The organism is Amycolatopsis sp. NPDC052450, from assembly GCF_044547565.1.
Classification (GTDB): domain Bacteria; phylum Actinomycetota; class Actinomycetes; order Mycobacteriales; family Pseudonocardiaceae; genus Amycolatopsis.
The window spans coordinates 183,126-290,316 of record NZ_JBIUAQ010000001.1 but is presented as its reverse complement, the minus strand read 5'-3'; the positions used below and the strand labels follow the sequence as shown (position 1 = coordinate 290,316).

Below are 107,191 nucleotides of genomic sequence, written 5' to 3'. Positions count from 1 at the left end.
GGGGGGGGCCCCGGGGGGGGCGCCCCCCCCGGCCCCCCCCGCGGGGGGGGTGCGGGGTTGGCCGGGTGGGTGGTGGGTGGTTTGTTTTTTTTGTCGTTAGAACGACACTTACCACTCACGACCAACCCGACCCACGCCTCACCGCCTCACTGCCTCACCGCCTCACCGCCTCACCGCCCTGGCCTAGGCGAACTTGTTCAGCGCGGCGGCGAGCTCCGTCAGCTGCGGCGTGAAGCGCTGGTACGAGAACGGTGTCTCGTTGTTCCAAGGGATCAGCTTCCCCGCCTTGACCGCGGGCAGCTGAGCCCAGGTCGGCACGCCGCCGAGCCCGTCCGGGCCGAGGGAGAGCGAACCGCCGCGGTTGTCGTACATGATCACGTCGGCGGTGTATTTGCCGATGTTCTCCCAGCTGATCTGCTGGTAGTAACCGCCCTGGCTCGCGTCCGGCGCCTCGGGGAGGACGAAGTTCATCCCCTTGTTCTGGTAGTGCCTCGACGTCGCGAACGACGGCGGGTTCGCGATGTAGACGGTGTCCTTCTGCGCGGAGATCAGGAGGACCTTCAGCCCGGACGCCTTCTTGATCGCGTCGCCCAGCGCGGCGTCGGCCTTCTCGTACTCGGCCTTCGCGGCCTGGATCGCCGGAGTGTCCGTGTCGGCCCCGAGTGCCTTCGCCAGCGCGATGAACTTCGCGATCCCCTCCGGCATCGCGAGCCCCTGCAGCCGGACGCCGACGCTCGGCGCGGCCTTGTCGATCTTCTCCGTCTGCGTGTCCGGGATGTACCACATCTGGTCCTTCAGGTACATCACGCTGACCAGCAGCTGCGGGTTCAGCGAGACGAACTTGTCGAAGTTGAACTCGTTGTAGACGTTCCCGAGCGAGGTCACCGCGTTCAGGTCGACGCCGCCCGCCTGCGGATCCGGTTTGCCGTCGGCGAATTTCGACGGGCCGAAGATCCCGGCCGATTTCACGCCGAGGTCCCACAGTGCGGCCGCGGCGGTCACCTGCGCGACGATCCGGGTGGGCCGCTCGCCTTCGAGTTTCCGGCCGCGATCGTCGGTGAACGACCAGGTCGCGCCGGCTCCCGGGGCGGGCGCCTCTTCCTGATAGCCGCAGGCGGTCAGGAGGCCGGTGGCGCCGAGCGCCGCGGTGCCGGCGAGGAAGCCGCGTCGAGAGAGGTGCATGGAGATCTTCTTTCACCGAGGGACCGAAGTTCGGCGTTAGGCTAGCCTTCCCTTATCGTGAACGCCATGGTCCAGGTCACGGAGCGCGTCAGAGCACCGAGGACCAGTGTTTCCGTGCGAACGCTGGTCCTGACGGGGTCGCTCGTAGCGCTCGCCGCGGTCGTCTTGCTGTCGATCGGCTTCGGCTCGAACCGCCTTTCCCTCGGCGAAGTGCTGCACGCGCTCTTCGCCTACGACGGCAGCTACAACGACGTCGTCGTCCGCGACGATCGCCTGCCCCGCACGGTGCTCGGCGTCCTGGTCGGGATGGCGCTCGGGCTGGCGGGCTCGCTCATGCAGGCGATCACCCGCAACCCGGTGGCGGAACCCGGTCTGCTCGGCATCAACCACGGCGCCGCCGTCGCGATCGTGCTCGGCTCGGCGGTGTTCTCGGTGACTTCGCCCGGCGAGTACGTCTGGTTCGCCTTCGCCGGAGCGCTCGCGGGAACCGCGCTGGTCTCGGTGATCGGCGGCACGCGGGGCGCCACGAGCCCGCTGCGGCTGGTGCTGGCGGGGGTCGCAGTGCAGGCGGTGTTCGTCGGGATCAACCAGGGCATGCAGATGATCAACACGCACAACCTGGAGGCGATGCGGTTCTGGCTGGTCGGCTCGCTGGTCAACCGGAACGCGGACCAGTTGTCCGTGCTGCTGCCGTTCTTCGTCGCGGGCGTGGTGATCGCGATCGTGCTGGCCCGCGCGCTGAACGCGCTGGCGCTCGGCGAGGACACCGCCCGCGGTCTCGGCGCGAATCCGGCGCTCGTGCGCGTCGCCGGGATGGTCGCCGTCGGGCTGCTGTCGGCGGCGGCGACCGCGGCCTGCGGGCCGATCGCCTTCGTCGGGTTGATGATCCCGCACGTCGTCCGGTCGCTGATCGGCCAGGACGAGCGCTGGGTGATGCTGCTTTCGGCGCTTCTCGGGCCGGTGCTGCTGCTCGGCTGCGACGTCCTCGGCCGCCTGCTCGGCGCGCCGGGTGAGATCCAGGTCGGCGTGATGACCGACGTGGTCGGCGGGATCGCGTTCGTGATCGTGGCCAGGCGGCTCAAGGCGGTGCGCCGATGACCGCCCCCGTCCGCCGTGAGTCCGGTTTGGACAGACGATCACTGGTCGTCATCGCCGCGCTGGCCTTGGTGGTCCTGGCGCTCGTCGTGCTCTCGGTCGGCACGGGCGACTACGAGATGAGCCCCGGCGAGGTGCTCGCGACCCTGGCGGGCCAAGGGACGAAGGCGCAGTACCTGGTCGTCATGGGACGGCTTCCGCGGGTGCTGGTCGCGATCCTCGTCGGCGCCGCGCTCGCGCTGGCCGGGGCGATCTTCCAGACGATCACCCGTAATCCGCTGGGCAGCCCGGACATCATCGGGTTCACCACGGGTTCCGCGACCGGCGGCATCGTGACGTTCCTGGTCTTCGGCGGCAGCCCCGCGGTCGTCTCGTTCGGCGCTCTGGCCGGCGGGTTGCTGACCGCGCTGGTCGTCATGGCGCTGTGCGCGCCGCACGGCCTGCTGAGTTCACGGCTGGTGCTGCTCGGGATCGCGGTCAGCGCGGTGCTGGTCGGCGTGAACTCGTACCTGCTGGTGAAGGCGAACCTCGAAGCCGCCGCGCAGGCCGTCGGCTGGCTGGTCGGGGACCTGTCCGGCCGTGACTGGAGCTATTTCGTGCCGCTGGCGGTCGCGATGGCGGTGTTCGCCCCGGTCGTCTTCGCGAACGGCCGCGCGCTGCGCATGCTGGAGATGGGCGACGACACCGCCACCGGCATCGGTGTCGACGTCCACCGCGTGCGGCTGACGCTGGTGCTGGTCGCCGTCGCGCTGGTCGCCGCCGCCACCGCGGCGACCGGGCCGCTCCCGTTCATCGCGCTCGCGGCGCCCCAGCTGGCGCGCCGGATGACGCGGCTGCCGGGGCCCAATCTGGTGGCGTCGGTGTTCGTCGGCGCGACGCTGGTCGTCGCGGCGGACTTCCTCGGCCAGCGCCTCTTGGCGTCTTCGCTGCTGCCCGCGGGCGTCGTCGCGGCGGCCCTCGGCGGCGCCTACCTGCTCTGGCTGCTGCTGCGGCGCAGAGCCTAGGTCAGCCGGGTCAGCTGCACCGAGACGTCCAAAGTGGACTGACCGCCACCGGTGAAGATGCCCTTGAGCGGTGGCACGTCGGCGTAGTCGCGGCCGTACGCGACCCAGACGTGGCGCGGGCCGACCGGGATCGCGTTCGTCGGGTCGTAGGCCCACCAGCCGCCGGTCCACACGTCGACCCAGGCGTGGCTCTCGCCCTCGACCGTCTCGCCGAGTTTCGCCTCCGGTTTCGTGTGCAGGTACCCGGAGACGTACCGCGCCGGGACACCGATCGCGCGCAGCATCACCAGCGTCACATGCGCGAAGTCCTGGCAAACCCCTTCGCGCGCACGCCAAGCGTCGGTCGCCGTGCTGTGCACGCCGGTCGTCCCGGGCTGGTACTTGAGCTGCTGGTTGACCCATTCGCAGACGGCGAGCACGGCTTCCGCCGGGTCGAGCCCCTTCCGCAGTTCGCGCGCGACCTTCGTCAGTTCCGGATCGCGCGGCGTGTACGGCGTCGGCGTCAGGTACTCGGTGCGGTGGTCGACCACCGTGTCACCGCGCAGGTCCTTCCACGACGCCGAGCGGATCGGCTCGCCCTCGTCGGCGGTCTCGACCACCGACGTCGCGAGCACGGTGAACTCGGTGTGCGGCGCGTGAAGGTCGAACGAGGTCACGACGGTGCCCCAGTAGTCCGTGTACCGGTAGGCGCGGGTCGCGGGCGTCGTCTCGACCCGGTTCACGACCGTGGTCTGCCGCCGATCGGACCGCGGGGTCAGCCGCGCCTCGTTGTACGACTGCGTGGCAGGCGTCGCGTACCGGTATCCCGTGCGGTGAGCCACCCGAAGCTGCCAGGTCACAGCGAAACCTCCGCACCGCTCCAGGCCACCCAAGGCGACGAATGGAAGTACTGCACCGAAACCGCGTCGCCGATGTCCTTGATCGACGTCTGGAGCGCGCCGAGCCGTTTCGGCAGGTCCTCCAGCAGATCGGACTGCCGCAGGAACTCCAGCTCACTGCGGGCGCGGCCGAGCTGCCGCAGCGCCTCGGACTTCTCGTTGGCCCGCGAGTTGACGCCGGGATCCAGCCGTTCCAGGCATTCCTCGGCCTGGCGCAGCGCGTGGAACACCGAACGCGGGAACAGCGTGTCGCGCATCAGGAACTGCACGACCCGGGCCGCGTCGAGCGCGCCGCGATAGGTCCGCAGGTAGGTGTCCTGCGCGCCTGCCGAACGGAGCACGGTGATCCAGCCGGGTGACGACGCGCTGTCCTGTACCCGCGAAAGCAGCAGCCGCACCACCATGTCCGCACGTTCGATCGAACGGCCGAGCACCATGAACAGCCAGCCGTCGTCGCGGCTCATCGTCGAATCCGCGAGCCCGGCGAACATCGCCGCGCGTTCCTCCACAAAGGACAGAAAGGCGTGCGGTCCGGCGCGACGCGCGTACCGTTGCCTGTCCGGCACCGCGTTCCAGGTCGCGTTCAGGCATTCCCACAGCTCGGTCGAGACGACCTCGCGGGCGCCGCGCGTGTTCTCGCGGGCGGAGTTGATCGAACCGACGATCGACGCCGGATTGTCCTTGGCGTAGGCGACCAGTTCGGTCAGCTTCCACACGTCGAGCGAATCCATCCCCTCCGGCGAGATGCCGAGGACGGCGAGCAGCTGGCGGCTCGCGTGGTCCGAGTCGACGCTCGCGTCTTCGAGCAGCTGGTGCACGGAGACGTTGAGGATGCGGGAGGTGTCGTCGGCGCGTTCGACGTAGCGGCCGATCCAGTACAGCGATTCCGCGTTACGGGCTAGCACGTCAACCTCCCTTAGGCCTGTTGCTGCTGTTGCTGCTGGGTCGTGGTCAGTTCGGGGCCCTGTTCGGCGACCAGTCCGTCCACTTGGGACAGTTCGCCGAGCGCCGGGCGTTCCAGCTCCCGCTCCGCCGTCGAAGACCGCGGCGCCAGCACCCAGGTGTCCTTGGAACCGCCGCCCTGCGACGAGTTGACCACCAGACTTCCCTCCGGGAGCGCGACCCTGGTCAGCCCGCCCGGCAGCACGAAGATCTCCTTGCCGTCGTTGACCGCGAACGGCCGGAGGTCGACGTGCCGCGGCGCCAGCTTTTCGTCCACTTTGGACGGTACGGTGGACAGCTGGACCACCGGCTGCGCGATCCAGCCGCGTTTGTGCGCCCGGACCTTCCGCTTCAGCGCGGCCAGCTCGGCCTGCGACGCCTCCGGGCCGAACACGATGCCGTATCCGCCGGAGCCTTCGACCGGTTTGATCACCAGCTCGTCCATATGCCGCATGACGTGGTCGAACTCCTCCGGCAGCCAGCACCGGAAGGTGTCCACGTTGGGCAGCAGCGGCTTCTCGTTGAGGTAGTACTTCACCATCTCGGGCACGTAGGTGTAGACGAGCTTGTCGTCACCGACGCCGTTGCCGACCGCGTTCGAGATCACCACGTTGCCCGCGCGCGCCGCGTTGAGGATCCCGGCGACCCCCAGCACGGAATCGGGCCGGTAGTGCACCGGGTCGAGGAACTCGTCGTCGATCCGCCGGTAGATGACGTCGACCTGCCGTTCGCCCTCGGTGGTGCGCAGGTAGACGACGTTGTCACGGCAGAACATGTCGCGGCCTTCGACCAGCTCGACCCCCATCAGCCGGGCCAGCAGCGAATGCTCGAAGTACGCGGAGTTGTGCACCCCCGGCGTGAGCACGACGACCATCGGATCGGCGACGTTCGCCGCGGCCGCCGCCCGCAGCGCGCGCAGCAGATGCGAGGCGTAGTCGCCGACCGGGCGGACCCGGTGCTGGGCGAACAGATCCGGGAACACGCGCGCCATCGTGCGGCGGTTCTCCATCACATACGAAACACCCGAGGGATTGCGGAGATTGTCCTCCAGCACCCGGAAGGTGCCCTCCTCGTCACGCACCAGGTCCACGCCGGACACGTGGATGCGGACGCCGTTGGGCGGGTTGATCCCGAACGCCTCGCGCTGGAAATGCTCACACGAGGTGATCAGCCGGCGCGGGAGCACCCCGTCGCGCAGGATCTGCCGATCGCCGTACACGTCGGCGAGGAAGGCCTCCAGCGCGCGGACCCGTTGCGCCACACCGCGTTCGAGTCTGGTCCATTCGGTCGAAGTGATCACGCGCGGCACCAGGTCGAGCGGGAACGGGCGCTCCTGGCCGGACAGCGAGAACGTGATGCCCTGATCCACCATCGCCCGGTCGATCGCCGCCGACCGCGACGAAAGATCCGCAGACGTCAGCGAGGAGATCGACTCGTACAGCGCCCGATACGGCTGGCGGACCATGCCGTCGGCGGTGAACATCTCGTCGTACGCGCCCGCGTGCGGCCGGGACGGCGAGAGATAGCCGTCGAACTGTGCCCCGGGCCTCGCCGCGCGCCGCGCCGACGTCGTCGTCCGCGGGCGGCGGCCCGCGGGTGGGAGACGCGGCGCCGGGTTGTTGTTCATGGTCGCCATACTCGCTCACCCTGCCATGTCGGCGCGATACCTCATGTAACACCCGTGACGGCCGAAACGGCGCTGTAACGTCTCGGTGCTGTGATTGCCGCCGGATGAGTGGCAATATGCGTGCTCTCGACACATGGGAACTACAAGGAGTGACGACGTGGCCCGATTGAAAGCGCTCGCCCTGATCCCGGCGCTCGCCCTAGCCGCGGGTGCGCTGACCGCGTGTGGCGAAGAAGGTGGGCAGAGCACCGCGGCCGGTGGCGTCCAGCTCGTCGCTTCCGGCAAGCTCACCACCTGCACCCACCTGCCCTACCAGCCGTTCCAGGTCAAGCAGGGCGACAAGATCGTCGGCTTCGACGTCGACCTGGTCGACCTCGTGGCGAAGAAGCTCGGCGTCGAGCAGAGCATCGTCGACATCGCCTTCGAGAACATCGAGTCCGGCGAGGCGATGAACACCGGTCAGTGCGACCTCGCCGCCGCCGGTATGACGATCAACGACAAGCGCAAGGCGAAGTTCGCCTTCTCCGACCCGTACTTCGAGGCGTCGCAGGCACTGCTGGTCAAGACCGGTTCGCCGATCAAGGACCTGAGCAACGTCGCCGGCAAGAAGATCGGCGTCCAGTCGGCCACCACCGGAGCCGACTACGCCAAGGAGAAGGCCGCCGGCGCCGAGATCGTCACCTTCGACGACCTCGCGCTGCTGGAGCAGGCGGTCAAGAGTGGCCAGATCGACGCGGGCGTCAACGACAACGGTGTGCTCTACGACTTCGTGAAGACGAACCCGGACACCACCGTCGTCACCGAGTTCAAGACCAACGAGTTCTACGGAATCGGCATGAAGACGGGCAACACCGCCCTCCTCAACCAGGTCAACGAGGTCCTCAAGGCCTCGGCCGCCGACGGCTCGTACGCGCAGATCTACCAGAAGTGGTTCGGCAAGGCGCCGACCTGGCAGCCGGGCAGCCCGGCCGCCGGTTGATAATCCGTCCTCTGTGGCCGGTGCCCAGCGCACCGGCCACAGGCTTGTCACCACCTGTTTGAGGAGAGAAATGGCTCTGAGCCGCCGCCAGCGACGATCGGCGTTCCGGTGGGCGCAGTACGGTCTGCTGCTGGTGATCGTCGTGGTGTTCGCGCTGCTGGCCGACTGGGGACGGCTGGGCAAGGCGTTCTTCGACCTCGAAGTCGCCGCGAAGCAGTTCCCGGACGTCATCACCGTCGCACTGAAGAACACCATCATCTTCACCGCGCTGGGTTTCGCGCTCGGCCTCGGCCTCGGTCTCCTGCTCGCGCTGATGAGACTGTCCTCGGTCGCCCCGTACCGCTGGTTCGCGCGCGGATACATCGAATTCTTCCGCGGCCTGCCCGCGCTGCTGATCTTCCTGGCGGTCGGTGTCGGGGTGCCGATCGCCTTCCCGAACGTGTTCCTGCCGCGGAACATCTCGATCATGCTGGCGCTGGGCATCGTGTCCTCGGCCTACATGGCGGAGACCATCCGCGCCGGTATCCAGGCGGTGCCGCGCGGACAGGTCGAGGCCGCGCGGTCACTCGGCATGTCGCCGGCGCGCACGATGATCACCGTCGTGATCCCGCAGGCGTTCCGGATCATCCTGCCGCCGCTGGCCAACGAGCTGATCATGCTGACGAAGGACTCTTCGCTGGCGTTCCTGCTCGGCACCACGCCGGCGCAGCAGGAACTCGCGCAGTTCAGCCGTCAGGCACTGCTGGAGGCCAAGGGCCTGACACCGATCGTCGTCGCCGGTCTGTGTTATCTGGTCATCACCATTCCGCTGTCGATCCTGCAGCAGCGGCTAGAGAAGAAATACGGAGCCGGAGTGCCCGGCGGAGGAACGGTATGAGCGCCCAGACGATCGTCGAGGTTTCAGGACTGCACAAGGCGTTCGGCGAACTCGAAGTGCTCAAGGGCATCGACCTGCACGTCGAGCGCGGCCAGGTCGTCTGCATCATCGGTCCGTCGGGTTCGGGCAAGTCGACGTTGCTGCGCTGCGTCAACCTCCTCGAGGAACCGCAGCAGGGCAAGATCGTGGTCAACGGCAGCGAGATCACCGACCCGGACGTCGACATCGACGGCGCCCGCACGAAGATCGGCATGGTCTTCCAGTCGTTCAACCTCTTCTCGCACCTGAGCGTGCTCGACAACCTCACCGTCGCGCAGCGCAAGGTGCTGAAGCGCGGCAAGGACGAGGCGGAGCGCGTCGCGCGGGAGAACCTCGCGAAGGTCGGGTTGGCGGAGAAGGAAACTTCGCTGCCGACACAGCTTTCCGGCGGGCAGCAGCAGCGCGTCGCGATCGCCAGGGCGCTGTCGATGGACCCCGACGTCATGCTGTTCGACGAACCGACGTCGGCGCTGGACCCCGAACTGGTCGGCGACGTCCTCGCGGTCATGCGGCAACTCGCGAAGGAAGGCATGACGATGCTCGTCGTCACGCACGAGATGCAGTTCGCCCGCGAGGTCGCCGACACCGTGCTGTTCATGGACGGCGGTGTCGTCGTCGAGCAGGGTTCGCCTGCCCAGGTGATCGGCGACCCGCAGGAGGAACGCACGAAGACGTTCCTCTCGCGGGTGTTGAACCCGAACCACCAGGGCTAACGTCCCCGGAGCTGCGACTCCAGTTGGACCACCTTGGAGACGATTTCGTGCGGCCCGGCGCCCATGAGGCTCACCCAGCCCTTGGCGTCCGGGCCGAACACGACGCGGCCCTTTTCGGTGTCCATCCAGCCCGGTGGCCTTTCGACGCGCTTCCGGTTGCCCCCGCCGTCACGGATGGCGACGTAAAGCCTGCCGAAGAAGGTGTGCGGCGACCGGATCCACTGGATGATCTTCTTGGCGTCGCGGATGCTCGGGCCGCTGCCGGTCAGCGTTTCGCCCTTCATCAGGACCTGCAGATCGGCTTCCGCGCAGTTCAACGACGGTGTGCGCGCGGCGGGAGCCTCCGGGAGCAGACCGGTGAAATCCTGCGCGAGCGTGTCCGGCCTGGTCGGCTTCAGGTACACGACCTTGTCCACCAAGACGACCGTGGCCGCTTCCCGGCCACTGCCCGCGGCGCGAACGGTCCGCTCACGCCCCTCGGACTTCACCCACGAGTAGTACTCCACCGCTGGCCGCTGCAGGAAACGCAGCGCTTCGAGGAATTCGTCGTCGATCCGGCCACGCCTGAGCAGGCCCTGTCTGTCCAATTCGGACTGTGCGGTCGCGGCGAGCTCGCGACGTTCCTCGGGCAGGTACCATTGCGCGCCACGGACGAGCGTCGGGTGGATGTCGCCCAAATTGTGTTGATCCAGCAGGGTTTCGTAAGTCTGGAGCGTCAGCTCGACGGGTTTCCGCAGCACGTTACGCGCCGATCACCGGCGGAACCGGCTTGTCCCCGTCGTAGCCGCCGAAGAGGGAGTCGCCGTCCTCTTCCTGCAGCATGATCTTGCGCTGGTGCTCCTCGTCCTCGCCGCCCTTGCCCTTGCCGGCGCCCGCACCCATGCCTCCACCGCCCATGCCCGGCGCTCCGGGACGTCCCGTGGCGGGGCCTCCTGCCGGTGCTCCGGCCGGTCCGCGCATCGCGCCTTCGCCGGGCATCCCGGCGCCGACACCACGACCGGGCCCCATGCTCCCCGGCCCGCCCGTCGACCCACCAGGCCCGAAGCCGCCACCAGGCCCGAATCCGCCGCTGAACCCACCCGACCCCGGGCCGAATCCGCTGCCGCCACCGGGTCCACCGGTGCCTGGCCCGAAGTTCGGCGGCGGGAAGTTGCCTGGACGCCCCTGGACCTTGTCGTCCGCCTTGGAGGACAAGTCGGTCCGATCGTTCGGCTGCGGCGACGGCCGCGGACCCGGCATCTGCGGCATCCTCGGCGGCTGCGGAACCTGCGGCGGCCTCGGCGCCTGATAACCCTCGGCCCCCGGAGGCGCGCTGTACGAACTCGGCCCGCCGGTGTACCCACCGGGTCCACCATGCCGCCCCGAGTCACCGGGCCCACCGCTGAACCCGCTTACCTTGGTCTGACCGGGATCGACCGGATCCGGCGTGATCGGCCCGGCCGAGACGTTCGGATCATGCGCGGCCGGATACGCCGGCGCGAGCGACTGCTGCCGAGGCTGCGTGCCCTGGTAATACGGCTCGTAAATCTCGACGTTGTGCTTGGTGTCCGCGTCGAACTTCGCCGCCGCGATCTCGTCGTCACTCGCCCCGATGGACAGAACGTCCTCCGGCCCGCTGTCCCCCGCGCGCTCCTTCTCGACCGGACGGACATTGCCGCGCGTGTAATGGAAAGAGGCATTCTGGTCGTACATCGACTGCCGGGCGCGATCCATGTTCTCGCCCGCGATCTTGGAAGTCGCGATGAGCGGAGCAAGACCCGCTACGCCGCTGTCTGCGGCTTTGCCCTTCCAGAAGGAACTCAGCGCGGTTTGGCTGTTGGTCATCGCGGTGGCCATTTCCTCATGGATCACCATGAGGCGGTGGGACGCCACCTGGGCCGCGTCGAGTCGTGTGGTCGTTTTGGGGTTGGCGTTCAGCTTGGTGAAGATCTCCCAGCCGCTGTAGGTCATTGGGCCGCCTTCAAGCGCTGGATCGCCAACTCTGCCAGCTTCACGCTGGAACCGCAGGGATCGCTGTAGCCAGGGCTGTCATCGAACAGCGCGGTGACCACGGTGTACATCATGTCGTCGCGCACGCCGACCGCCAGGTTGCAATTCCCGGCGCCTTCACCACCGTTCGCGTAAACGACGGCCGGATATCCGGCGATATCGGGCAAGGGCTTGAAGGTCGTGACGCCGTTGCCTTGTTGCTTAAGCGCGTAGAGGTGACTCAAGCCATCGGGTTGGCTGACGTTCAGGCCGCCGTTGATCGACCCGGCGAGGTCGGCGAGGACCCACGAGCAGGTCGGGCCGCCGGCGATTTGCTCCACCTTCGAGCTCTTCAGCTTTCCGGCGATGCCCTCGATTTCCGCGTCTGTGGCTGCACTGCAGGGTTCGTTTGTGAGCTTTTCCGTCTTCAACGGGGTCGCCACTTTCGGAGCCCCTGCCCGAGGGAGGGCTGTGGCATCGGGTGTGGGTGTCGAGGGCTCGGCCTTACCGCCGGTTTCCCCGTTGCAACCGGCCGCGAGTACGGTGGCCACAGCGAGAACAGAGACGAGACGAGCACGCATTCAGAGAGCCTTTCCAACAGAACGGAGAGCGTCGATCGCTGCTTGGTCTTGCTTTTCGTACGCTGTCTTGATTTCCACCAGCGTGTCAGCGTAGGCCCTGGTGAACTTACGTGCGCCGTCCAGGAAAGTTTGATAAGAGGCGCCTGATTCGTTCGCGGTCGCGACGTAGCCGTGGCTGGCGACCTCATCGCCCATCGCGTCGATCCCGGTCAGGTACGCGGCTTCCCTCATTGCGCTGCTGAAGTTGTTCTCGATGCAGTCCTCAAGGGATTTGATCACCTTGGCCATTGCTTCGGGATCGAACTCCCATCCACCGTTCGCCGACGCGGCGGCGAAGTCGGCCTTCGCCTGCCCCTTGCCCAGCTCGTCGTAGTTCGGCGGGGGCTGAGCCGCGGTGGAACCCGGGATCAGTCCCGAGCCCTGCTGCGGCGCCTGCGGTGGTGTCGTGTTCAGCTGGTTGTAGACGCCCTGAGGGCCGCGTCCCGGTCCTGTCATCGACGTGCCTCCCCGCACGGGCCGCGATGGGGCGCGACCTACCCGTAGTTTCCTACTGACTCCAACCCGTGACGATAGCAGCAGCTAAACCATTGATCAGCCACTTCGAGGAAGATCACCATCGAAAGATGGGACGGCCGGTGCCTTTTGCCTTGAAAGACGGTTTTGCCTGATCGGGCGGACCCGGCGAGGATCGCCGAAGCGGACGTGGAAGTCCTGACCCGAAACATCGGGCCGTGATAGTCCGCGACAGGTTCATGCTCTGGCCCGCGATCTTGCAGGTGCCTTGTGAGGTGGCGAGAGCGCGTTCCGCTCTGATCAGCTTGCCCTTCCAGAGGGTGCTAAGCCGCTGGCTCTTTGTCACCCATGATCTTGCCGGTCATTCCTGGATCGGTGTTGAGGAGGTTCCCAGCGCTGTAGATCATTGGACGGCTTTCAAACGGTGGATCGTGAATTCTGCGATTTTCACGCTCAAACCGCACGGGTCGCTCAGGTAGGGGCTGCCACGCCGCAGTTGCGTTAGCAGGATGTATGTCATGTCGTCGCGGAGGCCTACCGCGAGCTGGCAAGCGCCTTGACCTTCACCGCCATTCGCGTACTCCACTGCCGGGTAGCCGGCGATGTCCGGCAGTGGCTTGAACGTCGTGACGCCACTACCTTGCGCTTTCAATGCATAGAGGTGGCTGAGGCCGTCTGGCTGGCTGACGTTCAGTGCGCCACTGACGTTCCCCGCGGAACTGGCGAAGATCCAGGCGCAGCCTCGTCCACCTGCGATGTCTTCGGCCGACGCGCTCTTGAGTGCTCCTCCTACGCCTTCGACCTCTGACTTGGTAGCAGCGCCACAAGGATCCGTTGTCAAAAGGTCGGTCTTCAACGGGGTCCGCACGGCGGGGGCGCCTGCTCGCGGTAGTCCCGCAGACGGTGATGCCGGCGCCGGAGTGGGGTCTTCTGAGGTCATGTCACCGTTGCAACTCGTTGCAAGCAGCAAGGCCGTGCAGGTGATCGTCACAGCGATAACGAGCCGTCGCATTCAGAGGGCCTTCCTGCTTCGTCCGTCCGGTGCCGCGAAGGGCGCGACCTACCCGTAGTCCATCACCGACTCCGCTGAGTGACCGTAGCAGCGAACCCCAGCACCGACGCCGAATCCGGCCAAGATCACCAACGCCCGGAGAAAGACCCTGGTCCGGAACCTGCGGTGGCCGTTCTGCCGTCGTGGTTCTGTGGCAGGTTCCGGTCTACTGTCCTGGGCCACTTGCGAATCCCGTGCGTGATCGGCTTCGCTGGTGGCCGGGGAACGATGGGGAGGGAAGCGAGACGATGCCGGGTTTTCGGCGCAACAACGGGCCGCGCGATCCGGGGGAGGGTGACCAGAACGGTGACACGTCCCTGCCGCCGCTCGACCCGTTCGATCCGAACCCCGACAAGCGGTACGAGGTCCCGGCGTCCGAGCTGATGAAGCCGGGGTCGACGGGGCTGCTCCGGTGGCGTCGTCAGGCGACCAACGCGCCGATCGTGCAGGTCGAGGACGCGTACATCACCGGGACGCTCGATCTGCGCGCGGCCGACATCAAGTATCTGTTCCGGTTCGAGCGGTGCCGGTTCGAGCATCCGCCGGACGTCCGTGAGGCGCATCTGCTGGGGCTCGTGTTCCGCAAGTGCTGGCTGCCCGGGCTCAAGGCGCGCAATCTCCGTACTCGCAACGACGTCCGCCTGATCCGCAGTGTCGTGCACGTCGACGCCGAGCACGAGATCGAGGAGACCACGGTCCAGCGCGGTGACGATCGCGAGCGCGGGATGCCGAACGCGGCGGTCAACCTCACCGACGCGGTCATCGAGGGCTCGGTCGTGCTGACCCGCACGGTGATCACGCATCCGCGCGGCAAGGCGATCCAGGCCGACCGGGTCAACATCGTGGGTGCGCTGCTGGCGTATCGGCTGGTGGCCAACGGAGAAGTCCGGATCCCGGGGATGCGGGCCGGCGGTAACGTCAACTTCTCCGGCGCGACGCTGAACAACCGGGACGGCTTCGCGCTCAACGGGAACGGGATCCACATCGGCGGCAGCCTGCTGTGCGAGGTGGACAACTACGGGCCCGCCGCGCAGCGGAAACGCTTCTCCGCCAGTGGGATCATGTTCCTGCCGAGCGCCACTGTGGACAGTGACATCATTTTCCGCGAGGCCAAGCTGTCGGTGAACCAGTCCGGGCCGATCGTCGTCGACGCGTGGAAGTCGAACGATCCGTACATCGATCCGCGGCCGGCGCTGGTCGCGGATCGTTCCACGGTCAACGGAAACCTCGAGCTGAGCGACGGTATGCAGGTGACCGGGACCCTGCGGATGGTCAACGCCCGGATCGGCGGTTCGCTGCGGCTGGCGGGTGCGGAGGTCCAGGTCGTCCGCGGGCAGAGCATTCCGTACTACGACCGCGCGATCCACCTCGACGGGACCACCATCGGCGGCGACCTGGAGGCGACGAGCCTGCGCGTGCCGTCCGGGCAGTTGCGCATGGCCGACATCACCGTCGGCGGCAACGTGCTGGCGTGGAACTCGATGTTCCTGCACCCGCGCCGTGACGTCTTTTCCGCGCGGCGCGCCAAGATCGCGGGCAACTTCCAGCTCACCGACGCGACCGTCCAGGGCACCTTGCGGTTGCAGGGCGCCGAGGTGGGCGGCAGCGTGAACCTGTTCGGTACGAGCCTGACCGAGCCAGGCGCGCGCACGCGCACCAGCTATTCGCTGGACGTCCGCACCGCGCGGATCGGCCGGGATCTGATCCTCACCGAGAACAAGGAGCGTCCGTTCGTCGCGCAGGGCGGGGTCAACCTCGACGGCGCGCAGGTCGCGCGGCGCGTCGACTTCCGCGGCGCGCGGCTCGGTTCCCTTCCGCAGCACGGGATCGCGCTCGACGGCAGTGACGTTTCGGCCGACGAGTTCCTGCTCACTCCCGGCACGCCGCCGGACGGCCGGATCGTGTTGCGGCGCGCGCATTGCGGGACGCTGGGCGACAACGAGGCGTTCTGGGCGTCGGCGACGGGGATCGAGCTGGAGGATTTCCGGTACGACGCACTGCAAGAGGACATCGCGCTCGACGACGACCGGGCGATCGACCATCGGATCGTGTTGCTGCGCAAGGCGATGGACGGTTACCGCCCGGGACCGTACGACCAGCTGGCGGCGACGCTGCGCGCGTCCGGTAATGAAGAGCACGCGTCCACGGTGCTGCTGAAGAAGCAGCAGTTCCGGTACGAAGCGCTCGCGAAGGGCTTCAAGTTCTTCGGGCCCGGCGTGCATGTGTGGAGCTGGTTGCAGCGGTCGATGGTCGGTTACGGCTTCCGTCCGGTGCGCGCGCTCGGCTGGTTGCTGACGCTGCTCGTGCTGGGCAGTCTGTGGTTCGGGCTCGGCGTCGACGACTGCATCACGAATCCGAAGCTCACGGTGAGCGGGCCGCGCTGCCTGGTCAACCAGGACGACACCGGGCTGCAGTGGAATCCGGTGCTGTACACGATCGACCTTCTGGTGCCGATCGTCGACTTCGGCAACAAGTCGCGCTGGTACATGCACGGGATGGACAACTGGGTCGCGGCCGGGTTCACCGCCTCGGGCTGGGTGCTGGCGACGACGGTGGCGGCCGGGATAAGCCGCATGCTCCGCCGCGACAACTGAGGGTATTTCACATACTCTCAGTATGGAGGTATGTCATGACGGAGCCCAGCGCCACCGGCAAGATCGCGATCGCCGCCCCGCCCGAGAAGGTGTACGCCCTGGTCAGCGACCCTGGCGCGCTCGCGGGCATGGCCGAAGAGTACGAAGGGCACCGCTGGGTCGGTGCGGCGAAGGAGCCCGCCGTCGGCGCCAAGTTCCGTGGCCGCAATCGCCACGGGATCCGTCGTTGGAGCACCCTTTCGACGATCACCGACGCCGACGAGGGCAAGCGGTTCGCGTTCGAGGTGACCACCGTCGCCGGACTGCCCGTGGCGCGCTGGCAGTACGACATCGAGTCCACGGGCGACGGTTGCGTGGCCGTCGAAAGCACCTGGGACCGGCGCCCGGGCTGGCTACGCGGCCCGACGTCGCTGTTCACCGGGGTCTGGAAGCGGGACGACGCCAACCGGGCGAACATCGCCGCGACGCTGGCCCGGCTGAAGGCCGCCGCCGAGTCCGCTCACTCCACGAACCGCGACCAGAACTCGATCTGACGCGGCCCGCCCGCCGGTGGCGGGCCCAAGGGCTGGTCGCAGAAGTCGTGCCGCAGGTATCCCCGCAGGTCGTAGCCGTAATAGACGATGTCGGTCTGGTACACCGACAGCACCGGATACCCCGTGCTCCCGGCGATCCCTGGCAGGTACCGATGCCCGCAGACGGGCACGAGCTGAGGTGCGCGCGCCAGCTGCGAGCGGGCCCGCGAAAGCGCGTCGTCGAGGTCGATCGGGCGCATGCCCCAGTCCGGCAACCAGAAGCCGTTGTGTTCGACGTCGTAAAGCACCCCGTCGACCGGCCAGTCCAGGCGTTTCCGCAGCTGGTCGGGGTTGCCGCAGCGCCAGTCCGGCCAGCGGTCGCCGATCGGCACCCCGGCGGACAGGAACGTGCGGTGATCGGCGGCGAACCGGAAGCCGAAACGGGCTTCGACGTCGTCGAGCTCGGCCTCGCTCAACCCGGGACGCACGGGTTCGGCCAAGCTCGCCTGGAGGTCGTGTGCCTCCTCGATGGTGAAGGCGTGCTCAACAGTGGACATGTGTTCGAGCCTAAATTGCGTACCGCGCGGGCGCCTTCTCTTTTAACACCACTCCCTCATCACCCACATGAGGCTCCTCCCCCGGGGTGAGCTCGCCCTCTCAACGCCTGGACCTCGGAACAGAGCGGCCATCGGTGTAGTTCACTCATGTCGTGACTTCCCCACGAACGCAGTCCCGTGTGCGGGCGCCCGAGCTCGCCGGTGACGTGTGGCTCAACACCGGCGGCGAGCGGATCACGCTCGCCGGGCTGCGCGGCCGTGTCGTCCTGCTGGACTTCTGGACCAGCGGCTGCGTCAACTGCCTGCATGTGCTGGACGAGCTGCGCCCGCTGGAGGCCGAGTTCGCCGACGTCCTGGTGACCATCGGTGTGCATTCGCCGAAGTTCCTGCACGAGGGCGAGGCGGCCGCGATCGAGGCCGCCGTGCGGCGCTACGAGGTGCACCATCCGGTGCTCAACGACCCGAAGATGACCACCTGGTCGCAGTACGCGGTCAAGGCGTGGCCGACGCTGGTCGTCGTCGACCCCGAGGGTTACGTCGTCCACGTCGCCGCCGGTGAGGGGCACGCCGAGGCGTTGCGCCGGGTGATCGCCGACCTCGTCGCGACCCACGAGGCCAAGGGCACGCTGCGCCGCGGCGGCAGCCCGTACGTGCCCGCCGAGGAGCAGCGCACCGAACTGCGCTTCCCGAGCAAGGCCGTCACCACCGCCGAAGGCCGCATCCTGGTCGCCGACACCGGTAACCACTCCATCGTCGAGTTCGCGTCCGACGGCGAGACGATCATCCGCCGCTTCGGCAGCGGTGAGCGCGGCGCGCAGGACGGGCCGTTCGACCTGGCGAGTTTCACCGAGCCGGCCGGAATCACCCTGTTGCCGTACGAGGTCGCCGAGCGCGCGGGTTACCACGCCGTCGTCGCCGACACGGCCGGTCACCGGCTGCGCGGTATCGACCTGATCACCGGCGAGGTCTCCACGGTCGCCGGCACCGGCCGCCAATGGCGCGACGGTGTCGACACCGGCAAGGCGCTCGACATCGATCTCACCAGCCCTTGGGACGTCGCCTGGTGGGGTCCCGCGGGTGGCGTCGTGGTCGCCATGGCGGGCAACCACACGCTGAGCGTGTTCGAGCCGGTCTCGGGCTCCATTCGCCGCTTCGCCGGTACGACCGTCGAAGGCCTGCGTGACGGCGACGTCCACGAGGCGTTCTTCGCGCAGACGTCCGGTCTCACGCCCCACGGGCAGAAGCTGTGGCTTGCGGACGCGGAGACGTCGGCGCTGCGCTGGATCGAGCCCGAGGGTGAGACGTTCACCGTGCACACCGCGGTCGGTGTCGACCTGTTCTCCTTCGGCCACGTCGACGGCCCCGCGGACAAGGCACTCCTGCAGCATCCGCTCGGCCTCGCCGTGCTGCCCGGCGACACCATCGCGATCGCCGACACCTACAACGGCGCCGTCCGCCGCTACGACCCGCTCACCCGCCAGGTGACCACGCTCGCGTCCGGTCTCGCGGAGCCGTCCGGTCTGCTGGTGCACGACGGCGAACTGCTGGTCGTCGAGTCGGCGGGTGGCCGGATCGGGCCGGTGCCGCTCGGTGAGCAGGCCGTGGCCGGGGACGCGCACGCGGTCCGCCGTCCGCCGACCGTGCTCGCGCCGGGCCAACTGGAGTTCTCCGTCGTCTTCACCCCGCCTCCCGGCGAGAAGCTCGACGACCGCTATGGGCCCTCGACACGGCTGGAGATCAGCGCGTCGCCGCCGGAATTGCTCGCCGACGGCGCGGGCGTGGGCACGGACCTGTTCCGCAAGCTTCGCTTCGCCGAAGGAGTCACCGCGGGCGTCCTGCAGGTCGTCGCGCAGGCCGCGAGCTGTGATGACGGCGGCGAACACCCGGCCTGCCGCATCACCCGGCAGGACTGGGGCGTGCCGGTGCGGTTCGAAACCGGGGGAGAAAGCGTGCTGAGCCTGGTCATGGCGGGCGATCCGGGTAAGTAGAGTCGTACTCGTGTCAGACGGGCCGAAACTCGAGATTCAGATGCTGCAGGACAGGGTGCTCGTGAAGCTGTCCCCCGAGGACGGAGAGCGCCGGAGTTCCGGCGGGATCGTCATCCCCGCCACCGCGCAGGTCGCGCGGCGGCTCGCCTGGGGTGATGTACTGGGCGTTGGCAACAGTGTGCGCAACGTGAAGACCGGCGATCGGGTGCTGTTCAACCCGGACGACCAGCACGAGGTCGAGATCCAGGGCGAGGGGCACCTGGTGATGCGGGAGCGGGACATCCACGCCGTGGCGACCGAACGGACCGAACACGGCACGGGGTTGTACCTGTAGCTCGAGCCGCGGGAGGGGTGGTGAGGGAAGGTGCGCGATGACCACGAGGAGCCGGGCACCGATCTGTTCACCGACGACCTCCTGCCCGCCGCGGACACCGACGAAGACCTGGTCGACGAGCTCTTCGAGGGCGACAGGGTGGTCCAGCCGCCACCGACACCCGCGTCGAAGTTCCGCCGGGGCCTCGGCAAGGCCCTCATGGTCACCGGGGTCCTCATGGGCCTGTTCGTGCTCGCGTACGCGGTCGATCTCATCGTCAGCGCCGGGGACGTCCCGCGCGGCGTCACGGTCGCCGGGATCGACGTCGGCGGCCTGACGCACAAAGAGGCCGAGTCGAAGCTTCGCCGTGAGCTGGAACCGAAGCTGATCGAGCCGGTCCGCGTCCGGGCGGGAGACGTTCGCACGGTGCTGTACCCGACATCGTCCGGCCTCGGCCTGGATTGGCCGCAGACGCTGGGCCGCGCCGGTCACCAGCCGCTGAGCCCGTACACGCGGGTGATGTCGTTCTTCACCAGCCGTGAGGTCGGCGTCGTCACGTGGACCGACGCGCCGAAGCTCGAAAAGACCGTCTCGGACCTCGCCGCCGCGCAGCTGAACCGCCAGCCGATCGAAGGGAACATCACCTTCCGCCCGGTCGAGGGCACTGACGGCGGGGTCGTCCCGGCGGCGGTCGAACCGCGGGCCGGTCAGTCGCTCGCCGACGTCAAAGCGGCGGTCGCCGCGGTCATCGGCGGTTGGCTGAGCGACGGCGGCGTGGAGTTCAAGGTGAACGTCTCGCCGGTCAAGGCGACTTCGCCGGGGGTGCACGCGGCGCTCGCCAAGATCGTCGTCCCGGCGGTCGCGAAGCCGCTCGTCATCCGCGGTGAGGGCAAGGACGCGACGCTGAAACCGGACACGATCGCGGGGTCCTTCCAGTTCGCCGCGCGCGACGACGGCAACCTCGAAGTCCGCATCGATCAGGGGAAACTGCGGGCCGCGGCGCAGCCGCAGCTCAAGGAGACCGAGACCGACGGGGCGGACGCGCAGATCGTCTTCGTCGGCGACAGGCCTGCCGTCCAGCCGTCGAAGGACGCGCGGAAGGTCAACTGGGGCCTCACGTTCTCCGCGCTGACCTCGACGCTCGCCAAGAGCCAGGAAAGGGAACTGAAAGCGGTCTACGACGCCAGCAGCCCGGCCGTCAGCACCGACGCGGCGAACGTCCTCGGGATCAACGAGGTCATCGGCGAGTTCACCACGTCGGGCCTGAGCGGGCCCGCGATGACGAACGTGCAGGCGCTGGCCGCCAGGGTCTCCGGCGCCATCGTGAAGCCGAACGAGACGTTCAGCCTCGGCGCGCGATCCGGGCCGAGGACGGCGGAGGCGGGCTACGTCCCCGCCCCGGTGAACGAGGACGGCACCGGCCCGGTCGTGGTCGGCGGCGGCGTTTCGCAGCTCGCGACGACGCTCTACAACGCCGCGTACCTGGCAGGCATGGCCGACGGCGGACATCTGGAGCACGACCACTACCTCGACCGCTATCCGGTCGCGCGTGACGTGAAGGCGATCGACAGCAACGGCTCACCGGTCGAGATGCAGATCGTCAACGACGCGCCGACCGGGATCGCGATCCAGGTGCTTCCCGCCAACGGCTCGGTGACGGTGCGGATCTGGGGCACGAAACGGTTTTCGGTACAGAGCGTCGGCGGCGAACGGCACTCCTTCGTCCCGCAGCCCGTGCAGGCCGGCTCGGGTCCCGGCTGCGTGCCGGATCCCGGCGCGCCGGGTTTCAGCACCTCGGACACGCGAGTGCTAGTCGACGTCGTCACCGGCACGGAGGTCCGCCGGGAGACCCGCAACGCGACCTACTCGCCGCGCGCCACCGTCATCTGCGCTTGAGCGGTAAGGCGACGTGGCAGGGTGCGGTAGCGAAGAGGGGCCTTCACTACGCCAGTGCCGTCGCTGAAACTGGGGGCGCGAATGCGTCGCGAAAGCCACTTTCGCGACGCCTAGCGTCCCGAAAGTGGCTTTCGCGACACCGTCGATAACCGTCCGCTCATCACCGCAGCACCATGCAGCCGCGGGCTTCGAAGTCCGCGAGCCACGAAGGTTCCCGGAGTTCCTTGTTCCACCGCAGATCCAGTTTGTCCAATTTCGACAACCGACCGATCGATGACGGCAGCGAGGTGAGCTGATTCTCGCGCAGGTCCAGCTGACGCAACTCGCTCAGCTCCCCGATGGAGGGCGGCAACGCCGTCAGCCGGTTGCGCCGCAGATGCAGCTCGCGTAACGCGGACAGCGTCCCGATCGACTCCGGCAGTTCGGTCAGCCCGTTGCCGTACAAGCGAAATTCGCGCAACGAAGCCAGCCCGGAAAGGTCGTCCGGAAGGGTGGAGATGCGATTGTCCGTACACCCCAGGTATTTCAGCCGGCCGAGCGAACACAGCGCGACGGGGAATTCGGTCAGCCGGTTGTCACTCACGTAGAGGTATTCCGTCAGCCCCGAAAGCTCGCCGAGTTCGTCCGGCAGGGTCGAAAGCTCGTTGTGCCCCAGATCGAGCGTGTGCAGATTCCGCAGGGCGCCGATCGACGGCGAGATGGTCCTCAGCCGGTTGGTCGCCAGATTCAGCACGCGTAGCCCGGAAAGGGACCACAGCTCGTCGGGAACCGACGTCAGCCGGTTGTCGTAGAGATCCAGGTAGTGGAGCGAGGCCGGGAGGGGCTGTCCGCGCAGGGAGGTCAGCCCCTGGCCACTGAGTTCGAGCCGAGTGGTCACAGGGGCCGACCGTAGGCGATGGGCCAGTGGGCTCAGGTCACGGCCCGGTGCCCGCCACCGCCCTTGACCTTCGCGTAGATCGCGGCCGCGGCGATGACACCGACGACGGCCGCGCCGACCTGGAAGGCGTGCCGGATCCAGTCGATGCCCGCGGTGTCGCGGACCCCGAACACCCCGGCCAGCCAGTTGCCGATGAACGCGGCGATGATGCCGACGACGATCGTCAGCCACATCGGGATCTTCTGATCGCCGGACGCCAGCATCCGGCCGATGACACCGAGGATCAGGCCGACCACGATCGTGGTGATGATGCCCCAAAGGCCACCCAACATGGTTCCTCCTTAGCTGGATATCGATGAGCCCACGGTGACACCGATTCGGGCTCGTCGCGCCTCAAGACCCCTTACCGGGTGACACTGCGGCGTCCGTAAAGGTTCGCGGCCAGGGTGACTCCCAGACCGGCGATGACGATCTGGGTGATGAGTTCGAGCCAGTCGAAGCCCTTCGTGTCCGCGTAGCCGAGTCCACGGGCGATCGCCGTACCGATGAAGGCGGCGACGATACCGACGATGATGGTCAGCCAGATCGGGATGGACTGCTTGCCGGGTGCGAAGAACCTGCCGAGCACCCCGAGGATCAAACCGACCACGATCGCCGTGATGATGCCGGTGACTGTCATTGAGACTCCTTTGCCGAGGTCTCCGCCCGGAGGCGGACTCAGCACGGTGATGCCCGCCCGAAACCCCCTCGAAACCAGAAAGGCCCTCTCCGCGAGGGAGAGGGCCTTTCGTCACGAAACCGTTTAGAACGCGGCTTCGGAGATCTCCATGAGGCTGTTGTCCGCGGCCTCGACGATCGCGCGGCGCGCGGTCAGCTCCGGCAGCACGCTCTTCGCGAAGAACGACGCCACGGCGAGCTTGCCCTCGTAGAACGGGGTGTCCTTCGCCGACGCGCCCGCGTCGAGCTTGGTGATGGCGACCTCGGCGTGCTTGATGAGCTGCCAGCCGATGAGCAGGTCGCCGACCGACATCAGCAGGCGGACCGTGTGCTGGCCGACCTTGTTGATGTTCTGCGGGTCTTCCTGCGACGAGGTCAGGTAGCCGATCAGCGAGCCGAGCATGCCCTGGGTGTCCTCGAGCGCCTGCTTGAGCAGACCGCGCTCGTTCTTGAGCCGCCCGTTGCCGATCTCCGACTCGATGGTCTTCGTGATCTCCCCGGCGACGTAGGCCAGCGAAGCACCCTTGTCGCGGACGATCTTGCGGAAGAAGAAGTCCAGCGACTGGATGGCCGTGGTGCCTTCGTACAGCGAGTCGATCTTCGCGTCACGGATGTACTGCTCGATCGGGTAGTCCTGCAGGAAGCCGGACCCGCCGAGGGTCTGCAGCGACTGCACGAGCTGCTCGGTCGCGCGCTCGGAGCCGACCCCCTTGACGATCGGGAGCAGCAGGTCGTTGACGCCGTGCGCGACCTTCAGCGACGCCTCGTCGCCCTCGCCGGTCCACACCTGGTCCTGGAAGGTCGCCGTGTAGAGGTACACCGCGCGCAGGCCCTCGGCGTACGCCTTCTGCAGCATCAGCGAACGACGGACGTCCGGGTGGTGGGTGATCGTGACGCGCGGCGCCGCCTTGTTCAGCATGTTCGGCAGGTCGGCGCCCTGGACACGCTCCTTGGCGTACTCGAGCGCGTTGAGGTAACCGGTCGACAGCGTCGCGATGGCCTTCGTGCCGACCATCATGCGGGCGTACTCGATGACCTGGAACATCTGCGCGATGCCGTCGTGCACCTCGCCGAGCAGCCAGCCCTTGGCGGGGGTGCCGTGCTGGCCGAAGGTCAGCTCGCAGGTGGTGGAGGCCTTGATGCCCATCTTGTGCTCGACGTTGGTGACGAAGGCGCCGTTGCGCTCGCCCAGCTCACCGGTCTCGCCGTCGAAGTGGAACTTCGGCACCAGGAAGAGCGAAAGGCCCTTGGTGCCGGGCCTGGTCTCGATGCCGGGGCCCTCGGGGCGGGCCAGCACCAGGTGCATGATGTTCTCGACCATGTCGTTCTCGGCCGAGGTGATGAACCGCTTCACACCGTCGATGTGCCAGGAGCCGTCCTCCTGCTTGACGGCCTTGGCGCGACCGGCGCCGACGTCGGAACCGGCGTCGGGCTCGGTGAGCACCATCGTGGCGCCCCAGCCGCGGTCGATCATGATCTGCGCCCAGCGCTTCTGCTCGGCGGTGCCGTTCTTGTCGACGATGCCGGCGAAGTTCGGGCCCGCCATGTACATGAACAGCGGCGCGTTGGCGCCGAGGATCAGCTCGGCCGCGGCCCACTGCACGGTCGGGGGCAGGCCGAAGCCGCCCAGCTCGTTCGGCAGGCCCAGCCGCCACCATTCGCCGTCCATCAGCGCCTGGTAGCTCTTCTTGAACGACTCGGGGATCTTCACCGAGAAGGTCTTCGGGTCGTACACCGGCGGGTTGCGGTCCGCGTCGGCGTACGAATCGGCGAGGGGACCGGAAGCCAGTTTGTTCAGCTCGGTCAGCACACCGCGGGCGGTCTCCTCGTCGGACTCCGCGAGGACGCCCTTTCCGAGGCGGTCCTGCACGCCGAGTACCTCGAAGAGGTTGAACTCCAGGTCTCGGACGTTGCTCTTGTAGTGGCCCATGTCGTCACTCCAATGTGTTCGGCTCCCCGGCCGGGCACATGTTCCCTACTCGCCGGTAACATCAGGATATTACCTGTGGGTAACCGGCGGCAAGTGAATGGCCACTGTTGTGATGTGTAAATCAGCAATATGGGGGGTCTCAGCGGGTCGACGGCGCGATGGAAGTGGCCGGCGTCGCCTCGGCCGGGGTGTGGGTGTCGTCAGGGGTCGCGATCAGGATGCCGGAGCGGAACGCGATGGTCACCGCGTGCGTCCGGTCCCGGGCCGACAGTTTGCGCAGGATGCTCTTGACGTGGGTCCGCACGGTTTCCACGGACAGGAACAGGATCTTCGCGATCCCCGAGTTCTCCAGTCCCTCGGCGACCAGTTGCAGGACCTGGTACTCGCGGCGGGACAGCGGCATCAGGCCGCGCGCGGTCGCCGGCTTGGGGGCGTCACCCGGCTTGGGGAGCACGGGCTGGCGTTTCGGCCGGGCGGTCAGCGCCGCCAGCGTCGGGTCGATGTACCGGCGGTCGCTGTGCGCGCGCCGGATCGCCTCGGTCAGATGCCGTCCGTCGGTCGCGCGCGGCACGATCGCGTGCACGCCTGCCGCGATCGCCGCGGCGAGGTACTGCTGCGTACGGTTGGTGTCCCTGACCAGCGTGATGATGACCAGCGCCGGATCGCCGCCGCTGAGCAGCCTGGACAGATGGCAGTTCGGGTCGAGCGCCGAATCCAGCACGATGACGTCCGGTTTCAGCTGCTCGCACAGCTGAAGCGCGGCGTGGTGACTCGACGCGTGCCCGAGCCACTGCAATCCCGGCGTCCGGTGGACCAGCGAACTCAGTCCCTCGCAGAAGATCGGGATCGGATCGACGGCGGCCACGCCGAGGCCTCGGCCGCCTGGTGACAGGCCACCAGGCCTGCCGGCCTGCGTTCGGTTCGGCTCGATGCCTCGCATCACGGACCCCTCCGTTTTCCTGCCCGTCATCTCCGGACGAGAGGACTCGAAAGTCCATTCGGTGACCACCGCCCCCCGGCGTGGTCACCCTCGTCAACCGGTCCCCCCTGCGGGACCGGACAGAGATGACACCTCGTAACTATTACGAGTCAGTAGGTCGGTGCACGTGACGCGATATCCCCCTCATAGATGTATCGCCTCGTCGCAGCAAACTCTGCGTATCAGCTGGTCGTGGATCTCTGGCTCGAATGAGCGCGACGAGGGGACTTCTTGGCGGATTCGCTACTCAGAGTGGACTTCGGCGCGAAGACGCCCGAACTCGTCCCCGAGCGCTGCGGGCGTCCAATGCGCGTTCAGCCCGCTCGGATTGGGCAGTACCCAGACCCGGGCCCCGCCGATCTCGGCGTCCTGCGGGCCGACCTTCGCCTTCGGCAGGCCGAACGCGGCCCGGAACGCCGTGATCCCCACGACGGCCAGCCAGCGTGGCCGGTACTCGGCGACCCTCGCCGCGAGGAGCCGTCCGCCTTCGCGGAACTCGTCCGGGGTCAGCTCGTCGGCTCGCGCCGTCGTCCGCGCGACGACGTTGGTGATGCCGAGGCCGAGTTCGAGCAGCTCGTCCTGCTCGCTGGGGTCGAGCAGGCGCGGGGTGAAACCGCCGCGGTACAGCGCGGGCCAGAACCGGTTCCCCGGCCTGGCGAAATGCAGGCCGAGCGCGCCGGAGTAGAGACCGGGGTTGATCCCGCAGAACAGCACGTCCAGATCCGGCGCGATGACGTCGTCGATGGTCCTGCCGTAGGCGGCGGCCAGCTCTTCCTTGGTCGGTTTCGTCCTCACCCGGCCAGTTTCCGGCACGCTGGCGGGTATGGGCGAAGGGGCGTTCACGGCCGACGGCTGTCCGGTGGAGGTGTACCGGTTGCTGCCGCCCGGCGGCGAGCCCGGGATCGTGCACGAGGCGGTCCCGGCGGGCGCCTCGATCCTGGAGCTCGGCAGCGGCGTCGGGCGGGTCACGCACGCGCTGCTGGACCTGGGGCATCCGGTGGTCGCGGTGGACGGTTCGCCGGAGATGCTCGCCCATGTCCGCGCCGCCGCCGCCGATCGCGCGGCCCTCCTGGCCGCCGCCCGCGCGCAAGTCGCGCCCGGCGGTCGGGTGCTCGTCGAAGGGCATCCGCCGGCTGGAACTCCTGGCACTGCATGCCACGCTCGCCGAGGCCGGACTGGTCTTCGAGCGCTGGTGCACCGGCGACCGGACCTGGTTCGCGGCCGTCCCCGCGTGATCCACGACACCCACTTTCGTCGCGAGGGGTGGCCAAGTCACCACGACGTGCGTACTGTTTGTGATCTCGCACACAAGGTCGTATTCGGGGAGGCGTCTTGCAGTTCTCGCTCATCCTCGGCGTGGTCGCGTTGATCTTCGTGGTGGCGACCGTGCTGGTGATCGCGGAAGACCGGCGGGCCGCGCGGCGCGCGGCCCAGCGACGGCAGGCGAGGCTAGCGGACCTGGGCGAGGTCGACCCGCTCGCGGCGCGGAAGCTGAAGCTCGACCGTTGACGGAACGGGCTTCCGCACGAGGCTGAGCAGCAGCGCCCCGGCGATCCAGCCGAGCATCGCGCCGCCGGTGTTGTTGAGCAGGTCATCGACGTCGAAGATCCGGTACGCGTAGGGCGCGGTGCCGAAGTTCGCGGTGAGCTGCGTGACCTCGATCAGCAGCGAAGCGGCGAGACCGATCAGCGTCGTGCCGATGAGGCCGCGCTTCCAGAGCGTCCTGGCGAAGAATCCGAGTGGCACGAACAGCAGCACGTTCATGGTGGCCTGCTGGAAGGTCTGCGTGGTGAACCAGTCGGTGGCCGGCAGGCCGTGCTTGAGCAGTTCGGTGTGGATGTCGGCGATCCACTGGAACGGGTTCAGCTGCACGGTCTGGCTCAGCCGTTTCACGCCGGGGCCGGGCAGCGGCAGGAAGGTCACCGCCAGCGTCATGCAGCCGTAGAGCAGCACGGCGGCCATGGTCAGCACCGGACGAAGGCGCACCCGGCCGTGCCGCGAATGCAGGATGATCAGCTGCGGGATCAGCACCGTCGCCCAGAGCGCGAAGAAGCCGATCAAGCCGTACTGCAGGGCGGTGACCTGTGCGTTCGTCATGCCATCGACGTTATGGATCCGGCAGGCCCCGCCACTTCGGTCGAAGGGCCGCGGCAGCCGGGCCGGGATCGGCCGAGTGGCCGACCCCGATCTTGGCCGATCGGCGATATTCGTTCCGCGCTTCGCCCGCCGACATGGGAGTCTGCCCGGATGCTGCTCGTTCGACGGCTCACTCCCGCGGACCTCGACGTCTTCCGCGAAGTCCGCCTGCGTGCCTTGATGGACACCCCCGAGAACTACGGCTCGATCGCCGCGGCCGAGCGGGCGCAGTCCGACGAGGAATGGCTCGCGAAGCTGGCGGGTGACGCCTGGTTCGCCGCCTTCGACGGAGACCGTCCGGTGGGCCTCGTCGCCGGGCGGGCGCGTGACGACGGCTGGATCCTCTATTCGATGTGGGTCGCGCCCGAAACACGCGGTCGCGGGCTGGGCACGAAGCTGATGGGTGAGGTGCGGTCGGCCGCCGAGGCCGGCGGCGCGCGTGAGGTGTGGCTGCACGTCGCGGAGGACAACGACCGGGCGCGGCGGCTGTATTTGAAACTCGGGTTCATCGCGACGGGTGAACTGGAGCCGATGCCGAACGACGTCACCCGTCGGCGTGAACGCCTTTATTTACCTGTTACCGGAGGTAGCAGTAAATAGCTTAACCTCGCGGGATGGACAACGTCGTCTTCGACCGCGCGGGCAAGGGTGAGCCGCTGGTGCTGATCCACGGGGTCGGCCACCGGCGCCAAGCCTGGTCGCCCGTGCTCGGCCTGCTCACGCCGCACCGCGATGTCATCACCGTCGACCTGCCCGGCTTCGGCGAATCCGCCCCGCATTCCGGCGGGTACGGCGTCGAGGCCGCTGTCGAGATGTTCGCGAAGTTCTTCGGCGAACTCGGCCTCGGCAAACCGCACGTCGCGGGCAACTCGCTCGGCGGCCTGCTCTCGCTCGCACTCGGGGAAGCGGGTCTCGTCCGCAGCGTGACGGCGTTGTCCCCGGCAGGGCTGTGGACGCCGCGGCAGCAGCGATACGCGCTGAGCATGCTGCGCACCCACCGGCTGCTGGCCGAGCGCATCCCCGAACGCACCGCCCGGCGCCTCGCCGCGACACCGGCGGGCCGGTCGATGCTGACCGGGATGATCGTCGGCCGTCCGGACCGGCTCACCACACAGGTAGTCCTGGAGGACATCCGCGCGCTCGCCGGCTGTCCCGGCTTCCGGCCGACGCTGGAGCAGGCCCGCGGCGGCTTCCGGTTCGACGGCGTCGTCGAGGACGTCCCGGTGACCATCGCGTGGGCGGAACGCGATCGCATCCTCGCCCGTCCGAAGGCCGCCGAGCTGCGCCGCATCGCGCCGAAGGCCGAGCTGCTGGTGCTGCGCGGCTGCGGGCACGTGCCGATGAACGACGAGCCCGAGCTGGTGGCGCGGGTACTGCTGAACGGTTCACGAACCATGTGACGTTTGCTTATCGTCCGACTATTTCCTCTGGTGATCGTCAAACTCGCCAGGCAGACTCCTCCGCCGTGCGCCCGATGGGGACGTTCGGGCGCGAATCGGAGGAAGAATGAAGCTCTCTACCCGGCTGGCCGTCGTCACCGGTGCCGCGCTGACCGCGCTGGCCGCCGTCGCCACGCCCGCGTCTGCCGCGTCGGCGACCACCGACGTCCGGATCATCACGTTCAACGACCTGCACGGAAACCTCGAACCGCCGTCCGGTTCGAGCGGCAGGGTCACGCTGCCCGGCGGCGGGACGGTCAACGCGGGCGGTGCCGCCTACCTCGCGACGCACCTGAAGAAGCTCCGCGGCGAAGCACCCAACTCGGTCGTGCTCTCGGCCGGTGACAGCATCGGCGCGTCGCCGGTGATCTCGGCCCTGTTCCACGACGAGCCGACCGTCGAACTGCTGAACCAGCTCGGTGTGCGGGCCTCCGTGGTCGGCAACCACGAATTCGACGAGGGGCTCAAGGAACTCCGCCGGATGCAGCACGGCGGCTGCCACGAAACCGACGGCTGCCAGTTCCAGAAGTCCTTCAAGGGCGCGAACTTCCCCTTCCTCGGGTCCAATGTGTACTACGAGAACGGCATCCCGGCGTTGCTGCCGTTCAGCATCGAGTTCTCCGGCGGCGTCCCGATCGGCGTCATCGGCGCGACGCTGAAGGACCTGCCGCAGGTCGTCACCCCGGAAGCGATCAAGGGGCTGAAGTTCGGCGAAGAGGTCGAGGCGATCGACCGCACCGCGAAGCTGCTCGACCTCTTCGGCGTCAAGGCGCAGGTCGTGCTGCTGCACCAGGGCGACAACTCCGAGACCGCCGGTCCTGACGAATGCAAGGTCAAGCCGGGCGCGGCGACGGCGATCGCGCAGCAGGTGACGTCCAAAGTGGACGCAATCTTCACCGGGCACAGCCACCAGCAGTACAACTGCGTGCTCGCCGACCCCGCAGGCGAACCGCGTCCGGTGATCCAGGGCGCGTCGTTCGGCCGCCTGCTTTCGGTCGTCGACCTGAAGATCGACCGCCGGACCCGCGACGTCGTGCGTGGCGAGACCAAGGCGCACAACCAGATCGTCACCCGCGACGTCACGCTGGACACCGACGTCGTGAAACTGATCGACGAGGCGAAGACCAAGGCCGCGCCGATCGCGAACAAGGCCGTCGGCACCATCACCGCCGACCTGGTCGCCAAAGGCGCGGCCTCCGGTGAGTCCCCGCTGGGCGACGTCATCGCCGACGCCCAGCTCGAGGCCACACGGTCGAACGGCGCGCAGATCGCCATGACGAACCCAGGCGGCATCCGCACGGACTTCACCCACTTGTCTTCGCCCGCCGGCGAAGGCGACGGCGTCGTGACCTACGGCGAGGCGTTCGCCGTGCAGCCGTTCGCGAACATCATGCAGACGATCACGCTCACCGGGGCGGATCTGAAGAACGTGCTCGAACAGCAGTGGCAGGCCAACGGTGTCGTGCGGATCCTGCAGATCTCGAAGTCGCTGAAGTACTCGTACTCGGCGTCGGCCGCCCAGGGCGCGCGCATCTCGAACCTGACGCTCGACGGCACGCCGATCGACCCGGCGGCGTCGTACCGCGTCTCGGTGAACAACTTCCTCGCCGCCGGCGGGGACGGCTTCACCGAGTTCACGAAGGGGACCAATCTGTCGGGTGGTCCGGTGGACCTGGACGCGCTGATCGCGTACTTCGGGGCGCACCCGGGCATCGCACCGCCCGCCGCGGACCGGATCACCGTGCTGCCGTAGCTCTCGCGAGTGTCATGAAAGGGTCGTTCCTGACGGTTTTCGTCCTGAACGACCCTTTCCTGACATCTACGGGGTGGTTTTGTCAGTGACCCAGGGCACAATGGCCGCCATGACGACCTGGGAAGAAGTCGTGACACTGGCGGGCAGGCTGCCGGAGGTCGAGGTGTCCACTTCGTACCGCACGCCGTCGCTCAAGGTCGCGGGCAAGAGCTTCGCCCGCCTGCGCACCGAGGCCGAGGGCGGGCTGATGCTGCTGTGCGAGCACGCGGAGAAGGAGGCCCTGCTGGCCTCCGGCGACCCCGCGTACTTCACCACGCCGCATTACGACGGCTACGGCGCGATCCTCGTCGATCTGGAGAAGGTCGAGAAGACGCAGCTACGTGAGCTCATCGAAGAAGCCTGGCGGATGAAGGCACCCGCCAGGCTCACGAAAGGACTGAACGACTAGCGGAGTTCCCCTTCGAGCAGACTCATCAGATACTCGTCGTGCCACTGGCCGTTCTGGTCGCGGAACGACTGCCGGTGCCTGCCGTCCACCTGGAACCCGAGCTTCTTGTAGACGTGGATCGCGGCCTCGTTGTCGACCACCACCCACAGCGCGATCAGGTGCAGCCGCATCATGTCGAAGCCGTAGCGGCAGAGCGTGCGCATGGCGTCGGTGCCGTAGCCGCCGCCCCAGTGGTCCTTCTCGCCGAGATAGATGTCCAGCTCGGCGCGACCCCCTTCCGGCGTGGCGTCGCGCAGCGTGCAGGTGCCGATCAACGTGCCGACGGCGAGGCTCTCGATCGCGAATTCCACCTGGCTGTAGCTGTTGGGTTTCCGGCGGGCGAAGCGCTCACGGATCTGGGCGAGGGATTCCGCATGGTCCGCGGGCAGCCAGCGGGTGACCTCCGGGTCGTTGTGCCAGCGCCACAGCGTGTCCGCGTCTTCGGGTTCCAGCGGCCGCAAGCGGATCAGTTCACCGGTCAGCATCGTCCATCCCAAGATCGGTATCCGGACTTTCCAGACTATTGGGCGGCACCCGCGAGCAGCCACCGCTTAACGGGGACTTCCAGCAGCACCCTGGCGCCGAACGGCTCGATCTCCTCACTTGCCGCCCAGCCGTCGTACTTCGCCGCCAGCGCCGCGAGAACGTCTTCGCGGAGAGCCCCGCGATGGACGCGTGCCACACCTTCGGCGACGGCGGGAGCGTCGCCGTCTTCCAGCGCGAGGCTGACGCGCGGGTCGGTGCCGATGTTGCGTACCTTCACGTTCCGGTCACCGCTGCCGATCCAGAAGACGTCGTCGAGGTACACGAACCACACCGGCGTGACGTGCGGCGAACCGTCCGCGCGGAGCGTGCACAACCAGGCGTTGCGCTCCCGCGCGAGACGTTCGATAAGCGATTGATCACGTTTCACCTGGTCAGCTTGCCCGAAAGCTAGGGTGCCGGGCGTATGAAGGTCCACCAGTACTGCTACTTCGCCTTGAAGAGCGAAACCGTGTCCGCCGGGGAGATCACCGCGCGGCTCGGCATGGCGCCCGACGAGGTACTGGTGCTGGGTTCGCGGTCCGCCGAACACCGGTTGCCGCGGATGCACGCCTGGAAGGTGACGCATCGCGGTTCGGAACCGGTCGACGACCAGATCGAGAGCGTGATCGGCAGGCTCGCCCCGGTCCGCCCGGGGATCCGGAAACTGGTGGACGAGGGAGCGAGCGCGGTGCTGCAAGTGGTGCGCTACTTCCACCACCGCGACGGCGGCGAGGAATTCGGCTGGCACCTCTCGCCTGCCGTACTCGCGTTCCTCACCGAAGCCGCCGCCGCGCTCGACGTCGACGAGTACGACCTCAGCGAGTGACCTTCCGGCGGTCATGGTGGGATGGGGCCCCACAGCCGGACAACCCCGTTGGGAGCCCAGCATGTCGAGCGAGAACTGGCCGCTGCGTCAGGATCCCGAATCGCCGGTGATCATCTCCCGGTCGCTGGTGGACGACCCGTCGAACCTCGCCTTCGTCGTACTGGACGACGACGGCGACTGGTTCATCAGTGACGGCAACGAGTTCTCCGCGGACATGGACCTCAACCGCGACGCGTTCGGCGCGCTGCCGCTGCGGGAAGCGGTGGAGCTCATCCCCGAACTCGTCGCGCTCGCCGGCCTCCCCACCGGCATGGCCGCAGACTGGGACCAGGAACGGCGCACATGGCTGCTGAGCTCCGTCGCCGACTCGGATGACGACGAGGAAGACCTCCTGGTGCGCGCCGCCCGCCTCGCCGCGTGGACGCATCCGGGCTCGCCGCTGGAAGAAGTGCAGGTGAGCACCGAACTCGCCGAGATCTCCGCCGACCCCGCCGCCCCGGCCCGCGCCGTGCGCCAGGTCGTGCGCGAGGCCGACGGCAGCTGGCTGCTCGTCGGCTTCGCGGTGCCGGAGAACGAGGACTTCGAGGTCGAAGCCCTCGAAATGGAGCACGCCGTCACCCTGTACCCGGACGTCGCGCTGGTGCTGAGCGCCGCGCCCGGCCAGGTCTACGACCGGCCGAGCGCCGACGCCCCCTGGGAACTCGTCGAAGGCTGAGCCGTCAGCGTCAGCCTCGGCCGAAGTCGCAGTACATGACGTGCAGCCCGATGCGTCCCAGCGTCGGATGCTCGAACGCGCCCGGCACCGTGCCGACGATCTTGAACCCGAGCCGTTCGTAGACCCGGATCCCGGCGACGTTGGATTCGGCGACCGCGTTGAACTGCATGCCCGCGAAACCCTGTTCCTTGGCCCATTCCAGGACATGCGCGCACAGCGCACTGCCGATACCTTTGCCGCGCAAGTCCTTGTCCACCATGAAACTGGCCGTCGCGATATGCGACCCCGGCCCGCCGTGGTTCGGGCCGGTCTTGGCCGTGCCGAGCACGCGGCCGTCCTCGACCGCCACCACCGTCCGGCCCGGCGGCGTCTGCACCCAGGACCCGCGAGCGGCTTCTTCGGTGAGGTTCGGGTCGTAGGTGTACGTGTCCGCCGCCCGCACGACTTCGCGCACGATCGGCCAGATCTGTCCCCAGTCGTCTTCGGTGAACTCCCGGATCTCCATGTCCGGCACCGTAGTCAAAAACCGGCCCGGCGGTTCTGGTGCCATCGCCACGCGAAGCCGGAACCCAAGAGCAGCCCGGCCCCGGTCAAGGCCGCGCCGATCCAGACCTCCGTCGAGCGGGATTCCCGCTCGACTCGCGTTCCCGGTGGCAATCCGGCCGCGATCCCGTCGATCTTGGCCTGAACCGACCGGTGGTCGAAGACGCTCAGATCGCCGTCCTCCGCCAACGTGGTCAGCCAACGGCGAACCTCGTCGTTCTGCTCAGCGGAGAAACCGGGAAACTCGACCGCGGACGTCCGGAGCAACCCAGGACCCATACACCTCAACGGCTCGCCGGTGGACGCGTCGAGATACTGCCCGGTCGCCCCGCATTCCTCTCCCGCCTTGGCGAAAACGACGGTGTACGGCCCCGGCCTGCTGCCCGCGTTCAAGCCGATGAGGAGGAAGACCACGCCGACCAGCACCAGCGGGAAGATCAGCGACCCAGCCAGAACGGTCAACACGACGGCCGCCGTACTGTCGTGCGCTTTTCTCCCCACGCGCGAGAAGGTAACAGCGGGGTTGGGGGAGGAGTCCCGAACCGATCGGCTCATGCCCTGACTGAGGCAGGATGACGGTATGACGACTGGCGAAAGGCCGGAACCGGTTTCGCCTCGCGAGCAGGCGCGCCGCCTTCTCGACGCGGTGCCCGATGAGCGGTTATCCGTTGCGCTGGCAGCGCTCAGGCGGCTGGCTGCCGGGGAACCGCGTCGCCGTTTTCGCACCGTCGGCGTGTTCGACGGTGAACCCGATCTCGGCCGGTCTTGCAAGCAATCGGTCCGTATGGCCCGTTAATGGCACGCGAGGGCCGATGACCGGACAAAGCGAAAGCCCCAGGTCCACAGTGGACATCCACTGACCTGGGGCTTTCGCAGGAGAGCGGATGACGGGAATCGAACCCGCGTATTCAGCTTGGGAAGCTGATGTTCTACCATTGAACTACATCCGCAGTGCTCGGCCAGCATACATGGTCCGGATCTCCCCTTGCCAAGCCCTACCCCTCCTTGACGTCGCCCTCGAATGTGACAACACTTGTTGTCTACGTCGGAGGTGAGCCGGATGGACGAGAGGCTGCCCGACCCCGAGCTGTTCCGCCAAGGCGGGTTCCGGGTCGCGTCGAGGTTGTTCATCGAGGGTGACATCAGGGGTGACGAGCGCCAGGTGGCCCGGTTGCGGGGGTTCGCGCAGCGGGAGGATCCGGCGGCCGACGTGCTGGTGCCGTTGCTGCGAAAAGGTGCCCAAGGACAGTTCGAATTGGCGCTGCGGCAAGGCATCGAGAGTGTCGAGAGTCCGCCGGAGGAGCTCGAAGCTTTCTTTTGTGACGTCGAGGCGACGCCGTACTGGGTCGATCAGGACCGGTTGGAGCGTGGAGCGCGGGCGATCACGCGTGCCGGGTTGCTCGGGCTCTTTCCGCTCGGTGACGTTTCGTTGATGGGCGGCTATCTCGCGTCGCGTGCCACGAAGTCGCTCGTCGGTACGGGTGAGATCGAGTACAAGGCGGCGCAGCGCCTCGTCGAGACGGCGACTTGGTGGATCCACGTGACGACGCCGGGTGCGCTGGTGCCCGGCGGGCGTGGGTACGAGGCCGCGTTGCGGGTGCGGATCGTGCACGCACATGTTCGAGCCGCGATGAATCGCCGCAAGGATTGGGATTACGCCGCTTGGGACCGGCCGGTCAACCAGGTCCAGACCGCAGGCACGCTTCTGCTTTTCTCCCTCGTCTACGTGTTCGGCACGCAACTGCTCGGGCTTCGCTACAGCGCCCGCGAGCGCGCCGACATCCTGCACCTTTGGCGTTACGTCGGTTGGCTGATGGGTGTCGACGAGGAGCTCCTGCCCGCCGGCGAGGACGACGCCTGGCGGCTGCTGTGGCTGCTCGCCACCACCGAGTTCATCCCCGACGACGATTCCAAACGGCTCGCCGCGGCGCTCATGAAGTCCCACGCCGCGATCGGCGAGGGCCGGGGCGCGGTGGGCAAGGTCCTCTCGCATGTGTCGGTCGCGGCGCACGGGTCGATCAGCAGACTCCTTCTCGGCAAGACCAACGCCGACTTCCTGGAACTGCCGGACGATCCGATCGCGCAGGCGGCCGTGGTCGCGGTGGCGGGCGTCAACTTCGCCGCCGAGACGGTCCGGCGGGTGGTGCCCGGCGCGACGGCGCTCCAGGAGCTGATCGGGGCCGCCGGCCGTCGTCACTACCTCCGGCAGGTCACCAAGGTGTTCGGGCTCGACCCCACCTACAGCAGGCACATGAAGGCCGCTTGACTACGCTGACCGCGTGCTCCTCAGCGACCGTGACCTCCGTAAAGAGCTCGATGCCGGCCGTCTCGGTGTCGACCCGTTCGACCCGACGATGGTCCAGCCGTCGAGCATCGACGTGCGACTCGACCGCTATTTCCGCGTGTTCGACAACAGCAAGTACACGCACATCGACCCGCAGCTCCAGCAGGACGAGCTGACCTCACTGGTCGAGAAGGAGGGCGAAGACCCCTTCGTCCTCCACCCCGGCGAGTTCGTCCTCGGCTCCACCTACGAGACCGTCACGCTCGCCGACGACCTCGCCGGCCGTCTGGAGGGCAAGTCCTCCCTCGGCCGCCTCGGCCTGCTCACGCACTCGACAGCGGGCTTCATCGACCCGGGCTTCTCGGGTCACATCACGCTGGAGCTGTCGAACGTCGCGAACCTGCCGATCACGCTGTGGCCGGGGATGAAGATCGGCCAGCTCTGCATCTTCCGCCTGTCCAGCGCGGCGGAGTTCCCGTACGGCTCGAACGAGGCCGGTTCGCGCTACCAGGGGCAGCGGGGCCCGACCCCGAGCCGCGCGTACAAGAACTTCCACCGCGTAGACACCTGGCGGTGATATTGGTCGAGCGCTGACGGAAACCCGCCGAAGGGGCGCCGTCCCGTATCCGGCTCATGTCGGGTCTGAAGCGCCCCTTCATCGTGTTTCCGTGGGCCTCCGGCCCAAGAGAGGCGCTCCACGGCGAAGTCTTCGTCGGGCGCTGAGCGCCCTTGGGAAGACGCTGGCGCTAGCTCACTGGAGCTTCCCACTCGATCCGGTGCTGCCACATGAAGGCGTTCGGATCCTCCTTCGGCGGGTTCTTGAACGCCCGCGTGAGGAAGAAGTCACGGATCACCCGCCCGATGGGGCCGACCGCCTTCGCGTCGCCGTTGCGCTTGCCGCGCTCGACGACGGCCTCGACGCGCTCGCGTCGCAGTCCTTCGTAGGCGGCGAGCGCTTTCGGGATCGAGGGCACGTCGCGCAGGCATCGTGCCAGCGTGACGGCGTCCTCGACGGCCATCGCCGCGCCTTGGCCCGCCGCCGGTGAGGTCGCGTGGGCGGCGTCGCCGATGATGACCATCCGGTCCGTCCGCCAGGTCGGCACGCTCGGGAAGTCGTACGTCGCCCACGGCCGGTAGATCTCCCGCGTCGCGCGCACGATCTCGACGGCCGGAGTGCGGTCCACCGCGAGTTCCCGGATCAGGTCCTCGCGCCAGGTGCCCATTTCGGGGAGGTCGGCATGCTTCCGGGGCACGTTCGCGAACCACCAGACGCCGCCGTCCGGGTGGACGACGTGCGCGAAGAACAGCCGCTTGCCGAAGGTCATGTGCATGACGCCGGGTTCGTCGTCCAGCCGCAGACCCTTGGCCAGGCCGCCGGTGTTCAGCAGGGGCACGTAGCGCGGTGACGGCGCCCGCGGGTCGATGATCGTCCGCACTCGCGAGCGGAGCCCGTCCGCGCCGATCAGCAGGTCGCCCTCGGCCGACGAGCCGTCCTCGAACGTCGCGAGTACGCCGGAAGCGGTCTCGCGAGCGTCGGCCAGGCGCTTGCCGTAGCGGACCTCGATGCCGCGTCTGACGGCTTCGTCGCGAAGGCCGATGTAGAGGTCGGAGCGCAGCACGGTCTGGCTCGTGGTGCCGTCCTCCAGCCGGCCGCCGAGCGCGAGGTCCGCCAGCTCGCGGCCGTTCCCCAGCCGCATCTTGATCCGCGGCGTGTCGAAACCAAGGTCTTTGACCAGGTCTTTCAGTCCCAGTGGCGCCAGCGCGTCGAGTCCGTTCACCGCGAGTGTCAAAAACGCGCCGACGCCTTCCGCGGTCCGGTCGTACGCCTCGTGGATCACCGGTTCGTGGCCGGTCTCGTGCAGCGCGATCGCCGTGACCGTGCCCGCGATACCCCCGCCGGCGATCAGTACCTTCGCCATGTCATTCACCCCGTCGAATATCTTAGAAACTAATTCGTTCTATCGAACTAAAGACTCCGCTAGGCTGGCCGACGTGTCAAGTGAGCGGGCGGAACTGGTCGAACGGGTCCTCGGCGGATCGCGGGCGCTGTCGACGGAGACGGTCATGTTCCATACGGCGATCGCCGAGCAGCGCGGCCTTTCGGCCGTCGAAAGCAAGGTGACCGACTACCTCGCCCGCCTCGGGCCGCAGACGCCGAAGGCGCTCTCGCAGCTCTCGGGGCTCGCGCCGGCGTCGATCACCGCGCTCATCGACAGACTCGAGGGCAAGGGGATCGTCGCGCGGAAGCCGCATCCCGAGGATCGGCGCAAGGTGCTCATCGAGATCGACGGGGCGGCGATGGCCTCCGCCGCGCCGTTGTGGGACCAGCTGGTGAAGTCGGTCCGCGAGGCCTGCGAGAACTACACGGACGGTGAGCTGGAGGCGGTGATCCGGTTCCTCGCGGACGCCGCGGCGATCACCCATGAGTCCACCAAGTTGATCACTGAGGGCGACCGCTGACCGGTATTACTACTTTCGGGGGTATTGCCGTAACCGGTTCGTGATAGTTTTCGGCCCCGTGTCCCCCAATAGAACACGAAGCCGGTTACTGCTGGTCACGCTCAGCGTCCTGCTGGGCGGGGTGATCGCCAGTGCGAGCTACCTGATGGTGACCGATCGGTTCCAGGGTACTGCGCTGAGTAATCTGTCACTGAGTGTTCCCGACACCAAGGGCAGACCCGGCGACGCCCTCGCGAAGCCTCCCTCCTACTTCGGCCAGACATCCGCTCCGGCGCCCGGCGGCCCCGCGTCCGACTCCGCGGCCCCGACGTCGTCTTCGGCCGCTCCCACGTCTTCCTCCGCGCCGCCGAGCTCGTCCTCCGCTCCGGCCGAGCCGCCCGCACAGAGTTCCGACGCCCCGAAGCCGACGCCCAGCAAGGCTCCGGAGCCGCCTCGTTCGCAGGACAGCTCACTCGCCGCGCAGGTCGTCGACCTCGTCAACGCCGAGCGCGCCGACGCGGGCTGTTCGCCGGTGAGCAACGAGTCGCGTCTCGCCGCCGCCGCGCAGGGCCACAGCGACGACATGTCCGCCCGGAACTACTTCTCGCACACCACGCCGGAAGGCGTCACGTTCGACCAGCGCATCCGTGCCGCCGGCTACGACAAGCCCGGTGCCGAGAACATCGCCAAGGGCCAGTCGAACGCCGCGAAGGTGATGGACGCCTGGATGAACTCCGAAGGCCACCGCGCGAACATCCTCAACTGCAAGCTGAAGAAGATCGGCGTCGGCGTGAACACCAAGGGCATGTACTGGACGCAGAACTTCGGCTACTGACCCTTTCCCCAGTCGCCGTAGCGGGCCAGCACGGCCGCGCGCAGTTCGGCGTCCGTGCGCGGCACCGGTTCGATGAACACCTCGGTGACGTCGCCGAAGGTTCGCGTCAGTTCGCTCGCCATCCGGACACAGGCTCGTTCGACCTCCGCGGCGGAGAGTGCGTCGTCGAAGTCGACGCGGGCGCAGACGAGCACCTGATCGGTGCCCATCAGCATGGTCTGCAGGTCGACGACGGCCTCGATCTCCGGCGCGCCCGTCAAGTGGTCGCGCACCGCGCGCACCAGCCTCGGATCGGCCTGCCTGCCGATCAGCAGGCCGCGGTTGGTGCGCCCGAGCACGTACGCGACGAGCGCCAGCAGCACCCCGATCGCGATCGACGCCGCGCCGTCCCAGACGTGTGATCCGGTGAGCTGGTGCAGCCCGATCCCGGCGAACGCGAGCAGCAGGCCGATCAGCGCGGCCGAGTCCTCGAACAGGACGGTCTTCGGGGCCGGGTCGTCGATCATCCGCAAGTAGACCGAGACCTTCTGGCCCGACTCCGCGGCGTCGCGCCGCACCTGCCGCACGGCCTGGAACCACGAGACGGACTCGAGGACGAACGCGATCGCGAGTACGACGTAGCCGACGATCGGATCGGTCTGCTCGGTCGCTTCGCCGAACACCGTCGAGAAGCCTTCGTAGAGCGCGAACATCGCGCCGGAGGCGAAGATCGACACCGCCGCGAGCAGCGACCAGAAGTAGCGTTCCTTGCCGTAGCCGAAGGGGTGGACGCGGTCGGCGGGGCGGTCCGACCGTTTCAGCGCGGTCAGCAGGAGGACTTCGGTGATCGTGTCGGCGACCGAGTGCGCGGCCTCCGACAGCATCGCGCCGGAGCCGGTGATGATCCCGGCGATCAGTTTCAGCACGGCGATGGCGAGGTTGACCCCGCCTGCCAGCACCACGGTCAGGGTGCTTTCGTCACCGGATTCTTCACTCACCTTGCGTAGCGTAGTGCGAGTGAGCCGATCTCACAGGCGACGCAAACCCTGCAGTACACGTTCCATCAAGGCGAGTGCCGGATGGCCGTCGAATTCAGCCTGCGTTTCATGAACGGTGACCAAACCGAGTTCGGCCATGTCACCCAAAAGGACCTTTGCAACGCCGAGTGGAACGCTTAGTGACGCCGCTACTTCGGCGACGGAAGTCGGACGGCGGCACAGTTTTCTCACGGAATGGAATTCGACGCTGAACCCTGGCGCGTTCCACGGCGCGTCGTTCCGGACGGAAATCATCGCTTCGATGGCGAAGTTCCGTTTGGACTGTGTGCGTCCGCCCGTGCGGACGTACGGGCGGACGCGCGTGCGGCGGCGTTCCTGTCGCGGCGGTCGCCGGGCGGCCGGGATGCTGGGGATGGTCGCTTCCTGGGCCATTCTGGCGAGCGCCGCGGTCGAGGGGACGCGGGCGGGCGGGCGAACGGTCGGCGACCCCGGCATCGCGAGCCGGTGTTCCTTGACCGAGCGGAGTTCGTGCCGGTTGCCCATCGTTTTTTCTCGCCCCCGTTTCTTCGAATCCGCTGCAGCCTATCGCCACGGTGTACCGCCGAACGGGTAACGGGACCGAATGGTCAAGGCCGGATAAAACAAGAGGGAACATTCTCTCGCATTATGTGCGAGAGAATGTTCCCTCCGGCTCGGACTGCTACTTGTCTTCCTCGGGAAGTGGCGTCCCGGTGGCTGTTTCGTCGGTGGGCACGTCGGCCTTTCCGTCGAGTTCGGCATCCGAGACGCCGTCCAGGGACGGCGCTCCCGCCGGGACCAGTTGCGGTTCCGGCTTCCGCTTGACGGCGGTCAGCAGCAGCTGGGCGACGTCGACGACCTCGACCTTCTCGCTCGCCTGCCCGTCGCTCTGGCGGGCCGTGACGCCGTCGGTCAGCATCACGCGGCAGAACGGGCAGCCGGTCGCGATCTTCGAAGGCGCGGTGCCGAGCGCTTCGTCGACGCGCTCGACGTTGATGCGCTTGCCGATCTTCTCTTCCATCCACATCCGCGCGCCACCGGCACCACAGCACATCGAACGGTCGCCGTGCCGCGGCATCTCGCGCAGCTGTGCGCCCGAAGCGCCGACGAGCTCACGCGGAGCGTCGTAGACCTTGTTGTGGCGGCCCAGGTAGCACGGGTCGTGGTAGGTGACGTCCTCGGCGACCGGGGCGACCGGGGTCAGGTGCTTCTCCCGCACCAGGCGGTTGAGCAGCTGGGTGTGGTGCACGACGTCGAACTGGCCGCCCAGCTCCGGGTACTCGTTCGCGAGGGTGTTGAAGCAGTGCGCACAGGTGACGACCACCTTGCGCGCCTTGCGTTCGCGGCCCTCGAACACCGAGTTCAGGATCTCGACGTTCTGCTGTGCCAGCATCTGGAACAGGAACTCGTTGCCCGCGCGGCGGGCCGGGTCGCCGGTGCAGGACTCCTCCGAGCCGAGCACGGTGTACTTCACGCCCGCGATGTGCAGCAGTTCCGCGACAGCGCGCGTGGTCTTCTTCGCGCGGTCCTCGAACGCGCCGGCGCAGCCGACCCAGAAGAGGTACTCGGTGTCGCCGAGGTCGCCGTCGAACACCGGCACCTCGAACTCCAGGTCCTCGGTCCAGGCGAGCCGGTCCTTGGCGTTCTGGCCCCACGGGTTGCCCTTGTTCTCCAGGTTCTTGAACATCCCGTTGAGCTCGCTGGGGAACGAGGACTCGATCATCACCTGGTAGCGGCGCATGTCGACGATGTGGTCGACGTGTTCGATGTCCACCGGGCACTGCTCGACGCACGCGCCGCAGGAGGTGCAGGACCAGAGCACCTCGGGGTCGATCACGCCGCCGTCGTCGCCGATGAGGGCCTTCTGCGACTCCGCGATCGCGAGGACGTCGATGCCCGCGTACATGTTGTCGCCGGACAGGCCGACCTCGTCGCCGGCCATGTCGCGCTTGCCGCCCGCGAGCAGGTACGGCGCCTTCGCGTAGGCGTGGTCGCGAAGCTGCGTGATGAGCAGCTTCGGCGAAAGCGGCTTGCCGGTGTTCCACGCGGGGCACTGCGACTGGCAGCGGCCGCATTCGGTGCAGGTGGAGAAGTCCAGCCAGCCCTTCCAGCTGAAGTCCTCGATCTTGCCGACGCCGAAGGTGTCCTCGTCCGGGTCGGCCTCTTCGAGGTCGAGCACCTTGCCGTTGCTCATCATCGGCTTGAGCGCGCCCAGCGCGACTCCGCCGTCGTCCTCGCGCTTGAAGTAGATGTTGAAGAAGGCGCTGAACCGGTGCCACGCGATGCCCATGGTCATCGTGCGCGCGATGACGAACAGCCAGATGGTGGCGCTCATCAGCTTGACGAACGCGAACACCGAGACCAGGTTCGGGCTGGCGGGCAGCAGTTCACCGATCGGATGCGAGACGAACGCGGCCCAGATCGGGGTCTCGTGGACGTTCATCGCGGACTTCGCGGCGCGGACACCGATGATGCCGATGCCCTCGATGAGCACGACGGCCTCGATGAAGTACGCCCACTTGAAGTTGGAGCCCTGGAAGCGGGACTGCCGGTCGGCGCGGCGCGGGTGGTTCTTCTGGCGGATCCCGATCAGCACCAGTGCGCCGACGATGGTGCCGACGCCGAGCACCTCCATGAGCAGCTGGAACAGCGACCAGTCGTCGAGGATGGGCCAGCCCCACGTGGGAACGAAGACCTCGCCGTACGCCTCGAAGAGGGCGAGCGACCCGAGCAGGAAGCCCCACATGACCAGCCAGTGCGCGGCGCCGACGCTGCGGATCTTGTTCATGCGGGTGTGCGCGGCGAATTCCTTGATCAAGGTCTTCATGCGCGGCATGAACGGGCCGTTGCGGGTCGCGTCGGGCTGGCCGAGGCGGATCACCCGCACGAAGCGGGCGATGGTCGCGAAGAACATTCCCCAGGCGACGACGCCGAGCAGGACCGAGATCCCGCCGAGCGTCAGCTGTACAGCGCCCATCGTCGGGTGCCTTTCGTCCGAGTGAAGCTGTGGTGGTTCGGGCAGACTAATGCTTCTTACTGATGGGTAACCCACTGACCGCGCCCAAGTCCCACCGATGTGGTGTACGCCTCTCTTGGTTTTAAGACGATCGTCCAGGTAGTTTTTGTGACATGGGTGCGTACCTTCTTCTCGCTTTGGCCATCGCCGCAGAGGTATCCGCGACGGTGTCGCTGAAACTTTCCGAGGGCTTCAGCAAGGTGGGCCCGTCGATCGTCGTGGTCCTCGGATACGCCGTCGCGTTCGTCGCACTGGCGTATGTGCTGAAGGCGGGCGTGCCGGTGAGCGTCGCCTACGCGATCTGGGCCGCGGCCGGTGTCGCGCTGGTGGCCGCCGTCGGCATCGTGTTCTTCAAAGAACCCGTCAACTTCTCCGTGATCGCCGGATTGGTACTGGTGATCGGCGGCGTCGTGCTGATCGAGGCAGGGGGCGCGCACTAAGTGAAGATCCAGATCGACGGCCGGAAGGCCAGGGGCGAGAAGCGGCGCGACGAGATCATCGCGGCCGCGTTGCGGGTGATCGAACGCGACGGCGTCGCCGGCGTCACCCATCGGACGGTCGCCGCCGAGGCGGGCGTGCCGACGGCTTCGACGACCTATCACTTCTCCAGCCTCGACGACCTGCTGATCGCCACCCTGATCTCCTGCGCGCGGGATATGGCGACCGAGGTCTACTGGATGATCGACCGCGCCCGTTCGCGCGGCAGCCGCGGCGCGGAAGAGGTCGCCGGACTGCTCGCGGAGGCGCTGGGCCCGCGGCGCGGGCGGACGATGGCGGAGTACGAGCTGTACCTGCTGGCCGCGCGCAAACCCGAGCTGCGGCCCGCCGCCCGGCGCTGGCTGGACGTGCTGACCTCGATGGTCCGGCACGACGACGAGGTCGCGTTCCGGGTGTTCCTCGCCGGTATCGACGGCCTCCTGATCCAGGGCCTCATCGACGACGAGCCGCCGTCCGCGGAGGAGCTGCGGCCGGTGGTCGACTACCTGCTGAAACCTCGTTGACCTGCTGGGTAGCGTTCGGATCATGAGGACTGTCGGCGCATACGAACTGGACGACGACCCGGCACGGATGGACCTCGAAGTGGTGTGGAAGTGCCTGTCCACCGAGGTCTACTGGGGCAAGTGGCGAGACCGCGAGCTGATCGAGAAGGTCTTCAGGAACGCGTGGCGGGTCGTCGGCGCGTACGAGACTTCGAGTGGACGGCTGGTCGGGTTCGCGCGGGCGTTCTCGGACACCATCGGCAGCGCGTACCTCGCGGACGTCTTCGTCGTCGACGAGGCGCGCGGCGCGGGGCTCGGCAAGGAACTGGTCCGGGAGATGATCGACAACGGGCCGGGCGCGGAGTTCCGGTGGATGCTGCACACCGCCGACGCGCACGGGCTGTACCGGCCGTTCGGCTTCGGCGACCCACCCGAGGGGCAGTACATGGAGCGAAGCCGGGCCAACGGGCAGGTCTAGCTAGAGCGGTCAAAGTCCGTGAGGGCCTCCTTCCCTACCCTGAGAGTAGGGAAGGAGGCCCTCACGGAAAGCCGGTTCAGCCCTTGTTCTCGTGCAGGGCCGTAAGCGTCGCCCGGCCGATGGCGTGGCCGAAGAGGTTGAAGCCGAGGAAAGCCGGCGTAGCGTCTTCGCCGACCTCAAGCTTTTCGACGTCGACAGCGTGCACCGCGAAGATGTACCGGTGCGGCCCGTGTCCGGGCGGCGGGGCGGCGCCGAGGAACTGCTTCACGCCTCCGTCCCCCTTCAGGGTGACAGCGCCCGCCGGCAGACCGGAGCACGTCTCGTCGCCCGCGTTCGCGGCCAGTGCGGTCACCGACGCCGGGATGTCGAAGACCGCCCAGTGCCAGAAACCGCTCGCCGTCGGGGCGTCGGGGTCGTAGCAGGTCACGGCGAAACTCTTGGTCCCCTCGGGGAAGCCCTCCCAGGACAGTTGCGGGGAACGGTCTTCGCCGCCCGCGCCGAAGATCCCGGAAAGCTGGGCTGTCGGCAGGAAGCCGCCTTCTTCGATGTCGGTGCTGCTCAAGGTGAAGGCAGGCAGATCGGGCAGGAAGTCGTACGGATCGGGTGCCTGCGGCATGCGTCCTCCTGATCGTGGAATCGGTGACAAAGCCAGGCTAGGTGCTGTCCTGCAGGTCTGTTCGATGGGCCGCCTGGGCGCGAAGACCGCGAACATGACCTGCAGGACAGCGCCCAGGACCCCTAGGACCCCGGTGCGGGATCAGGGACGATTCCGGGGGTTACCCCTATGTCCATCCCGCCGTGCTGCCCTTAGCGTCGAGCTACACGAAAACCTGCTCTGGAGGGACTCAAGACCATGGCGCGCCCACTCCTCGCGATCGGAGGCATCGCGTTGATCGGCGTCGGTGTCCTCACCGGACTCGGCTGGTGGTGGCCGTCCGACGCGGAGGCCACCGCGGAGGTGACCCAGCCGATCCGCAGCGTGCGGATCGAGAACGACGAGGGTGGCATCAAGATCCGCACCGGCGAGGGGCCGGTCCGGGTCCACCAGGAGTTCGAGTACCGCGGGAACAAGCCGGGCGACTCGTTCCGCGTGGAAGGCGACACCCTGGTCCTCGCCGACTGCGGCACCAGCTGCGAGGTCCGCTACGACGTGGTGGTCCCGGCGGGCGTGCCGGTCACGGGCAATCTGGACTCCGGCAGGCTCGACATCGCCGGGGTGTCCACTGTGGACGTCACGGTCGACTCCGGCCAGGTCGAGGTGCGCGACGTGCCGGGCACGGTGAAGGTGCGGTCCGACGCCGGTCGCGTCGAACTGGCGAACATCGGCCAGGCCGTCACGGTGCAGGCCGCTTCCGGCGCCATCAAGGGGGAACGGCTCGGCGGCAACGTCGAGGCCCGCACCGACAGCGGCCGCATCGAACTCGAACTGATCAAGGGTGCCGACGTCACCGCGCAGACCGACAGCGGTTCGGTGGAGGTCAGCGTCCCGGCAGGCGACTACAACGTCACCGGCACCACCGGCAGCGGCAGCCGCGACATCGACGTGAACCAGTCCGGTTCGGCCCAGCACAAGCTCGATCTCAACACCGACAGCGGAAGCGTCAAGGTCAAAGCGGCCTGACGGAATTCATCGGGGGAACACTTTTTCATGGGAACCATAGAGAAGCGCGTCCTCGGCGCGCTCGCTCTCGGCGCGCTGACCGCCTTCGGGATCGTCGGCTGCACGACCGAAAGCCACGAGAAGCTGAGCGACGGCGCGCCCGTCACCGAGCAGATCACCGCGATCCGGGTGGACGTGCCGGTCGGCGCGGTCACGCTCCGGGTGGAGGACGGCGCACCGGTCTCGCTGCGCCGCGAAGTGACGTACACCGGCAAGAACCCTGGCAAGACGTACAGCGTCGAGAACGGCACGCTGGTCCTCGGCGGCTGCAAGCAGTGCGGTGTGGATTACGACGTCGTGGTGCCGCGCGAGCTGGCGATCTCCGGGTCCATCGGCACCGGCAAGATCACGCTCGCCCGCGCCGCTTCGGTCGATCTGAAGGGGGACGTCGGCGACCTGAAGGTGCTGAGCACGTCCGGGCCGGTCAACCTGCGCACCGGCACCGGTGACATCGAGGTCGGTCTCGCGAAACCGGGCGCGGTCACCGCGAACGCCGAGGTCGGCAAGGTCGTCGTCACCGTGCCCGACGGCGCGTACCAGGTCCGCGCCAAAACGGAGACGGGCAAGGTCGAGACCGGCGGCGTCCGGCAGGACCAGGCTTCGGCGAACGTCCTCGACCTCCAGTCCGGCACCGGCTCGATCACGGTGAAGCCCGTATGAAGACACTTGCCGCGATCACCGCGCTGACCCTGCTGCCGCTGTCCGCGGTGCCCGCGTCCGCCGCGCCCGGGATCGACTGGAAGCCGTGTGCGACCGAGTACGCGCCGACGCTGGAATGCGCGAGTCTTCCGGTCGGCGACGGCTTTTCCCTCGCGCTGGCGAAACTGCCCGCGACCGATCCCGCCCGCCGCGTCGGTTCGCTGCTGACCAACCCGGGCGGGCCGGGCGGGGCCGGGGTCACCGTGCTCAAGTACGGCGGCCGGGGGTTCGCGCTGGATCGACCGGAGCTGGCCGAAGTGCGGCAGCGGTTCGACGTCATCGGGTTCGACCCGCGTGGCGTCGGGGAAAGCAGGCCCGCGATCAGCTGTGCGCCGAACCTGCACGATCCGGTGATCAGCCGTCTCCCGCGGAACCGCGCGGACTACGACAAGCTCATCGCGCACAACCGCGCCTCCGGCAGCGAGTGTCTCAAAAGGACAGGGCCCGCTTTGTCCTCTGTGGACACTTGGCGCGCCGCGGACGACATCGAAGCGATCCGGGTCGCCCTCGGTGAGCCGAAAGTGAACTGGCTCGGTGTCTCCTACGGTTCCGAACTCGGCGCCGTGTACGCGGAGAAGTACCCGAAGCGCGTCAGGACGATGGTGCTCGACGGCGCCATCGACCACTCGCGGCCGACGCGGCTGGCGATCCTCGACGAGGCCATCGCGACCGAAGGCGCGCTCAACGACTTCGCGAAGTGGTGCACGACGTCTTCGGACTGCGCGCTTCGCGGCAAGGACGTTCTCGCCACCTACGACAAGCTCATGCGGACGCCCGGCGGCGTGCCGTCGAAGCAGCTGGGGCGGAACGTGACCGCCGAGGAGATCGCGGCCGGTGTCTACGGCGGGCTGATCCTGCCGGCGTTCTGGCCGGACGTGGCGAAGGGCATCGAGGCCGCGACAGCGGGGAACGCGGACACGCTGGTGCCGTACGCCCAGCTGGACCCGTCCTACGGCGCGTACCGCTCGATCGGCTGCCACGACTTCGGCTCGCCGTTCACCTCCTACCCTGACATGAGGGCGATGCAGAGTCTGGTGAAGACCCTGGCGCCGCACAGCTGGCGGTACTCGGAGTTCTGGGACATCGCGAGCGGGTGCACGGGCTGGCCGGTGCCCTCGGCGTACCTGCCGCGGCCGCAGAAGGTCTCGGGTGCGGCGCCGATCCTCGTGGTCGGCGGCGAACACGACCCGGCGACGCCGCTCGTGTGGGCGAAGGGGCTCGCGCGCAACATCGAGAACTCGACGTTGCTCGTCGACGCAGGGTACGGGCACACGGGGCTGTTGAACTCCGCCTGTGTGCGCACCGAAGAGGTGAAGTACCTGGTGAGCGGGGTCACACCCGCTCCGGGCACGGTCTGCCGGTAACCCGGGAACAAGACGCCCGTGCCGCTCGTTGAGCCGGATACAAGGTTGAGTGCGGTCGGCTCAAGTCCGGCTTGACGGAACCCGCACCGGCCCGATACAACTTGCGTTGAGCCCGCTCAAGGTGGGCGAGAACGTGCAGGTCACGAAACTAGCAGGAGGATCACACCATGGCGCGAGCGGTCGGCATCGACCTCGGCACGACCAACTCGGTCGTCGCTGTCCTTGAGGGCGGCGAGCCGACGGTCATCGCCAACTCGGAAGGTTCACGCACCACCCCGTCCATCGTCGCCTTCGCCAAGAACGGCGAAGTGCTGACCGGCCAGCCGGCGAAGAACCAGGCCGTGACGAACGTCGACCGCACCATCCGGTCGGTCAAGCGGCACGTCGGCACCGACTGGAAGACCGAGATCGACGGCAAGGCCTACACCTCGCAGGAGATCAGCGCCCGCGTGCTGATGAAGCTCAAGCGCGACGCCGAGGCGTACCTGGGCGAGACCATCACCGACGCGGTCATCACCGTCCCCGCCTACTTCGAGGACGCGCAGCGGCAGGCCACCAAGGAAGCCGGTCAGATCGCCGGCCTGAACGTGCTCCGCATCGTCAACGAGCCCACCGCGGCGGCGCTGGCGTACGGCCTCGACAAGGGCGAGAAGGAACAGACCATCCTGGTCTTCGACCTCGGTGGCGGCACGTTCGACGTCTCGCTGCTGGAGATCGGCGAGGGCGTCGTCGAGGTCCGCGCGACCTCCGGTGACAACCACCTCGGCGGTGACGACTGGGACGAGCGCATCGTCACCTGGCTGGTCGACAAGTTCAAGGCCTCCAACGGCATCGACCTCACCAAGGACAAGATGGCGCTCCAGCGCATCCGTGAGGCGGCCGAGAAGGCGAAGATCGAGCTGTCCAGCTCGAACTCCGCGGGCATCAACCTGCCGTACATCACCGTGGACGCGGACAAGAACCCGCTGTTCCTCGACGAGCAGCTCTCCCGCGCCGAGTTCCAGAAGATCACCTCGGACCTGCTCGAGCGCACCCGCAAGCCGTTCAACAACGTCATCCGTGACGCCGGGGTCGCCGTGGGCGACATCGACCACGTCGTGCTCGTGGGTGGTTCCACCCGCATGCCCGCCGTGTCGGACCTGGTCAAGGAGCTGACCGGCGGCCGCGAGCCGAACAAGGGCGTCAACCCGGACGAGGTCGTCGCCGTCGGCGCCGCGCTGCAGGCCGGTGTGCTCAAGGGTGAGGTCAAGGACGTCCTGCTGCTCGACGTGACCCCGCTTTCGCTGGGCATCGAGACCAAGGGCGGCGTGTTCACCAAGCTCATCGAGCGCAACACCACGATCCCGACCAAGCGTTCGGAGATCTTCTCCACCGCGGACGACAACCAGCCGTCGGTGCAGATCCAGGTGTTCCAGGGTGAGCGCGAGATCGCGGCGCACAACAAGAAGCTCGGCATGTTCGAGCTGACCGGTCTCCCGCCCGCCCCGCGTGGCGTGCCGCAGATCGAGGTCACCTTCGACATCGACGCCAACGGCATCGTGCACGTCCTCGCGAAGGACCTCGGCACGAACAAGGAGCAGTCGATGACGATCACCGGTGGCTCCGCGCTGCCGAAGGACGACATCGAGCGCATGGTCAAGGACGCCGAGGCGCACGCCGAGGAGGACAAGCAGCGCCGCGAAGAGGCGGAGACCCGCAACCAGGCGGAGACGCTGGTCTACCAGACCGAGAAGTTCGTCAAGGACAACGAGGACAAGCTGCCTGACGAGCTCAAGGGCAAGGTGAAGTCCGCGATCGACGAGGCCAACGAGGCGCTCAAGGGCACCGACTCGGCGAAGATCCGCGAGTCCATCGAGAAGCTGAACACCGCTTCGCAGGAGCTGGGCACCGCGCTCTACGCCAACGCGGCCGGCAACGCCGCCGACGAGGCCGCCGCCGGTGAAGGCGCGACCGGGACCGCGGGTGCGGGCACCGGTTCGCAGGCCAAGGCCGACGACGTCGTCGACGCCGAGATCGTCGAAGAGGACGAGAAGGACAAGAAGGACAAGAAGTGACGGGACGCTACGACGAAACCGAGGGCCGGGGCCCGGACGAGCCGGTGGTCGTGCGGGACCGCAGGCGGATCGATCCGCTGACCGGTGAGGTCCGCTCGGCCGCCCCGGAGGCCGAACCCAAGGACGGTCCGAAGCACGCCGCTCCTACCGAGGCCCCGGTAGAGCCGGCTGCTCCGACGGAGCCGGAGCCCGCGGCACACGCGGGCCCCGGCCTCGGGGACTCCATTGTGGACGACTCGGTGTCGGTGGCGACCGGGCTGGAGAAGGAGCTGGCGGAACGCACCGCCGACCTCCAGCGTCTCCAGGCGGAGTACGCCAACTACCGCAAGCGCGTCGACCGTGACCGCGAGCAGGTCGTCGCCGGCGCGAAGGCGTCGGTCGTCGGTGACCTTCTCCCGCTGCTCGACGACCTCGAGCGCGCGGAGCAGCACGGCGATCTGACGGGTGCCTTCAAGGCGGTCGGCGAGAAGCTGGTCGGGAGCCTGCAGCGGTCGGGGCTCGAGCCGTTCGGCGCCGAGGGCGAGCCCTTCGACCCGAGCGTGCACGAGGCCGTCCAGCACAGCACGTCGCCGGACGTCGCCGGACCGACGGTCACCACGGTCATGCGCCGCGGTTACCGTTTCGGTGAACGCGTGCTGCGCGCGGCGCTGGTCGGGGTCACCGACCACGAGCCGGGTGCCGCTCCGGCACCCGCGGCGGCGGCGCAGGACGCGCCGGTGGACCCGCCCGTCGGCGGCGAGCTGCCGCTCGAGGGCGAACTTTTCGATGAGAACAACCGCTGATCGGCGATACGGCGTGAAAGGAGGAGACGTTCGGTGAGTGCACGGGAATGGATCGGTAAGGACTTCTACCGTGAGCTGGGCGTCTCCTCCGACGCCACCGCGGACGAGATCAAGAGGGCCTATCGCAAGCTGGCCAAGGAGAACCACCCCGACGCCAACGCGGGCAACGCGGAGGCCGAGAAGAAGTTCAAGGCGGTCTCCGAGGCGTACGGAGTGCTGTCCGACACGGCCAAGCGCAAGGAGTACGACGAGGCTCGCCGCCTCTTCGGCTCCGGCGGTCCCGGTGGCTTCGGCTTCCCGGGCGGCGGCGGTGGCAGCGGCGGTTTCGACGTCGGCGACATCTTCGGCCAGGCCGGCCAGCAGCAGGGCGGTTTCGGCGGCCTCGGCGACATCCTCGGCGGTCTCTTCGGCCGCCGCGGTGGGGCGCCCGGTGCCACCGCGAACCGGCCGCAGCGCGGCTCGGACGTGGAGACCGACGTCCGGATCGACTTCACCGAGGCGGTCAAGGGCGCGACCCTGCCGCTGAGGCTGTCGAGTCCGGCGACGTGCTCCACCTGCGGCGGGAACGGCGCGAAGCCGGGGACTTCCCCGAGGACGTGTTCGACCTGCCAGGGCAGCGGGCTGGTCAGCCGGAGCCAGGGCGCGTTCGCGTTCTCCGAGCCGTGCCGCGACTGCCGCGGCCGCGGCACGATCATCGACGACCCCTGCCCGGAATGCGCGGGCGAGGGAATCAGCACCCGCACCCGCACGCTGACCGTGCGGATCCCGCCGGGCGTCGCCGACGACCAGCGGATCCGCCTGGCGGGCCAGGGCGAACCGGGCCGAGGCGGCGCGCAGCCGGGCGATCTGTACGTCCGCGTGCACGTCGCACCGCACGCGTTGTTCGGGCGCCAGGGCCTCGACCTGACGATCGCCGTGCCGGTGTCCTTCGCGGAACTGGCCCTCGGCGGCACGATCACCGTGCCGACGCTCGAGGGCAAGGTCTCGCTGAAGGTGCCGCAAGGTACGGCGAGCGGCCGGGTGCTTCGCGTGCGCGGCAAGGGAATCGCGAAGCGTGACGGCTCGCAGGGCGACCTGCTGGTCACCCTGCAGGCGGCCATCCCGGCCAAATTGGACGACAAGGCGCGTGAAGCGCTGGAGGCCTACGCCGAGGCCATGGCCGACCACGATCCACGACCGGAGATCACCGAACTTCTCGAAGGCAGGTGAGCGCGATGTTCGGCGGGTTGCCGCACGGGGCGGACGAGGACACGCCGGTGTTCGTCATTTCGGTGGCGGCGCAGCTGTCCGGCCTGCACGCGCAGACCCTGCGGTCCTACGACCGCCAGGGTCTCGTGTCGCCGGGCCGGACCTCCGGCGGTGGACGGCGTTACTCGATGCGGGACATCGCGTTGTTGCGCGAAGTGCAGCGACTGTCCCAAGAGGACGGTGTCAACCTCGCGGGCATCAAGCGGATCATCGAGCTGGAAAACCAGGTCGACGCCCTCCGTGCGCGCATCGCCGAACTGACCGAAGAGCTCACGGCGGCGTACCTCACCGCCGAACAGACGGCCGCGGCCGTGCACGCCTCCTACCGCAAGGACCTCGTCCCGCTGCGGCAGCAGACGGCCCTGGTCGTCTGGAAGCCCAAACGCCGCAATTAGTCACCTACTTGCCCGGAAATCCGGCGCAAGTAGGTGACTGATTGCGTTATTGGCCGGGGACCAGGGTCCGGATCTGCTGGACCTCGCCGGTGCGCGAGTCCATGATCCGCTGCGCCAGCGCCTTCGCCTGCGGGTTCTTGCCGTCCTTCAGCTCGGTCCTCGCCAGCGCGACCCCGTTGTGCTGGTGCGCGACGAAGATGTCGGCGAAGTCGAGGGTGAACTCCGAACCATCCTTTTTGGACAGTGCTTCGAGCAACCCCTTGTCCGTGAGCCCGTCGCCACCGTGATGGTGGTGCGCGTGCGGATCCGCCGAACCGGTCTCGGGTTTGCCCCAGCCCTTGAGCCAGTTCCGCATTTCGATGCTCTCGGTCTGCTGCGTCGCCTCGATGGCGGCCGCGAGATCCTTGAGCTCCTGCTTCTGCGCCTGCTTGGCCTTCACCAGCTTGACGATCTCCACGCCCTGGTTGTTGTGGGCGATCATCATCTGCAGGAACATCACGTCGGCGTCGTTGTACTCGGCGGACGCCGCGGCGGCGGACTGGGGGACCGGGGAGATCGGGCCGCCGGCGGTGGTCGGTGAGCCATCACCGGTCCCGCAGCCCGCGAGGGCCACGAGACCGGCGACGAGAACGAGGGCCAGCTTCACTGCCGGGTCCACAGTGCGGGGGTGTTCGGCGGTTCCCAGCCCTGGAGCGCGGTGTGCGCCAGCTGGCAGCGATAGGTCGCGCCGCCGTAGGTCGCCGTGCTGCCGACCGCGTAGGCCGTCCCGGCCGCCCAGGTGCCGCCGGCGGGCGGGTTGCTGGTGCTGGTCGGCGGGTTCGACGTCGTGGGCGGGTTGCCGGTGGTCGGCGGGTTGCTCGTGGTGGGCGGGTTGCCGCCGCCGATCTGCAGGTCGATGCAGCTGTAGAAGGCCATCGGCGTGTCCGCGATGTTCCAGATGGCGAGCACCTTCTGGCGGCCGCTGAAGCCGTTCAGGCTCACGGTGTGCGACGTCGGGTCCTTCGGCGCGGAGTTGTTCCCGCTGATGTCGGCGATCTTGGTGCCACCGATGTAGTACTCGTAGTTCGTGGTCCGGTGGTAGGCGGTGAACTTCCAGTTGAAGGTCACGCTGTTGCCGACCGAGGCGGCGGGCCACGGCTTCGATTCGTCGTTGAGTTCGGCGAATCCGGGAACGCCGCCGTTGCAGCTGCGGAGCCCCTTGGGGCCTTCGACGCTCTGGGGTTCGTAGACGATGGCACCGCAGCCGGAAACCTTGCCCTGGGCGCAGTTCGCCTGGCGGCTGGGCGGGGACAGCACGTAGCCGTGGGCACTGGCCGCCTGGGGGATGGCGACGATGGCGATCGGGGCGAGGATCGCACCGGCGGCGGCTGCCACGAGCTTGCGTTTGACGGTCATGCCGGCTCCTGGGGGATGGAACGACGGTGTTCCCGTGAGGGGGAGCAATGTGGTCTAGACCATAAATCCGCCGGTGACCGCGGTCAATGATTCACTGACCTACTGCTGCGTCGAGCCCAAGTGGAACAGCCGATCGGCCTAATACGAACGGAGTGCCGGCTCAGTCCAGGGTGAAGGGGTCGTACTTGATCCGGGCCAGGTCCGTGCCTGCGGCGAGCAGTTTCGCGATCGTCGCGCGGATCATCGAAGGCGACCCGGCGACGTAGATGTCGCGGTCCTTCCAGCTGCCGCGCTGCGTGACCGCCGTGGCCAGCGTGCCGCGGTCACCGCCGGTGATGGTGCCTTCCTCGGTCACCGGGGTCACCGTCAGCCAAGGGCAGGTGACGGTCAGCCCGCGGAGCTCGTCGAGGGCGTAGAGGTCTTCCGGCTTCCGGCCACCGAAGAACAGGTGCACCGGCGGGTTGTTCCTCCAGCGCGACATGTCGTCGAGCAGGGCGAGCAGCGGCGCGAGCCCGGTGCCGCCGCCGATCATCAGCAGCGGACGGCTTTCCGTGTGGTGCACCGAAAGCGCACCGAGCGACGGGCCGATCCGCCAGACGTCGCCGGGCCGGGTGTGGTGGACGATCGCGCGCGAGACCCAGCCGCCGCGCACGGCGTGCACGTGGAACTCCATCGTCCCGTCGTCGTGCGGCGCGGTGGCAGGCGAGAAGTAGCGCCACATCCGCGGGCGCTGCGGGACTTCGACGCTGACGTAGCCGCCGGCCCGGTACGGGAGCGGCTGATCCGTGCGCACCTTGATGACGGCGACGTCGCGGGAGGCGAGCCGGTGCCCGACGACGGTCGCCTTCCACCACGCGGGCCCGACCTCCTTGCCCGCGGCCTCGCGCATGCTCTTCGAAATGACGCTGTAGGCGGTGACCCAGGCGTCTTCCACCTCGGGCGTCCAATCGTCCTTCAGGAATCTTTTCAGCGCGGCGATCAGCGCGACACCGACGGCGTCGTAATGGCGGCCGAGGACGTCGAACTTCCGGTGGTCCCGGCCGAGCTGGCCGAGGAAAGTGGCCAGCTCGTCCGGCCGGTCCACCATCTGCACGACGTAGACGAGCGCGCGCAGTAAACGATTTCGCTGGGTGGCCATGTTGATCGGGAACAACGCCCGCGCGTCCGGCGCGACGGTGAAGAGCGCCCCGTAAAAGTACTGGGACAGCTCCTCTGCCTTCGTTTCGACGGCGGCGAAACTTTCCCGGATGAGCTTGGCCATCCGGACGGTCTTGTCCGCCGCGGGTGTTTCGACCAGGGGCGGAACGGGAATCGGTGAGGATCTCGACGAACTCGGTGGATGCTCGTATTTCACTGTTTCGGCAGTCATGGGTGAACGATTTTCTCCAGTTGGATCGGGCATATTCTCCAGACCCGATGTCATCTTGCTCGTGTTTCCCCCGAGGGTTCCAGACTGTATGCCCGGAAGTCGCAAAAGGATCCGCGAATGGTTGTTTCCCGCTCGAACGGAGCAAACGATATACGCGCGGTCAACACCGTCTGGCACTAAGTAAAGGTGATCAAGCAGGCTGGTTTTCCCTTGTTCACCAGTGGTTTTCGCCAGTTCGACGGGGTGGCGTGATCCGCCGATCGGGTGGCTTTTTCTCCGTGATTACCGCGTCACGTAACGACACGAACCCGGCGACTGATCCACCATTGTGGAATCGGTTTCGACAGTGCCTAGTCGATGGTGAAGGGGTCGTACGCGATCTGGTCGAGCGCGCTGCCCGCGACCAGCATCCGGGACACCGTCGCCCGGATCATCGCGGGCGAACCGGAGACGAGGATGCGGTGCCCCGGCCAGGATCCGTTCTGGGTAACGGCTTCCGCGAGCGTGCCCTGGACGCAGCCGGGGGCTTCGTCACCGTGTTCGACCACCGGGGTCACGGTGAGCCAGGGGTTGGTGGACGCGAGGGCGCGCAACTCGTCGAGGTCGTAAAGGTCCTCACGCGACGGTCCGCCGTAGAACAACTGGACCTTCGGGTTCTCGCCCCATTGCGCGAGGTCGTCCAGGATGGCGCGCAGCGGCGCGATGCCGGTGCCGCCCGCGATCATCAGGACGCCGCGGCCGTCGGTGCGGTCGACCGAAAGCCTGCCGAGCGGCGGCCCGAGCCGCCAGACGTCGCCCGGCTGCGTGTGGCTCACGATCGCGCGGGACACCCAGCCGCCGTCGACCGCGCGCACGTGGAACTCGATGCCGCCGTCTTCGCGCGGCGCGTTCGCCGGCGACAGATAGCGCCAGAGCCTCGGCCGCTGCGGGACTTCGACGCTCATGTACTGACCGGGCTGGTACGGCACCGGGAATTCGGGCTGGACGCGGACCAGGGCGAGATCCCAGGTGAGCCGCCGGTGTTCGAGTACGGTCGCCGACCAGGACGCCGGGTTGACGTCGGCCGCGGCGGCCTCCTGCATGGCGCGGGCGACGATGGTGAACGCCTCCGCCCAGGCCCGCTCGACCTCCGGTGTCCAGTCCGGACCCAGGTGGTTCTTGAGCGCGGCGAGCAGCGCGGTGCCGACGGCCTCGTAATGCCGGGGGATGACGCCGAACTTGCGGTGGTCGCGGCCGAGCTGGGTCAGGAACGGCACCAGGTCGTCCGGCCGGTCGACCATCTGCACGATGTGGACCAGCGCGCGCACCAGCCTGCCGCGCTGGACCTCCATGTTGATCGGGAAGAAGTCGCGGGTGGCCGGCGCGAGGGTGAACAACATCCCGTAGAAGAACTGCGAGATCTCCGGGATGAAGGGTTCCGACTTCGCCCAGGTGTCCCGGATGAGCCGCACCATCGCGGTGACCGCGGGCGGGGCTTCCCTCGGTGCCGAGGAACGCGGCACCGGACTGACCGCGTCGGCCGTCACGGGCTGGGAGTCGCTGATCGGGAAGCGCATACCGGAAGACAGGTCCCCAGGTTCACGAACGAAGGTCCACTGGAGAAGAATTCACGGGTCATTCACCTCTCCGGTCAGTGGCTTTCGGCCGGTCGGCTGGTTCCGGCTCGCTCGCGAGACTAGCCGCCTAGAGCCCTTTTGCCTGCATCGTTGCTCCGGACGGGTGTACTCGAAACCGGCCCGCAGTGGGGGATCTCACGAGGTAAACAGTTGTCTTACGCAAGCGTCGCCGAATAAAGTTGTACTGTACAAGTAGCCGGGAGGCACCGATGAGCTCCGCAGACGACGCCAGGGTCGAGCTGATGCGTGAGTTGAAGGCCGCCTCCCAGCTGCAGCACGCGTGGATCATGCAGGCCTGGCAGGACGAGCCCGGTCTGCATCCGGCGGCCGCGATGCTGTTGTCGGACCTGGCGAAGCACGGCGAGGCGCGCCCTTCGGAATTGGCCAAACGACGCTTTGTGGATCTTTCCGTCGTAAGCCGTCAAATCTCCCAGCTGTCCGCGGCGGGGATGGTCGACCGCCGTCCCGCGCCGGAGGACGGCCGCGCGTCGATCATCAGCATCTCCGAACGCGGACGCGAGGAACTGGGCCGCAGGCGGGCCGGTTATCTGGAGTTCATGGAGCGTGCGCTCGGTGACTGGGACGACGAAAAGGTCCTCGGCCTGACCACTCGCCTCGCCGAGATGAACGCCGACCTTCGCACCGCCTTGTCGGCACAGACGTGCGACGTTTGACGGGTGCCGTTACTACCCGCCGGTCTTGACTGAACGGACCTTTCGCCTGGCTGTCACGCCGGTAGCGTCGATGTTGTGCGGAGCAGGGTCGCGTTGCTGGTCGCCTTGGGAATCGACAACTTCGGCTCGGGACTTTTCCTTCCGCTCGGGCTGGTCTTCGTCAACCGTGTGGTGGGTTTGCCCCTCGCCCAGGCGGGGGTCGCCGTCACTCTCGGTGCGTTCGCCGGTCTACTCGTCCCCGCGCTCGCCGGGCGCCTCGTCGACCTGATCGGCCCGCGGACGGTGATGATCTGCTCCCATGTCCTGCAGGCCGCCGGTGCGAGCGCTTTCCTGCTGGCCGACGGTTTCGCCGGGGTCGTCGGCGCGTCCGTCATGCTCGCGGCGGGGCAGCAGTTGTTCTACAGCTCGCAGTTCTCGCTCATCGCCGACGTCGCGGGCGAAGGGCCGAAGGACCGGCCGTTCGCCGAAGCCGCGATGGTTCGCTCCGCGGGCTTCGGGCTGGGCGGGCTCGCGGCGGCCGGACTGCTGGTGTGGGTCGGGCGAGACGGCCTGTACGTCGCCGTGATGGTCGACGTCGCGACCTTCATCGTCGCCGCGGCCATCCTCGCGACGCTGGTCGCGCCGGCCCCGCGGCACCTGCCCCGGCTCGCCGGGCCCGCGCGGGTCTGGCGGAACCGCCCGTACCTGGCGCTCATCGTGTTCAGCGGACTCTTCGCGCTCACGATGGACTTCTTCCTCATCGGGATGCCGGTGTACATCTTCAACGCCTTGCATGGCCCGCGGTGGCTTCCCGGCGCGATCATCGCGCTGCTCACCGTCGTCACCAGTCTGGGTGGAGTCGTCGGGTTGCGGCTCACCAGGAACCTGACCCGGATCGCCGCGATGCGCGCGGGCTCGGCGTTGTTCGTGGTGTGGTGCCTGGCGTGTCTCCTCGTGGTGTTCGTGCCGAAGGTCTTCCAGCCGGTTTACCTGCTCGGCGCGACCCTCGTGCTGGCCGCCGGCGATCTCGCGTTCGGCCCGCGCTCCGGGGCGCTGGCCGAAGCCGCGGCACCGCCGGAGGCGCGAGGCCGGTATCTGGCGGCGTTCCAATACGCGTTCACGCTCGCCGCGGTGATCGCTCCGGCCGTCGTCGCGCTGTTCTCCGTGGCAGTCTGGATCCCGTGGGTGCTCGTGGCCGCGTGCGCCTGCACGGCCGTCGTCGGCCTCGGCCGGGTAGGCCCGCGTCTGCCCGCGGAGGCCGTCTCGCCGACCGGAGGCTGAACTTTTTCTCAAGTTGAGCGGAACAGACTCAACTTTGCTGACGTTGTACCGGTCGACGGACTTTCGCAGGACCTAGTACGAGGTGAGGGATGGACGCTTTCAACCCGACCACGAAGACCCAGCAGGCGATCTCGTCGGCGGCGCAGGCGGCCACGATGGCCGGCAACCCGCACGTGGCGGCCGCGCATCTGCTCGGCGCCCTGCTGGCGCAGGGTGAGGGGCTCACCGCACCGCTGCTGACCGCGGTCGGGGCCGATCCGGAGCAGGTGCACAAGGAGCTGGAGCCGCTGATCGCGGCGCTGCCGTCGGCGACCGGCGCGACCGTGTCGAGCCCGCAGTTCGACGCGCACGCGGTCAAGGCGCTGACGCACGCGCAGAAGCTCGCGACCGAACTCGGTGACGAGTACGTCTCGACGGAGCACCTCCTCGTCGGCCTCGCCACCGAGGGCGGCCCGGTGGCCGACCTGCTCAAACGGCACGGCGCCACCCCGGACGCGTTGCGCGAGGCGTTCGCCAAGGTGCGTGGCTCCGCGCGGATCACCAGCCCGGATCCGGAGAGCACCTTCAAAGCGCTGGAGAAGTACGGCGTCGACCTGACCGAACGCGCCCGCGCCGGCGAGCTGGACCCGGTGATCGGCCGCGACACCGAGATCCGCCGCGTGGTGCAGGTGCTCTCGCGCCGCACCAAGAACAACCCGGTGCTCATCGGCGAACCCGGCGTCGGCAAGACGGCCATCGTCGAAGGGCTCGCCCAGCGCATCGTCGCCGGTGACGTGCCGGAATCGCTGCGCGGCAAGCGAGTGGTGGCGCTGGACCTCGGCTCGATGGTCGCCGGGGCCAAGTTCCGCGGCGAGTTCGAGGAGCGGCTGAAGGCCGTGCTCAAGGAGATCACCGACTCCGCGGGCGAGGTCGTCACCTTCATCGACGAGCTGCACACCATCGTCGGCGCCGGCGCGACCGGCGAAGGCGCGATGGACGCGGGCAACATGATCAAGCCGATGCTCGCCCGCGGTGAGCTGCGGATGGTCGGCGCGACCACGCTCGACGAGTACCGGCAGCACATCGAGAAGGACGCCGCGCTGGAGCGGCGCTTCCAGCAGGTGCTGGTCGGCGAACCGTCCACAGAGGACACCATCGGCATCCTGCGCGGGCTCAAGGAGCGGTACGAGGTGCACCACGGGGTGCGCATCACCGACGCCGCGCTGGTCGCCGCCGCGACCCTGTCCGACCGCTACATCACCGCCCGGTTCCTGCCGGACAAGGCGATCGACCTGGTCGACGAGGCGGCGTCGAAGCTCCGCATGGAGATCGACTCGCGGCCCGTCGAGATCGACGAGGTGGAGCGCGCCGTGCGGCGGATGGAGATCGAGGAGATGGCACTGTCCAAAGAGGACGACGCCGCCTCCAAGGACCGGCTCGCCGTGCTGCGCTCGGAGCTGGCCGAAAAGCGCGAGACGCTGACCGCGCTGACGGCGCGCTGGCAGAACGAGAAGGGCTCGATCGAACGCGTCCGCGACCTCAAGGGGCAGCTGGAGCAGCTGCGTGGCGAGTCCGAACGCGCCGAACGCGACGGCGACCTCGGCAAGGCCGCCGAACTCCGCTACGGCCGGATTCCCGCGCTGGAGAAGGAGTTCGAGGCCGCGATCGCCGCCAGCGAGGTCAGCCAGCAGAACGTCATGCTCAAGGAGGAGGTCGGCGCGGACGACGTCGCGGACGTGGTCAGCGCGTGGACCGGTATCCCGGCCGGACGGCTGCTGGAGGGCGAGACGGGCAAGCTGCTCCGGATGGAGGAGGAGCTCGGCAAGCGTGTCGTCGGGCAGAAGGAGGCCGTGCAGGTCGTCTCGGACGCGGTGCGCCGCACCCGGGCGGGCGTCGCCGACCCCGACCGGCCGACCGGTTCGTTCCTGTTCCTCGGCCCGACCGGCGTCGGCAAGACCGAGCTGGCGAAGGCGCTGGCGGAGTTCCTGTTCGACGACGAGCGCGCGATGCTGCGGATCGACATGAGCGAGTACGCCGAGAAGCATTCGGTGGCGCGCCTGGTCGGGGCGCCTCCGGGCTACGTCGGCTACGACCAGGGCGGGCAGCTGACCGAGTCGGTGCGCAGGCGGCCGTATTCGGTGGTGCTGCTGGACGAGGTCGAGAAGGCGCACCCGGACGTGTTCGACGTGCTCCTGCAGGTGCTCGACGACGGACGGCTCACCGACGGCCAGGGTCGCACGGTGGACTTCCGCAACACGATCCTGGTGCTGACCTCGAACCTGGGTTCGCAGGCCATCGCCGACCCGGCGCTCGACGAGCGTCAGCGCAACGACGCGGTGATGTCGGTGGTGCAGCGGCAGTTCAAACCGGAGTTCCTGAACCGGCTGGACGACATCGTGGTCTTCCACGCTCTCGGCACCGACGAGCTGACGTCCATTGTGGACATCCAGATCGATCGGCTCGCCACCCGGCTTTCGCGGCGCCGCCTGACGCTCGACGTCACCGCCGGGGCACGCGAGTGGCTCGCGCTGAACGGGTTCGACCCGATCTACGGCGCGCGGCCGCTGCGGCGGCTGGTGCAGTCGGCGATCGGCGACAAGCTGGCGAAACAGCTGCTGGCCGGTGAGATCCGGGACGGCGACACGGTCCGGGTCGACATCCCGGCACAGGAGGCGTCGGACGCGCTCACGGTCACCCGGGTGGACTGACGCCGGTCGACTGAGATGAAGGGGCCTTTCATTGCAAAATTTGCGATGAAAGGCCCCTTCATTGCATTGGCGACACAGCGATTTGTCGACGTTTCGGCCGGTCTTCGGGGCACGGCACCGAAAGGGGTGGCGCGACACGGCGCCCGGCGATCACATCCGGTGCGGGCAGGGGGATACCCTGACCGGCGTGGGTATTCCGGCGTGGATCTGGTTCGTCATCGCCGCCGTCGCCTTGGTGGCGGGGCTGGCGCTGCTCGCGGCCGACCGGGCGAAGGAGGGCTCGCGCAATCGCGAGCGAATGCGCTGGGCCGAGCTGCGCGGCTGGCAGTTCGTCGAAGAGGACGAGCGGCTGCCGCGGCAGTGGTCCAACGGCGCGATCGGGTACTTCGGCGCGCAGTTGGCGGTCAACGTCGTGGCCGGGTCCACCTTCACTTCCGACGGGCGGCGCCCGGTCTTCATCTTCGACATCGAGACCGAGGGCCAGATCCCGGCGGTCGTGGTCGCCGTCCGGTGCAACCGTGTGCACGAGGTGCCGCTGGAGATGTGGCTGTCCAGCGTGCCGTTCCAGCGCCAGGACATGCCCGAGATGCTCGGCCCGATCGGCCAGCGCTACGCCTTCGCCGACGATTCCGAGGGCGCCCGCAAGGTGATCACGCAGGACCTCGTCGACGCGGCGGACTCGCTCGGCGGCGACGTCGGCGTGGCGTGGCTGGAGAACGAGTGGGTGCTCGCGAGCGTCGCCCCGAACGCCGGGCCGTCGCGGCTCGAGCGGCTGCTGCGCGACCTCGGCGAGATCGCCGACATCGTGGACCCGTTCGACGAGGAGTACGACAACGCCTCGACCCCGGGCCGCCACTGGCAGGCCGAGGCCGCCGACGACATCGAGCCGCAGAACTAGGCGCTAGGCCCGCTCGAGTTCCAACGGGAGCGCTCCGGCGGTCGCGCCGGTGTGCCACGACTGACCGAGCACGGTCAGATCCAGCGTCCCGGACTGCGTCACCCGACCCGCCTGTGCGGGATCGGTGGTCGGCAGGGCCCCGCGCAAGGTCGTCGTCGTGGTTCCGCGGGCGGACGCCACGTCGCCGATGCCGAGCTCTCCGCTGATCCGGTGCGAACCGGCGCCGGTGATCCCGGCGCCGTGCTGTGCCAGCTCCAGGTCCTGTCCGGTGGTCACCAGCCCGGACGACGGGCCGATGGTGCCGCCGAGAGCGTGTTCCTGGCCGAAGCCGGTGCCGGAGCCGACGTCCAGCGGCAGGAGACCCTTGAACCGGCCGTTGCCGTGCTGCGCCGACGTCGTCCCGACGGCGGCGAGTTCGCCGACGTCGACGGCGTGCCCGGAAGACCGGCCGGCCTCCAGCACGCCGCCGAGGTCGCCGGAGAAACCGCCGTCGAGCCGCATGGCCCGGTCGAGGCCGCCGCCGGCGTGCTGTTCCGTCTCGTTGATCACGCCGACCCCGGGCAGCGGCCGGACGGCGTGATAGGTCCCCTCGGCCGCGCGGAGACCGCGGCTGTCCTCGGAAACAAGGGTGGGGACGCCGGTGCGCGGGTCGAGCGCGGCCTCGGTCAACCGGGTGCCGGTCCGCTCGAGCTCCGTCTCGTTCCCGGCGACGACACTGCCGTAGCGGTCTAGCTTCACCGCTTCCCGCTGGCCTTGCTTGACGGCTTCGGCGGTCTTCGCGGCGGCGAGCACGCCGACCTTGTCCGGACTGGCCGTGACACCTTCGCGGGTCTCGACGGTCTCGCTCACCGACCGGCGGACGTCCGCGACGGCTTTGACGTCGCCGACGTCCTTGCTGAAGACGTCCCGCTCGGTGTTGGTCAGGAAACCGCGAAAGACGGATGTGTCGCCTTCGCTGGTGAAGCCGACACCGCGATCGAGGGTGTCTTCGCGCTGGTGATCGAGTGGAAGCGGGATCGACGGATCGGTCTGGGCGGCGAGTGCGCCGGCCGGACCGGCGAACAACAAGGCCAGTGGCGCCGCGCCGGCCGCGACTTTGGGCAGGTAGCTCGGCTTGCGCCTGCTGTGCTTCCCCATGGGGGCGGACGATACTTCCCGACTTGAGCGATTGCACGTCAAATCCCCACGGTGGGTGACCCCCACACTCGCCCCTTCAGGCACTCTCCACCGAACCCGACCGGGGAGTAGGTTCAGGGCATGACACCGACCGCACTGATCACCGGCGCCACCGCCGGCATCGGCGCGCAGTTCGCGCGCAGGCTCGCCGCCGAGGCGTACGACCTCGTGCTCGTCGCCCGCGACGTCGACCGGCTGGAGAGCTTCGCCGCCGAACTGGTCGATGCGCACGGCGTCGACGTCGTCGTCCTGCCCGCCGACCTGTCCGAAGTGGACGGACGTGCGCTGGTCGAGACGCGGCTGGCCGAAGAGCCGGTGGACCTACTGGTGAACAACGCGGGCTTCGGGCTCAACGGCGATTTCTGGACCATCCCGCCGGACGCGCTGCAACGCCAGCTCGACGTCAACGTCACCGCCGTCCTGCGGCTCACCCGCGCGGCGCTGCCGGGGATGATCGACCGCGGCGAGGGCGCGATCATCAACGTCAGCTCGGTCGCGGGCTTCTTCAGCGGCCGCGGTTCGACGTACACGGCCAGCAAGAACTGGGTCACCTCGTTCACCGAGGGCATCGCCGCCTCACTGCCGGAGAACATCCGCATGATGGCGCTCTGCCCCGGCTTCACCACCACGGAGTTCCACGAGCGGGCCGGACTGGCCAAACCCGGGCCGAAGGCGTTCTGGCTCGGCGTCGATCAGGTCGTGGACGAGGCGCTCGCGGATCTGCGCCGCGGCAAGGTGATCTCGGTGCCGAGCCTGCAGTACAAGGCACTCGTCGCGGTCGGGGGGCTGCTGCCGCGCGCGGTGCTGCGGAAGCTCGGCGGCGGTTTCGGCGGCAAGGGCCGCACTTAGCCGCTGTCCTGCAAGTCGTGTTCGCGGTCTTCGAGCCCAGGTGTCGCGAAAGCCACTTTCGGGACCCCAGGCGTCGCGAAAGTGGCTTTCGCGACCCGCTCCGACTCGCCGAGATGCCTTACCACTGTCCATAAGGGACACTTTTCACCAGGCCCGATTAGCCTGGTTCGCCCGGTTCCGCTAGGGCTCGTGAGTGGTAAGGACGGTTATTGAGGGGAAGGTCGAATGTGTCCGATGCGGCGAAGGACGCCTTCACCCCTTGGGGCTACGGTGGCGAGCCCGTTCGCCCGAGGGTGGCGGGCGGAGCGAAGACGTAACTCGCGTGCGTGAAGACGTAACTCGCGTGTCTGGAGGCCGGCACGCTAGTCGTCGTCCGCAGTTTCGATCGACCGAACGCCGTCTGCCCCGGCGAGCACGGTGGGCGCGGCGGTGGCATCGGGACCGGTGAGGTCGAGCGTCACCGTCACCTCACCGTCGCGGTCGTCGGCGATCCGCAGGGAAGTGATCGACCATCGATGGCTGGTGCAAAGCGCCAGCAGATCACGCAGAACCCCTTGCCCGTCCACGTAACTCACGCGGAGCCTGGTCGTGCGCGTGCCGCCGGGAAGCCGTGCGGTCAGCCGGGTGAAACCGAGCACCACGACGAAATGCATGGCCGTCACCACGACGGCCAGCAGCAGCAGTCCGGCGCCCGCGGCCATGCCGATGGCCGCGGTCTCCCAGACGGCGGCGGCGGTGGTGAGTCCCCGGATCGCGCCCTGTCTGGTGATGATCAGCCCGGCGCCGAGGAAACCGACCCCGGAGACGATCTGCGCGGCGATCCGGGACGGGTCGAGCACCACCTGCCCGGTCGCGAGGATATCGCCGAAACCGTACTTACCGACCAAAAGGATCAGCGCGGACGCGGTGCCCACGATGGTCTGCGTCCGCAGTCCGGCGCTCTTGCCCCTGAGCTGCCGTTCCAGTCCGATCGCCGCCGACAGCGCGAACGCCGTCGTCAGCTCACCGATCTGGAGCCAGCCTTGTCCGTTGGAGACCATCACCCCACATTGTCACCCCGCGGAAGACGGTTCGAGCCCCTGCCGGGCGGGTACGCGTGGATCATGAAGTCATCACTTCTTGTCATCGCGGTGGCGCTGACGCTGGCCGCCTGTTCCACCGAACAGGCGCCCGCCCCGGCGGCACCGGGGCCGGTCGAAGCCCAGCCGGTGAAGGCGATCCAAACGGCGGCGGGCGCTTTGCCCGACGGTCGGGTGTTCGATGTGGAGCCCGCGAACGACGGGTGGGAGATCAAGGTCGCGTCGCACGGGCAGGAACACAAGGTGCGGGTGAGCCCGGACGGCGGCCAGGTCCTCGGCAAGCAACAGACGGCCAAGCCGAGCGACGACTTGGCGAAGGTCGAGCAGGCGGGTGTCGACGCGGTCAAGGCGCTTCAAGCCGCGCAGCAACGTCAGCCGGGCGACCTCGACGAGATGGAGGTCGACTACGCCGCCGACGGCACCCTTGTCTGGGAGGTGGGGCTCCGCGACGGCAAGGGGATCGAGCACGACGTCAACGTCGATGCCAGGACCGGCGCGGTGAGGTAGGGCCCGCCCCACCAAGGAGACGCACGTTCGCACCAGGGTGTGTCCGGCCGGGAATTCCTAGGGTTTTCCCCATGAACACTGGGTGGAACGGTGACGCGGTCCGGCTCGACGGCGTCCGCAAGGAATACGGCAAGGGCGTCGTCGCCCTGGACGGGGTGACGCTGGCGTTCCCGCGCGGCGGTTTCACCGCGCTGATGGGCCCCTCGGGCTCGGGCAAGAGCACCTTCCTGCACTGCGCGGCCGGGCTGGACCGGCCGACGTCGGGGTCCGTCGTACTCGACGGGCAGGAACTGGCCGGGATGAACGAGGCGAAGCTGACGAAGCTGCGCCGCGACCGGGTCGGGTTCATCTTCCAGGCATTCAACCTGCTCCCGGCGCTGACGGTCGAGCAGAACGTCACGCTCCCGCAGCAGCTCGCCGGCGCCAAACCGGACCGCCGGGTCGTCGAGGAGATGCTGACCCGCGTCGGGCTTTCCGGCCGCCGCAAGCACTTTCCCGGCGAACTGTCCGGTGGGCAGGCACAGCGCGTCGCGATCGCGCGGGCGCTGGTCACCCGGCCCGCGGTGGTCTTCGCCGACGAGCCGACCGGCGCGCTCGACACCCGCACCGCCGCCGAGGTCCTCGCGCTGCTGCGCGATTCGGTCCGGACCACCGGCCAGACGGTGATCATGGTGACCCACGATCCGATGGCCGCCTCCTACGCCGACCGCGTCATCTTCCTCGCCGACGGCCGGATCGCGGACGAACTGCACGCGCCGACGGCGGACGTCGTCGCCGAACGCATGATCCACCTGGGTGCCTGGGGCAGCCAGGTCAAGGCGGGTGCGTGATGCTGCGACTCGCCTTCCGGACCCTGCGCCTGCGCAAGGGCGGCTTCATCGGCACCTTCATCGCCGTCTTCTTCGGCGCGCTGATCGTCGCCTCCTGCGGAGGCCTGATGGAGACCGGGATCCGCGGCAACGCGGAACCCCAGCGCCTCGCCGCCGCGCCGATCGTCGTCACCGGCGGCCAGACCTTCGCACTGCCCAAGGCGGATCCCGCCTCCCTCGACGCCGATGACAAGCGCAAATTCGAGGACGCGCGGCTCCCCGAGCGTGTCCGGCTCGACGACGGACTGGTCTCCCGGTTGCGGTCCGTTCCCGGCGTCTCGAACGTCGTCGGTGAAGTGAGTTTCCCGGTCGCGGCGGGCGGGAAGCCCGCCCTCGGCCACGCTTGGGACTCCGCCGCGCTGACCCCGTACACGCTGGCCGACGGGGTCGCGCCCGCCGCGGGTGAGGTCGTCGTCGAGTCGACGTCGGGCTTCAAACCCGGCGACCGGATCGACGTGGCCGCCCACGGCGAAATCGAAGGCTTCCGGGTGTCGGGCGTGGCCGGTGCGCCGCGTTCGATCACGCAGGCCGCCATGTTCTTCTCCGCCGCCGACGCCGCCCGGCTCTCCGGATACCCCGGCAAGGCCGACGTCATCGGCGTCTTCACCGACCCGGGCGCCGACACCGAAGCGGTGCGGGCGAAGGTCGCCGAGGTCGCGACCGGGGCGAACGTCCTGAGCGGGATCGACCGCGGCGTCGCGGAGTTCCCCGAGGCCGATTCGAGCGGGACCAACCTGATCGTCATCGCCGCGGTGTCCGGTGGGCTTTCGGTGATGGTCGCGATGTTCGTCGTCGCCAGCACACTCAGCCTGTCCACCCAGCAGCGTTCGCGGGAACTCGCGCTGATGCGGGCGATCGGCACGACCCCGCGCCAGCTCCGGCGCATGGTGCTCGGCGAAGCGCTGGCCGTCGGCCTGCTCGCCACCGCGCTCGCCGCCGTCCTCGGTCCGTTGCTCGGCGAGTGGCTGTTCGGGCAGCTCGTCGAAAACGGTGTGGTGCCCGGGGTTCTGCAGTTCTACCAAGGCTGGCTGCCCGCCGTCGTCGGTGCGGGCGCCGCGATGCTCGCGGTGTTCATCGCCGCCTTCTTCGCCGGCCGCCGCGCCGGGAAGATCCGGCCGACCGAGGCGCTCGCCGAGGCCGCGGTGACCCGCCGCTGGCTGACCCCGACGCGGGTCGTGTTCGCCGCCCTCTGCTTCGGCGGCGGCACCGCGCTGGCCATCGTGACCGTCGCGGTGATGACCGGCCCGATCGCGGCCAGCACCGCCGGGCCCGCGGTGATCCTCTGGGCGCTCGGCGTCGCGATGATCACCCCCGGCGTCGCCAAGGTGATGACGGCGATCCTGCAGTGGCCGATGCGCCTGTTCGGCGGGATCTCCGGGCACCTCGCCGTGCTCAACACCCGGGCAGGCATCGTCCGGGCGGCGGGCGCGGTCACCCCGATCATGCTCGCCGTCGGGATCGCGACCGCGAACATCTACCTGCAGACCACCCAGCAGGAGCTGGCGAACCAGGCGTTCACCGAAGACGTCCGCGCCGACGCCGTGATCGCCGCCGCGGCGGGCGGGCTGTCCCCTGACCTCGTCCAGCGGATCCAGGCGGTGCCCGGCGTCGCCGGAGCGTCCGAGTACGTCACCAGCAGCGTGTTCCTCGAAGAGCCGTACGACTCCTCCGACGAGGGCCGTCCGGCGATCGGTCTCACCGCCTCCGGCGCGGCCGCGACCACCGACACCAAGGTGACCCAGGGCGACCTGAAGGCGTTGACCGGGATGACCGTCGCGCTCCCCGAGGTCTTCGCGAAGGACTTCGGCCGCGGTGTCGGCGACAAGCTGAGCCTGCGGCTCGGTGACGGTACCCCGGTCGACGTCAAGGTCGTCGCGGTGACCAGCCAGCGCCCCGGTTTCGAGAGCCTGCTGCTCCCGGCCGGTCTGCTGGCCCCGCACACCACCGCCGGGCTCGCCCAGCAGATGCTGGTCCGCGCCACCCCGGACGTCGATCCGGCGGCGCTCACCGAACGGCTCCGCGAGGCGACGGCCGGGGAGCCGGTGTCCGTCGGCGACCGGGACGCGCTCGTCGCGGCGCACGCGAAGGACCAGGCCGTCGGCGCGTGGGTGAACTACCTGCTGGTCGGGATGATCATCGCCTACACGGTGATCTCGGTGGCCAACACGCTGGTGATGGCGACGGTGCGGCGACGCCGCGAGTTCGGTCTCCAGCGGCTCACCGGCTCCACCAGGGCGCAGGTGCTGCGGATGGCCGGCTACGAAGGCGGGCTCGTCGCGCTGCTCGGGATCGTGCTCGGCACCGTCGTCGCGGCGGGCTCGATCGTCCCGTTCTGCCTGGTGGCGACCGATTCCCTGCTGCCGATGGGCTCCCCGCTGATCTACCTGTCCATCATCGGGCTCGCCGCGGCACTCGCGCTGGTGGCGACCCTGGTCCCGGCCTGGCTGGCGACCCGCGGGCAGGCCGTGGACGCCGCGACGTCCGGCAGTGACTGAGCGCACTGCGGGAAACACCCCGGTGGTGCGCCGCGAGCCGTGTGTAAGACTCTCGGCCGTGGCGTACCCCGGTGTTGATCAAGCGGCGAAACTCGAACTGGCGAGACTGGTCGGCGAACTCTCCGTCGTGCACGGCAAGGTGACCTTGTCCTCTGGCAAGGAAGCCGACTACTACATCGATCTCCGGCGGGCGACGCTGCATCACGCGGCCGCCCCGCTCATCGGGAAGCTGCTCCGCCAGCTCACGCACGACTGGGACTACGTCGCCGCCGGCGGCCTGACCCTCGGCGCGGACCCGGTGGCGCTGGCCATGCTGCACTCCGCGGCGACCGACGGCGTCGTGCTCGACGCGTTCGTCGTCCGCAAGGGCGCCAAGGCACACGGCATGCAGCGCCGGATCGAAGGCGTCGAGGTGCTCGGACAGCGCGTGCTGGCCGTCGAGGACACCTCGACCACCGGCGGCAGTGTGCTCACCGCCGTCGAGGCGCTGCGCGAGGCCGGCGCGAACGTGGTCGGCGTCGCGACCGTCGTCGACAGGGACACCGGAGCGCGCGAGGCCATCGAGAAGGAAGGCCTCGAATACCGCTACATCCTGAACAAGGACGACCTCGGTCTGTCCTGACGCCTGCGGTGAACCCGCGTCCGCGATCGACGTCGGCAGGGCGCTGCTCGGGCATTCCCCGTCTCGACGGCGGATCAGGCGCCCTGCCAACGCGATAGCGGGGCCTTCGGCCGGGGCGGATTCACGCGTTAGGTCGCCTTTCGGACCCATCTTCGGCTCCGCCCACTGTCGCTGAGTAAAGCGTCCCGAACGGGGCATCCTCCGTGGATCAGGAGGATGCCCCGCTTTTTCGTGAGCGTTTCTCAATGCGAGAGGGGTAACGTCGCAGGTAGGGGAGTGAAAGGGGGCTTGAAGTGGCGGGTTTCCTGGCGAACGTGACAGTCGCGGTGCACATTTTCGCGCTGTTGTTCATCGGATTCGGTGGTTTTCTCGCGTGGCGGTGGCCGAAGGTGATCTTCGTGCATGTGTTCTTCGCCGCATGGGGGGTACTCGTCAACGTCTTCCCGTGGCCTTGCCCGCTGACGGCGGCGGAGAACTACTTCCGCCACCAGCAAGGTCTCGGCGACCTGCCCGGCGGCTTCAACGCCTACTACCTGTACGACACCGTGTTCCCGCGCTCGTCGCTGCCGATCGTCGTCGTGGTCGCGATGGCGACGGTGATCATCTCCTACATCGGCGCGTACCAGCGCTGGCGTCACCGCCACCACGACGGGGACGCACCGGCGCACCGCGTCAGCATGGGCTGAGTGACAATCACCGAGTGACTGAGGAAGAAGCCGGTCCCACCGAATGGGTGGCGAAGGAAGAGGTCGGCGTCGGACCTTGGGAGGGCGAGTGGCCCTCGGACGAGCGCTACGACCCGGAACTCCTGGCCAACGGCGACCGCCGCAACGTCGTCGACCCGTACCGCTACTGGCGGCGCGAGGCCATCGTGTCCGATGTGGACAGCCGTCGGCACCCGTTCCACGTGGCGATCGAGAACTTCCAGCACGACCACAACATCGGCACCGTGGTCCGGACGGCGAACGCGTTCGCCGCGGCGGCGGTGCACATCGTCGGGCGGCGGCGCTGGAACCGGCGCGGCGCCATGGTGACCGACCGCTACCAGCACCTTCTCCACCACGAGGACGTCGACGGGCTGCTGACCTTCGCCGCGACGGAGGGGCTCGCCGTCGTCGCCGTCGACAACACCCCCGGCTCGCAGCCCGTCGAGACCGCCGAACTGCCGCGTGACTGCGTCCTGCTGTTCGGCCAGGAAGGGCCGGGCTTGTCGGCCGAGGCACAGAAGACGGCCGCGCTGGTCGTCTCGATCGCGCAGTTCGGCACGACCCGCTCGATCAACGCCGGCGTCGCCGCCGGGATCGTCATGCACGCCTGGATCCGGCAGCACGCCGACCTCACCCAAGCCTGGTGACCCGAACCCCCCGCAATTAGTCACCTACTTGCGGCTCTTCCGCAGGCGATCAGGCGCGAGTCGCAGGCCGCAAGTAGGTGACTAATTGCGGGGGGCTAGACGGGGGTCACCTCCACCGGGATGCCGTTGAGCACGGCGGTTCCGGACGGGACGTCGAGCAGGGTCTCGTCGGCGACCAGGTTCGAGTTGACCCCGGCGTGCGCGGCCGCGACCCGCGTGCGCGTGCCGTCGACGTCGTGACCCCAGCCGTGCGGCATGCTCACCACGCCGGGCCGGACGTCGGCCGTGACCTCCACCGGGGCTTCCAGCTTCCCCGCCCGCGACGTCACCGACGCGAGCCCGCCGTCGGTCAGCCCGAGCCGGGAGGCGTCGTCCGGGTGAACCTGGACGGTGCACCGGTTTCCGCCGCGGACCAGCGGCGTCAGGTTGTGCATCCACGAGTTGTTCGAGCTCAGGTGCCGTCGTCCGATCAGCAGCAGACCGCCGTCCGGTGCCTTGTCCAGCTCCGCTCGCAGCCGCGGGACGTCCTTCGTGATCGCGTCCGGGGCCAGTTCGACCTTCCCGCTGGCGGTGGTGAGTACCTCCGGCAGCCGCGGCTTCAGTGCGCCGAGGTCGATGCCGTGCGGGGCGGCTTCGAGGTCCGCCAGTTTCAGCCCGTACGGTCCGCCGCGCAGCATCAGGTCGATCATCCGCGCCGGTCCCGTGCGGCCTTCGGCGAGCGACAGGTCGACGCCGGTGCGCCGCGCCGTTTCGCCGGCGACCATCGTGTCGAAGGCGGCGACGTCGACGTCCGGGCCCTGGCCGGCGGCGATCCCGGCCATCCGCAGCAGGGTCACCCACTCCTGCGGCAGGTCCGTTTCGAGCGGCGGCGGAGTCCAGTTCGCTACGTTGCGCACGGCGAGCGCGTACAGCGCGACGTCGTAGTGCGGCCGCTCAAGCGGTGACGGGCCGGGCAGGATGACGTCGGCGTGCCGTGTGGTCTCGTTGAGGTACACGTCGAGCGAGACCATGAAGTCCAGTTGCCGCAACGCTTCCGTGAGCCGCGCGGAGTTGGGCGTGCTCAGCGCCGGGTTGCCGCTGATGGTCACCAGCGCCCGCACCCGGCCCTCGCCGGGTGTCTCGATCTCGTCCGCGAGCGTGGCCACCGGCAGTTCGCCGAGCACCTCGGGATACCCGCGTACCCGGCTCGTCCAGCGGCCGCTGGTGAACGGCGAGGACCGGCGCGGCCGCCAGAGCGCGGGCAGCGGGAACATCACGCCGCCTTCGCGATCGAGGTTGCCGGTGAGCGTGTTGACGACGTCGACCAGCCAGCTCGCGATGGTGCCGAACGACTGCGCCGTGGTCCCCATCCGGCCGTACACCGCGGCGCGCTCGGCGTCCGCGAGTTCGAGTGCGATGCGGCGGATCTCGGCGGCGTCGATCCCGGTCGCGGGCGCGACCGCCTCCGGGGTGAAGGGCTCCGCGAGCACGCGAACCTCGTCGACGCCGTTGACGTGCTCTCCCGGATCGACCCGGTTCTCCGCGAACAGGACGTTGACCAGCGCGAACAGGAACAGCGCGTCGGTGCCGGGCCGGATCGCGTGGTGTTCGTCGGCGAGCTGGGCGGTCCGGGTGCGGCGCGGATCGAGGACGACGATCTTGCCGCCGCGCTTCTGGATCCCGCGCAGCCTGCCCCTGGTGTCGGCCGCGGTCATCAGGCTTCCGTTGGACACCAACGGGTTCGCGCCCAGGATGAGCAGGTGCCCGGTGCGGTCGAGGTCGGCGACGGGAATGGTCTGCGGGTCGCCGAAGAGGTAGCCGGAGGAGAAGTGCTTCGGCATCTGGTCGACCGTGGTCGCGGTGTAGAAGTTCTTGGTGCCCAAGGCTTTGAAGAACACGCGGCCGTAGAGCACCAGTGCCGCGTTGTGCACCGTCGGGTTGCCGGAGTACACCGCGACGGCGTTCTTGCCGTACTCGTCGATGATCGGCCGGAGCCGCCGGTCGATCTCGGCGAACGCCTCGTCCCAGGTGACTTCGACGAACTCGCCGTCGCGTTTCACCAGTGGCGCGGTGAGCCTGTCCGGGTCGTGATGCAGCGCGCCGAGCGAAGCGCCCTTCGGGCAGATGTAGCCCTGCGAGAAGACGTCCTCGCGGTCACCCTGTACGCGGGTGACCAGGCTCTTCTCGTCGATCGTCACCTCCAGCCCGCAGGTGGCTTCGCAGAGCGGGCAGGTCACGTGCGCCGTGGTCATGAAGCACCTCGCGGGTTCGGGAGTCCTCCCAACATACTGAGCGGTATGTCAGCGGGCAAGGGATGATGGCGCGATGACTGCTCTCGCCGACCGGGCCGCGGCCGCCGAGCGCGCGATCCGTGACCGGCATCTGCGCGGTGTCTGGGGACTGCCCGGCACCGTGCTGGGTCGCAGCGGCTGGCCGCCCTCGACGGGCCAGCGCGTCCACTGGCACTGGAATTACTGGTGGCAGGCGCATCTGCTGGACACCCTTGTCGACGCGCAGTTGCGGGACCCGTCACCGGATCGGTTGAAGCTGATCGACCGGTTCGTGCTGTCCGTGCGGTTGCGCAACTTCGGCAAGTGGATCAACGACTACTACGACGACATCGCCTGGCTCGGCCTCGCACTGCAACGCGTCGGACAGCTCGGGCTGGACGTCCGCGGCGGGCTGGAGGCGATCAGCTCACGGCTGCGCGAAGGCTGGACCGACGACGCCGGCGGCGGGATCTGGTGGCGGGTCGGCGACGATTTCAAGAACGCCCCCGCGAACGGCCCGGCCGCGATCTTCCACGCCCGCGAAGGGGTGACACAACACGCTCGTGGTTTGACCGACTGGATGACCGAGCGGCTCGTCGACCCGGATTCCGGATTGGTGTGGGACGGTCTGCGCGTCGGCAGCGGCGAGCTGGTCAAGCATATTTTCACGTACTGCCAAGGGGTTTACCTCGGCGCCTGCCTCGAACTGTCCGAAATGGACAGAGTGGAGCGCACGATCCGCGCGGTCGCGGAACACGTCGCGCCGAACGGGGTGATCCGAGGGCAGGAAGGCGGCGACGGCGGCCTGTTCGGCGGAATCCTGGCCCGGTACCTGGCGCTCGCGGCGCCGCTGTCGCCGAGTGGGATCGCGCGTGACCTGGTCATCCGGTCGGCTGAGGCCTGCTGGTCCGGTGCGGCCGAGACGCCGCACGGCCCGCTCTTCAGCGCCGACTGGGCGACTCCGGCGCCTTCGCTGCCTCTCGCGGATGACGCCCCGGAACGTGACCTGTCCGTTCAGGTGAGCGCGTGGATGCTCCTGGAGGCCGCGGCCCGCCTGCGCAATTAGTCACCTACTTGCGAGGGTCGCCAGGGCGCAAACACGACGGAAGTGTCGCAAGTAGGTGACTGATTGCGAGGGTCACCAGACGTCGCCCGCACGCCAGTCGCAGGTGATCTCCCCGTCCAGATCGAGGGTTACGCCGACCGGCAGCACGTGGATCGACCCGTCTTCCTCCTTCGTCGGCTCCACGCCCGAAGGCGTCATGGCCGACGAAGTCCCGCGCCAAAGCAGCCAGCCGCGCGACGCGTAGAACTCCAGAGCCTCGTCGGACGCCGAGAGCGCCCCGAGGTCGTACGCCTTCCGCAGGACCCGCTCCAACGCGTCCATCATCGCGGAGCCGTGCCCGCGCCGCCGGTGATCCGACCGGACGGCGACCGCCTCGACATAACCCGTCCGGAGGACCCGCCCGTTGTGCGTCAGCCGCCGCTGGACGAGTGACGCGTGCCCGACGAGTTCGCCGCTCTCCCACACCAGCGTGTGCATGCCGCCGAGGGCGTTCTCCCAGTCGTGGTCGCTGAAATCGTTGTCGAAAGCGTCGTCCAGCAGAGCGCGTGCCGCGGTCAGCACGTCTGCCCCGAGGTCGGCGGTGTGCACGGTCCACAGGTCGGTCATTCCGCCATCATCACCCGGCGGCGGCGTTCTGACCAGCGAGTTGTGACTCAGCAGCCGCACGACTGACGGTGTATGAAGCGCGGTGCGAGCCGTACGGATTCGGGTCGTCGCTCAGGATCGGTGATCCGGGCGAGCAGGAGTTCGACGGCCTTGCGCCCGATCTCCTCGATCGGCTGCGCCATCGTGGTGACCGCCGGGGTCACCTGCCCCGCCCACTCCATGTCGCCGTAGCCGACGATCGCGAGGTCGCGGCCGATCCGGATGCCGAGCCGGTGCGCCTCGTACTGGACGCCGATCATCATCGCCTCGCTCGCCACCACGAGCGCGGTCGGCGACGGCCAGCTGTCCAGCAGTTTCGCGGTCGCGGCGGCGGCCCCGCCCGGGGTCGACTGCCCGCACGCGACCAGCTGCGACGTCCACCGGAGGCCGGAGCGGCCGAGGCCGAGCCGGTAGCCCAGCGCCCGCTCCTCGTAGGTGGTCATGTCCTCTTCGCCCGAGATGAAGCCGATCTTGCGGTGCCGCAGCCCGGCGAGGTGCCGCACGAGCGCGCACACGGCCTGGATGTTCTCGGAGCCGACCTGGTCGACGTCGTTGCGGCCGGCCATCCGGTCGACGAGCACGGTCGGCACGCCCATCCGGACCAGTCCGTTGATCACCGCTTCGTCGCCGGCCGCCGGGACGAGCAGCACACCGTCGACGCGGTCCGCCCGCAGCGCACGGATGACCGCGGCTTCCTCGGCGACGCTGTCACCGGTGTCGGCGAGGGTGATCTCGCAGCCGTGACGGCGTGCGGCGCGGCGGATGGCGCGGACGAGTTCACCCGAATACGGGTTCGCGTGCATCGCCATGGCCACCCCGAACCGGTGGGTGACAGGGGTGTCCTCCCACAGGGGTAACGCCGGGGACAATGCGGTCATCGCTCCACGCCTTCATCCGAGCCTGAATGACGGTAACGGCTGAAGGAGCGTCGCTCGGCGGCGAGACCGGAAAGTCTCCCAACAATCATCAATGTGAGTGAACGAGAGCGCATCCGCAGGACGCACGATGGCGGAGCGTAGGCGGAATACGCATCGTCTGGGCCTTGCGGGTCGGCTCGTTGATCCGGGCCAGCAGGAGGCGCACCGCCTGTGTGCCTATCTCCTCGATCGGCTGCGCCATCGTGGTCAGCGGCGGATCCACCAGATCGGCCCATTCGACGTCGTCGTAGACCACGACCGGCAGGTCGACGCCCGCCCGCAGCCCGCGGCGCCGCAACTCGTGCAGCACGCCGACCATCATGGTGTCGTTGGCGACCACCAGCGCCGTCGGCGGCTCGGGCAGCGCGAGCAGCGTGCTCAGCGCGAGGGCACCGCCCGCCTGCGAGGACTGCCCGCACGCGACCAGGTCCTCCGACCAGGTCAAACCCGAACGGCCGAGCCCCAGTCGGTAGCCGAGGATCCGCTCTTCGCTGGTGCTCAGCCCGGCCGTGCCGCTGATCATGCCGATCCGCTGATGCCCGAGCGACGCCAGATGCGCCGTCAGCGCGGACGTCGATTGGATGTTCTCGGCGCCGACCTGGTCGACGTCGGTGCGGGTGGAGAGCCGGTCGATGAGCACGGTCGGGACGTCGAGCGAGACGAGTTCGCCGATCACCGAACCGTCGCCGGGCGACGGCGTGATCAGCAGCCCGTCGACGCGGCGCGAACGCAGGGTCCGCACGGTCTCACGTTCGGTGTCGACGGTGTCGTGCGTGTCCGCGAGCAAGACCGTGTACCCGGCCAGTGCGGCCTCGCGTTCGATCGCCTGGATCAAGACGGCGAAGTACGGGTTCGCGACCAGGGAGATCGCGACGCCGATCGACCTCGTCCCGCCGGTCACCAGCGAACGGGCGATGGCGTCGCCGGTGTAGCCGGTCTGCTCGATCGCGCGGAGGACGGCCAGTTTGGTCTCTTCGGCCACCGCCCTCGTCCCGTTGACCACGTGGGAAACGGTGGTGATCGAGACTCCCGCCAGCTCGGCGATGTCGCGTTGGGTGGGACGGGACGAGCGAGACGGCGGCATTACCTATCCTCGGAAAGTGCTCTGTCGAAGAGTCTGGGGCAAGCGTTTGCGCAAACGCTTGCGACTGAGCATAACCCTGTCTACCTTCCGGTCCATCACGGACAGCCTTGAATCGGAGGGCATCCCCCATGAGACAGCGACGTCTCTCAGCGCTCGCCATGGCCGCCGCACTCGCGGTGACTTCGGCCGGGTGCACCGTCGAACGCCACTGGGGTGGCGGTTCGAACGCGGGTGGCGGTGGCAAGGCCAAGGTCGGCCTGGTCACCAAGACCGACACCAATCCCTACTTCGTGGAACTGAGAGCGTCCGCCGAGGCCGCCGCCGAGGCGAACGGCGCGGAGTTCAGCGCGCTCGCCGGCCAGTTCGACGGTGACAACGACGGCCAGGTCCGGGCCATCGAGAACCTCATGCAGCAGGGTGCGAACACCATCCTGATCACGCCGAGTTCCTCGACCGGAGTCCTCGACGCCATCGACCGCGCCCGCAAGGCCGGGGTGCTGGTCATCGCGCTCGACACGGCGACCGAACCGGACACCGCCGTCGACGCCACCTTCGCCACGGACAACTTCGAGGCCGGACGACGGCAAGGCGCGTACGTCAAGGCCGCGCTGGCGGGGAAGCCGCCGAAGCTGTTCATGGTGGACGGCACCGCCGGGTCCACAGTGGACACTCAGCGGCACACCGGGTTCCTCAAGGGCATCGGGCTGACCGACGCTTCGCCGGAGATCAAGGGCAAGACGCCCGCGAACGGCGACCAGAGCCTCGCGCAGCAGGGGGTCGAGAACCTGCTGCAGCGCACCACCGACATCAACGCCGTCTACACGATGAACGAGCCGATGGGCCGCGGCACGTACGCCGCGCTTCAGGCCCGCGGCTTGGTGAACCAGATCGTGATGGGCTCGATCGACGGCGGCTGCGAAGGCGTCAAGAACGTGCGCGACGGCCAGTACGCCGCCACGGTCATGCAGTTCCCCAAGAAGATGGCAGAGCAGGGCGTCCTCGCCGCCGTCGAATACGCCAAGACCGGCAAGAAGCCGAGCGGGTTCGTCGACACCGGATCCGCGGTGATCACCGACAAACCGATCCCCGGCGTGGAAAGCCAGGACACCAAGTGGGGCCTCGAGAACTGCTGGGGGACGAAGTGACGACTGCAACCCTGAAAGGCAACGAACGCCCGTCCATCGGTGAGTTCTTCCTGCGCGCACCGGCTGTCGGCCCCGCGCTGGCCCTGCTCGTCGCGATCGTGGTGTTCTCCCTGTCGACGGACACCTTCCTCGACCTCGACAATCTTTCCCTTGTGGTGCAACAGTCCCTGGTGGTCGGCACGCTCGCGCTCGGGCAGACGCTGATCATCCTGACCGCGGGCATCGACCTGGCCAACGCGGCCGCGATGGTGCTCGCGACGCTGATCATGGCGAAGCTCGTGGTCGGCGGCGTCTCCGGGATCTGGGCGCTGCTGCTGGGAATCGTGGCGACGGTGGTGATCGGGATGGTCACCGGTTCGCTGGTCACCCGGATCAAACTGCCACCGTTCATCGTCACGCTCGGCCTGCTGACGGTGCTCACCGCGGCCGCGAAACTGTTCGCCGACGGCCAGGCCGTCCCGGTCGCGGACGAACTGCTCAAATGGCTCGGCACCCGCCGGTACCTGTTCGGCGGCATCCCGATCACCTACGGCATGACGCTCGCTTTGCTGATGTACCTCGGCCTTTGGTACGCGCTCACGCGGACGCCGTGGGGCAAGCACGTCTACGCGGTCGGCAACGCGCCGGAATCCGCGCGGCTGTCCGGGATCAAGGTCAACCGCACGATCCTTTCGGTGTACATCGTCGCCGGGGTGATCGTCGGGATCGCCGCCTGGCAGGCGCTCGGCCGTGTGCCGAACGCCGACCCGAACGCCTTCCAGCTCGGCAACCTCGACTCCATCACCGCGGTGGTGCTCGGCGGCGCGAGCCTGTTCGGCGGCAGGGGTTCCGTACTCGGCACGATGATGGGCGCGCTGGTCGTCGCGGTCCTGCGGTCCGGGCTGACCCAGCTCGGGGTGGACGCGCTCTACCAGGACGTCGCCACCGGTGCCCTGCTCATCGGCGCTGTCTGCGTCGACCGTTTCGCGAGGAGGCGGCAGTCATGACGACACCCACGTTGTCGGCGCGGGGCCTGGTCAAACGCTACGGCCGGGTCACCGCCATCGACGGTGCCGACTTCGAACTGTTCCCCGGCGAGGTGCTCGCCGTCGTCGGCGACAACGGCGCCGGGAAGTCGAGCCTCATCAAAGCCCTTTCGGGCGCGGTGATCCCGGATTCCGGCGAGATCAAAGTGGACGGTGAGACCGTCCACTTCAAGTCCCCTTTGGACGCTCGCCACTACGGGATCGAGACGGTGTACCAGGATCTCGCCGTCGCACCCGCGCTCGACATCGCGTCGAACATGTTCCTCGGCCGCGAGAAACGGCGTAAGGACCTCTTCGGGCAGCTGTTCAGGAAACTGGACACCGCGACTATGCGGGCCGACGCGCAGCGGATCCTCGACGAACTCGGCATCAACATCAAGTCCATCACGCAGCCGGTCGAGACGCTGTCCGGCGGACAACGCCAGGGCGTCGCGGTCGCGCGGGCGGCCGCGTTCGGCACCAAGGCGGTGATCATGGACGAGCCCACCGCCGCGCTCGGCGTCGCCGAATCCGGCAAGGTCCTGGATCTGATCAACCGCATCCGCGAACGCGGCCTGCCGGTGGTGCTGATCAGCCACAACATGCCGCACGTGTTCGACATCGCCGACCGCATCCACGTGCACCGCCTCGGCAAGCGCGTCGCGGTCGTCTCACCGAAGACGCACACCATGAACCAGGTCGTCGGCCTGCTCACAGGTGCGCTGAAGATCGGCGAGAACGGCGAGGTCGAAGAGGTCGCTTCGGCCGTCCACACCGGGTTGTGACCGTGAGAGTGCTGCTGGCGGGACTGTGCACCGTCGACCAGGTTCAGCGCGTCGCCGAGATCCCGGCGCCGGGCGAAAAGGTGCGTTCGCTGTCGATGGACGTCGCCGCCGGGGGGCCGGCGACGAACGCGGCGGTGACCGTGGCCGCGCTCGGCGCCGGGGCGACGTTGCTGACGGTCGCCGGTGCGCATCCGCTGGCGGCACTCGCCCGCGCCGACCTCGAAGCGCACGGCGTCGACCTCGTCGACCTCGATCCCGAGCGGCCCGATCCACCCGCGATCAGTGCCATCGTCGTCCGTGACTCCGACGGCGAGCGCACCGTCGTCTCGCGCAACACCCATGCCTCCTCGCAATTCGTCACCTACTTGCGGTCGTTGCGCGCTCGACTACCGCAAGTAGGTGACGAATTGCCGGGGTGTGTGCTCCTCGACGGGCACCATCCGGAGGTGGCGCTGGAGGTCGCGCGCTGGGCCAGGGAGCGGAAGGTGCCGGTGGTGCTCGACGCCGGGAGCTGGAAACCGGTCTTCCCCGAACTCCTGCCGCTGGTCGACATCGCCGCTTGCTCCTCGCTGTACCGAGGGGACGATCCGCGCGAACACGGCGTGCCGGTCGTCATCACGACCGCGGGCGCCGACCCGGTCCGCTGGTCGACGGCGGACGGCTCCGGTGAGATCCCCGTTCCTGTCACCCGGGCGCGTGACACGCTAGGGGCGGGCGACGTGTGGCACGGAGCTTTCGCGTACGCGGTCGCCAGGGGCGCAGGGGACGTCCCCGGCTGGATCGAGTTCGCCAACGAGGTGGCCGCCGAACGGGTGCGGCATGAAGGACCGAGGTCGTGGACGGCCGCGGTCGCGAAGAAAGGACTGCCATGACAGCCATGCCTCCGGTGTTCGAGGACCTGTTGAGCAGGGCTCAGACGCTGGCGAAGCCGGGACAGCGCAGCGTGCTCGGCATCGTCGGCGCCCCCGCGTCCGGCAAGACGACGCTGGCCTGGGGCCTGGCGAAGGCGCTGGGCACGAGGGCCGCGGTGGTCGGGATGGACGGTTTCCACCTGGCGCAGGTGGAACTGCAACGGCTCGGGCGGGCGGAGCGCAAGGGCGCGCCGGACACCTTCGACGCCGCCGGGTACGTGCACCTGCTGCGCAGGCTCGCCGAAGGCCGCGAAACGGTCTACGCGCCCGAATTCCGCCGGGAGATCGAGGAGCCGATCGCCGGTGCCGTCGCGGTCACGCCGGACGTCCCGCTGGTCATCACCGAAGGGAACTACCTGCTCATGCAGGACGACCCGTGGAGCGGCGTGAAGCCGATCCTCGCGGAGTCGTGGTTCCTCGCGCCCGACGAGCCCGAGCGCATCGAGCGGCTCGTCTCACGGCACCGCCGCTACGGCCGTTCGCTGGTCGACGCGCGTCGCCGCGCGCTCGGTTCGGACCAGCGCAACGCCGATCTCATCGCCTCCACCAGCAGCCGGGCGGACCTGGTCCTCGAGAACCTCCCCCTGGTCAACTTCGCCATATGACAGGCGTTCTCCTCGTCACGGGCGGCAGCAAAGGCATCGGCGCGGCGGTCTGTGAACTGGCCGCCGCGCGCGGTTACGACGTCGTCGTCAACTACGCGGGTGACGCCGAAGCGGCCGAAGACGTCGCTTCGCGCGTCCGGAAGCACGGCGTCCGGGCGATCACCCAGCGCGGCGATGTGGCGTCCGAGGACGACGTGGTGGCCCTGTTCGACGCCGCCGCCGAGCTCGGCCCGCTCGCCGGGGTGGTCGCGAACGCGGCCATCACCGGCAACACCCCCGGCCGCTTCGACGAATACGACGTCGACGTCGTCCGTCGCGTGGTCGATGTCAACATCACGGGTGTCTTCCTGTGCGTCCGCGAGGGAATCCGCCGGATGTCCACCCGGTACGGCGGCGAGGGCGGCGCGATCGTGACGCTGTCCTCCACCGCCGCGCGGACCGGTTCGCCCGGGGAATGGGTCCACTACGCGGGCACCAAGGCAGCGGTCGAAACGATGACCTACGGTGTCGCGCAAGAAGTGGCGAAAGAATCCGTCCGGGTCAACGCCGTCGCGCCGGGCATGATCCACACCGGACTGCACGCCGCGGCGGGATTGCCCGATCGCATGGAGCGGATCGCGCCGACCATTCCGATGGGACGGGCGGGCGAACCCGGCGAAGTCGCGGAAGCCGTGCTGTGGCTGCTTTCCCCGGCCGCGTCGTACACCACCGGGACGGTGCTGACCGTCGGCGGAGGACGTTGACATCCGGGACCACGGAGCGGTCACGAGGTGATATCGGGTCCGCGTGCGGTTCAGCCACTTTTTAACACTGTTTCCCGGCGGATATCACGATTCATGTGGGAAGTCGGCGGATCACCTCGTCGTCACAGGCGCCTGTGTCACCCTGGTGGCGCCCCCAAGCTCTTGATCAGGACGGTCATCCCCGATGTCCAAGCTCATGTCTGTGCACCACCTGGCACTCACCGTGACCGATGTGGATCGGAGCGTGCCCTGGTACGCCCGTGTGCTCGAACTCGAAGAGTTCACACGTCGCGAAGACCCCGAAACGGGTCTTCGGAAGGTCGTGCTCAGGTCGCCGAGCGAGGGTTTCGCGGTCGTGCTCGTCGAGCACCAGGACACCGAGCGGCCGCGATTCGACGAACGCCGGACAGGTCTGGACCACGTGGCGTTCAAGGTCTCTTCGCGATCGGAACTGGCCGAATGGGAAGCGCGGCTCTCCGAATACGGCGTCTTCTACACGCCTTCGAAGGGATCGCGGACCTTGGAAGGATCGTCGGTCATCGTGTTCCGTGACCCGGACGGGATCCAGCTGGAGATCTGGGCCGATCCCGAGGTCTAGGCCGTGCTCTCTTCGGTCTCTTCGGCGGGCCGCCGCATCTCCTGGCGGTAGCGGATCACGCCGTAGGCCGTGCCCACCACGAAGAACGCGATGCTGATCCACAGCGCCGCCGTCTTGACCCACGGCAGCTGGTCGAGCAGACCGGCACCGTAGTAGCCGAGCAGCACCAGCGTCGGCACCCAGAGCAGCCCGCCCAGCGCCGTCGCGAGCGCGAACCGGCGCGGATCCATCCGCGCGGTCCCCGCGATGAGCGGCGCCAGCGTGCGGATCCACGGGATCCAGCGCGCGGCCACGATGGCGAAGAAACCCCTGCGATCCAGGAACGTCCTGGCGCGGTCGAGATTGTGCCGGTTCAGCACCTTGCCGCCGCGGCGCGCGATCAGTTTCGTGCCCGTCGTCCGGCCGATGTAATACCCCACCTGGTTTCCGAGGATCGCGACGAGCAGCGCGGCGGCCGACAGCAGCCACGCGTTCAGGTCCGAGCCGTGCTGCGCGAGGACGACCCCGGCCGCGAACAGCAGGGAGTCTCCAGGCAGGAACAGCCCGATGATCAGCGCGCACTCCACGAAGATGAAGCTCAGCACGATCACCCAGACGAGCACCGGCCCGGCGGTGTCGAGCCAGCTCACGCCGATGCCCGCGGCCTCGGTGTACACCTCAGTCACGACGCGAGCCTACGTGTACTTCGAGAACCGCACGCGGCCGAACCATGGAATGAGGGTGTCAACGGCCCGGTCACCACTGCGGATGCGCCATGAACGGTCCATTCTTCGCGGCAGGTGAGGTGGTGGTCCCGCCGTTGTTGATCAAGGTCCGGGATCGGCTCGGCTCCATGCCAGCGCCCACCCCGCAAGCGCAATGAAGGGGCCTTTCATCGCAAAATTTGCGATGAAAGGCCCCTTCATCTCAGCCGGACTAGTGCTCTACGAGCTCGTCGAGCGCCTGGTCGTAGCTCAGCCGGACGTCGTGTTCGGCCTGGTCACCGCCCAGCAGTTCCACCCGGCTGGTCGCGGGCGGGTAGCCGCTCGCGATCACCGTGTAGGTCCCGGCGGGCAGGTCACTGACCGTGTAGTTGCCCTCCGCGTCGGTCCTCGCCACGGCGGCGACGCCGCCCGAGGAGTCGAGCACGGTGATCCGCGCGTCGGGCACCACCCGGTCGCCGTCGGTGCGGGCGACCCCGCTCAGCAGGATCGTGCTGACCAGTTCGAAGTCGTGGCGCAGCACGCCTGCCCCGGTGGCGGTCAGTGTCGCCGCGATCGGCCGGAACCAGCGGCCGCTGGCGACGAGCGTGTACCGCCCGCCCACGATGCCGGCGAACGAGTAGACGCCGTTCTCGTTGGTGTGCGTCCTGGCCACCTGATTGCCGTTGTGGTCGATCAGGGTCAGCGCCGCACCCGCGACGTTCGTGGCGTCGTCCCGGCGGACATGCCCGCTGATCTGCGCGGATCCGGCCCGGTATGCCCCGTTCCCGTTGGTCATCGCGTGCTTGCCCGGTTCGACGGGCGCGGTCACGACCGTCTTTTCGGAGGCCGTTTCGACAGGCGCGTCGTCCTCCTCTAGGAGTGCTTCGCCGCCTTCGAGAGCCGAAGCCGCCGAAGGAGCCGAGCCGCCGAGCAGCGGGATCTCCTTCATGAACATCAGGACCAGCGTCGCCAGCAGCGCGACCGCGCCCGCCACGTAGAACACCGTGGTGATCGACTCGGTGAAGCCGATCAGCACCGGGGTCTTGATGGCCTCGGGCAGGTTCGCGATACCGCTCGTGTTCGTGGTGATGTCACCCAGCGCCGCGGCGCCTTCACCGGTCGGCGCGTTGCCGCCGAACGCCTTGGTGATGTTGCCCGGCAGGACGTTGAACAGGATCGTCAGGAACACCGCGACACCCGCGGTACCGCCGATCTGCCGGAAGAACGTCGCCGAAGCGGTCGAGACGCCCATGTCGCTGCGTGGGCCCGCGTTCTGCACCGCGATGATCAGCGTCTGCATGCAGGCACCGAGGCCGAGACCGATGATCGCGGCCGCGACCAGCGGGTGCCACAGCTCGCTGTTGTACTCGACCTGCGCGAAGAAGAACGCGCCCGCCGCGATCAGCAGCGTGCCGACCACCGGGAACACCTTGTAGCGGCCGGTCTTGCTGGTGATCTGGCCCGAGATGATCGAACCGCTCATGATGCCCGCCATCAGCGGGATCATCAGCAGCCCCGACACGGTCGGCGAGTAACCCTGAACCACCTGCATGTACTGCGGGATCATCATGATCGCGCCGAACATCGCGACACCGACGATGATGCCGCCGACGATCGCGACCGTGAAGGTCGAGTTCTTGAACAGCCGCAACGGGATCAGCGCCGCGTCCTTCATCAGCTTCTCGATGAAGATGAAGGCGACCACGCCGATGGCGCCGATGACGTAGCAGACGATCGCGTTCTGCGAGCCCCAGCCCCACTTGTTGCCCTGCTCGGCGACGATCAGGAACGGCACCACGGCGACGACGAGCGCGAGCCCGCCCCACCAGTCGATCTTGTGGTCGTGGCGCTGGTGCGGCACGTTGAGCACGCGGGCGACGACGAACAGCGCGACGATCGCGATCGGCACGTTGATCAGGAACACCCAGCGCCAGCCGGCGATGTCGTAGCCGAAGACGCTGCCGAGCTTGTCGAAGTCGGCGAAGAACCCGCCGAGCACCGGGCCGAGCACGGTGGAGATACCGAACACGGCGAGGAAGTAACCCTGGTAGCGGGCACGTTCCCGAGGCGGCACGATGTCGCCCATGATCGTCATCGCCAGCGACATCAGACCGCCGGCGCCGAGGCCCTGGATCGCGCGGAACGCGGCCAGTTCGTACATCGACGTCGCGAACGCCGAGGCGATCGAGCCGATGAGGAAGATCGAGATCGCCGCGATGTAGAACGGCTTGCGCCCGTAGATGTCGGACAGCTTGCCGTAGATCGGCGTGACGATCGTCGAGGTGATCAGGTAGGCCGTGGTGATCCAGGCCTGCAGGTCGAACCCGTTGAGGTCGTTCGCGATGCGGACGATCGAGGTGCCCACGATCGTCTGGTCGAGCGCCGCCAGGAACATGCCCGACATCAGGCCGATCAGGATCGTGACGATCTGACGGTGACTGAGCCGGGGCCCGTCTTCTTCGACGGCTGGTGGACTTTCTACGGTGGAACTCATTGCTTCAGGCCCCCTTGGCCTTCGACGCCGACGCGGGGTCGGCGAACTGTGGAGATGTTTTTTCGAGGTCGTCGTTCAGCCGGTGGAACAGCGAGTTGAGGGTCTTCCGGTCGTCGTCGGACCAATCGCCGAGTACCTCGGCGAGCCACTGGTTCCGCTGCTTGCGGTTCTCCTCGAACACCCGATGCCCTTCGGCGGTCGGTGCGAGCAGGCAGGCGCGGCCGTCTTCGGGGTCGGCCAGGCGCTCGACCAGCCCGTGCTGGACGAGAGAGCTCGACTGCCTGCTGATGGTCGAGATCTCGGAGTGCAGGAACTCGGCGAGTTTGCTGGTCCGCTGGGGGCCGACGTGGATGAGGCAGAAGAGGATCGCGTACGCGGCCCGCTCGATGCCGTCCGGTCCCTGCTTGGACACCTGGGACTTGGCCCGGTTGACCAGGCGGACGAGCCGCACGAGCTCGTGCCCGAGGGTGTCGGCCAGGTCGAGGTCGGACTTCGACCTGGTGCCGGGTGTCGTGGGTGTCATCGCCGTCTCTCTCGCCGGTTGCTTGGTCACTGCAACTAGTTGCCTAGAGCAAGGATGTTCCTCTCGGGAGAGCTTCGCAAGAAGAAAACGACGTTGTGTGTCGGACAACACTTTAGTTGCCGCATGCAAGCACATTTATTCGTGCATGTTTGTCCGATTCGCCCTGAGCTGCGCTTTTGCTTTGATGGAGACATGACCGACTCCGCGCTCTACGCGATCCTCGCCGCCCGCAACTTCGGCACCCTCGCCACCATCAAGCGGGACGGCAGGCCGCAGCTGTCGACCGTCAACTACCTCTACGACGCGGACGCCGGCGCCATCCTGATCTCGATCACCGCGCCGCGCGCCAAGACCAAGAACCTCCAGCGCGACCCGCGGGCGACGTTCCATGTCTCGACCGAGAGCGGCGACGGCTACGTCGTCGTCGAAGGCCCGGCGGTGCTCACGCCGACCGCCGCTTCGCCCGACGACGCGACCGTCGACGCGCTGGTGGACCACTACCGGCGGGCCCGGGGCGAGCATCCGGACTGGGCCGAGTTCCGCGACGCCATGGTCGCCGACCAGCGCGTTCTGCTCACCATCCCGATCGAGCGCGTCTACGGCCTCTCCCGCAATTAGTCACCTACTTGCGGAAACGTGCGCGCGCGAGACCGCTTTGTCCGGCGCAAGTAGGTGACTAATTGCGCTGGAGGCGGGCCTTGATCTCGTCGATCCGGTCGAGCAGGGCGCTCGCGTCGTCCCGGCCGAGCGCTGCTCGCAGGTAGAGGCCGTCACCCACCAGGATGATCAGTTCGGCGGACAGCGGGTCGCCGACGTGCTCGCTGATCAGGTCGTGGATCTTCTGGTTGTAGACCTGGACGACCTCGGCGACCCGCGGCTCGTTGAGCATGATCCGGATCGTCGCCATGGTCGTGCGGTGCAGCGGCTTGCGCTGGGTCACGTCGGTGATGGCGGTGCGCAGGTACCAGGAAACGACGCCTTCCGGCGCCGTCCGTGCCTGTTCGAGGTCTTCGTCCGACAGGGTGGCGAGACGCTCCATCAAGCCTTCGACCAGGGCGTCCTTCGAGCCGAAGTGGTAGAGCAGGCCGCCCTTCGACACTCCGGCGCGGGCGGCGACGGCTTCCAGGGTGACCCCGCCGGGGCCCTGTTCGATGAGTATCTCCTCGTACGAGTCGAGGATGTGTTCCTTCGCCGAGGTCTTCGCCATATCAGTTGACTATACCGTCTGGACGGTTTACCTTCGATCAGGGCGGTAACTGTACCGTCCGGACGGTTTATCTAAATGAGGAGAGTGCGCCATGGCGGGGCGCAAGCAGTGGTCGGCGTTGGCGGTACTGGTGCTTCCGGTGCTGCTGATCAGCGTGGACATGACGGTGCTCGGGTTCGCGCTGCCGTTCCTGTCCGAGGATCTGGCGCCCACCGGTGCGGAGCAGCTGTGGATCGTCGACATCTATTCGTTCATGCTGGCGGGCCTGCTGGTCCTGATGGGCACGCTCGGCGACCGCATCGGCCGTCGCAAGCTGCTGCTCATGGGTGCCGCGGCGTTCGGCGCCGCGTCGGTGCTCGCGGCCTTCTCGACCAGCGCGTTCATGCTGATCATCGCGCGGGCGCTGCTCGGTGTGGGTGGCGCGACGCTGATGCCGTCGACGCTGTCGCTGATCCGCAGCATCTTCGTCGACGCCAAACAGCGCCGGACCGCGATCGCGGTCTGGAGTGCCGGGTTCTCCGGCGGGATGGCGCTCGGGCCGGTGCTCGGCGGCTGGCTGCTGGAGCACTTCTGGTGGGGTTCGGTCTTCCTCATCAACGTCCCGGTGATGGTGATCCTGCTGGTCGTCGGCCCGTTCCTGCTGCCGGAGGCGCGTGACCCGAAGCCGGGCCGCTTCGACCCGTTGTCGGCGCTGTTGTCGCTGGCCGCGATGCTGCCGGTGGTCTACGGCATCAAGCTGGTCGCCGAACACGGTTTCACCTGGAAGGCCGCGGTCAGCGTGGTGATCGGGCTCGCGCTCGGTGTCGTGTTCGTCCGCAGGCAGAACAGCCTCGACGAGCCGATGCTCGACCTGAAACTGTTCTCCAACCGGGCCTTCAGTGGTTCCGTGGTGACGAACATGCTCGGCGTGTTCGCCATGGTCGGCCTGCTGTTCCTGGTGCCGCAGTACCTGCAGCTGGTGCTCGGGCTGACCCCGGTCGTCGCCGCGCTGTGGATGCTCCCGGCGACGGTCGCCGGTGTCGCCGGCGCGCTTCTCGCGGCCTGGCTCGCGAAGCGGATCCGGGTATCCGTGCTGGTCAGTGTCGGTCTTCTGGTCGCCGCGGTCGGATTCCTGGCGTTGACCCAGGTGTCGTCCGGCGGCGGGCTCGCGTACGTCGTGGTGTCGTTCACGCTGCTCGGCGGCGGCGTGGCCCTGTCGGAAACGCTGACGAACGACCTGGTCATCTCGGCCGCTCCGGCCGAGCGGGCCGGGGCCGCGTCGGCGATCTCCGAGACCGGGTTCGAGCTGGGCGGCGCGCTCGGTACGGCCATCCTCGGCAGTGTCGCGACCGCGGTCTACCGGTCCGGTCTGCCGGAAGGGACGGCCGATGCCGCCCGGGACACGCTCGGCGGCGCCGTCGCCACCGCGCAACAGCTCGACCCCGTCGCGGGACAGGCGCTCCTGGAATCGGCTCGCGAGGCCTTCACCCAGGGGATGCACGTGACCGCATGGGCGGGTGTCGCCGTGCTCGTCTATACAGGTGTTCAGGCGTTCATCCTGCTCGATCGGAAAAAAATTTCCGCAGTGCGGACGTAATGGCGCCTACGATGAGGGTATGAACAACCATGCCCTGGTCACCCGGCTCCGCGAGCATCTCGGCGACGCCGCGGTGCTCACCGACACCGACGTCACGGACGCCTACTCGCGCGACATGATGCCGCTGGCCGCCAGCGGCAAACCCCTCGCGGTGGTGCTGCCGTCCGACACGGAGGGTGTGCAGGCCGTGGTGAAGGCGTGCGCGGAGTTCGAGGTGCCGATCGTGCCCCGCGGCGCCGGCAGTGGTCTGTCCGGCGCCGCGAACGCGATCGACGGCTGCGTGGTGCTGGTGATGACCAAACTCGACCAGATCGTCGAGATCGACGAAGGCAACCGGCTGGCCGTCGTGCAGCCCGGCGTGGTGAACCTCGATTTCCGCAACGCGGTGGAGAAGCACGGCCTGTTCTATCCGCCGGATCCGTCCAGCTACGACTGGTGCACCATCGGCGGGAACCTGTCCACCAACGCCGGTGGACTGTGCTGCGTGAAGTACGGCGTCACCACGGACTCCGTGCTGGGACTGGAAGTCGTGCTCGCCGACGGCTCACTGCTGAAGACCGGGCGCCGCACCGTGAAGGGGGTCGCGGGCTATGACCTCGCGCGGCTCTTCGTCGGCAGCGAGGGCACGCTCGGCGTGATCACGCAGGCGACCGTCGCGCTGAAACCGTTGCCGCAGTTGCCCGCCACCCTCGTCGCCGCCTTCAACAGCACGGAGGCCGCGGGCGAGGCCGTCGCGCGGGTGGTGCGCGAAGGGCTGGTGCCGTCGCTGCTGGAGATCATGGACGCGACGTCGATCAAGGCCGCCGAGGCCTACCTCAAAACCGACCTCGGCACGAGCTCGGACTGCAAAGCCTTGCTGCTCGCGCAATCCGACTCCGGCGGCGAGGTCGCGCGCCGGGAACTCGCCGCGCTGGAACAGATCTGCGTCGACTGCGGCGCGGACCTGGCCTACGCCACCGAGGACATCGAAGAGGGCAAGATGCTGCTGCAGGCGCGGCGGGTCGTGCTCACCGCGCTGGAGATGTACGGCGTCTGGCTGACCGACGACGTCTGCGTGCCGCGCACGCGCATCGCCGAACTGATCGCCGGCTGCGAGCGGATCAGCGAAGAAGTGGGCTTGCGGATCGCCGTCGTCGGCCACGCGGGTGACGGCAACATGCACCCGACGATCGTCTACGCGCAGGATTCCGAGGAGGAGTTCGCCCGCGCGCGGACGGCCTTCGACGCGATCCTCGACGTCAGCCTGTCGCTGGGTGGCACGGTCACCGGCGAGCACGGCATCGGCCGGATCAAACGCGAGTGGCTCGTCAAGGAGATCGGCGAAGTCGGCCTTCAGGTGCATCGCCAGATCAAGCGGGCCCTCGATCCGGGGAACCTCTTCAACCCCGATTCGATGTTCTCCCTCTGAACGCTATGAACGGTCCGTTACTGGCAAAATTCGCAAGTAACGGACCGTTCATAGCGCGTCGGAGAGGTCAGTCGCGGATGCGCGGGATCTGCTGCGTGATGTCCTCGGCGGTCTCGGCGACGAGGCCGGTCGCGGTGGCCGAGTGCTTCTTCTCGCGGCGGGCCTTGAGGTACTCGATCACGATCGGCACCACCGAGACCAGCACGATCAGGATGAAGATCGCGTCGACGTTGTCGCGGATGAACGCGACGCCGCCGAGCAGGTGGCCGAGCGCGGTGATCCCGGCGGCCCACAGGATGCCGCCGATGACGGTGTAGGTGAAGTACTTCTTCGGGTCCATCTTGCCGATGCCGGCGATCCAGGTGATGAACGTCCGCACGAACGGCACGAACCGCGCCAGCACGACCGCCTTCGGCCCGTGCTTTTCGAGGAAGGCGTGGGTCTGGTCCACGTACTTCTGGTTGAAGAACTTCGAGTCCGGCTTGCGGAACAGCCAGGGCCCGACCTTCCGGCCGAGGCCGTAGCCGACCGCGTTGCCGATCAGTGCGGCGACGGTGACCAGGACGCACACCAGCCACAGCGGCGCCTCGATCGAACCGTTCGCGATGAACAGGCCCGCGGTGAACAGGAGTGAGTCACCGGGCAGCACCGGGAAGATGCTGCTCTCGATGAAGATGATCAGGCAGAGCACGGTGATGACCGGAACGGTCAGCCCGCTCAGCAGGTGCTGCGGGTCCAGCCACTCCGGCAGGAGGCTCATCGTCGTCACGTTGTTCTGCGCCAGGATCACACCAAAACGGTACAGGGTGACGCTGAGTGCTTTGACCCGACGGGAGAGGCGGCTCAGATCAGCGTGAGCAGCCCGATCACCGAACCGGCGGCCAGCCCCAGCAGCACGGCGAGCAGCAGCACCCAGTGCGCGGGCAGGGGCGGGCTGCTCGGCGAAGGCGCTGGAGGCGGTGTCGGACGCTCCGCCAGCCTGGCCGTTTCGGCGTCCTCAAGCGCGACGCGTTCCCGTTCGAGCGAGTCGGCGCCGGCACCCGAGAGCAGCCCGTACTGAGGGGGCAGTTCGTTCTTGCCGGAAGGAACACTACTCTCTGTGTCCGTTTCGACTGTTTTGTCCGTAGTCGATTCGGAGACGCGTTCCGCCGAAGGAGCGAAGACGGCCTGCGCGCGCAAGGCGTCGGCCAGGAGTTTCTCCGGGTCCTTGGGCTCGCTCATCCGGACTCCCTTCGCCGCTACCCGTCGCTGACCGACACACCGCCTTCGACCGCGCCGCTCAGCGGGGCCGTGGCGCTCAATGTAGCCGCAGCGTCGTCCTTGACCCATTCGCCCTGGCGCAGCACCCGAACCGGCCGGAGGTCGCGATCGAGCACGACGACGTCGGCCGCGAGCCCGGCGCGAAGGGACCCGGTCCGGTCGGCGAGGCCGAGCAGTTCGGCGGGCCGTCCGGAGGTCGCGCGGACGGCGTCGAGCAGGTCGATGCCCGCGCCGCGGACCAGGTTGCGGAAGGCCGCGTCCATGGTCAGCGTGCTGCCCGCCAGCGAACCGTTCCCGGCGAGGGTGGCGACGCCGTCGCGGACGTCGACCTCGAGACGGCCGAGGATGTAGCTGCCGTCGGCGGCGTCGGTGGCCGACATGGCGTCGGTGATGAGCACCGTCCGGCCCTTGCCCGCGTGGTGCGCGGCGAGCCGCAGCACGGTCGGGTGCACGTGGACGAGGTCGCAGATCAGCTCGACGGTGATCCGCTCGTCGTCGAGGAGGGCGCCGATCGGGCCCGGCTCGCGGTGGTGGAGGGGCCGCATGGCGTTGAAGAGGTGGGTCGCGACGGAGGCGCCCGCGTCGATCGCGGGGATGATCTGGTCCTCGACGCCGTCGGTGTGCCCGATGGCGGCGATGACGCCCGATTCGGCCAGTTGCCGGACCGCCTTGATCCCGCCGTGCAGTTCGGGGGCGAGGGTGACCATCCGGATGTCGCCGCGGCCGGCGCCGAGCAGCGCGTTGACCGTGGCCGTGTCCGGCTCGATCAGCGTCGCCGGGTCGTGCGCTCCGCAACGAGCCTTCGAGATGAAGGGTCCTTCAAGGTGAATTCCGGCAAGTTCACCCTCTTGGACCAGCTCACGCAGGGCCGCGATCTGGTCCCTGAGCACCGGGACGGGGTCCGAGACCAGACTGCCGAGCATGGTCGTGGTCCCGTGGCGCCGGTGCGCGCGGATGGCGCGGAACAGCTCCTCGGGGTTCGCACTGGAGAACGATCCGCCCCCACCGCCGTGGCAGTGGGTGTCGACGAAGCCGGGCACGACCAGGCACCCGTCCACATCGACGCGATCGATGTCCGGGGGTGTCCCGGACCCGACTTGGACGATCCTGCCGCCGGCGATAGCCAGCCAGCCGTCGTCGAGTACACGGTCCGGGGCGACGACCCGGCCGCCCACGATCACGAAATCTCCGGCGCCTCTCACGCCCCCCAGCATATATTGGTCTGGACCAAGCATGGCGGCACAACCCAGCGCTCGAGATCAATGCCGGGTGTCAGTTCGGCGACTGCATCGCTTTCTGCAGTGCCTCCAGCGCCCGGCTGGCGGTTGACTTAACGGTACCTTTCGAAATCCCGGCGGCCTCGGAGATTTCGGCCTCACTCAGCCCACCGTAGTAACGGAGGACCAAAACCTCGCGCTGGCGAGGGGGCAGTTTGGACAAAGCGCTCACCACGGCCTGATGTTCACTCGACAGCATGGCGAGGCTTTCGGCCGAACGCGCGTTGACGGCGTGCGGCGCGACGTACTCGCGGGCGGTCTTGCGGCGGCGCAGCACACTGCGTGATCCGTTGACCACGGCGGTGCGCAGATATCCGACGGCCGCGGCGGCGTCGCGCAGGCGCCCCCAGTTGCGGTGCAGCCCGGTGAATGCCTCCTGGACGACGTCTTCGGCGGTCGCCGGTTCGTCCACGAGCAGGATGGCCAGCCGGACGAGCCGCATCCGGTGCTGGCGATAGAGATCCTCAAGGGTCAGCGGTGCCGCAGGCGGCGGTGGCGTGACCGGTCCGTCCATGGTGCGCAGATGGCCGAGGGTCGCCTCGACACTGCGTTCCGCATTGCCCTCGAGCATGTACCCCTACCTGTTCATTTACCCCTTTGAAGCACAACCTGTGCGTGGCGCCAGGTCAGCGTATCGGGTGGGGCGGGAGTCCTGCCTGATCGGTTCCTGAGAAGCTGGGGCGTCTGTTGGAGCGACCTTGGAGATGTCGATGGCCTGGTTCCTGGTGGAGATCACGTACGTGCAGGAGAAGCTGGCGGACGTGCGTCCCCGGCACCGGGAATTCCTGTCGGCCCTCGCCGACCAGGGCGTGGTCGCGCTCGGCGGCCCGCTGGGTGACGGCTCCGGCGGTATCTCGATGTACCAGGCGGCCGACGAAGCGGCGCTGCTCGAGATCATCGACAAGGACCCGTATCACCTCGAAGGTGTTGTCGCGGAGCGGACCGTCCGCGAGTTCAAGCCCGTGATCGGCTCCTGGATTCCCCAGGAAGCCTGACAGCTCAGAGATCGAGGGTGACCGGCTCGCGTTCGACGCAGACCCGGACGCGGTCGCCGGTCACCGTCGGCAGTTCGCACGTCCCGCAGAACCCCTGACGGCACGAATAAGCGATGCCGGGCACGGTTTCGCGCAGGATGTCGAGCGTCGACCGGTCGGCGGGTACGTCCAAAATCCTGCCGCTGCGGGCCAGTTCGACGCGGAACGGCTCGCCGCCGACGATCGGCGGCGTCGAAAACCGTTCGAAGAACACCGGCCCCGAAGCACGCAGCGCCGCGTCCGTCCGGACACCGACGATCATCGGAACCGGGCCGCAGCAGTAGATCGGCGCGCCTTCGGGTGTTCCTTCAAGGAGTTCCGCGCCGGAAGCGGGGATCCCGTAGTCCGTGTCCGGACGAATCCGGACACGGTCGCCGAAGCGGGACAATTCGTCCAGAAACGGCATGGAAGCCTCGTCGCGCCCGGTGTAGACCAGCCGCCAGTCCGCACCGGAAGCCGCCGCTTGCCGCACCATCGGCAGGATCGGCGTGATCCCGATACCGCCCGCGACGAACAGGTACGCCGGGCTCGCGACGAACGGGAACGCGTTGCGCGGGCCCCGCGCCGTGATCCGGGCGCCCTTCTTCAGCGCGTGCACCGCCGTCGATCCCTCGCCGAGCAACCGGACGCCGACACGGTAGGCCGAGCGGTCTTCCGGATCGCCGCACAGGGAGTACTGACGGACCAGCCCCGGCCGCGGCGAAAGATCGATGTGCGCGCCGGGCCGCCATCGCGGCAGGGGTTCGCCGCGTTCGTGCACCAGCCGCAGCCCGGCCACACCGTCGGCTTCGGCACGGACTTCGTCGACGACCAGCGGAAGATCACGGTCGACGGCGGCCACCGGCGGACGACGGCGGCCGCTCACCCCGCTGAGCCTGCGGTACAGCGCGACGACACCGGTCAGCGCCGCCATCGCGCGGTCGGTCCGCTCGCTGCCGTCGAGCCGCAGCGGTCGGGTCGGCGGCGTCGGCGGCATCACTGGGGTTCGTCGGCGGCCAAGGCGGCCGGCGAACTCGCGAGGTACGCGACGGCCTGATCGGTGTTGCCGGTTTCCGTGGGGTGATAGGACTTCCGGAAGTACGGCCGGATCTCGCGCCGCAACTGCCTGCCCGACGGCAGAAGCCCGAGCTTCGCCACGCGCAGATAGGTCCGGAAACTCGTCTTGCCCGGCCGCGTCGGATCGTTCTTCATGAGGAACCTGGTGCCCCGCAAGAAGACCCACGCGAGCACCGGCGTCACCACGAGCATGCTGCGCACGCGGCGGGTGTAGCGGCCGTCGAGGTGCATGAACAGATCGAAGGCGACAGAACGGTGTTCGACCTCTTCGGCGCCGTGCCAGCGCAGGAGATCCAGCATCGTCGGGTCGGCGCCCGCCTTGTCGAGTGCTTCGGCGTCGAGGATCCACTGGCCGAGGAAAGCGGTGTAGTGCTCGATCGCGGCGACGATGGCGAGCCGTTCGATCAGCCATTCCTCGCGCCGCTTGGCGGAAAGCTCGCGATCGCCGAGCAGACGGCGGAACATCCACTCCATCTGCGCGATGTACGGCCGCACGTGGACGCCCGCCGCTTCGAGATGTTCCGCGGCGCCGTCGTGCGCCTCGGCGTGCATGGCCTCCTGGCCGATGAAGCCGAGGACGTCCTCCTTGAGCCGCTCGTCGCGGATCAGCGGCACGGCCTGCTTGAACACCTCGACGAACCAGCGCTCGCCCTCCGGCAGCGCCAGATGCAGCACGTTGATCGTATGCGTCGCCTGCGGTTCGCCCGGGATCCAGTGCATCGGCAGCGACGCCCAGTCGAACTCGACGTCGCGCGCGTGCAGGACGACCTGTTCGTGGTCCGTCACGACGACCTCCCGCTGAGCTCGTAGTCGCTCGGGTCGACCTTGCGGGTTTCGAGCCAGTAGCGCCAGGTGAACCCGGGCCAGATCGTCCGGTTGACGCCCTTCGCGTCGAGATACCAGCTCTTGCAGCCGCCCTGGGTCCACACGCCCTTGACGAGTTTGTCCTGGATCTCGCGCTGGAACTTCTCCTGCACGCCGGCGCGGACGTCGAGCGCGGCGGCACCCCGCGAATAGGCGAGTTCGATCGCGTCGACGACGTACCGCGCCTGCGACTCGATCATGAAGACCACGGAGTTGTGACCCAGCGCGGTGTTCGGGCCGAGGAGGAAGAACAGGTTGGGGAAGCCGGAAACGGTGATGCCCTTGTGCGTGTGCATCCCCTCGGTGGCCCATTCCTTGGCGAGGTCGCGGCCGTCGACGCCGGTGATGTCCAGGTACTCCAAGGCATCCGTGACCTTGAAGCCGGTGCCGTAGATGATCGCGTCGACCTCGTGCTCGACGCCGTTCCCATCGACGACGCTGTGTGCCTTGACCTCGCGCACGCCTTCGGTGTTGACGTCCACATTGGACCGGTTGATCGCCGGGTAGTAGTCGTTGGAGATCAGCACCCGCTTGCAGCCCATGGTGTAGTCGGGGGTGACCTTCTTGCGCAGCTTCGGATCCTTGATGGCCTTGCCGATGTGGCGTTTCGCGATCGCCTCGCCGGCCTTCATGATCGCGGGGTGGCCGTTGAAACCGACGGCGCGCACTTCGAGGAACCAGTAGAGCGCGTTGCGGTAAAGCCGCTGCACGCCGGGAATCCGGCGGAACGCGGTCTTGGCCCAGCCGGGCATGGCGTGGTCGGGCTTCGGCATGATCCACGGCGGCGTGCGCTGGAACAGTGTCAGCTCGTCGACCTCGGGGGCGATCTTCGGGACGAACTGGATCGCGCTCGCGCCGGTGCCGACCACGGCGACCTTCTTGCCGCGCAGGTCGTACTCGTGGTTCCACTGCGCCGAATGCCAGGTCTGGCCCTTGAACTTCTCGATCCCCGGCAGCTTGGGCACCTGCGGGATGTGCAGGCCGCCGACACCCGAGACGACGAACTGGGCCTCGATGTCCTGGCCGGACTTGGTGTGGACGTGCCAGCGGCGCGCGGTGTCGTCCCAGGTGGCGCCGGTGAGCTCGACGCCGAACCGGATCTTGCGCCGCAGCCGGTACTTGTCGGTGACGTCCTTGAGGTACTGGAAGATCTCCGGGGCGGGTGAGAACGACCGCGACCAGTCCGGGTTCTGCTCGTACGAGAACGAGTACATGTGGGACTGCACGTCGCAGGCGCAGCCGGGGTACGAGTTGTCGCGCCACGTACCGCCGACTTCGTCCGCCTTCTCCAGGATCACGTAGTCGGAGATCCCGGCCTTTTCGAGCTGGATGGCCTGGCCGAGCCCGGAAAAACCGGTGCCCACGATCACGACCTTGAATCGCTCGGTCATCTGGCAATCCTCCACTTCGAGGCGTTCGTGCCCAGATGACGTTACCTCAAGTAACAGTTACTTGCTAGTACTACCTACCCGTCAGTATGTGCCGCCGAGCTTCGAGTGGTCCCAGCTCACGATCTTCGTCGGCCGGAAAATCAGCCCGATCCGCTTCGGGGCCTGCTTGCCGATGAAGCCCGCGAGCTCGTCCGGGACGGGATCGCCCGGCTTCGCGCCCGCGTATCGCTGCATGAGCTTGATACCCATCTGGGTGACCACAGCGGTATCGGTGATGACCTCGACGTCGGCTTCGAGAGAGATCCCGCGGAGCTTGTCGTAGCTTTCGCCGTCCTCGATGAGCACGGTGGCGCGCGGGTCGCGCTCGAGGTTCTTCGCCTTCTGGGACGTGCCATAAGTCCAGGTCGCGACGCCGGATTCGTGTGGGTAGTACCAGAGCGGTGCCAGATGCGGGCGGCCGTTCGGGCCGATCGTCGCGACGTTGATGACCTTCTGCTCGTCGAGGTACGCGGCGAGTTCGTCAGGTGACATGCGGATCTGGTCGCGACGGGACATACGTCAGCCCTTCCGTGTGGCGGCCCGGCCTGCCTGACCGGTTATTGAAGATTCGTACGCGCCGCGCTCCTCGATGTCCACGAGTGCGGCGGCGTCGGCCTTCTTGATCCGGCTCTTCGCGCCGATCTCGATGATCGGCGGCAGGAACGCGCGGATCAGCTTCAGGCCGCCGACCCAGCGGGGCACGTGCACGGTGCGGGCGCGTTTGTTGACCCCGGCCTGGAGGTGGTCGAGTGCGACGGACAGCGGGTAGGTCTTGCCGAGCAGGCCGGGCATGCCGGTGCGGAGCTTGCCGAAGACGGGGTGCTGGTCGGCGCTCTCGACGAGGTCGGTGCGGATCCAGGTCGGGTGCGCGACGCCGACCTTCACGCCGAGGTGGGCGACTTCGGCGCGGAAGCTGTTGCAGAACGCCTCGACGCCCGCCTTCGCGGCGGCGTAGTTGGCCATGCCGGGCGCGTGGGTGATCGCGGCCAGCGAGGAGATCGCGAGCAGGTAGCCCTTGCGGTCGAGGACATGCGGAAGGGTGACGCGGAAGGTGCGCCAGACGCCAAGGAGGTCGACCTCGATGACCTTTTCGAAGGCGGCCGGATCCACCGACCGGACGAAACCGGAGGTCGCGATGCCGGCGTTCGCGATGACGATGTCGATACCGCCGAAGTGCTCGACGACGCCCGCGGTCGCCCGCTCGAGGTCGTCCCAGCTGGTGACGTCGGCTTCCCAGGCGTGGGCGCTGGGGCCGATTTTGTCGGCGACGGCCTGCTGTTCCTTGGCTTCGATGCCGACCAGGGCGACCTTCGCGCCCTGCGCGGCCAGGCGTTCGGCGAGCCCCGCGCCGATGCCCCTGGCGGCGCCGGTGATCAGGACGACCTTGCCGTTCACGCTGTTCTTGGCCACGTTGCCTCCTCGTCCGAGCCCTAAGGCTTTCGGACGGTACCCCAACCTACCCGGAGTAAGCTACCCACAAGTAAGTACGCAATTCGTCACCTACTTGCGAGAGGGGGCGTGCGCAAGTAGGTGACGAATTGCGGGGTCGTCAGCGCGAGGCGGTGGTGAGGGCGTCGACCTCGGCAGGGATGAGGTCCAGGTCGACGGCTGGCAGGAGGTCGTTCAGCTGCTCGACCGAGCGAGCGCTCGCGATGGGCGCGGTGACGGTCGGCTGGGCGAACAGCCACGCGAGCGAGACGGCCGCGACCGAGACGCCGCGAGCGGCCGCGATCTCGTCGAGCGCCGCGAGCACCCGCTCGCCACGTTCGTCCAAATAGGACGAAGCGCGGGCGGCACGCGGGCTGTCGCCGAGATCGTCCTTCGACCGGTACTTCCCGGCGAGAAAACCCTTGGCCAGCGAGAAATACGGCAGGACGGCCAGGTTCTCGCGTTCGGCCGTCGGCGCCAGGTCCCGCTCGTAGTCCCGCTCGACGAGGTTGTAGTGCGGTTGCAGCGCGACGTACTTCGCCAGCCCCTCACGGTCCGAAATGGACAGTGCCTCGCTCAGCCGTTCGGGCGAGTAGTTCGACGCCGCGACGTAGCGGACCTTGCCCGCGCGCACGAGCGCGTCGAAGGCACGCAACGTCTCCTCGATCGGGGTCTCCGGATCGTCGATGTGCGCGTAGTAGAGGTCGATGTGGTCGGTGCGGAGCCGGCGCAGCGAGTCTTCGGCCGCCGCCGCGATGTTCGCCGCCGACAGCCCCTTCCGCTCGTCCCACATGCCGGTCTTGGTCGCGATGACGACGTCGTCACGGCGGCCGCGGCGGGCCAGCCAGTCGCCGATGATCGTCTCGGAGCCGCCCTTGGAGTACAGGTCGGCGGTGTCGATGAAGTTGCCGCCCGCCGCCGTGTAGGCGTCGAGGACGGCGAAGGACTGCTCCTGGTCCGCGGTCCAGCCGAAAACGTTCCCGCCCAGGTTGATGCCCCGGACGTCGAGGTCGGTGTTGCCGAGTTTCGCCATACCCCGAACTTAAGGGAAGACATCGCCCGTCCGCGGCGTTGGCCCGGTACATGGGAATCGAACTCGGCCGGATCGGCATCTGGCAGCACGAATCCGTTTTCACCCCGGGCCTTGCCCGTGAGCTGGAGAAACTCGGCTACGGCGCGATCTGGCTCGGCGGCTCGCCGTCGGGTGACCTCGCGAAGGCGGAGGAAATCCTCGACGCGACCGAGACGATCAAGGTGGCCACCGGCATCGTCAACATCTGGAAGGACGACGCGGCCACGGTCGCCGAGTCGTACAAGCGCATCGCCGCGAAGCACCCGGACCGGTTCTTGCTCGGTATCGGCGCCGGGCACCGGGAGCACACCGCGGAGTTCAAGAAGCCGTACGCCGCGCTGGTCGAGTACCTCGACGCGCTCGACGCCGCCGGAGTGCCCGTCGAGGGCCGCGCGCTGGCCGCCCTCGGCCCGAAGGTGATCAAACTCGCAGGAGACCGCACAGCGGGAGCCCACCCGTACCTGATGACGCCAGAGCACACCCGCCAGGCGCGCGAGATCCTCGGCGAAGGACCGCTGCTCGCACCCGAACAGAAGGTCGTCCTCGAAACCGATCCGGCGAAGGCGCGCGAGATCGGGCGGGGCACCGTCAAGTTCTATCTCGGCCTCGTCAACTACACGAACTCCCTGCGGAAACTCGGTTTCACCGACGAGGACCTGGCAGGCGAGGGCAGCGACAAGCTGGTCGACGCGCTGGCCGTCCACGGCGACGCCGAGACGGTCGCCCGCGGCGTCACCGCGCATCTCGAAGCCGGGGCGGACCACGTCAACATCCAGGTACTGAACCAGGACCCCCTGCCGGTCTACCGGGCGCTCGCCGGCGTCCTCCTCTGACGCGACGGCTGTAGGCACCTCCCGGCCGACCTCGTACGATGCGGCCGAGAGGTGCACCAGCCTGCTTCGAGGAGGAGTAAACGATGCCCATCGCCACCCCCGAGGTCTACGCGGAGATGCTCGACCGGGCGAAGGCGAACGAATTCGCCTACCCGGCCATCAACGTGACCTCGTCGGAGACCCTGAACGCCGCCATTCGCGGGTTCGCCGAGGCGGAGAGCGACGGGATCATCCAGTTCTCCACCGGCGGCGCGGAGTTCGCTTCCGGCCAGAAGGTCAAGGACATGGTGACCGGTTCGGTCGCGCTCGCCGAGTTCGCCCAGGTCGTCGCCGCCAAGTACGACGTGAACGTCGCGCTGCACACCGACCACTGCCCGAAGGACAAGCTCGACGGCTTCGTCCGGCCGCTGATCGAGATCTCGGCGGAGCGCGTCAAGAACGGTCAGCACCCGCTGTTCCAGAGTCACATGTGGGACGGCTCCGCGATCGACCTCGACGAGAACCTCGAGATCGCGCAGGAGCTGCTCGCCAAGGCCGCGGCCGCGAACATCATCCTCGAGGTCGAGATCGGCGTCGTCGGCGGCGAGGAAGACGGCGTCGAAGCCGAGATCAACGAGAAGCTGTACACCGCCGAGGGCGACTTCCTGAAGACGATCGACGCGCTCGGTTCCGGCGAGAACGGCCGCTACCTGCTGGCCGCGACCTTCGGCAACGTGCACGGCGTCTACAAGCCCGGCAACGTGAAGCTGCGCCCGGACGTGCTCAAGGGCGGCCAGGAGGCGGCGTCGAAGAAGCTCGGCCTCCCGGCCGGTTCGAAGCCGTTCGAGCTCGTCTTCCACGGCGGGTCCGGCTCGCTGCCGGAGGAGATCCGCGAGGCGGTGTCCTACGGCGTCGTGAAGATGAACGTCGACACCGACACGCAGTACGCCTTCACCCGGCCCATCGCGGACCACTTCTTCAAGAACTACGACGGCGTCCTGAAGATCGACGGCGAGGTCGGCAACAAGAAGGTCTACGACCCGCGTAGCTACCTGAAGGCCGCCGAGGCCGGTATGGCCGCGCGCATCGTCGAGGCCGCTCAGTCGCTGGGTTCCGCCGGCAAGAAGCTCTGACCAGTACGCATTTAGTCCTCTAAATGCAGAAGTACGTGAAGGCCCCCCTTCACTGCGTCTAACGCAGTGAAGGGGGTCTTCACGTACTCAGAACCTCAGGCGGCCGGGAGCGTGGTCTTCTCTCGGCGCTTCTCCAGCAGCGAGTTCACCGCTCGCGTCCCAGGTCCGGCGGCGGCCCACAGCGCACCGACCCCGACCAGGCAGACCACGGCCGTCCAGTAGGCCACCGGCGGCGCCGACTCCGTATGCGCGTCGCCGAGGATCCACGGCCGGAACTGCGACTGCACCCACAGCATCCCGTAGCCGGACGCCGTCACCAGCAGCGCGCCGGTGCCCGCCGTCAGCAGCGGATGACCGCGGCCGATGCGGAACGCCAGGTCGACGGCGAGGCCGACGGCCAGCAGGTAGAACGGCACGGTCGAGATCGGGAAGCCCATCCCGAGCAGCAGCGGCCACATCACCAGCCGGTAGCCGAGGTACGCCGCGGCGACCGTCGTCCCCGCCCAGCGGAAGCCGGTGGTGTACCGCGCCAGCGCGAAGATCAGGGCCATCACGCCGATGCCCCACAGCGGGTACACCCAGTCGTCGATCGGCATCGTGAAGTACTCGACGGCCACCTGGTCGACCGGATGCCCGATCTGGCCGGCGGCGAAGTTCAGCAGTTCCGGCTCGGCCTCGGGCGCGCCGCGTTCCCAGGCGCGCAGGCCGAGGATGCCGTACTCCTGCTGGCCGTTCGGGAAGAACGTGTTCTCCAGGAAGAACGTCCACAGTCCGATGAGGACACCGGTGCGCGTCCGGCCGGGCTTGGCGTACTTCAGCCAGCCCATGATCACGCCGGCCTGCATGATGCCCGTGCCGATGTAGAGCATCATGTGCGACGGGCTCCACGCGGTCAGGTCGAGACCGTTGACGCGGTGGTTGATGACGTCCAGCGGCGCCGCGATGAGGAACACCACGAGCCCGATCTGCATCAACCGCAGCGAACGCCGGTCGGCACCCATCCCGGTGTAGCTGTGGATCGCCACCAGCACCATGATGATCACCGTGCCGACGGTGTTGATCAGGTGCGGCGGGGCGAGGTCGTCCCGCAACCACATGAAATGCCACGACATGTCCCACGACGAGCCCACCATCTTGAAGGCGAACGCCGCCAGCCACATCGAGTAGCAGAAGTTCAGCACCCAGTCCGGCGTCGCCTGTCCCGGTGCGCCGCGGTGCCAGTGGAGCTTGAAGAACAGCCTCGTCTTGGCGATGGGGCTGCGGGGGATGACACCCGGCGAAAGGTCCCCGGTCACTTCTGTCGCCTTTGTCATGCGGGTATCTTCCCTGCTCCAGGTCACGAGACGGGCATTCGGGGTCGAAAATCGGGGTTCACCCGTAGGGGTGGCGGATTTGCGGTCGGCGTGCGAAACAGGGCAGGGTGTGCCGCCATGATGCCGAAACGACTCGTCGCGGCGGTCCTCGTCGCCGCTCTGGTGCTGGCCGGTGGGGGCATTCTCGGGAGCCTGTTCTTCTAGTCACAGCGCTGCTGATCGCGGGCGCGGCCGCCCTCGGGGAGGCGGGTCGGCACAATGGGCCGTATGACGAACCTCCTCGGCCCCCAGCCGACGCATCTCCCCGAGCACACCGCCGCGCAGGCGGCGCTGGACGCCGGGACCGACCCGACCGCCGTCGCCGCCGAGCACCCCGACTACAGCGAAGCGTGGGCCGCCCTCGCCGAGAGGGCTCTGGAGGCCGGCGAGACCGTCGCCGCGTACGCGTACGCCCGTACCGGCTATCACCGCGGCCTCGACCAGCTTCGCCGCGCGGGCTGGAAGGGACACGGTCCGGTGCCGTGGTCGCACCGCCCGAACCAGGGTTTCCTGCGTGCCCTCGCCGTCCTCGGCAAGGCCGCCGGCAAGATCGGCGAGACCGAGGAGTACGACCGGTGCCGGACGTTCCTCAGTGACTCGGACCCCGCCGCCGCGGAAGCCACCGGCCTCAAGTAGCGCGCTATGAAGGACGCTTTCATTGCAAAATTTGCAATGAAAGCGTCCTTCATAGCACTTGGTGACCCCTAGAACAGCCCGCAGTTCCCCACGGCAGGCAGTCCCGCGAAGCGCCCCTCAAGCCAGGCGAAAGCCTCCGGGAAAGCCCTGATGGCTCCGCCGACGTGCGTAGGAACCAGCGAAGTCGAGAACTGCACCTTCGCGCCCTTCGCACACCACGAGCGCGCCATGGTCCGCCCCTGCGCGTAGGGGACGATGTCGTCGAGAGCGCTGTGAACGACCAGCGTCGGCACACCCGGCTTTCGCGCCCCGATGAGCTGTTCGCCGACGCGCGTCTTGAACGGCTCTTCGCCGAGGTACGCGGTCAGCGGCCTGCCGTCCTTGGTCAAATTCTTCGACTGGGTGAACGCGTGCGCGAAGATCGCGTCCGCGGTGCACTCCTGCTTGACCTTCTCGAACGCTTCGACGCCCTTCGCGTTCAGCAGGGCGGGGATGTTCAGCTCCGGATAGGCCGCGTCCATGCTGACCAGCGTGAATCCGAGGAATCCGAAGGCGTAGTGCCCGTCGATGTTCTTGCCGACCTCGGCCAGGTCGGCCGGGACGGCGCCCGCGTACGAGCCCTTCAGTTTGAGTTCGGGTGCGTACGACGGCTGCAATTCGGCGGCCGACGCCGACGCGCCGCCGCCCTGGGAGTAGCCCGCGGTCGCGACGGGGCCGCTGTCCGGCAGGTTCGCTTCGGGCAGGCGCTGTGCCGCGCGGATCGAGTCGAGGACGGCGTTGCCTTCGGCGGCGCGGTTGACGTACGTGTGGACGCCGGGGGTGCCGAGGCCTTCGTAGTCGGTGACGACGACGCCGTAGCCGCGAAGCAGAAGTCCGGCGATAAAGGGGCCTTCGTACTCCATGCCCGCGGCGAGGGCTTTCGATGGCGCGCACTGGTCACCGACACCCTGCGTCCCGGCCGCGTAGCCGATGACCGGCCGCTCGCCCGCGCCGGTCCACGCTTTCTTCGGGGTCAGGACGGTGCCGGTCACGGCGTTGGCTTTGCCGTGCGTGTCGGTGCTGCGGTACATGATCCGCTGGACGTCCGCGTCGGCCTTGACGAGTTTCACGGGATCGACGTAGAAGGTGGACGGTTCGTGCCGGATGATGTCGCCGGGAGCACCCGCGGGCAGTGGCGACGGGGGATCGTAGAAGGACGGGGCGGCGCCGGCCTGCTGAGCCCCGAAGGTCAGCAGGGCCGCGATGGTGGCCGCTGAGACGGCGGCGGACACACCGCGCCGGGATCCTGGACGCATGCTTGCTCCTCGTTGAGCACAAACATTTTTGACAGACGTGTCGAAAAAGAGAGTCAGTGAGGTGGCGCACAATGTCAAGTCCGGCGCCGAGAGGGCGACCCCGCAAACTCCCGCTCGGTGAGCAGCGCACGCGGGTGCTGAGTGCGGCCGCCGGCGTCTTCGCGGTACACGGCGCGCAGGCCGCGACGATCGAGCAGATCGCCCGGCGCGCCGGCGTTTCCCGGCAGGCCGTCTACGAGCAGTTCGGCGACCGCACGACACTGTTCGCCCAGGTCGTGGCGGATATCGAGGAGCGGGCCTTCGAAGCGATCGGCGCGCCCGCCATCGATCTCTCGCAGCCCGAGCTCCGCTCCTGGGCGCGCGGCAACTACGCCAACATGTTCGCCTTCGTCGCGGCGAATCCCGAGGCGTTCCCCGTGCTGCGCGAGGCCGAGCGCATGGGCGACCCGGCCCTCACCCGGCTTCGTGAGCGGCTCGCGCGGGTCTACACCGAGGCGAGCAGGCAGCGCTGGGCCAGCCACGGCGTCGATTCCGGGCGCGCGGACAAGGCACTGGTCACGCTGTTCTTCGCGATGACCGAGGCA

General features: G+C 68.2%; 111 protein-coding genes, 1 tRNA gene and 1 pseudogene (1 of these 113 running past the window's edge). 60 read left to right on the top strand and 53 right to left on the bottom strand.

Annotation, left to right across the window (positions count from 1 at the left end):
- Positions 1-183: 183 nt before the first annotated feature.
- A complete protein-coding gene (locus ACIHAO_RS01495; protein ID WP_396554234.1) occupies positions 184-1,182 on the bottom strand; it encodes an ABC transporter substrate-binding protein in 999 nt (332 codons plus the stop codon).
- Positions 1,183-1,296: 114 nt separating this feature from the next.
- Here ACIHAO_RS01495 and ACIHAO_RS01490 point away from each other — a divergent pair, with 114 nt between their 5' ends.
- Together ACIHAO_RS01490 and ACIHAO_RS01485 are read left to right on the top strand one after the other, a co-directional pair.
- Positions 1,297-2,280: a FecCD family ABC transporter permease gene (locus ACIHAO_RS01490; protein WP_396554233.1), complete on the top strand. Its 984-nt coding sequence runs from the start codon at positions 1,297-1,299 to the stop codon at positions 2,278-2,280.
- A complete protein-coding gene (locus ACIHAO_RS01485) occupies positions 2,277-3,281 on the top strand; it encodes a FecCD family ABC transporter permease (protein ID WP_396554232.1) in 1,005 nt (334 codons plus the stop codon). The genes ACIHAO_RS01490 and ACIHAO_RS01485 overlap by 4 nt, the downstream gene beginning before the upstream one ends.
- Here the strand turns inward: ACIHAO_RS01485 and ACIHAO_RS01480 are convergent.
- Genes ACIHAO_RS01480 through ACIHAO_RS01470 form a run of 3 tightly spaced genes read right to left on the bottom strand, consistent with a single transcriptional unit; the run spans position 3,278 to position 6,737 of the window.
- Complete coding sequence (locus ACIHAO_RS01480; RefSeq protein ID WP_125779889.1) at positions 3,278-4,120, bottom strand: transglutaminase family protein; 843 nt, start codon at positions 4,118-4,120, stop codon at positions 3,278-3,280. The two genes, ACIHAO_RS01485 and ACIHAO_RS01480, sit on opposite strands and share 4 nt — an antisense overlap.
- On the bottom strand, positions 4,117-5,064 hold the full coding sequence (locus ACIHAO_RS01475; RefSeq protein ID WP_396554231.1) for an alpha-E domain-containing protein: 948 nt from the start codon (positions 5,062-5,064) through the stop codon (positions 4,117-4,119). The genes ACIHAO_RS01480 and ACIHAO_RS01475 overlap by 4 nt, the downstream gene beginning before the upstream one ends.
- 11 nt (positions 5,065-5,075) lie before the next feature.
- A complete protein-coding gene (locus tag ACIHAO_RS01470) occupies positions 5,076-6,737 on the bottom strand; it encodes a circularly permuted type 2 ATP-grasp protein (RefSeq protein ID WP_396554230.1) in 1,662 nt (553 codons plus the stop codon).
- Between the two features lie 148 nt (positions 6,738-6,885).
- Here ACIHAO_RS01470 and ACIHAO_RS01465 point away from each other — a divergent pair, with 148 nt between their 5' ends.
- From ACIHAO_RS01465 to ACIHAO_RS01455, 3 genes are all read left to right on the top strand, one after another.
- On the top strand, positions 6,886-7,707 hold the full coding sequence (locus ACIHAO_RS01465) for a transporter substrate-binding domain-containing protein (protein ID WP_396554229.1): 822 nt from the start codon (positions 6,886-6,888) through the stop codon (positions 7,705-7,707).
- Between the two features lie 70 nt (positions 7,708-7,777).
- A complete protein-coding gene (locus tag ACIHAO_RS01460; RefSeq protein ID WP_125779879.1) occupies positions 7,778-8,584 on the top strand; it encodes an amino acid ABC transporter permease in 807 nt (268 codons plus the stop codon).
- Positions 8,581-9,336 (top strand): amino acid ABC transporter ATP-binding protein, encoded by a 756-nt coding sequence (locus ACIHAO_RS01455; RefSeq protein WP_396554228.1) that lies wholly within the window; start codon positions 8,581-8,583, stop codon positions 9,334-9,336. Before ACIHAO_RS01460 ends, ACIHAO_RS01455 begins: the two co-directional genes overlap by 4 nt.
- On the opposite strand, the gene ACIHAO_RS01450 is transcribed toward ACIHAO_RS01455, so the two are convergent.
- The 5 genes from ACIHAO_RS01450 to ACIHAO_RS01430 all read right to left on the bottom strand — a co-directional run bounded on the left by ACIHAO_RS01450 (position 9,333) and on the right by ACIHAO_RS01430 (position 13,410).
- Entirely contained in the window at positions 9,333-10,076 is a 744-nt protein-coding gene (locus ACIHAO_RS01450; protein WP_396554227.1) for an ESX secretion-associated protein EspG, read from the bottom strand. The genes ACIHAO_RS01455 and ACIHAO_RS01450 overlap by 4 nt on opposite strands.
- A 1-nt stretch (position 10,077) precedes the next feature.
- Complete coding sequence (locus tag ACIHAO_RS01445; RefSeq protein ID WP_396554226.1) at positions 10,078-11,286, bottom strand: hypothetical protein; 1,209 nt, start codon at positions 11,284-11,286, stop codon at positions 10,078-10,080.
- Positions 11,283-11,885 carry a DUF3558 domain-containing protein gene (locus ACIHAO_RS01440; RefSeq protein ID WP_396554225.1) on the bottom strand — a complete coding sequence of 201 codons (603 nt, stop codon included), beginning with the start codon at positions 11,883-11,885 and terminating at the stop codon, positions 11,283-11,285. Before ACIHAO_RS01440 ends, ACIHAO_RS01445 begins: the two co-directional genes overlap by 4 nt.
- Entirely contained in the window at positions 11,886-12,380 is a 495-nt protein-coding gene (locus ACIHAO_RS01435) for a hypothetical protein (RefSeq protein ID WP_396554224.1), read from the bottom strand.
- Between the two features lie 421 nt (positions 12,381-12,801).
- Positions 12,802-13,410, bottom strand: a complete 609-nt coding sequence (locus tag ACIHAO_RS01430) for a DUF3558 domain-containing protein (RefSeq protein WP_396554223.1) — start codon at positions 13,408-13,410, stop codon at positions 12,802-12,804.
- 287 nt (positions 13,411-13,697) lie between these two features.
- On the opposite strand from ACIHAO_RS01430, the gene ACIHAO_RS01425 reads away from it, so the two are divergent.
- Positions 13,698-16,043, top strand: a complete 2,346-nt coding sequence (locus ACIHAO_RS01425; RefSeq protein ID WP_396554222.1) for an oxidoreductase — start codon at positions 13,698-13,700, stop codon at positions 16,041-16,043.
- Between the two features lie 35 nt (positions 16,044-16,078).
- Positions 16,079-16,576, top strand: coding sequence for an SRPBCC family protein (locus ACIHAO_RS01420; protein WP_396554221.1), 498 nt, complete (start codon positions 16,079-16,081; stop codon positions 16,574-16,576).
- Here the strand turns inward: ACIHAO_RS01420 and ACIHAO_RS01415 are convergent.
- Entirely contained in the window at positions 16,543-17,112 is a 570-nt protein-coding gene (locus ACIHAO_RS01415; protein ID WP_125790824.1) for a hypothetical protein, read from the bottom strand. The genes ACIHAO_RS01420 and ACIHAO_RS01415 overlap by 34 nt on opposite strands.
- A 179-nt stretch (positions 17,113-17,291) precedes the next feature.
- Between ACIHAO_RS01415 and ACIHAO_RS01410 the strand changes: the two genes are divergently transcribed.
- Genes ACIHAO_RS01410 through ACIHAO_RS01400 form a run of 3 tightly spaced genes read left to right on the top strand, consistent with a single transcriptional unit; the run spans position 17,292 to position 21,309 of the window.
- Positions 17,292-19,100 carry an NHL domain-containing thioredoxin family protein gene (locus ACIHAO_RS01410; protein WP_396554772.1) on the top strand — a complete coding sequence of 603 codons (1,809 nt, stop codon included), beginning with the start codon at positions 17,292-17,294 and terminating at the stop codon, positions 19,098-19,100.
- 40 nt (positions 19,101-19,140) lie between these two features.
- On the top strand, positions 19,141-19,434 hold the full coding sequence (locus ACIHAO_RS01405; RefSeq protein ID WP_007032412.1) for a co-chaperone GroES: 294 nt from the start codon (positions 19,141-19,143) through the stop codon (positions 19,432-19,434).
- A 30-nt stretch (positions 19,435-19,464) separates the two neighbouring features.
- Positions 19,465-21,309 (top strand): VanW family protein, encoded by a 1,845-nt coding sequence (locus tag ACIHAO_RS01400; RefSeq protein WP_396554220.1) that lies wholly within the window; start codon positions 19,465-19,467, stop codon positions 21,307-21,309.
- 160 nt (positions 21,310-21,469) lie between these two features.
- Here the strand turns inward: ACIHAO_RS01400 and ACIHAO_RS01395 are convergent, their stop codons facing one another.
- The 6 genes from ACIHAO_RS01395 to mug all read right to left on the bottom strand — a co-directional run bounded on the left by ACIHAO_RS01395 (position 21,470) and on the right by mug (position 26,607).
- Positions 21,470-22,186 (bottom strand): leucine-rich repeat domain-containing protein, encoded by a 717-nt coding sequence (locus ACIHAO_RS01395; RefSeq protein ID WP_396554219.1) that lies wholly within the window; start codon positions 22,184-22,186, stop codon positions 21,470-21,472.
- A 32-nt stretch (positions 22,187-22,218) separates the two neighbouring features.
- Positions 22,219-22,518, bottom strand: coding sequence for a GlsB/YeaQ/YmgE family stress response membrane protein (locus ACIHAO_RS01390; RefSeq protein WP_396554218.1), 300 nt, complete (start codon positions 22,516-22,518; stop codon positions 22,219-22,221).
- A 71-nt stretch (positions 22,519-22,589) separates the two neighbouring features.
- On the bottom strand, positions 22,590-22,865 hold the full coding sequence (locus tag ACIHAO_RS01385) for a GlsB/YeaQ/YmgE family stress response membrane protein (RefSeq protein WP_125790828.1): 276 nt from the start codon (positions 22,863-22,865) through the stop codon (positions 22,590-22,592).
- A 123-nt stretch (positions 22,866-22,988) separates the two neighbouring features.
- Positions 22,989-24,833 (bottom strand): acyl-CoA dehydrogenase, encoded by a 1,845-nt coding sequence (locus ACIHAO_RS01380; RefSeq protein WP_396554217.1) that lies wholly within the window; start codon positions 24,831-24,833, stop codon positions 22,989-22,991.
- 139 nt (positions 24,834-24,972) lie between these two features.
- Positions 24,973-25,773, bottom strand: coding sequence for a response regulator transcription factor (locus ACIHAO_RS01375; RefSeq protein ID WP_396554216.1), 801 nt, complete (start codon positions 25,771-25,773; stop codon positions 24,973-24,975).
- Between the two features lie 282 nt (positions 25,774-26,055).
- On the bottom strand, positions 26,056-26,607 hold the full coding sequence (gene mug / locus ACIHAO_RS01370) for a G/U mismatch-specific DNA glycosylase (protein WP_396554215.1): 552 nt from the start codon (positions 26,605-26,607) through the stop codon (positions 26,056-26,058).
- Between the two features lie 28 nt (positions 26,608-26,635).
- Here mug and ACIHAO_RS01365 point away from each other — a divergent pair.
- The 3 genes and pseudogenes from ACIHAO_RS01365 to ACIHAO_RS01355 all read left to right on the top strand — a co-directional run.
- A pseudogene (locus ACIHAO_RS01365) lies at positions 26,636-26,818 on the top strand (class I SAM-dependent methyltransferase); the annotation flags it as partial.
- Between the two features lie 28 nt (positions 26,819-26,846).
- Positions 26,847-27,047, top strand: coding sequence for a hypothetical protein (locus ACIHAO_RS01360; RefSeq protein ID WP_396554808.1), 201 nt, complete (start codon positions 26,847-26,849; stop codon positions 27,045-27,047).
- 97 nt (positions 27,048-27,144) lie between these two features.
- Positions 27,145-27,321 (top strand): hypothetical protein, encoded by a 177-nt coding sequence (locus tag ACIHAO_RS01355; protein WP_396554214.1) that lies wholly within the window; start codon positions 27,145-27,147, stop codon positions 27,319-27,321.
- Here ACIHAO_RS01355 and ACIHAO_RS01350 read toward each other — a convergent pair.
- Complete coding sequence (locus ACIHAO_RS01350; protein WP_396554213.1) at positions 27,262-27,909, bottom strand: VanZ family protein; 648 nt, start codon at positions 27,907-27,909, stop codon at positions 27,262-27,264. The two genes, ACIHAO_RS01355 and ACIHAO_RS01350, sit on opposite strands and share 60 nt — an antisense overlap.
- Positions 27,910-28,059: 150 nt before the next feature.
- Between ACIHAO_RS01350 and ACIHAO_RS01345 the strand changes: the two genes are divergently transcribed.
- From ACIHAO_RS01345 to ACIHAO_RS01330, 4 genes are all read left to right on the top strand, one after another.
- The gene (locus ACIHAO_RS01345; protein WP_396554212.1) at positions 28,060-28,548 is read left to right on the top strand and encodes a GNAT family N-acetyltransferase; all 489 of its coding nucleotides are present in this window, start codon (positions 28,060-28,062) and stop codon (positions 28,546-28,548) included.
- 14 nt (positions 28,549-28,562) lie between these two features.
- Positions 28,563-29,348, top strand: a complete 786-nt coding sequence (locus tag ACIHAO_RS01340) for an alpha/beta fold hydrolase (protein WP_396554211.1) — start codon at positions 28,563-28,565, stop codon at positions 29,346-29,348.
- A gap of 106 nt (positions 29,349-29,454) precedes the next feature.
- A complete protein-coding gene (locus ACIHAO_RS01335; protein ID WP_396554210.1) occupies positions 29,455-31,140 on the top strand; it encodes a bifunctional metallophosphatase/5'-nucleotidase in 1,686 nt (561 codons plus the stop codon).
- Positions 31,141-31,249: 109 nt separating this feature from the next.
- A complete protein-coding gene (locus ACIHAO_RS01330; protein WP_396554209.1) occupies positions 31,250-31,588 on the top strand; it encodes an MmcQ/YjbR family DNA-binding protein in 339 nt (112 codons plus the stop codon).
- Here the strand turns inward: ACIHAO_RS01330 and ACIHAO_RS01325 are convergent.
- Positions 31,585-32,112 carry a GNAT family N-acetyltransferase gene (locus ACIHAO_RS01325; RefSeq protein WP_396554208.1) on the bottom strand — a complete coding sequence of 176 codons (528 nt, stop codon included), beginning with the start codon at positions 32,110-32,112 and terminating at the stop codon, positions 31,585-31,587. The two genes, ACIHAO_RS01330 and ACIHAO_RS01325, sit on opposite strands and share 4 nt — an antisense overlap.
- Positions 32,113-32,147: 35 nt before the next feature.
- Entirely contained in the window at positions 32,148-32,540 is a 393-nt protein-coding gene (locus ACIHAO_RS01320; protein ID WP_396554207.1) for a pyridoxamine 5'-phosphate oxidase family protein, read from the bottom strand.
- Positions 32,541-32,576: 36 nt separating this feature from the next.
- On the opposite strand from ACIHAO_RS01320, the gene ACIHAO_RS01315 reads away from it, so the two are divergent.
- Together ACIHAO_RS01315 and ACIHAO_RS01310 are read left to right on the top strand one after the other, a co-directional pair.
- Entirely contained in the window at positions 32,577-32,978 is a 402-nt protein-coding gene (locus tag ACIHAO_RS01315; RefSeq protein ID WP_125779830.1) for a DUF4279 domain-containing protein, read from the top strand.
- Positions 32,979-33,039: 61 nt separating this feature from the next.
- Positions 33,040-33,693, top strand: a complete 654-nt coding sequence (locus ACIHAO_RS01310) for a hypothetical protein (protein ID WP_396554206.1) — start codon at positions 33,040-33,042, stop codon at positions 33,691-33,693.
- 10 nt (positions 33,694-33,703) lie between these two features.
- On the opposite strand, the gene ACIHAO_RS01305 is transcribed toward ACIHAO_RS01310, so the two are convergent.
- From ACIHAO_RS01305 to ACIHAO_RS01295, 3 genes are all read right to left on the bottom strand, one after another.
- Positions 33,704-34,198: a GNAT family N-acetyltransferase gene (locus ACIHAO_RS01305; protein WP_396554205.1), complete on the bottom strand. Its 495-nt coding sequence runs from the start codon at positions 34,196-34,198 to the stop codon at positions 33,704-33,706.
- A gap of 14 nt (positions 34,199-34,212) precedes the next feature.
- Positions 34,213-34,737, bottom strand: a complete 525-nt coding sequence (locus ACIHAO_RS01300) for a hypothetical protein (protein ID WP_396554204.1) — start codon at positions 34,735-34,737, stop codon at positions 34,213-34,215.
- A 378-nt stretch (positions 34,738-35,115) separates the two neighbouring features.
- Positions 35,116-35,186: transfer RNA gene (locus tag ACIHAO_RS01295), tRNA-Gly, on the bottom strand.
- Positions 35,187-35,296: 110 nt separating this feature from the next.
- Here ACIHAO_RS01295 and ACIHAO_RS01290 point away from each other — a divergent pair.
- A complete protein-coding gene (locus ACIHAO_RS01290; protein ID WP_396554203.1) occupies positions 35,297-36,502 on the top strand; it encodes an oxygenase MpaB family protein in 1,206 nt (401 codons plus the stop codon).
- Between the two features lie 13 nt (positions 36,503-36,515).
- A complete protein-coding gene (gene dcd, locus ACIHAO_RS01285) occupies positions 36,516-37,097 on the top strand; it encodes a dCTP deaminase (RefSeq protein WP_125679521.1) in 582 nt (193 codons plus the stop codon).
- Positions 37,098-37,266: 169 nt separating this feature from the next.
- Here dcd and ACIHAO_RS01280 read toward each other — a convergent pair whose 3' ends face one another.
- Positions 37,267-38,439, bottom strand: a complete 1,173-nt coding sequence (locus ACIHAO_RS01280) for an FAD-dependent oxidoreductase (RefSeq protein WP_396554202.1) — start codon at positions 38,437-38,439, stop codon at positions 37,267-37,269.
- 73 nt (positions 38,440-38,512) lie between these two features.
- On the opposite strand from ACIHAO_RS01280, the gene ACIHAO_RS01275 reads away from it, so the two are divergent.
- Positions 38,513-38,980 carry a MarR family winged helix-turn-helix transcriptional regulator gene (locus ACIHAO_RS01275; RefSeq protein ID WP_396554201.1) on the top strand — a complete coding sequence of 156 codons (468 nt, stop codon included), beginning with the start codon at positions 38,513-38,515 and terminating at the stop codon, positions 38,978-38,980.
- 121 nt (positions 38,981-39,101) lie between these two features.
- A complete protein-coding gene (locus tag ACIHAO_RS01270) occupies positions 39,102-39,794 on the top strand; it encodes a CAP domain-containing protein (protein ID WP_396554771.1) in 693 nt (230 codons plus the stop codon).
- Here the strand turns inward: ACIHAO_RS01270 and ACIHAO_RS01265 are convergent.
- The 3 genes from ACIHAO_RS01265 to ACIHAO_RS01255 all read right to left on the bottom strand — a co-directional run bounded on the left by ACIHAO_RS01265 (position 39,788) and on the right by ACIHAO_RS01255 (position 43,766).
- On the bottom strand, positions 39,788-40,771 hold the full coding sequence (locus ACIHAO_RS01265) for a cation diffusion facilitator family transporter (RefSeq protein ID WP_396554200.1): 984 nt from the start codon (positions 40,769-40,771) through the stop codon (positions 39,788-39,790). The two genes, ACIHAO_RS01270 and ACIHAO_RS01265, sit on opposite strands and share 7 nt — an antisense overlap.
- Positions 40,772-40,801: 30 nt before the next feature.
- On the bottom strand, positions 40,802-41,314 hold the full coding sequence (locus tag ACIHAO_RS01260; RefSeq protein WP_396554199.1) for a DUF742 domain-containing protein: 513 nt from the start codon (positions 41,312-41,314) through the stop codon (positions 40,802-40,804).
- Between the two features lie 157 nt (positions 41,315-41,471).
- On the bottom strand, positions 41,472-43,766 hold the full coding sequence (locus ACIHAO_RS01255; RefSeq protein ID WP_396554198.1) for a (Fe-S)-binding protein: 2,295 nt from the start codon (positions 43,764-43,766) through the stop codon (positions 41,472-41,474).
- A 152-nt stretch (positions 43,767-43,918) separates the two neighbouring features.
- On the opposite strand from ACIHAO_RS01255, the gene ACIHAO_RS01250 reads away from it, so the two are divergent.
- From ACIHAO_RS01250 to ACIHAO_RS01240, 3 genes are read left to right on the top strand one after another with little or no spacing between them, the layout of a single operon-like run.
- Positions 43,919-44,245 carry a multidrug efflux SMR transporter gene (locus tag ACIHAO_RS01250; protein WP_125779785.1) on the top strand — a complete coding sequence of 109 codons (327 nt, stop codon included), beginning with the start codon at positions 43,919-43,921 and terminating at the stop codon, positions 44,243-44,245.
- Positions 44,246-44,806, top strand: a complete 561-nt coding sequence (locus tag ACIHAO_RS01245) for a TetR/AcrR family transcriptional regulator (RefSeq protein ID WP_125790849.1) — start codon at positions 44,246-44,248, stop codon at positions 44,804-44,806.
- 22 nt (positions 44,807-44,828) lie between these two features.
- Entirely contained in the window at positions 44,829-45,263 is a 435-nt protein-coding gene (locus tag ACIHAO_RS01240) for a GNAT family N-acetyltransferase (protein WP_396554197.1), read from the top strand.
- A gap of 76 nt (positions 45,264-45,339) precedes the next feature.
- Here the strand turns inward: ACIHAO_RS01240 and ACIHAO_RS01235 are convergent, their stop codons facing one another.
- The gene (locus ACIHAO_RS01235) at positions 45,340-45,879 is read right to left on the bottom strand and encodes a YbhB/YbcL family Raf kinase inhibitor-like protein (RefSeq protein WP_396554196.1); all 540 of its coding nucleotides are present in this window, start codon (positions 45,877-45,879) and stop codon (positions 45,340-45,342) included.
- A gap of 237 nt (positions 45,880-46,116) precedes the next feature.
- Here ACIHAO_RS01235 and ACIHAO_RS01230 point away from each other — a divergent pair, with 237 nt between their 5' ends.
- The 7 genes from ACIHAO_RS01230 (at position 46,117) to ACIHAO_RS01200 (ending at position 53,465) form a co-directional block, all read left to right on the top strand.
- Positions 46,117-46,884, top strand: a complete 768-nt coding sequence (locus ACIHAO_RS01230; RefSeq protein WP_396554195.1) for a DUF4097 family beta strand repeat-containing protein — start codon at positions 46,117-46,119, stop codon at positions 46,882-46,884.
- A gap of 27 nt (positions 46,885-46,911) precedes the next feature.
- A complete protein-coding gene (locus ACIHAO_RS01225) occupies positions 46,912-47,583 on the top strand; it encodes a DUF4097 family beta strand repeat-containing protein (protein ID WP_396554194.1) in 672 nt (223 codons plus the stop codon).
- Positions 47,580-48,986, top strand: coding sequence for an alpha/beta hydrolase (locus ACIHAO_RS01220; protein WP_396554193.1), 1,407 nt, complete (start codon positions 47,580-47,582; stop codon positions 48,984-48,986). The genes ACIHAO_RS01225 and ACIHAO_RS01220 overlap by 4 nt, the downstream gene beginning before the upstream one ends.
- A gap of 167 nt (positions 48,987-49,153) precedes the next feature.
- The gene (gene dnaK / locus ACIHAO_RS01215) at positions 49,154-51,040 is read left to right on the top strand and encodes a molecular chaperone DnaK (RefSeq protein WP_396554192.1); all 1,887 of its coding nucleotides are present in this window, start codon (positions 49,154-49,156) and stop codon (positions 51,038-51,040) included.
- Entirely contained in the window at positions 51,037-51,822 is a 786-nt protein-coding gene (gene grpE, locus ACIHAO_RS01210; RefSeq protein ID WP_396554191.1) for a nucleotide exchange factor GrpE, read from the top strand. Before dnaK ends, grpE begins: the two co-directional genes overlap by 4 nt.
- Before the next feature lie 33 nt (positions 51,823-51,855).
- Entirely contained in the window at positions 51,856-53,031 is a 1,176-nt protein-coding gene (gene dnaJ, locus ACIHAO_RS01205; RefSeq protein WP_396554190.1) for a molecular chaperone DnaJ, read from the top strand.
- A gap of 5 nt (positions 53,032-53,036) precedes the next feature.
- The gene (locus ACIHAO_RS01200) at positions 53,037-53,465 is read left to right on the top strand and encodes a heat shock protein transcriptional repressor HspR (protein WP_396554189.1); all 429 of its coding nucleotides are present in this window, start codon (positions 53,037-53,039) and stop codon (positions 53,463-53,465) included.
- Between the two features lie 46 nt (positions 53,466-53,511).
- Here ACIHAO_RS01200 and ACIHAO_RS01195 read toward each other — a convergent pair whose 3' ends face one another.
- The 4 genes from ACIHAO_RS01195 to ACIHAO_RS01180 form a co-directional block, all read right to left on the bottom strand.
- Positions 53,512-54,111, bottom strand: coding sequence for a DUF305 domain-containing protein (locus ACIHAO_RS01195; RefSeq protein WP_396554188.1), 600 nt, complete (start codon positions 54,109-54,111; stop codon positions 53,512-53,514).
- The gene (locus ACIHAO_RS01190) at positions 54,108-54,860 is read right to left on the bottom strand and encodes a lytic polysaccharide monooxygenase (RefSeq protein ID WP_396554187.1); all 753 of its coding nucleotides are present in this window, start codon (positions 54,858-54,860) and stop codon (positions 54,108-54,110) included. The genes ACIHAO_RS01195 and ACIHAO_RS01190 overlap by 4 nt, the downstream gene beginning before the upstream one ends.
- 160 nt (positions 54,861-55,020) lie before the next feature.
- Positions 55,021-56,121, bottom strand: coding sequence for a globin domain-containing protein (locus tag ACIHAO_RS01185; protein ID WP_396554770.1), 1,101 nt, complete (start codon positions 56,119-56,121; stop codon positions 55,021-55,023).
- A gap of 458 nt (positions 56,122-56,579) precedes the next feature.
- Positions 56,580-57,785: a globin domain-containing protein gene (locus ACIHAO_RS01180; protein WP_396554186.1), complete on the bottom strand. Its 1,206-nt coding sequence runs from the start codon at positions 57,783-57,785 to the stop codon at positions 56,580-56,582.
- Between the two features lie 269 nt (positions 57,786-58,054).
- Here ACIHAO_RS01180 and ACIHAO_RS01175 point away from each other — a divergent pair, with 269 nt between their 5' ends.
- The 4 genes from ACIHAO_RS01175 to ACIHAO_RS01160 all read left to right on the top strand — a co-directional run bounded on the left by ACIHAO_RS01175 (position 58,055) and on the right by ACIHAO_RS01160 (position 63,364).
- Positions 58,055-58,519: a MarR family winged helix-turn-helix transcriptional regulator gene (locus ACIHAO_RS01175; protein WP_396554185.1), complete on the top strand. Its 465-nt coding sequence runs from the start codon at positions 58,055-58,057 to the stop codon at positions 58,517-58,519.
- 75 nt (positions 58,520-58,594) lie between these two features.
- Positions 58,595-59,779 (top strand): MFS transporter, encoded by a 1,185-nt coding sequence (locus ACIHAO_RS01170; RefSeq protein WP_396554184.1) that lies wholly within the window; start codon positions 58,595-58,597, stop codon positions 59,777-59,779.
- Positions 59,780-59,868: 89 nt separating this feature from the next.
- Positions 59,869-62,466 carry an ATP-dependent chaperone ClpB gene (gene clpB, locus ACIHAO_RS01165; RefSeq protein WP_396554183.1) on the top strand — a complete coding sequence of 866 codons (2,598 nt, stop codon included), beginning with the start codon at positions 59,869-59,871 and terminating at the stop codon, positions 62,464-62,466.
- A gap of 187 nt (positions 62,467-62,653) precedes the next feature.
- Positions 62,654-63,364 (top strand): hypothetical protein, encoded by a 711-nt coding sequence (locus ACIHAO_RS01160; protein WP_396554182.1) that lies wholly within the window; start codon positions 62,654-62,656, stop codon positions 63,362-63,364.
- A gap of 3 nt (positions 63,365-63,367) precedes the next feature.
- Here the strand turns inward: ACIHAO_RS01160 and ACIHAO_RS01155 are convergent, their stop codons facing one another.
- Positions 63,368-64,501, bottom strand: a complete 1,134-nt coding sequence (locus ACIHAO_RS01155) for a hypothetical protein (RefSeq protein WP_396554181.1) — start codon at positions 64,499-64,501, stop codon at positions 63,368-63,370.
- Between the two features lie 120 nt (positions 64,502-64,621).
- Here ACIHAO_RS01155 and ACIHAO_RS01150 point away from each other — a divergent pair, with 120 nt between their 5' ends.
- A complete protein-coding gene (locus tag ACIHAO_RS01150; RefSeq protein ID WP_396554180.1) occupies positions 64,622-65,389 on the top strand; it encodes an SDR family NAD(P)-dependent oxidoreductase in 768 nt (255 codons plus the stop codon).
- Between the two features lie 362 nt (positions 65,390-65,751).
- Here ACIHAO_RS01150 and ACIHAO_RS01145 read toward each other — a convergent pair whose 3' ends face one another.
- The gene (locus tag ACIHAO_RS01145; RefSeq protein WP_396554179.1) at positions 65,752-66,432 is read right to left on the bottom strand and encodes an MgtC/SapB family protein; all 681 of its coding nucleotides are present in this window, start codon (positions 66,430-66,432) and stop codon (positions 65,752-65,754) included.
- A gap of 60 nt (positions 66,433-66,492) precedes the next feature.
- Here ACIHAO_RS01145 and ACIHAO_RS01140 point away from each other — a divergent pair, with 60 nt between their 5' ends.
- The 6 genes from ACIHAO_RS01140 to ACIHAO_RS01115 all read left to right on the top strand — a co-directional run bounded on the left by ACIHAO_RS01140 (position 66,493) and on the right by ACIHAO_RS01115 (position 72,315).
- The gene (locus ACIHAO_RS01140; RefSeq protein ID WP_396554178.1) at positions 66,493-66,975 is read left to right on the top strand and encodes a PepSY domain-containing protein; all 483 of its coding nucleotides are present in this window, start codon (positions 66,493-66,495) and stop codon (positions 66,973-66,975) included.
- Between the two features lie 71 nt (positions 66,976-67,046).
- Positions 67,047-67,805 carry an ABC transporter ATP-binding protein gene (locus tag ACIHAO_RS01135; protein WP_396554177.1) on the top strand — a complete coding sequence of 253 codons (759 nt, stop codon included), beginning with the start codon at positions 67,047-67,049 and terminating at the stop codon, positions 67,803-67,805.
- Positions 67,805-70,339: an FtsX-like permease family protein gene (locus ACIHAO_RS01130; RefSeq protein ID WP_396554176.1), complete on the top strand. Its 2,535-nt coding sequence runs from the start codon at positions 67,805-67,807 to the stop codon at positions 70,337-70,339. The genes ACIHAO_RS01135 and ACIHAO_RS01130 overlap by 1 nt, the downstream gene beginning before the upstream one ends.
- A 58-nt stretch (positions 70,340-70,397) precedes the next feature.
- Positions 70,398-70,961, top strand: a complete 564-nt coding sequence (gene pyrE, locus ACIHAO_RS01125; RefSeq protein ID WP_396554175.1) for an orotate phosphoribosyltransferase — start codon at positions 70,398-70,400, stop codon at positions 70,959-70,961.
- Positions 70,962-71,254: 293 nt separating this feature from the next.
- On the top strand, positions 71,255-71,647 hold the full coding sequence (locus ACIHAO_RS01120; protein WP_396554174.1) for a DUF2784 domain-containing protein: 393 nt from the start codon (positions 71,255-71,257) through the stop codon (positions 71,645-71,647).
- 14 nt (positions 71,648-71,661) lie between these two features.
- Positions 71,662-72,315, top strand: a complete 654-nt coding sequence (locus ACIHAO_RS01115; RefSeq protein WP_396554173.1) for a TrmH family RNA methyltransferase — start codon at positions 71,662-71,664, stop codon at positions 72,313-72,315.
- Between the two features lie 95 nt (positions 72,316-72,410).
- Here ACIHAO_RS01115 and ACIHAO_RS01110 read toward each other — a convergent pair whose 3' ends face one another.
- Positions 72,411-74,546, bottom strand: a complete 2,136-nt coding sequence (locus tag ACIHAO_RS01110; RefSeq protein ID WP_396554172.1) for a molybdopterin-dependent oxidoreductase — start codon at positions 74,544-74,546, stop codon at positions 72,411-72,413.
- Between the two features lie 73 nt (positions 74,547-74,619).
- Between ACIHAO_RS01110 and ACIHAO_RS01105 the strand changes: the two genes are divergently transcribed.
- Entirely contained in the window at positions 74,620-75,630 is a 1,011-nt protein-coding gene (locus ACIHAO_RS01105) for a glycoside hydrolase family 76 protein (RefSeq protein ID WP_396554171.1), read from the top strand.
- A gap of 72 nt (positions 75,631-75,702) precedes the next feature.
- On the opposite strand, the gene ACIHAO_RS01100 is transcribed toward ACIHAO_RS01105, so the two are convergent.
- The 3 genes from ACIHAO_RS01100 to ACIHAO_RS01090 all read right to left on the bottom strand — a co-directional run bounded on the left by ACIHAO_RS01100 (position 75,703) and on the right by ACIHAO_RS01090 (position 78,276).
- The gene (locus tag ACIHAO_RS01100) at positions 75,703-76,236 is read right to left on the bottom strand and encodes a GNAT family N-acetyltransferase (RefSeq protein WP_396554170.1); all 534 of its coding nucleotides are present in this window, start codon (positions 76,234-76,236) and stop codon (positions 75,703-75,705) included.
- A gap of 47 nt (positions 76,237-76,283) precedes the next feature.
- Complete coding sequence (locus ACIHAO_RS01095; protein ID WP_034312391.1) at positions 76,284-77,153, bottom strand: LacI family DNA-binding transcriptional regulator; 870 nt, start codon at positions 77,151-77,153, stop codon at positions 76,284-76,286.
- 88 nt (positions 77,154-77,241) lie between these two features.
- A complete protein-coding gene (locus ACIHAO_RS01090) occupies positions 77,242-78,276 on the bottom strand; it encodes a LacI family DNA-binding transcriptional regulator (protein WP_396554169.1) in 1,035 nt (344 codons plus the stop codon).
- A gap of 128 nt (positions 78,277-78,404) precedes the next feature.
- Here ACIHAO_RS01090 and ACIHAO_RS01085 point away from each other — a divergent pair, with 128 nt between their 5' ends.
- The 7 genes from ACIHAO_RS01085 to ACIHAO_RS01055 all read left to right on the top strand — a co-directional run bounded on the left by ACIHAO_RS01085 (position 78,405) and on the right by ACIHAO_RS01055 (position 84,067).
- The gene (locus ACIHAO_RS01085) at positions 78,405-79,421 is read left to right on the top strand and encodes a substrate-binding domain-containing protein (RefSeq protein ID WP_396554168.1); all 1,017 of its coding nucleotides are present in this window, start codon (positions 78,405-78,407) and stop codon (positions 79,419-79,421) included.
- Complete coding sequence (locus tag ACIHAO_RS01080; RefSeq protein WP_125790878.1) at positions 79,418-80,407, top strand: ABC transporter permease; 990 nt, start codon at positions 79,418-79,420, stop codon at positions 80,405-80,407. Before ACIHAO_RS01085 ends, ACIHAO_RS01080 begins: the two co-directional genes overlap by 4 nt.
- Complete coding sequence (locus tag ACIHAO_RS01075; protein ID WP_396554167.1) at positions 80,404-81,210, top strand: ATP-binding cassette domain-containing protein; 807 nt, start codon at positions 80,404-80,406, stop codon at positions 81,208-81,210. Before ACIHAO_RS01080 ends, ACIHAO_RS01075 begins: the two co-directional genes overlap by 4 nt.
- Positions 81,211-81,218: 8 nt before the next feature.
- Positions 81,219-82,082, top strand: coding sequence for a PfkB family carbohydrate kinase (locus ACIHAO_RS01070; RefSeq protein ID WP_396554769.1), 864 nt, complete (start codon positions 81,219-81,221; stop codon positions 82,080-82,082).
- Positions 82,079-82,726 carry a nucleoside/nucleotide kinase family protein gene (locus tag ACIHAO_RS01065; RefSeq protein WP_125784801.1) on the top strand — a complete coding sequence of 216 codons (648 nt, stop codon included), beginning with the start codon at positions 82,079-82,081 and terminating at the stop codon, positions 82,724-82,726. The genes ACIHAO_RS01070 and ACIHAO_RS01065 overlap by 4 nt, the downstream gene beginning before the upstream one ends.
- Complete coding sequence (locus ACIHAO_RS01060) at positions 82,723-83,469, top strand: SDR family oxidoreductase (RefSeq protein ID WP_396554166.1); 747 nt, start codon at positions 82,723-82,725, stop codon at positions 83,467-83,469. Before ACIHAO_RS01065 ends, ACIHAO_RS01060 begins: the two co-directional genes overlap by 4 nt.
- Positions 83,470-83,653: 184 nt before the next feature.
- Positions 83,654-84,067 carry a VOC family protein gene (locus ACIHAO_RS01055; RefSeq protein ID WP_125679557.1) on the top strand — a complete coding sequence of 138 codons (414 nt, stop codon included), beginning with the start codon at positions 83,654-83,656 and terminating at the stop codon, positions 84,065-84,067.
- On the opposite strand, the gene ACIHAO_RS01050 is transcribed toward ACIHAO_RS01055, so the two are convergent.
- The 3 genes from ACIHAO_RS01050 to ACIHAO_RS01040 all read right to left on the bottom strand — a co-directional run bounded on the left by ACIHAO_RS01050 (position 84,064) and on the right by ACIHAO_RS01040 (position 87,767).
- Positions 84,064-84,732, bottom strand: a complete 669-nt coding sequence (locus tag ACIHAO_RS01050) for a DedA family protein (protein ID WP_125790882.1) — start codon at positions 84,730-84,732, stop codon at positions 84,064-84,066. The two genes, ACIHAO_RS01055 and ACIHAO_RS01050, sit on opposite strands and share 4 nt — an antisense overlap.
- 250 nt (positions 84,733-84,982) lie before the next feature.
- Complete coding sequence (locus tag ACIHAO_RS01045) at positions 84,983-87,244, bottom strand: MFS transporter (RefSeq protein WP_396554165.1); 2,262 nt, start codon at positions 87,242-87,244, stop codon at positions 84,983-84,985.
- A gap of 4 nt (positions 87,245-87,248) precedes the next feature.
- Positions 87,249-87,767, bottom strand: coding sequence for a MarR family winged helix-turn-helix transcriptional regulator (locus ACIHAO_RS01040; protein ID WP_396554164.1), 519 nt, complete (start codon positions 87,765-87,767; stop codon positions 87,249-87,251).
- 192 nt (positions 87,768-87,959) lie between these two features.
- On the opposite strand from ACIHAO_RS01040, the gene ACIHAO_RS01035 reads away from it, so the two are divergent.
- Entirely contained in the window at positions 87,960-88,385 is a 426-nt protein-coding gene (locus ACIHAO_RS01035; RefSeq protein ID WP_396554163.1) for a PPOX class F420-dependent oxidoreductase, read from the top strand.
- Between the two features lie 58 nt (positions 88,386-88,443).
- Here the strand turns inward: ACIHAO_RS01035 and ACIHAO_RS01030 are convergent, their stop codons facing one another.
- Positions 88,444-88,974, bottom strand: a complete 531-nt coding sequence (locus ACIHAO_RS01030) for a TetR/AcrR family transcriptional regulator (protein ID WP_396554162.1) — start codon at positions 88,972-88,974, stop codon at positions 88,444-88,446.
- Between the two features lie 91 nt (positions 88,975-89,065).
- On the opposite strand from ACIHAO_RS01030, the gene ACIHAO_RS01025 reads away from it, so the two are divergent.
- Both ACIHAO_RS01025 and ACIHAO_RS01020 read left to right on the top strand, forming a co-directional pair.
- Positions 89,066-90,550: an MFS transporter gene (locus tag ACIHAO_RS01025; RefSeq protein WP_396554161.1), complete on the top strand. Its 1,485-nt coding sequence runs from the start codon at positions 89,066-89,068 to the stop codon at positions 90,548-90,550.
- Between the two features lie 19 nt (positions 90,551-90,569).
- Positions 90,570-91,958 (top strand): FAD-binding oxidoreductase, encoded by a 1,389-nt coding sequence (locus ACIHAO_RS01020; protein ID WP_396554160.1) that lies wholly within the window; start codon positions 90,570-90,572, stop codon positions 91,956-91,958.
- Between the two features lie 67 nt (positions 91,959-92,025).
- On the opposite strand, the gene ACIHAO_RS01015 is transcribed toward ACIHAO_RS01020, so the two are convergent.
- From ACIHAO_RS01015 to ACIHAO_RS01000, 4 genes are all read right to left on the bottom strand, one after another.
- The gene (locus ACIHAO_RS01015; protein ID WP_396554159.1) at positions 92,026-92,748 is read right to left on the bottom strand and encodes a DedA family protein; all 723 of its coding nucleotides are present in this window, start codon (positions 92,746-92,748) and stop codon (positions 92,026-92,028) included.
- A 53-nt stretch (positions 92,749-92,801) separates the two neighbouring features.
- Complete coding sequence (locus tag ACIHAO_RS01010) at positions 92,802-93,179, bottom strand: hypothetical protein (protein ID WP_396554158.1); 378 nt, start codon at positions 93,177-93,179, stop codon at positions 92,802-92,804.
- Between the two features lie 17 nt (positions 93,180-93,196).
- Entirely contained in the window at positions 93,197-94,399 is a 1,203-nt protein-coding gene (gene nagA, locus ACIHAO_RS01005) for an N-acetylglucosamine-6-phosphate deacetylase (protein ID WP_396554768.1), read from the bottom strand.
- Positions 94,400-94,490: 91 nt separating this feature from the next.
- Complete coding sequence (locus tag ACIHAO_RS01000) at positions 94,491-95,066, bottom strand: SigE family RNA polymerase sigma factor (RefSeq protein ID WP_007032484.1); 576 nt, start codon at positions 95,064-95,066, stop codon at positions 94,491-94,493.
- Between the two features lie 139 nt (positions 95,067-95,205).
- On the opposite strand from ACIHAO_RS01000, the gene ACIHAO_RS00995 reads away from it, so the two are divergent.
- Entirely contained in the window at positions 95,206-95,490 is a 285-nt protein-coding gene (locus tag ACIHAO_RS00995) for a YciI family protein (RefSeq protein WP_396554157.1), read from the top strand.
- A 4-nt stretch (positions 95,491-95,494) separates the two neighbouring features.
- On the opposite strand, the gene ACIHAO_RS00990 is transcribed toward ACIHAO_RS00995, so the two are convergent.
- The 6 genes from ACIHAO_RS00990 to ACIHAO_RS00965 form a co-directional block, all read right to left on the bottom strand.
- Positions 95,495-96,505 carry a PDR/VanB family oxidoreductase gene (locus ACIHAO_RS00990; RefSeq protein WP_396554156.1) on the bottom strand — a complete coding sequence of 337 codons (1,011 nt, stop codon included), beginning with the start codon at positions 96,503-96,505 and terminating at the stop codon, positions 95,495-95,497.
- Positions 96,505-97,371, bottom strand: coding sequence for a metal-dependent hydrolase (locus ACIHAO_RS00985; protein ID WP_396554155.1), 867 nt, complete (start codon positions 97,369-97,371; stop codon positions 96,505-96,507). The genes ACIHAO_RS00990 and ACIHAO_RS00985 overlap by 1 nt, the downstream gene beginning before the upstream one ends.
- The gene (locus ACIHAO_RS00980) at positions 97,368-98,840 is read right to left on the bottom strand and encodes a flavin-containing monooxygenase (RefSeq protein ID WP_396554154.1); all 1,473 of its coding nucleotides are present in this window, start codon (positions 98,838-98,840) and stop codon (positions 97,368-97,370) included. Before ACIHAO_RS00980 ends, ACIHAO_RS00985 begins: the two co-directional genes overlap by 4 nt.
- An 81-nt stretch (positions 98,841-98,921) precedes the next feature.
- On the bottom strand, positions 98,922-99,395 hold the full coding sequence (locus ACIHAO_RS00975) for a pyridoxamine 5'-phosphate oxidase family protein (RefSeq protein WP_396554153.1): 474 nt from the start codon (positions 99,393-99,395) through the stop codon (positions 98,922-98,924).
- A gap of 3 nt (positions 99,396-99,398) precedes the next feature.
- Positions 99,399-100,289, bottom strand: coding sequence for an SDR family oxidoreductase (locus ACIHAO_RS00970; protein WP_125784817.1), 891 nt, complete (start codon positions 100,287-100,289; stop codon positions 99,399-99,401).
- A 139-nt stretch (positions 100,290-100,428) separates the two neighbouring features.
- A complete protein-coding gene (locus ACIHAO_RS00965) occupies positions 100,429-101,340 on the bottom strand; it encodes an aldo/keto reductase (protein ID WP_396554152.1) in 912 nt (303 codons plus the stop codon).
- 50 nt (positions 101,341-101,390) lie between these two features.
- Between ACIHAO_RS00965 and ACIHAO_RS00960 the strand changes: the two genes are divergently transcribed.
- Entirely contained in the window at positions 101,391-102,212 is an 822-nt protein-coding gene (locus ACIHAO_RS00960) for an LLM class F420-dependent oxidoreductase (protein WP_396554151.1), read from the top strand.
- 83 nt (positions 102,213-102,295) lie between these two features.
- Positions 102,296-103,324: a class II fructose-bisphosphate aldolase gene (gene fbaA, locus ACIHAO_RS00955; RefSeq protein WP_125790898.1), complete on the top strand. Its 1,029-nt coding sequence runs from the start codon at positions 102,296-102,298 to the stop codon at positions 103,322-103,324.
- A gap of 95 nt (positions 103,325-103,419) precedes the next feature.
- On the opposite strand, the gene ACIHAO_RS00950 is transcribed toward fbaA, so the two are convergent.
- A complete protein-coding gene (locus ACIHAO_RS00950; RefSeq protein WP_396554150.1) occupies positions 103,420-104,637 on the bottom strand; it encodes a hypothetical protein in 1,218 nt (405 codons plus the stop codon).
- Between the two features lie 267 nt (positions 104,638-104,904).
- On the opposite strand from ACIHAO_RS00950, the gene ACIHAO_RS00945 reads away from it, so the two are divergent.
- On the top strand, positions 104,905-105,312 hold the full coding sequence (locus ACIHAO_RS00945; protein ID WP_396554149.1) for a DUF3151 domain-containing protein: 408 nt from the start codon (positions 104,905-104,907) through the stop codon (positions 105,310-105,312).
- Between the two features lie 68 nt (positions 105,313-105,380).
- Here ACIHAO_RS00945 and ACIHAO_RS00940 read toward each other — a convergent pair whose 3' ends face one another.
- Complete coding sequence (locus ACIHAO_RS00940) at positions 105,381-106,607, bottom strand: lipase family protein (protein WP_396554148.1); 1,227 nt, start codon at positions 106,605-106,607, stop codon at positions 105,381-105,383.
- Positions 106,608-106,741: 134 nt separating this feature from the next.
- Here ACIHAO_RS00940 and ACIHAO_RS00935 point away from each other — a divergent pair, with 134 nt between their 5' ends.
- Positions 106,742-107,191 carry the 5' portion of a TetR/AcrR family transcriptional regulator gene (locus ACIHAO_RS00935; protein ID WP_396554767.1) on the top strand. The gene runs 132 nt beyond the window's last position, so only the first 450 of its 582 coding nucleotides appear in the window; the start codon lies at positions 106,742-106,744; its stop codon lies off the right edge, out of view.

Excerpts from the sequence above, each read along its gene's own strand:
- ACIHAO_RS01495 (WP_396554234.1), bottom strand. The coding sequence starts at position 1,182 with ATGCACCTCTCTCGACGCGGCTTCCTCGCCGGCACCGCGGCGCTCGGC.
- ACIHAO_RS01485 (WP_396554232.1), top strand. The coding sequence starts at position 2,277 with ATGACCGCCCCCGTCCGCCGTGAGTCCGGTTTGGACAGACGATCACTG.
- ACIHAO_RS01470 (WP_396554230.1), bottom strand. The coding sequence starts at position 6,737 with ATGGCGACCATGAACAACAACCCGGCGCCGCGTCTCCCACCCGCGGGC.
- ACIHAO_RS01460 (WP_125779879.1), top strand. The coding sequence starts at position 7,778 with ATGGCTCTGAGCCGCCGCCAGCGACGATCGGCGTTCCGGTGGGCGCAG.
- ACIHAO_RS01455 (WP_396554228.1), top strand. The coding sequence starts at position 8,581 with ATGAGCGCCCAGACGATCGTCGAGGTTTCAGGACTGCACAAGGCGTTC.
- ACIHAO_RS01445 (WP_396554226.1), bottom strand. The coding sequence starts at position 11,286 with ATGACCTACAGCGGCTGGGAGATCTTCACCAAGCTGAACGCCAACCCC.
- ACIHAO_RS01440 (WP_396554225.1), bottom strand. The coding sequence starts at position 11,885 with ATGCGTGCTCGTCTCGTCTCTGTTCTCGCTGTGGCCACCGTACTCGCG.
- ACIHAO_RS01435 (WP_396554224.1), bottom strand. The coding sequence starts at position 12,380 with ATGACAGGACCGGGACGCGGCCCTCAGGGCGTCTACAACCAGCTGAAC.
- ACIHAO_RS01430 (WP_396554223.1), bottom strand. The coding sequence starts at position 13,410 with ATGCGACGGCTCGTTATCGCTGTGACGATCACCTGCACGGCCTTGCTG.
- ACIHAO_RS01425 (WP_396554222.1), top strand. The coding sequence starts at position 13,698 with ATGCCGGGTTTTCGGCGCAACAACGGGCCGCGCGATCCGGGGGAGGGT.
- ACIHAO_RS01420 (WP_396554221.1), top strand. The coding sequence starts at position 16,079 with ATGACGGAGCCCAGCGCCACCGGCAAGATCGCGATCGCCGCCCCGCCC.
- ACIHAO_RS01415 (WP_125790824.1), bottom strand. The coding sequence starts at position 17,112 with ATGTCCACTGTTGAGCACGCCTTCACCATCGAGGAGGCACACGACCTC.
- ACIHAO_RS01405 (WP_007032412.1), top strand. The coding sequence starts at position 19,141 with ATGCTGCAGGACAGGGTGCTCGTGAAGCTGTCCCCCGAGGACGGAGAG.
- ACIHAO_RS01390 (WP_396554218.1), bottom strand. The coding sequence starts at position 22,518 with ATGTTGGGTGGCCTTTGGGGCATCATCACCACGATCGTGGTCGGCCTG.
- ACIHAO_RS01385 (WP_125790828.1), bottom strand. The coding sequence starts at position 22,865 with ATGACAGTCACCGGCATCATCACGGCGATCGTGGTCGGTTTGATCCTC.
- ACIHAO_RS01380 (WP_396554217.1), bottom strand. The coding sequence starts at position 24,833 with ATGGGCCACTACAAGAGCAACGTCCGAGACCTGGAGTTCAACCTCTTC.
- ACIHAO_RS01375 (WP_396554216.1), bottom strand. The coding sequence starts at position 25,773 with ATGCGAGGCATCGAGCCGAACCGAACGCAGGCCGGCAGGCCTGGTGGC.
- ACIHAO_RS01360 (WP_396554808.1), top strand. The coding sequence starts at position 26,847 with ATGTCCGCGCCGCCGCCGCCGATCGCGCGGCCCTCCTGGCCGCCGCCC.
- ACIHAO_RS01350 (WP_396554213.1), bottom strand. The coding sequence starts at position 27,909 with ATGACGAACGCACAGGTCACCGCCCTGCAGTACGGCTTGATCGGCTTC.
- ACIHAO_RS01345 (WP_396554212.1), top strand. The coding sequence starts at position 28,060 with ATGCTGCTCGTTCGACGGCTCACTCCCGCGGACCTCGACGTCTTCCGC.
- ACIHAO_RS01340 (WP_396554211.1), top strand. The coding sequence starts at position 28,563 with ATGGACAACGTCGTCTTCGACCGCGCGGGCAAGGGTGAGCCGCTGGTG.
- ACIHAO_RS01335 (WP_396554210.1), top strand. The coding sequence starts at position 29,455 with ATGAAGCTCTCTACCCGGCTGGCCGTCGTCACCGGTGCCGCGCTGACC.
- ACIHAO_RS01330 (WP_396554209.1), top strand. The coding sequence starts at position 31,250 with ATGACGACCTGGGAAGAAGTCGTGACACTGGCGGGCAGGCTGCCGGAG.
- ACIHAO_RS01325 (WP_396554208.1), bottom strand. The coding sequence starts at position 32,112 with ATGCTGACCGGTGAACTGATCCGCTTGCGGCCGCTGGAACCCGAAGAC.
- ACIHAO_RS01315 (WP_125779830.1), top strand. The coding sequence starts at position 32,577 with ATGAAGGTCCACCAGTACTGCTACTTCGCCTTGAAGAGCGAAACCGTG.
- ACIHAO_RS01310 (WP_396554206.1), top strand. The coding sequence starts at position 33,040 with ATGTCGAGCGAGAACTGGCCGCTGCGTCAGGATCCCGAATCGCCGGTG.
- ACIHAO_RS01305 (WP_396554205.1), bottom strand. The coding sequence starts at position 34,198 with ATGGAGATCCGGGAGTTCACCGAAGACGACTGGGGACAGATCTGGCCG.
- ACIHAO_RS01290 (WP_396554203.1), top strand. The coding sequence starts at position 35,297 with ATGGACGAGAGGCTGCCCGACCCCGAGCTGTTCCGCCAAGGCGGGTTC.
- ACIHAO_RS01280 (WP_396554202.1), bottom strand. The coding sequence starts at position 38,439 with ATGGCGAAGGTACTGATCGCCGGCGGGGGTATCGCGGGCACGGTCACG.
- ACIHAO_RS01260 (WP_396554199.1), bottom strand. The coding sequence starts at position 41,314 with ATGGGCAACCGGCACGAACTCCGCTCGGTCAAGGAACACCGGCTCGCG.
- ACIHAO_RS01255 (WP_396554198.1), bottom strand. The coding sequence starts at position 43,766 with ATGGGCGCTGTACAGCTGACGCTCGGCGGGATCTCGGTCCTGCTCGGC.
- ACIHAO_RS01250 (WP_125779785.1), top strand. The coding sequence starts at position 43,919 with ATGGGTGCGTACCTTCTTCTCGCTTTGGCCATCGCCGCAGAGGTATCC.
- ACIHAO_RS01240 (WP_396554197.1), top strand. The coding sequence starts at position 44,829 with ATGAGGACTGTCGGCGCATACGAACTGGACGACGACCCGGCACGGATG.
- ACIHAO_RS01235 (WP_396554196.1), bottom strand. The coding sequence starts at position 45,879 with ATGCCGCAGGCACCCGATCCGTACGACTTCCTGCCCGATCTGCCTGCC.
- ACIHAO_RS01230 (WP_396554195.1), top strand. The coding sequence starts at position 46,117 with ATGGCGCGCCCACTCCTCGCGATCGGAGGCATCGCGTTGATCGGCGTC.
- ACIHAO_RS01225 (WP_396554194.1), top strand. The coding sequence starts at position 46,912 with ATGGGAACCATAGAGAAGCGCGTCCTCGGCGCGCTCGCTCTCGGCGCG.
- ACIHAO_RS01220 (WP_396554193.1), top strand. The coding sequence starts at position 47,580 with ATGAAGACACTTGCCGCGATCACCGCGCTGACCCTGCTGCCGCTGTCC.
- dnaK (WP_396554192.1), top strand. The coding sequence starts at position 49,154 with ATGGCGCGAGCGGTCGGCATCGACCTCGGCACGACCAACTCGGTCGTC.
- ACIHAO_RS01200 (WP_396554189.1), top strand. The coding sequence starts at position 53,037 with ATGTTCGGCGGGTTGCCGCACGGGGCGGACGAGGACACGCCGGTGTTC.
- ACIHAO_RS01190 (WP_396554187.1), bottom strand. The coding sequence starts at position 54,860 with ATGACCGTCAAACGCAAGCTCGTGGCAGCCGCCGCCGGTGCGATCCTC.
- ACIHAO_RS01185 (WP_396554770.1), bottom strand. The coding sequence starts at position 56,121 with ATGGCCAAGCTCATCCGGGAAAGTTTCGCCGCCGTCGAAACGAAGGCA.
- ACIHAO_RS01180 (WP_396554186.1), bottom strand. The coding sequence starts at position 57,785 with ATGCGCTTCCCGATCAGCGACTCCCAGCCCGTGACGGCCGACGCGGTC.
- ACIHAO_RS01175 (WP_396554185.1), top strand. The coding sequence starts at position 58,055 with ATGAGCTCCGCAGACGACGCCAGGGTCGAGCTGATGCGTGAGTTGAAG.
- clpB (WP_396554183.1), top strand. The coding sequence starts at position 59,869 with ATGGACGCTTTCAACCCGACCACGAAGACCCAGCAGGCGATCTCGTCG.
- ACIHAO_RS01155 (WP_396554181.1), bottom strand. The coding sequence starts at position 64,501 with ATGGGGAAGCACAGCAGGCGCAAGCCGAGCTACCTGCCCAAAGTCGCG.
- ACIHAO_RS01150 (WP_396554180.1), top strand. The coding sequence starts at position 64,622 with ATGACACCGACCGCACTGATCACCGGCGCCACCGCCGGCATCGGCGCG.
- ACIHAO_RS01140 (WP_396554178.1), top strand. The coding sequence starts at position 66,493 with ATGAAGTCATCACTTCTTGTCATCGCGGTGGCGCTGACGCTGGCCGCC.
- ACIHAO_RS01135 (WP_396554177.1), top strand. The coding sequence starts at position 67,047 with ATGAACACTGGGTGGAACGGTGACGCGGTCCGGCTCGACGGCGTCCGC.
- ACIHAO_RS01130 (WP_396554176.1), top strand. The coding sequence starts at position 67,805 with ATGCTGCGACTCGCCTTCCGGACCCTGCGCCTGCGCAAGGGCGGCTTC.
- ACIHAO_RS01110 (WP_396554172.1), bottom strand. The coding sequence starts at position 74,546 with ATGACCACGGCGCACGTGACCTGCCCGCTCTGCGAAGCCACCTGCGGG.
- ACIHAO_RS01105 (WP_396554171.1), top strand. The coding sequence starts at position 74,620 with ATGACTGCTCTCGCCGACCGGGCCGCGGCCGCCGAGCGCGCGATCCGT.
- ACIHAO_RS01100 (WP_396554170.1), bottom strand. The coding sequence starts at position 76,236 with ATGACCGACCTGTGGACCGTGCACACCGCCGACCTCGGGGCAGACGTG.
- ACIHAO_RS01095 (WP_034312391.1), bottom strand. The coding sequence starts at position 77,153 with ATGACCGCATTGTCCCCGGCGTTACCCCTGTGGGAGGACACCCCTGTC.
- ACIHAO_RS01090 (WP_396554169.1), bottom strand. The coding sequence starts at position 78,276 with ATGCCGCCGTCTCGCTCGTCCCGTCCCACCCAACGCGACATCGCCGAG.
- ACIHAO_RS01085 (WP_396554168.1), top strand. The coding sequence starts at position 78,405 with ATGAGACAGCGACGTCTCTCAGCGCTCGCCATGGCCGCCGCACTCGCG.
- ACIHAO_RS01075 (WP_396554167.1), top strand. The coding sequence starts at position 80,404 with ATGACGACACCCACGTTGTCGGCGCGGGGCCTGGTCAAACGCTACGGC.
- ACIHAO_RS01065 (WP_125784801.1), top strand. The coding sequence starts at position 82,079 with ATGACAGCCATGCCTCCGGTGTTCGAGGACCTGTTGAGCAGGGCTCAG.
- ACIHAO_RS01060 (WP_396554166.1), top strand. The coding sequence starts at position 82,723 with ATGACAGGCGTTCTCCTCGTCACGGGCGGCAGCAAAGGCATCGGCGCG.
- ACIHAO_RS01055 (WP_125679557.1), top strand. The coding sequence starts at position 83,654 with ATGTCCAAGCTCATGTCTGTGCACCACCTGGCACTCACCGTGACCGAT.
- ACIHAO_RS01045 (WP_396554165.1), bottom strand. The coding sequence starts at position 87,244 with ATGAGTTCCACCGTAGAAAGTCCACCAGCCGTCGAAGAAGACGGGCCC.
- ACIHAO_RS01040 (WP_396554164.1), bottom strand. The coding sequence starts at position 87,767 with ATGACACCCACGACACCCGGCACCAGGTCGAAGTCCGACCTCGACCTG.
- ACIHAO_RS01035 (WP_396554163.1), top strand. The coding sequence starts at position 87,960 with ATGACCGACTCCGCGCTCTACGCGATCCTCGCCGCCCGCAACTTCGGC.
- ACIHAO_RS01030 (WP_396554162.1), bottom strand. The coding sequence starts at position 88,974 with ATGGCGAAGACCTCGGCGAAGGAACACATCCTCGACTCGTACGAGGAG.
- ACIHAO_RS01025 (WP_396554161.1), top strand. The coding sequence starts at position 89,066 with ATGGCGGGGCGCAAGCAGTGGTCGGCGTTGGCGGTACTGGTGCTTCCG.
- ACIHAO_RS01020 (WP_396554160.1), top strand. The coding sequence starts at position 90,570 with ATGAACAACCATGCCCTGGTCACCCGGCTCCGCGAGCATCTCGGCGAC.
- ACIHAO_RS01010 (WP_396554158.1), bottom strand. The coding sequence starts at position 93,179 with ATGAGCGAGCCCAAGGACCCGGAGAAACTCCTGGCCGACGCCTTGCGC.
- ACIHAO_RS01000 (WP_007032484.1), bottom strand. The coding sequence starts at position 95,066 with ATGCTCGAGGGCAATGCGGAACGCAGTGTCGAGGCGACCCTCGGCCAT.
- ACIHAO_RS00995 (WP_396554157.1), top strand. The coding sequence starts at position 95,206 with ATGGCCTGGTTCCTGGTGGAGATCACGTACGTGCAGGAGAAGCTGGCG.
- ACIHAO_RS00990 (WP_396554156.1), bottom strand. The coding sequence starts at position 96,505 with ATGCCGCCGACGCCGCCGACCCGACCGCTGCGGCTCGACGGCAGCGAG.
- ACIHAO_RS00980 (WP_396554154.1), bottom strand. The coding sequence starts at position 98,840 with ATGACCGAGCGATTCAAGGTCGTGATCGTGGGCACCGGTTTTTCCGGG.
- ACIHAO_RS00975 (WP_396554153.1), bottom strand. The coding sequence starts at position 99,395 with ATGTCCCGTCGCGACCAGATCCGCATGTCACCTGACGAACTCGCCGCG.
- ACIHAO_RS00965 (WP_396554152.1), bottom strand. The coding sequence starts at position 101,340 with ATGGCGAAACTCGGCAACACCGACCTCGACGTCCGGGGCATCAACCTG.
- ACIHAO_RS00960 (WP_396554151.1), top strand. The coding sequence starts at position 101,391 with ATGGGAATCGAACTCGGCCGGATCGGCATCTGGCAGCACGAATCCGTT.
- fbaA (WP_125790898.1), top strand. The coding sequence starts at position 102,296 with ATGCCCATCGCCACCCCCGAGGTCTACGCGGAGATGCTCGACCGGGCG.
- ACIHAO_RS00950 (WP_396554150.1), bottom strand. The coding sequence starts at position 104,637 with ATGACAAAGGCGACAGAAGTGACCGGGGACCTTTCGCCGGGTGTCATC.
- ACIHAO_RS00945 (WP_396554149.1), top strand. The coding sequence starts at position 104,905 with ATGACGAACCTCCTCGGCCCCCAGCCGACGCATCTCCCCGAGCACACC.
- ACIHAO_RS00940 (WP_396554148.1), bottom strand. The coding sequence starts at position 106,607 with ATGCGTCCAGGATCCCGGCGCGGTGTGTCCGCCGCCGTCTCAGCGGCC.